The sequence below is a fragment of the Roseococcus sp. SYP-B2431 genome, assembly GCF_004336745.1.
Classification (GTDB): domain Bacteria; phylum Pseudomonadota; class Alphaproteobacteria; order Acetobacterales; family Acetobacteraceae; genus Roseococcus.
On record NZ_SJXD01000025.1, the window covers coordinates 330818 to 442872 of the forward strand.

The following is a 112055-nucleotide window of genomic DNA, read 5'->3' on the forward strand; positions in this document are numbered from 1 at the left end:
TTCGATGTCTATGACCGCGAGGGCCAGCCCTGCCGGCTCTGCGCCGGGCCGAAGGGCTGCCCCGGGATCCTGCGGCTTGTGCAGTCCGGCCGATCCACCTTCTACTGCCCGCGAACGCAGCGGTGACGACCCTCGGAGAACGACATGCCCTATGAGATGATCCTGACCGAGACGCAGGGCCGCGCCGCCATCGTCCGGTTGAACCGCCCGCAGGCGCTGAACGCCCTCTGTGACGAGCTGATGGCCGAGCTGGCGGAGGCGGTGGCCGGCTTCGACGCGGACCCGGCCGTCGCCGCCATCATCGTCACGGGCAGCGAGAAGGCCTTCGCCGCCGGCGCCGACATCAAGCAGATGCAGGCCCGCACCTATCCGGCCGTCTATGTCGAGGACTTCATCACGAAGTGGGAGGCGGTGACGCATGTGAGGAAGCCGGTCATCGCGGCGGTCGCGGGCTTCGCGCTGGGCGGCGGCTGCGAGCTGGCCATGATGTGCGACATGATCATCGCGGCCGAGAACGCGAAGTTCGGCCAGCCGGAGATCAACCTCGGCGTCATCCCGGGCGCCGGCGGCACGCAGCGGCTGACGCGCGCCATCGGCAAGGCCAAGGCCATGGACCTGATCCTGACCGCCCGCTTCATGGACGCGGCCGAGGCGGAGCGCAGCGGCCTCGTGGCACGGATCGTCCCGCTGGATCAGCTGTTGCCCGAGGCGCTGAAGGTGGCGGAGAAGATCGGCAGCCTCTCGGCCCCCTCGGTCGCCATCGCCAAGGAGGCGGTGAACGTGGCCTTCGAGACCACGCTGGCCGAGGGCGTGCGCTTCGAGCGCAAGATCTTCTACTCGCTCTTCGCCACGGAAGATCAGAAGGAGGGCATGGCCGCCTTCGCGGAAAAGCGGAAACCGAGCTTCAACAACCGATAAGCCGCGGCATGCCTCACATGCCCGATCAACCGTCTTGACGATGATGGGGCCCGCGGCTTAGACCCTTCCCCTCCCTGGCGGGACCGCCCGTCTTCCCTTTCAGAGATCGCATTCAAGACCCCATGGCCAATAACGCGTCGGCGCGTAAGCGCATTCGTCAGACCGAGAAGCGCACCGAGCGGAACCGCATGCGGCGTTCGCGCGTGCGCACCTTCCTCCGCAAGGTCGAGTTGGCCATTGCGGGCGGGGACAAGACCGTGGCCGCGGAGGCCTTCAAGGGCGCGCAGCCGGAGATGCAGCGGGCCGTCACCAAGGGCGTGCTGCATCGCAACACGGTGGCTCGCAAGCTGTCGCGCCTCTCCGCCCGTATCAAGGCCCTGGGCGCGGCCAGCGCCTAAGTAAAACCCTGTCCTGACAAGTCGGTTCGGCTCGGCCGAGAGTATCTCCATGCTCTCGCCGATGTCGTGCGTCCGGTGTCTGCTTGAGCGCGATCGCGGCTTGTTTGTCACACCGTGGTCGGAGTTTTGAGGTTGTTGTGCCGGGCCGCTTTATTTCGGCGTGTTACTCCCGCTAGACTTGCTCAGAGGCCACGCGATACGAGGGCCTCCCGGGTGACAAGTGGCTGATTTCTCTCAAGGAAGTAGATTTGGGGCGCCCCCGCCCTCCCAAGTGACACAACCGATGCGCTTTCGTGACGAAGCGTTGAGAGACTGAGGACAGGGATGGACCAGGATTCCGGCGATACTCCCCCGCCCAATGCCGGAAAGACCGCCGCCTGCTGGGCCCGTGCGCGGGCCCGCCTCCGGCAGGAGGTCGGCGACGTGGAGTACCGCAACTGGCTCCGCCAGATGACCCTGTCCGGGGTCGACGGCGAGACGGTGCTCGTCAGCCTGCCGACCCGTTTCCTCCGTGACTGGGTGCGCGACCATTACGGCGACCGGCTCCGGCTGGCCTGCCAGGTCGAGATGCCGGGCATCCGCCAGGTGGCGCTGCGTGTGCAGACCCCCGGCGCCAGGGCCGCGGTCGAGGAGGAGGTCGAGGAGCCGGCGCAGCTCGCCGAGAACGTCACCACCGCCGCCGCCGTCAGCGCGCCCTCGGCCGTCGCGACGGCCGCGCCCGCGGCCGCGGCCGACGCCCTTCTGCGCAACGACTGGCTCGTGCCGCTCGACCAGCGCTTCACCTTCGACACCTTCGTCGTCGGCAAGCCGAACGAATTCGCGCATGCCTGCGCCCGCCGCGTGGCGGAAGGCGTCGCGCAGTCCGGCTTCAACCCGCTCTTCCTCTATGGCGGTGTGGGGCTGGGCAAGACGCATCTCATGCATTCCATCGCCTGGGCCCTGCGCGAGCAGGCCTCGGGCCTGACGGTCGCCTATATGTCGGCCGAGAAGTTCATGTACCGCTTCATCGCGGCGCTGCGCTCGCACAACACGATGGAGTTCAAGACCCAGCTCCGCTCGGTCCACGTGCTGATGGTGGACGATCTGCAGTTCCTGATCGGCAAGGACAACACGCAGGAGGAGTTCTTCCACACGTTCAACGCGCTGATCGACGCCGGGAAGCAGATCATCATCTCGGCCGACAAGGCGCCGAACGACCTGTCGGGCATCGAGGACCGGCTGCGGACGCGGCTCTCCGGCGGCATCGTCGCCGACCTGCACGCGACCACCTACGAGCTGCGGCTCTCGATCCTGCAGGCGAAGGCGAACCATGCGGGCGTCGAGGTGCCGGCGCGCGTGCAGGAGCTGCTGGCCCGCAAGATCGCGTCGAACGTGCGCGACCTCGAGGGGGCGCTGAACCGCCTGGTCGCGCATGCCAAGCTCTTCGGGCGGCCGATCACCCTGGACACGGTGCCGGAGGTGCTGTCCGACATCCTGCGCGCCCACGACAAGCGCCTCTCGATCGACGACATCCAGCGCAAGGTGGCCGAGCACTACAATATCAGGCTGACGGAAATGGCCTCGGCCCGGCGCTCGCGCGCCGTGGCGCGGCCGCGGCAGGTGGCGATGTACCTGGCCAAGCAGCTCACCTCGCGCTCCCTGCCCGAGATCGGCCGCCGCTTCGGCAACCGCGACCACACGACCGTGCTGCATGCGGTGAACAAGATCACCGAGCTGATGGGCGAGGACCCCTCCTTCGCCGAGGACGTGACCCTGCTGCGGAAAATGCTGGAGACCTAGGGCAGGCCGCTGTCCGCCGGCTGGCGGCAGCTCCCTCCCCAACGGCGCCCAGGGACACAACACGGACTCGCCGGCCCCGGCGAGGGACCGCGAAACCTCCGCCTATGCTTTGCCGGGCGGCGGCCAGGATGCTAGTGGTTTGGCCGAGTTGCGCGGCGAATCGAGGCGGCGCCTTCGGATAGCAAGGGACCGGGAGATGAAGTTCAGCGTCGAGCGCGCCATTCTGCTCAAGGCTCTCGGGCACACGCAATCCGTGGTCGAGCGCCGGAACACCATCCCCATCCTCGCGAACATCCTGCTGGACGCGAAGGACGGCACGCTGCGCATCACCGCCACCGACATGGAGATCGCCATCGTCGAGGAGGTCCCGGGCGTGCAGGTCGCGCGTCCCGGCCGCACCACCGCGCCGTCGAGCACGCTCTACGAGATCGTCCGCAAGCTGCCGGAAGGCGCCATGGTCGAGCTGGATCACAAGGGCGGCGACGCCCCGCTGGCGCTGCGCGCCGGCCGCTTCAGCACCAGCCTGCCCGTGCTGCCTGTCGAGGACTTTCCCTCGATGACCGAGGGCTCGATGCCGCACCAGTTCAAGCTGGAGGCGGCCAAGCTGCGCGGCATGATCTCGCGCACGCGCTTCGCCATCAGCACGGAGGAGACGCGCTACTACCTGAACGGCATCTATCTCCACACGGCCGAGGTGGACGGGCGCAAGGTCCTGCGCGCCGCCGCGACGGACGGGCACCGCCTGGCGCGCGTCGAGGAGGATCTGCCCGAGGGCGCCGGCGGCATGCCGGGCGTCATCGTCCCGCGCAAGACGGTGAACGAGGTGAACAAGCTCGCCGAGGAGACGCGCGACGAGATCGAGTTCCGCCTCTCGGACACGAAGATCAGCTTCCGCATCGGCACGGTGACGCTGACCAGCAAGCTCATCGACGGCACCTTCCCGGACTACGAGCGCGTGATCCCGCGCGGCAACGACAAGGTCCTGAAGGTCGCGAAGAAGGAGTTCGCCGAGGCGGTGGGCCGCGTGGCCGCCATTTCCAGCGAGCGCTCGCGCCCGGTGAAGCTGTCCATCGACCGCAACCACCTGCTGCTGACGGCGTCCAGCCCGGAGCAGGGCCAGGCGCAGGAGGAGCTGGACGAGGGCTCCGTGACCTATGGGTCGTCGCCCATCGAGATCGGCTTCCAGGCGCGGTATCTGAACGACATCACGGACCAGGTCGGCGACGAGCTGGAGTTCAAGTTCTCGGACGGCAGCGCGCCGACGGTGGTGGCGGATTCGAAGGATCCGGGGGCGCTCTACGTCCTCATGCCGATGCGCGTCTGAGGCTATCGGCCCCGGAGATGCAAGAACCTGAGGTTCTTGCCGGGGTGCTCGAGGGGCAGGGCCCCTCGAATTCCGCATGCTGCGCCTGACTCGCCTGCGCCTCACGCGCTACCGTTCCTACCCCGAGGCGGAGTTGCGCTTCACCGCGCCGCTGGTCGTCCTCGCCGGTCCGAACGGCGCCGGCAAGACCAACCTGCTGGAGGCCATCAGCCTGCTCGTCCCCGGCCGCGGCCTGCGGGGCGCGCGCATCTCCGAAGTGGCGACGGGTGGCGCGCCGCCCTGGGCCGTCTCCGGCCGGTTTGACGATGGGCTGGGCGGCTTCGAGGTCGGAACCGGCACGGCGGAGGAGGGCGGGCCCGACCGCCGTGCCTTCCGCCTGGACGGCGAGAAGCTGCGGGCGCAATCCGAGCTGGCGGAGCGCGTGGCCGCCGTCTGGATCACGCCGCAGATGGACCGCCTCTTCCAGGAGAGCGCCGGCGGCCGGCGCCGTTTCCTGGACCGCCTGGCCATGGCGCTGGAGCCGCATCTGGCGCGCGAGGTCTCCGCCTATGAGACGGCCATGGCCGGCCGGAACAGGCTGCTGGCCCAGACCCGCGAGGGGCGGCGCGCGGAGCCGGCCTGGATCGCCGGGCTGGAGGATGCGATGGCACGCCACGGCATCGCCATCGCGGCCTCCCGGCGCGCGCTGGTGGGGCGGCTGAACGCCACGCTGGAGGCCGGCGCGGCCGGCGACTTTCCGCGGGCCGTGCTGGCGCTGCAGGATCCCGCGGCCGAACTCCTGGACACCATGCCCGCCCTGGCCGCCGAGGACGCCCTGCGCGCCGGCTGGGCGGGTTCCCGCGGGCGGGACGCCGCGGCCGGCGCCACGCTGGCCGGCCCGCATCGGGCCGACCTGCTCTTCACGCATGGCGGGAAGGGCATCGCCGCCGGCCTCTGCTCCACCGGCGAGCAGAAGGCGCTGCTGATCTCGACCGTGCTCGCCCATGCCGGTCTGATCGCGGCGGCGAGGGGCTTCGCGCCCCTGCTTCTGCTGGACGAAGTGGCCGCGCATCTGGATGCCGAGCGCCGTTCCGCCCTCTTCGCCGCCCTGGCCGCGCTGCCGGCCCAGAGCTTCCTCACGGGCACCGATCCGGAGGTCTTCTCGCCCCTCGCCGGCAAGGCCGAGCACTGGACGGTCTCGCCGGGTCAAGCCTGCCGAAACCCCCTGCCGTAACGGCAGGAAAAATGCCATATGTGCACGGTCTTTCCTGAGGTTTCCCATTTCCCGATGACCAGCGAATCCCCGACCGGCGGCGACCTCCCGAACCAGGTCTCCGACGCGGACTACACCGGCGCTTCCATCACCGTCCTGCGCGGCCTCGAAGCCGTGCGGAAACGGCCCGGCATGTACATCGGCGACACCGATGACGGCTCGGGCCTGCATCACATGGCCTTCGAGATCATCGACAACTCGGTGGACGAGGCGCAGGCCGGTTATGCCTCACGCGTCGATGTCGTTCTGAACGGCGACGGCAGCGTGAGCGTGACCGACGACGGCCGTGGAATCCCGGTGGACATCCACGCCGAGGAGGGCGTTTCCGCGGCCGAGGTCGTGCTGACGCGGCTGCATGCGGGCGGCAAGTTCAACCAGAATTCCTACAAGGTCTCGGGCGGCCTGCACGGCGTGGGCGCGGCCGTGGTGAACGCGCTCAGCGAGTGGATGGAAGTCCGCATCTGGCGCGGCGGCACGGAGCACTTCATCCGCTTCGAGCATGGCGACACGGTGCAGCCGCTGAAGGTCGTCGGCCAGGCGCCCGCGCATCATCAGGGCACGCAGGTGACGTTCAAGCCCTCCGCGGGCACCTTCACCCAGGTCGAGTACGACTTCGCCATCCTGGAGCGGCGCCTGCGCGAGCTGGCCTTCCTGAATTCCGGGCTTGCCATCACGCTGCGCGACGATCGCCACGTGCCCGCGCAATCGACGGAGTTCAAGTTCGACGGCGGCCTCGTCGCCTTCGTGGAGTGGCTGGACAAGGGCAAGGAGCCCATCTTCAAGCCGCCCATCAGCGTCATCGCCAAGGAAGGCGAGGGCATCCGCGTGGAGCTCGCCATGTGGTGGACCAGCTCGCCGCGCGAGGTGATGCTCTGCTTCACGAACAATATCCCGCAGCGCGACGGCGGCTCGCACCAGGCCGGCTTCCGCCAGGCGCTGACGCGCGTGGTGTCGAAATACGCCGAGGATCTCGCGAAGAAGGAGAAGATCGAGCTCGTCGGCGACGACATGCGCGAAGGGCTCACCTGCGTGCTCTCCGTGAAGGTGCCGGACCCCAAGTTCAGCTCGCAGACCAAGGACAAGCTGGTCTCGTCCGAGGTGCAGCCGGTGGTGCAGATGGCCGTGGCGGACGCGCTGTCGCACTGGTTCGAGACGCATCCGAAGGAGGCGAAGCAGGTCCTCGACCAGGTCGTGCTCAGCGCCGTGGCTCGCAAGGCCGCGCAGCTCGCGCGCGAGAAGGTGGGGCGCAAGAACGCGCTGGAATTCTCCACGCTGCCGGGCAAGCTCGCCGATTGCCAGGAGAAGGATCCCACGAAGAGCGAGCTCTTCATCGTCGAGGGCGATTCGGCCGGCGGCTCCGCGAAGCAGGGGCGCAACCGCGCGAACCAGGCGATCCTGCCGCTCAAGGGCAAGATCCTGAACGTGGAGCGCGCGCGCATCGACAAGATGCTGGCGAGTGCCGAGATCGGCACGCTCATCACCGCGCTCGGCACCGGCATCGGCCCGGGCGAGCCGGCGAAGGGCGGCTTCTCCGCCGACAAGCTGCGCTACCACAAGATCATCATCATGACGGATGCCGACGTCGACGGCTCGCACATCCGTACCCTGCTGCTGACCTTCTTCTACCGGCAGATGGCCGAGCTGATCGAGCGCGGCTACCTCTACATCGCGCAGCCGCCGCTCTACCGCGCCAAGCGCGGCAGCGACGAGCGCTACCTGAAGGACGACCGCGCGCTCGAGGACTACCTGATCGAGAAGGCGACGGCCAATGCGCGCATCACGCTGGCCACCGGCCGCGAGGCGGCGGGCGACGAGCTGATGGAGATCGTGGAATCGCTGCGGCAGACCACCTCGCGCATCCGGCGCCTGGCGGTGAACATCCCGGTCGAGATCGTCGAGCAAGCGGCGATGGCGGGCATCCTCACGCCCGACGCGCAGCGCGCGCTCGAGGCGGCGAACGAATTCGCGTCGCGCCTTGATGCGATGGCCCCGCCGGCCGAGCGCGGCTGGAAGGTCAGCGTGGACGAGAACGGCGTGCACATGCACCGCATGGTGCGCGGCGTGGCCGAGCGCTACACGCTCACCGGGGCTGCCCTGCGCAGCGCGGAGGCCCGCTGGCTCGACGAGCGGCGCGAGTTCCTCCAACGCGATTTCGCCGCCGGCGCGAAGATCGCCTTCGACGCCAGCGAGTCCGAGGTGCGCGGGCCGCTGGCCGCCTTCGACCGCATCCTGGGTCAGGGGCGGCGCGGCCTCACCATCCAGCGCTTCAAGGGGCTGGGCGAGATGAATCCCGACCAGCTCTGGAAGACCACGCTCGATCCCGCAGTCCGCACGCTGCTGCAGGTGCGCGTGGACGATGCGGAGGATGCCGAGGGCGTGTTCTCGACGCTGATGGGCGACGTGGTGGAGCCACGGCGCGAGTTCATCGTCGGCAACGCGCTGAAGGTGGCGAACCTCGACGTGTAGGACTCCGCCGGCGGCCGGCGGGATCTTTCCGCTCGCAAGGGCTCGCTACAAGGCCGCGAGCCCGTTGCCGAGAGCATGATCCATGCTCCCGGCGATTCCACCTGCAGCGATCATGCCCTAATCGAGCTGCGGCAGGCGGTAGCGATCCTGCGGATCGTCCCATCCCTTGAAGTTCGGCGCGCGCTTCTCGGCAAAGGCAGCGCGGCTCTCGATCAGGTCGCTCTTCGCCCCATGCTCGTGCAGCGCGGCGGCGAGCCTCTGCTGCGCCTCGCTCGGCGCCGGCCGCATGCGGCGCATCATGTGCACCGTGTTCACGCGCGCCGCCGGCGGCAAGGTCAGCAGGTGCCGCGCCATGCCCATCGCCTCCTCCATCACCTTCTCCGGCTCCACGACGCGGTTGATGAAGCCGATCTGATGGAAGCGCTCGGCGGTGAAGCGGAAGCCCAGCGCCATCTCCATCGCCAGCGGGAAGGCAAGGTTCGCCATGTGCCCGTGATTGTAGCCGCCGAGCAGCCAGCGCTTGGCCTCCGAGACCTCGAAGATCGCGGTGGTCGCGGCCACGCGCAGGTCCGTGCGCTCCACCATCATGAAGCCGCCGCCCATGGCGAAGCCGTTGACGGCGGCGATGATGGGCTTCTCCAGCGTGCCGGCGTTGAAGGGATCCTCCTGTTCGGCACGGCGCCCGCCGGGATTCTTCTCGGCCAGGGATTCCTTCATGTCCTCGCCGGCGCAGAAGCCGCGCCCGGCGCCGGTCAGGATGGCGACCTCCATCCCGGGGTCATGGCGGAACTCGGTCCAGATCCGCGCGAGCTCCACCCGCATCTCGTGATTGAGCGCATTGAGGCGCTCGGGGCGATTCATCCGAACCACCAGGACCTGGCCGTGGCGCTCCGTTTCGACGACTGGCATGCTTATTCCCCTGATTCAAAGGACGGCGAGGGCTGCGGCAAGATCGCCGGAGCCCAGGGGCGCCCTTCCGCGAGCCTCATGTCTGGCGATAGGCGATGGCGCGCAGGAAGCGTGCGCGACCTGACCGCGCATGGCGCTCGGCGACCTGCCGCGCGGTTTCCGGATCGCCCGACAGGATCGCGTCCATGACGTCGCGATGCTCCGCATTGGATTGCTGCATGTTCGACGACTCGTCGAAGGAACGCCGGCGCAGCAGCAGCAGCTTGCGGGTGTGGGCGAGATAGACCTCCTCGACCGGAGCATTGCCGGCGAAGGTGAACTGTCGCTTGTGGAAGCGCACGTTGAGGTCGAAAAAGGCGTCGTGCCGGCCGTCCTGCGCAGCCGCTTCCATCTCGGTGACGAAGGTCTGCAGCTCCAGGGCCTGCGCCGCCGTGATCGAGGTGGCGAGCCGCCCGGCCGCATAGCCGATGAGCAGCGCGGTCAGGTCGTAGATCGCCAGCGCCTCGTCGATCTCCAGCTCCCGTACGAAGGCCCCCCGGTTCAGGATGACGGTGACGAGGCCCATGCGCTCCAGCGCCCGCGCGGCCTCGCGCACCGGCCCTCGGCTGACGCCGAGGCGACGCGCCAGGGCCAATTCGTTGATGTGCTGGCCAGGGCCCAGTTCGCCGCGCGCGATCAGCGCCTCCAGCTCCGCCTCGACGGAGGTGGCAAGGCTGGCGGCGCCTGAATGAGGCCCAGCTGCCAACAATCGTCGCTGCATTGCATCCGCTCGCTCCCGGGAACACCTCTATATTCGAGAAAACTGCCTCCCGCCACCCTGGGAAGTGTTGGCAATTCCGCGAGAGCCTGCCACTGTCGCGGGAACGGAGGAAACAGATGATGGATGACCCAGGCGCTGGCAGGATCCTTGCGGGATCCGGTCGATGAGCATCCTCGCCTCGATCGAGGATCGCAGCCGCTTCGACATGCCGATTGTCGATGCGCATCATCACCTCTGGGATCTGAGCGCCGGCCGCTATCCGACCAAGCAGGAGAAGTACGACCCGAACTTCTTCCTCGGCGACTACCGCAAGATCTGCAAGGACTACCTCCCGCACGACCTGGCCGAGGACTACCGGGGCTTCGACGTCATCGGCACCGTCCATATCCAGGCGGCCCGCGCGGAATCCGAGCAGGTGCAGGAAACCGAGTGGCTGGAGAAGGTGCATGCGGAGCATGGCCTGCCCAATGCCATCGTGGGCCATGTCATCTTCATCCAGCCCGACTGCGCCGAGGTGCTGGAGGGGCATGCGAGGTTTCCGCTGATGCGCGGCATCCGCTCGCGCCCCAACACCTCGAAGGGGCCAGGCCAGTCCATCGCCGGACAGCCCGGCACGATGCAGGACGACCATTGGCGCCGCAACTTCGCGCTGCTGGAGAAGCACGGCATGTCCTGGGACATGCGGATCCCCTACTGGCACCTGGAGGAGGGCGCCGAGGTGGCGCGCAGCTTCCCCGGCATCCCGATGGTGGTGAACCACACGGGGCTGCCGCTGGACCGCTCCGAGGACGGCCTGAAGATCTGGCGCCGCGGGCTGGAGAAGCTCGCGGACTGTCCGAACACGGTGATCAAGATCTCCGAGCTCGGCCTGCCGCACGGCAAGTGGGACATCCCCAGCAACATCCGCGTGGTGAAGGAGGCCGCGGCCATCTTCGGGCCGGACCGCATCATCTTCGCGAGCAACCTGCCGGTGGCGAGCTTGAGCACGGATTTCGGCGGCATCGTCGAGGTCATGCGGACGGCGCTGGCCGACCGCTCGCGGGAAGAGCTGGAGAAGTTCTTCTTCCGCAACGCCATCCGCTTCTACCGCATCCAGCTCTGAGGATATCCGCATGACCGAAGCCCCCACGCGCAAGGGTCCGCTGGCCCGCTTCAAGGTGATCGACCTCACCCGCGTGCGCTCGGGCCCCACCTGCGTGCGCCAGCTCGCTGACTGGGGCGCGGACGTTATCGCCATCGAGGCGCCCGAGGGGGTGGAGGGCGCCGATGGCGGCTTCGGCGGCGCGCGCCATGGCCCGGACTTCCAGAACCTCCACCGCAACAAGCGCAGCCTGACGCTCGACCTGAAGTCGCCCGAGGGCATCGAGATCCTGAAGAAGCTCGTCGCCGAGGCGGATGTCGTCGTGGAGAACTTCCGCCCCGACGTGAAGAAGCGTCTGGGCATCGACTACGAGGCGCTCTCCGCCATCAATCCGCGGCTGGTCTACGGCTCCATCTCCGGCTTCGGGCAGGACGGGCCCTATGCGAAGCGCCCGGGCTTCGACCAGATCGCCCAGGGCATGGGCGGGCTCATGTCCATCACCGGCCTGCCCGGCCAGGGGCCGGTGCGCGTGGGCATCCCTGTCGCCGACCTGACCGCCGGCATCTTCTGCGCCATGGGCATCCTGATCGCGCTGCTGGAGCGCGAGGAGAGCGGCAAGGGGCAATGGGTGCAGTCCTCGCTGCTGGAGGCGCAGATCGCCATGCTGGACTTCCAGGCCGCGCGCTGGCTGGTCTCGCAGGAGGTGCCGAAGCAGGCCGGCAACGACCACCCGACCGGCATCCCCACCGGCGTCTTCGAGACGAAGGACGGGCTGATGAACCTGGCCGCCACGGGCAAGGCCATCTTCACCCGCTTCTGCCAGACGGCCGGGGCGCAGCACATCCTGGACAATCCGGACTATGCGACGGGCCCGCTGCGCTCCGCCAACCGGGTGAAGCTCAATGCCGAGATCGGGGAGGTGCTGAAGACCAGGACCACCGCCGAGTGGATCAGGCTGCTGAACGAGGCGGGCGTGCCCTCCGGCCCCATCAACGGCATCGACGAGGTCTTTGCCGACGAGCAGGTCCAGCATCTGGGCATCGCCAGGCCGGTGAAGCACCCCAAGGTGGGCGACATCCGCATCGTGGGCCAGGCGGTGCGTCTCTCCCGCACGCCGAGCGAGATCCGCACCGCCGCGCGCGACAAGGGCGAGGACAACGACGCCATCCTCCGGGAACTCGGCTACGACGAGGCGCGAATCGCCTCGCTGCGTGAAAGGCATGTGATCTGATGTCGGTGATCTCTCGCCGCGCGCTGCTGGGCGGGGCCGCGGCCGCCACGACCGCGGGCCCCGCTTTCGCCGCCTGGCCCGAACGCCCGATCCGCCTCGTTGTGCCCTTCGGGGCCGGCGGGCCGCTGGATGCCCTGGCGCGCCTGATGGCGCCGCTGATGTCGGAAGATCTCGGCCAGTCCGCCGTGGTGGACAACCGCACCGGCGCCGGCGGCGTCATCGGCAGCGCCGAGGTGGCGCGTGCCGCGCCCGACGGCCACACGGCGCTGATGTCGGGCGTGAACCTGCCCGTCATCACGCTGGTGCAGCGCGACCCACCCTACCGCATGTCGGATTTCGCGCCGCTCTCGCGGCTCGCGGTGATCCCGCATGTCGTCGTCGTGCCGGCGGCGCTGCCGGTCTCCGACATGGCGGGCTTCGTCGCCTATGCCAAGGCCAATCCGGGGCGGCTGAGCTTCGCCTCCTTCGGCGTCACGACCTCCAACCACTTCGCGGGCGAGTTGCTGAACCTGCAGGCTGGGCTGGATCTCACGCATGTGCCCTATCGCGGCGGCGCGGCGGCGATCGCGGACCTGCTCGCCGGCCGCGTGACCTGCATGTTCAGCACCCTGCCGGACGCCCTGCCTTTCCTGCGCGAGGGCCGGTTGAAGGCGCTCGGCGCGGTCTACGGCGAACGGCTGCGCTGGCTGCCCGACCTGCCGACGCTCGCCGAGCAGGGCATGCCCGGCATCGTCAGCGAATCCGCCTTCGGCCTGCTGGTTCCCGCCGCCACGCCGGCCGCCATCCAGCAGCGCCTGGGCGATTCCGCGCGCCGCACGCTGGCCGACCCGCAGCTGCGCGGCCGGCTGGAGCAGCTCGGGCTGATTCCCGTCGGCAGCACCGGCCCGGAATTCGCGGCGCTGATCGAGCGCGACATTCGGCTCTATGCCGACGTCATCCGCAGGACGGGAATCACCAGCCTGAATTAGGGCGGCTTCAGCCGGCCCAACCGTCATGGGCGATTCCGCCTCACCTGAAGAATGCTGGAGGCGGCGGGACGCCGCCGGGAGGAAGAGAATGAACATCCGTATCCCGCGCCGGCAGGCCCTGCTGGCTGCGGCGGCCCTCGCGACGCCGCGCGCCCTGCACGCCCAGCCGGCCTGGCCCACCGCACGGCCGATCCGCCTGATCGTGCCCTTCGCGGCCGGTGGTCCCATGGACGCGGTCGCGCGGCTGCTCGGGCCGGTGGTGGGCGAGCTGCTGGGCCAGCAGGTCGTGGTGGAGAACCGCACCGGGGGAACGGGGATCGTCGGCCTGACCGAAGTCGCGCGCGCTGCGCCCGACGGCTATACGCTCATGATCACCGGCGCGAGCTGGCCGGTGACCATGCTGCTCAACCGGGATCTGCCCTTCCGCATGGAGGAGTTCGCCCCGCTCTCGCGCCTGACCGTGGCGCCCTTCGTGATGGTCGTGCCGGCCTCGCTGCCGGTGCGGAACCTGGCGGAGTTCATCGCCGAGGCCAAGAAGAAGCCGGGCCAATGGTCTTATGGGACCAGCGGCATCGGCACCACGCTGCACATGGCCATGGAGATGCTGAAGCTGCGCGCGGGCATCGACCTCGTGCATGTGCCCTATCGCGGCGACGCTCCCGCGATCACGGACGTGCTGGCGGAGCGGTTGCAGGCCATGTTCCCGACCCTGTCGATGGCGAGGCCCTATATCCAGGATGGACGGCTGCGCGCCCTCGCCGTCGGCTACACCCAGCGCGTGGCAGGGCTGCCGGAGGTGCCGACCCTCACGGAGCTCGGCTATGGCGAGGTGCCGGCGAGCGCTGATTTCGGCGTGGCCTGCGCGGCCGGAGTCCCGGCGCCTATCCGAGAAAAGGTCAGCGAGGCGTTCCGCGCGGCGGTGCGCCAGCCGGAGGCCGGCCGTCGCCTGCGCGACATGGGCATATTGGTCGTAGGCAGTACGGCCGAGGAGTTCGCGAGGATGCTCGCGGAGGAGAGCGCCCGCTATGCCGAAGTGATCCGCGCCGCCAACATCACCCTGAACTGACCGAGGGAACCCCAGAAATGCCCTATGCCCAGGCCGAAGGCGCCCGCCTCCATTACGAGGAGACGGGCAAGGGCCATCCCATCGTCTTTGTCCATGAATACGGCTCCGACCACCGCGAATGGGAGCAGCAGGTGCGCTTCTTCTCCCGCGAGTACCGCTGCGTCACCTTCGACGCGCGCGGCTACACGCCCTCGGAGGTGCCGAGCGATCCGAAGCTCTACGGCCAGGACCATTCGGTGAACGACATTGCCGCGGTGATGCGCCATCTCGACATCCCGCGAGCGCATGTCGTGGGCCTCTCCATGGGCGCCTTTGCGACGCTCCTCTTCGGCATCCGCTATCCGCGGATGGCGACCGCCCTGGTGGTCGCGGGCGTGGGCACGGGCTCGAACCTCGACGAGCTCGACGCCTGGCGCGCCGCCTCGGCCGAGCGGGCCGAGAAAATCCGCACCGAGGGCTGGCACGAGATGGCGCTGGAATCGGGCCACAGCCCCACGCGCGTCCAGCTCAAGAAGAAGGACCCGCGCGGCTGGAACGACTTCGTCGAGCACCTGCGCGAACATTCGCCCGAGGGCTCGGCCCTGACCCAGCGCTACTACCAGGGCGCGCGCGACCCGGTCTACGCCTGGGAGGCCGAGCTGAGGACGATGACGGTGCCGACGCTGCTCGCCCTCGGCGACGAGGACTGGCCCTGCATCGAGCCCAACTGCTTCCTCAAGCGCACGCTCCCGAATTGCGGCCTCTGGATGCAGCCGCGCACGGGCCACGCCATCAATCTCGAGGAGCCGGCCGCCTTCAACCGCGAGGTCCAGAGCTTCTTCTCCACCGTGGAACGCGGCCGCTGGAGCCTCGACGCATGAGCACGCTGCGCCAGATGATCGAGCAGGGGCCGCCGGTCTTCGCGCCCCTCGTGCTCAATCCGATGATGGCCCGCATGGCCGAGCGTGCCGGCGCGCGCGCGATCTATCTCGGCGGCGGGGCGTCCGGCTACCAGGGCGTCTTCACGGAGGCCAACCTGTCACTGACGGAGATGGCTCATGCCGGCGTCGAGATCGGCGCGGCGTGCCGACTGCCGCTGATCCTGGACGGCGCCTGCGGCTGGGGCGACCCCATGCACCTGCACCGCACCATCGCGCTCTCGGAGGCGGCCGGGTTCCAGGCCATCGAGATCGAGGACCAGATCCTGCCCAAGCGGGCGCACCACCATATCGGCATCGAGCACATCATCCCCGCCGAGGAGATGGCGGCCAAGGTGAAGGAGGCGGTGGCCGTGCGCCGCAGCCGCGACTTCCTCGTCATCGCGCGCACCAATGCCATCCGCATGCACGACCTCGACGACGCGCTGCGGCGGGCGGAGCTCTACGCCGAGGCGGGGGCGGACGTGCTGTTCGTCCTGGCCCGCAAGCCGGAGGAGCTGCGCGCCATCGCCGAGCGCTTCCGCATGCCGCTGATGTTCATGCCGCCGGCGGGCGGCATGGCGGCCTCGGGCCTCGCCATGTCGGACATGGAGGCGCTGGGCATCCGGCTGGTGGTCGATGCCACGACGCCCATGCTCGCGATGCACCGGGCGCTGCGCGATTCCTACGCGGCGATCCTCGCCGGCGAGGCCGACCCGCTGGTCGGCGGCTCCATCCAGGCCGAGGACAAGGCGGTGAAGCAGAGCATCGGCCTCGAGACGCTGCTGGAGGTGGAGCGCCGGACGGTGGAGCGCGGCCACTGACCGCGCTCCATCACGGTCAGGCGATCCGGTAAAGCGCCTTGGCGTTGTCGTGGAACAAGGCGCGGATCTGCTCCGGCGGCAGATGCGCGACGGCGCGCTTGAAGCCGGAATAGATGGTGTCGAAGCTCGCGACCATGCTGTCCACCGGGAAGTTGCTGGCGAAGAGGCAGCGCTCCCAGCCCAGGATGGCAATGGCCTCGCGCGCGATCCGCCCGTTCTCGTCTCCCGGCCAGGCATAGCCGGCCAGGCCGAGGCCGGAGATCTTCAGCCGCACGTCGGGATAGGGCGCCAGCAGCGCCAGCGCCTTCCGCCAGGCCGCGAGCCCCTCCGGCGAGCGATCCGCCGGCAGGCCCGTGTGGTTCAGCACGAAGGCGATGCCCGGGTGGTCGCGCGCGGCCTCGGCCAAGGCCGGCAGGTCCCACCAGGGCACCTGCACCTCGCAGACGAAGCCCTTCCTGCCCAGCTCCGCGAAGCCGCGCCGCCAGGCGGGGTCGTCCATCGAGCCCGGGCGGCCACGTGTCTCGTCGGGCGTGCTCTCGTCCTGCGTCGGCTTGGTGCGGATGCCGCGCAGGAAGTCGAACTCCGCAAGGCGCGCGATGGTCTCCGCCACGTCCTCGCGATGCAGGATGGCCTGGCCGAGCGCCACGGTCGGCAGCCCCTCGCGCGCGCGCAGCACGGCGAGCCAGCGCGCCTCGCCGATCGGGTCGTCTGCCCATCCCGCCTGCACATGCACGGTGGCCACGACATTGTGCGCCGCCGTGTCGCGCCGGTAGTCGGCCGGCAGGTAGTCCTTGCCCAGGAGGGGCGCCGTGCTGCCGTAGCGAAAGGGCGACGCCTTGGTGGACCAGTGGGGATATTGCGGCCCGTTGGCCTTGAGATCCCAGAAATGCTGGTGCGGATCGATGATCGGCAGCTCGCGCAGGAACTGCGGGGTGACGGCCTCGCTCATTCCGTGCGGATCCCGGCGCGCTGGATGAAGCCGCCCCAGAGGGTCGTGTCGGCCTCCATCACCGCGCGATAGGCGGCGCGGCCGCGGGGCTGCACCTCGAAGCCGGCGGTGCGCAGGCGGTTGGCCACGGCCTCGTCGCGCAGCAGAGCGAGCACGTCCCGCTCGATCTTGGCCAGCACCCCTTCCGGCGTCGCGGCCGGCGCGAGCAGGCCGATCCAGGAGATGGCCTCGTAGTCGGGGAAGCCCTGCTCGGCGATGGTCGGCACGTCCGGCAGGTCGCGCCAGCGCGTCTTGCCCGTGACGCCCAGCGCCTTGAGCTGTCCCGCGCGGATTGAGTTCACCGATTGCAGCGGGTTGTTGAAGCTGATGCTCACCTGCCCGCCAAGGATCGCCGCCTGCGAGGGCGCTGCCCCGGCATAGGGCACATGCGTCATCTCCACGCCCGCCATGCTCGCGAAGAGCGCCGGGGCGAGATGGCTGGTATTGCCCACGCCGGCCGAGCTGTAGGTCACCTCGCCGGGGCTCCGCCGCGCGAGCGCCACCAGCTCCTGCATGTTGGACGCCTGCACCGAGGGGTGCGCCAGCACCACCATCGGATAGTCCACCACCTCGGCCACCGGCGCGAGGTCGCGCATCGGGTCGAAGGGCAGCGTCGGCACCAGGAAGGGCGCGGCGATGATGCTCGAGGCCGGAACCAGCAGCGTGTGCCCGTCCGGCGCCGCCTTGGCCACGGCGTCGGCGCCGATATTGCCGCCGGCGCCCGGCCGGTTCTCGATCACGACGGGCTGGCCCCAGCCGGTGTTCAGCCGGTCGGCGAGGATGCGCGCGCAGACGTCGGAAGGGCCGCCGGGGGCGAATGGCACCACGAGCCGGACCGGCCGGGTAGGCCAGGCGGGCTGCGCGGCGGCGGGGGCCGCGGCCAGCAGGGGGGCGGAGGCGAGGAGGCTGCGTCGTGTTGTCATCTCAATCGTTCCTTGCGCCGGAAATGCGGGCGACTTCCGCCCATTTGCGCGCTTCGCTCTCGACGAAGCGGCCGAGCTCCTGCGGCGTCATGGCGGCGGGCTCGACGCCGAGCGCGGCCAGGCGCGCCTTCACCGCCTCGGACCGGCCCGCGGCATTGGCCCGGCGGTTGAGTTCGTTGGCCAGTGCATCGGGCAGGCCGGCGGGTCCGAACATGGCGTACCAGGTGATCGCCTCGTAGCCGGGCAGCGTCTCGGCGAAGGTCGGCACGTCCGGGAGCGCAGGAGAGCGCTGCAGGCTGGTGACCCCGAGCGCCTTCAGCCGGCCAGCCTGGATATGCGGCACCGCGGAGATCATGTTGTTCAGCATGAGCGGCACCTGCCCGCCCACCACGTCGGTCGTGGCCGGGGCTGCGCCGGGATAGGGCACGTGCACGAGGTCGATGCCCGCGCGCGTCTTCAGCAGCTCGGTCGCGAAATGGTTGCCGGTGCCGTTGCCGGGCGAGGCGTAGTTGATGCGCCCAGGCCGCGCCTTGGCGAGCGCGATGAGCTCGGCCAGCGTGGAGACGCCGAGCGAGGGATGCGCCACCAGCACGTAGGGGCCCGTGGCGAGCAGCGCAACGGGCGTGAAGTCCGTCGCGATGTTGTAGGGCAGGTTCGGCATGACGCTCGGAATGATCGCATGCATGGACGCGTTCACGAGCAGCGTGTGGCCATCGGGGGCAGCGCGGGCGACGGCCTGCGAACCCACCGCGCCGCTGGCGCCGACACGGTTGTCGATCACCATCGGATGGCCCCAGCCCTCCGACATCGGCGCGGCGACGAGGCGGCCCACGGCGTCGGTCGGGCCGCCTGCGGGCGAGGGGACGATCATCCGCACGGGCCGGTTCGGGAAGTCCTGGCCCTGGGCGCCGGCCTCGGCAGCGGCGAACAGGCCGCTGGCCCCAGCGGCGATGGCGGCGCGCCTGTCAATATGGTGACGGGTCATCCTTGTGTTCCTCCCGCAGCGCCGCGCCTGCATGGGTCCGGCTGCCGATTTGTCATTATAATGCATCTCCGTTGAGACCCGGATTGTCAACACTCTGCCCGGCCGAGTTCGGCCGGAAGGGCGAGCGTGGATCGACCGGATCCAGGGCTGTTGGAGGGAATGGTCAGCAATCCCGCTGGCCAAAGGGCCGGATTCGCCGGGCCCGAGCGTCGCGCGTACTCCGCCCCGCCGCCGGCTAGGCGTCGACCCCGTACTCGGCCAGCTCGGGCAACATCGCCTCGATCACGAAATCGACGAAGGCATCCGGAAGGTCCAGGTGAAACTCCCGGTCGGAGGAGCTCGTCACCACGGCCTCGAGCCCCTGGGTCCTGGCCCAGGCGGCGAGAGCCTCGAGGTCGGCCTTCGGCGTGTCGCTGAGGAACGCGATCTGCGACCGCCGCTTGTCGGCGTCCCGGTGAGCCGAATCACTGCGGCTCAGCTGCAGGTCGATATTGGCCCCCGGCTGCCTGAGGAAGATGGAACGCTCGGTCCGGCGAAGCTCCAGGAAGCCGAGCTGCGTCTGCATCATTCGCACGACGGTCTCGAAATGGCGCAGATTCACCCGCTGAGCCATGTGGTTGAACTTCATCGCCCCGTGACTCCGTCATTTCTTACGCTGGCGCAGGTGGCAGACCCGCCATCGGCTGTCCAGCCGGCCGGGAGATGCCGGTCTTCGCCGGCGTCCGCTTCATGGGGAACCGCGGCGCAGCCAGAAGGCATGGGCATCCCAGAGGGCAAGCTCGCGCGTGCCGCTCCGCAGCAGCGCGAATCCGTGCCGCCCGGCCATGCCGCGCAAATCGGCCCGATCCTGCCCGATGCCGCGATAGCTGTAGTTGAGGATCACCAGGCTGCCGCCCGGCCCCAGCAGCCGCGCGGCATCCGCGACATGCCGTTCCGCCACTGCGCCGCCGGCCTGGACGAGATAGGGAAAGACATCGACGGCCAGCAACAGGTCGAAGCCGGCCGACGGCAGCTCTTCCAGCCCATGTCCGGATGTCAGCGCGAATTCGACGCCAGGGGTGCCCGCGCAACGCGCGCGCGCGACCTCGATCATTCCAACCGACACGTCGAGGCCGAGGATGCCGCCGGCATGGGGCGCGAGGGCCTGGGCCATGCGGCCGATGCCGCAGCCGAGATCCAGGATGCGCGGCCGGCCCTCCAGCAGCTCCAGGCCGTGCAGCCAGGCGGTGACTTCGGCGCTCGCGGCTTCGAGCAGTGCCGGATCGCCGAGCGAATAGGCCGCGACGCTCGCCTCCGGGCTGATCCGGACGAGGCGGTCGAACATCGCGCGGCTCGCCGCGACGGCGTCGTCCGGAGAACCTCCGGGGCCGTGCCCTGCGCCGCTTCGCACCATGGCTTCGAGGCGCCGCAGGCCGGAACCCTGCCGCCGGGCCAGCGCCAGCAGCGGCGCCAGCCGCTCATCCTCCTCCAGGGCCGCGGTGATCGCCTCCTCCGATAGGCCGGCCAAGGCGAGGCGCATCAGGGCGACAGGCGCCGAGATCGCGCCCGCGGCGAATTCCTCCGCCGCCTGCCGCGCTGCATCCGGCCATTCGGCCCTCACAGGAACGGCCGGCCGCGGGGCCAGGGAGGAAGGCCGAAGGCGACCGCGAGGGAGGCGGCGATATCCGCGAAGCCATCCCGCGTGCCCAGCGGCCCGGCGCGGCCGCCGTGCAGCACCAGCAGCGGAACCTCCTCCCGCGTGTGATCGGTGCCGCGATAGGTCGGGTCGTTGCCATGGTCGGCGGTGATGATGACCAGGTCCTCGGGGCGGCATCGCGGCAGCAGCCCGGCGAGCCAGGCGTCGAATTCCGCCAGCGCCACTGCATAGCCGGCCACGTCCCGGCGATGGCCGTAGAGCGTGTCGAAATCCACCAGGTTGGTGAAGACGAGGCCGGCCTCGTTCCGCCGCCACAGCTCCTCGGTGGCCTGCATGCCCTGGGCGTTGCTGCCGGTCGGATGGGTCTCGGTGATGCCTTGCCCGGCGAAGAGATCGGCGATCTTGCCGACGGCTCTCACCGCGATGCCGGCCTCGCTGATCGCATCCAGGACCGTGCGCGGCGGCCGCATGGAGAAGTCGTGCCGCCGCTCCGTGCGGGTGAAGCTGCCGGGCCTGCCGGTGAAAGGCCGGGCGATGACACGGCCGATGCGCCAGGCGTCCGCATGGCGGCGGGCGGCCGCGCAGACGGCATAAAGCCGCTCGACTCCGATCACCTCCTCATGCGCGGCGATCTGCAGGACGGAATCGGCCGAGGTGTAGAGGATCGGCCGCCCGGTCCGCATATGCTCCTCGCCGAGCCCCTCGATGATGGCCGTGCCGCTGGCGGGATGATTGCCGAGGAAGCGCAGGCCGGTCTCCTCCTCGATCGCCTCCATGAGCCCGGCGGGAAAATGCTCGAACACGGCAAAGGGCTCCTCCAGGACGGCACCGGCGATCTCCCAATGGCCGGTCGTGCTGTCCTTGCCGGGGGAGCGTTCCCGCATGCGTCCATAGCTGGCGAGCGGCGCCGCGCCGCCCTCCTCGCCGCCCTCCTCGCCAAGGATTCGGCCCAGTCCGAGCGAATGAAGCGCGGGCAGTCTAAGCCCGGTTCGCGCGATGATATGGCCGAGCGTGTCCGCGCCTTCATCCCCATAGTCGGCCGCATCCGGCGCCGCGCCGACGCCGAGGCTGTCGAGCACGATTAGGAGGCAGCGTGTCATGGCCGCTGTCCCGTGGGCGGATGCAGGATCCGCCGGAAACTCGGCGCATCCGCCGCGCCCCAGAAGTACTTGTAGGGCTCCTGGCCGCGCAGGAAATCGAGCGTGGCGAATCCCTCGCTCACCGCCTGCTCCAGGGCATGCCCGACCAGCAGCATGCCAGGGCTGAGGCGGTCGAGTGCCGGATCGAAGCCGCTGATATAGAGATAGACGCGGCGCGCCCGCCGCTGGGGCGGGTCCAGCAGGGCATAGAGCACCGCGACGACCTCGCCGTTCAGATGCAGCGCCTGCAGGCGCAGCAGGCCGGCGCGCAGCAGTTCCGGCAACGCCGCCCGGTGCGCCGCCTGGACGGCGGGGCTGTCCAGCACCCCGGGCTCCTGCCGGGTTTCCCAGCGGGCGGCGTGCAGACGCAGCAGCGCGTCGAAGATGGGGCCGATCGTCTCCGCATCCGCCGTCCGCCAATGCGGCTCCCCGGCTTCAGCCGCGCGCTTCCGGACGGTGCGGAGGTCGCGCAGCGTCTTGCGCGAGACCACGCTCACCAGCGCGTCCAGGCTCGAGGGCAGCGGCGTGGCCGGGCAGGGAGTGTCCGGTGCGACGCGCGAGGTCCAGCCGGCCGGCGCCGGCTCCATCAGCGGCGAGCCCGGCCGGAGCTGCGGCCATTCCGCCACATCGAAGCGATCGGCCAGGGCGGCGAGCTGCCGGAAGGCCTCCGCCATGACGTCGGCCTCGTGCCCGGGGCGGATGATCGCATCCAGGTAGTCGGTGGTGCCGATGCCGAGCGGGAAGAGGCGGCGGACGCCGTCTCCCGCCGCATGGACGTAGAGCGGCAGCAGGCCCACCAGCAGGCCCTCCTCCCGCAGCGCCAGGGTCAGCAGCTCGCCCTCGCCGATGTGCCGCCACCAGGGGATCAGCCAGGCCGGCGACTGGAAGGGCGTTGCCTTCGGTGCCTCCTGCCAGAGCGCCTCCCATTCCGGCCGCAGCGCCTCCAGCCCTGCGGTCCGCGACACCAGCGTCATGTCAGGCCGGGACAGCATGCGCGCGCCCCCCGGCCAGCTGCTGGTAGAGGGCGAGGTAGGCCGCCTCGGTGCGGGACGCCGAGAAGCGGCTGCGCGCGGCGGCGCGGCAGTCCTCCGGATCGATCCGATGCACCTTCCGGATCGCCTCCGCCATTTCGCGCGTGTCCTGGACCAGGAAGCCGGTGACGCCATGCTCGACGATCTCCGGCAGGGCGCCGGAGGGGAAAGCGACCACGGGCGTGCCGCAGGCCAGCGCCTCCATGGCGACGAGCGAGCTCGTCTCGGGCGCCAGGCTCGCCGAGATCAGGCAGCGCGCGGCGCTGAGCAGCCGGCGCTTGCGCGCGAGGCCGACGGGGCCGAGGAACCGGTGCGGCCCGGCGGCGAGCAGGGGCGCCACGGCCTCGCGCCAGTACCGCTCATGCGCGGCATAGGGGAAGACCTGCCCGCCCAGCAGCACCGGCACCCCGGCGAGGCTGCCCGCCTCCAGCGCCGCATGCTGGTTCTTCTCGGCGCAGATGCGCCCGAGGCAGAGCGCGAAGCCGCGGCGGGAGACCGGCGTGTGCAATTCCTCGACGGGGACCCCATTGGGAATGGGCGGCAGCAGGGCGGGTGAGGGCGGGCACGTCCGGTATTGGGCCTGCGACACCGGATGCAGCCAGGTGTCCGGCCGCCTCGGCTGGAGGGCGGCGGGCGGGTACCAGCCCGGCGGCAGGTGCAGCGTCACCAGCACCGGCGGCCCAGCGGGCGGCAGGTAATGGTGGAAATCGATGCCGTGCATGTGCACCAGATCCACATCGCGACCGCGGAGCAGCCGGGTGATGGCCGCGCGATAGGCCGCATGCACGGCGGCGCGCTCCGCCGCGGTGATCGCGCCCTGCAGCACCGGCATCGGCACCAGCTCGCCCGCGGCGGTGGAGCCCGCGGCCGCGAGAACGATCGAGCGGCCGCCCGCCGCCGCCAACGCGCGGTCGAGCTGCCACAGCACCTGCTCGGCGCCGCCGACCGCGTCCGGGCCGACCGGGGCGAAGGGATAGGCGACCTGCAGCACCGTGGGGCTCATCGGCCGATCCCCAGCGGCTGCGAGGCCTCCGCCACCCTCTCGCGGAACGCCTCGCCCGTCATGCCCCAGGGGTGGTTCTCGTAATGCAGCCGGCCGGGATGCGGGGGCTGGGCGAAGTCGTAGCGCGGCGCCGGCCGAAGCATTTCGCCATCGATGGGGAATTCGGCGAGCACCCGCTGCTGCGTGACAAAGCAGGCCATCATCCGCCGCTTGCAGACCAGCGCCGCCGGCGGCACGGCCAGGCGGACCGCCCCGTCCTCCCCCGCGGGCAGGAAGCAGCCAGTCCTCATTCCCTGTGGCCCCGCGTGATAGCCGGCCATCTCCAGCAGCACCGGCGTCGGGCCGTCCATCAGGCGCAGCGCCGCATGCACGGCGAAGGCGGTGGCATCGTGATCGGGGTGGCCGCCCTCATAGGCATGGGTGACGATCGCCGCCGGGCGCAGGGCGGTGATCCGCGCCGCCACCTCGCGCGTGAGATCGGCGAGCCACAGCGCCGCCTGCTGGTCCGGGATGCCGCAGTTCAGCGCGCGTTCGGCCGGGATCCCGGCCAGGGCGAGAGCCGCCTCCAGCTCCTCCCGGCGCGCGGCGGCGTAGGAGGCCGTATCGGCGAATCCGTGCATCGCGGCGTCGCCGCCGTCGCGCGGCGCGCCATCGGTCACATGCAGCAGGGTGATGTCGTGGAACCGCGGCAGTTGCGCGCCGATGCCGATCACCTCGTCGTCCGGATGCGCGGCGACGACCAGCACGGCGGGGCCGACCGGGGTCTCCCCGTCGGCGAGCAGCGCGAGCAGCGGGCCCGCCGCCGGCATGCTCAATCGGTGCCCAGGCGAGGCGCGCCGCCGGCGGCCCGCTGGGGCTGGTCCGGGCGGAGCGCCGCCGCCTGCGCCAGCGCGGTCTGCTGCAAGGCGCGGAACGGCACCAGCACCGGCGCCTCGGCGGGCTTCTCGCCCAGCAGGGCGACCGCCTCCCGCCAGCCATGCATGGTGCCGACATCCACATAGGTCTCGCCGGCGCAGACCCCGCGCGCGCGGCCGCCGCGCGCCAGCCAGGCATTGACCAGCGTGCCGACATATTCGTCGCCGCGGCCGGGCTCCTGCCACAGCGCGTGAAGCTGATGCAGGACATGGCCGGGCATGCGGAACGCGCCCCAGACCCAGTGCGACGCCGCGCCGGCCTGCTTGACCTGGATCTCCCGCACCAGGCCCTCGGCATCGGTGACCACGGCGTCGAAGAATTCCGGATGCTCGACGGGGAAGAGCAGGAAGGCGAGCTCGTCCGTCGGCAGCAAGGCCAGGCCGTTGGTGGGGAACCAGATCGTGTCCGGCAATCCGATGACGACCTGCTCGCCCGGTTCGATGCAGGGCAGGGCGCAGAAGATCGCGTCGCAGAGCCCCGCCGGCTCCGCCTGGACCACATAGGTGATGCGGGCCGGTCCGATCCGGGCGCCGTAGTAGTTCACGATGTCGCTCTTGCCGGGCGCGATGACGAAGCAGAGCTTGTCGACCCCAGCCTCGATCATGCGCTCGATCAGATGCTCGCTGACCGCGCGCGGCCGCTCGACGCCGTTCTCCAGCCGGCTGCCGACCGGCAGCAGCTCCTTGGAGAAGGCCAGCGGCTGGATGCGGCTGCCGATCCCGGCCGCCGGAATGATGCCCCACATGGTCAGGCCTCCGTAGGAAGGGGAGCTGCCGCGATCGTCTCGAGCGCCGCCTCCAGCTCCTGGGCGCGGCGGTCGCCGCTGTGTTCGTCCAGCGTGCGCTGGCGGGCACGGGCCGCGATCCGCCGCAGCTCCGCCTCCCCGCAATCGATCGCCGCCATCGCATCGGCGGTATCGCGGGCGATCAGGATCTCCTGGCCGGGCGTGTAGAAGTCCGAGAGGCCGGGCCAGCTGTCGCTCAGTAGGGCCGCGCCGCAGGCCGCCGCCTCGAAGAGGCGGCCGGAGGGGCACCAGCCGGCCTCGGCCATCGCGCGCCGGGTCACGTTCAGCGTGAGGCGCGAGGATGAGAAAAAGGCCGGGTGCAGCTGCGGCGGCATGTGCCGGACGAAGTGGATGTTCTCCGTCCAGGGGAAGTCGGCCGGGTACTGCGCCCCGCCGATCACGAAGCGGTGCTGCGGCCTTTGCCGCGCGGGATCGAGGAACAGCGCCTGCAGGGCCGGCTGGCGGTCCGCGGCATAAGTGCCGAGATAGGAGAGGTCGGCACGATACTCGCTGACGGGCGGCACCGGCCGGTGGGTCTCCGGATCGGCGCTGCCATAGAGCGGCAGGACGCGGCGGGCGCCGAGCTCCGCCCTCAGCCGGTCGAGCGCCGTGCCGCCCGTGAAGCTGAGCACGAGATCGAAGCCGCCGAGCCCCTGCAGAGGGAGGTAGGCCGGCCGCTCGCCCGCGGCCAGCGCTGCCAGCGTCACCGGCGTGTCGAGATCGTAGAAGACCCGCGCGGCCCGGCCGGCGAGCACGATCTCCGAGGCCGCGGGACCGTCCGGGCAATAGGAGGTGACCATGGCCACATCCGCCTCCGCCACCTCGCGCGCCGCGCGCGAGCGGATGCCGTCCCAATCCGGGTAAAGGACCGTGTCCAGCCCCGGCATCTCGCCCAGGTCGCGCGCATCGGCATACCAGGAGACGTCGCGTTCGAAGAAGGTGACGCGATGGCCTCGCCGCGTCAGCGCGCGGATGAGGCTGCGCCAGAGCGTCGCATGGCCATTGCCCCAGGAGGAGGTCACGGTCAGGCCGAAGATGACGAGCTTCATGGGCCGCCTCTGCAGGGCGTCGATGTCCCCGGAGCAACGGCGGCGGAGGTCAGGCCGGGATCGTGGTCGAGGAACATGGCGGGAGGAAACCGTGACGTGCTGTTCCTGAACGCTGGAGGAGCCTGTCGGTTCCTCGCGCATTGCCCGCGCGGCCTCGTGCCGGCGCCTCGCCCTGCTTCCGTCATTGCGGGAGCGGCGCTATCGCGTGGGCAGTTCCTTCAGGGGGCGGCCGGCCTCGCCCTTGCGATGGGCCTGGACCTCGGGCTCGGCCTTCGCCCGGTCGCCGTGGGACGTGATCTGGTCCGGCGTGTTGCCGTTCTCCTCGGTGCGGCGCAGGCCGGCCTTCGTAGCCTCGGTCGGGTCGGGCTTCGGTGCTGTCATGACGAGCTCCTCCAGGTTCCGGCTGTTCAACCCGGCCGCGGCCCGATGGTTCGCACGGCCCTTGGGGATATCGCGATCGGACGACTCATCGCCTGATCCGTGCTGCCCAGCCGCCCCGTCCGGCGTTGCAATGTCCTGCGCGGCGTAAGGTGGACGGTGTCGGAATTCATGGAAGAGTCCGAAGGCGGCCTGGCGGCCGCTCTCGTGGAGCAATCCGCCCAAGGCGGCGGCATCATTTTCCTGGCGCGCAGCGAGACGCGCGCCGCGCGGTTGGCGCGGGCCGCGCAGGCCCTGGCGCCGGGACTCGCCGTCCATCTCCTGCCAGGCTGGGACTGCCTGCCCTATGACACGACCTCGCCGTCGCGCCAGGCCATGGGTCAGCGCATGGCGGCGATGGGCGCCTGCGCGCGCCGGGACGGGTCCCCGGTTCTGCTCGTCGCGGGGGTCAACGCGGCGACGCAGCGCCTCCCGCCCGAATGCGCCCATCGCGAGCTCACGATGCGCTTGGGCGAAGAGATCGATCCCGAGGCGTTGGAGGAGGAGCTCCGGCGCCTCGGCTATGCGCTCGAGGACCGGGTGGACGAGCCGGGCGAGGCCGCGCTACGCGGCTCGGTGCTGGATGCCTATCCGGCCGGCGGCACCGGGCTCCCCTGCCGGATCGAGCACGCGGAAGGGCGGGTCCTGGCGATCCGCCTGTATGATCCCCTCACGCAGCGGAGCACGGAGGAGGTGCAGGCCGTGACGCTCGGCCCCGCTTCGGAGCTCGTGCTGGCGCCGGACGCCGAGGCCGCGCATGAACAGGGGATCGAGCACGCCCTGGCCGCCTTCTACCCCCGGCTCTCGACCGTGTTCGACCTCCTGCCCGAGGCCGCGATCGTCGCCGATGCCGAGGTTCAGGCCCTGGCCGACCAGCGGGCGGAGGAGGTGCGCGATGCCTTCCGGCTGCGCGCGCCCGCCCTGCCGGAGGATCAGCCGGCCTTGCTCCCCTCGGAGCCCGACGCCTTGTACCTGATCGGCAAGGCGTGGCGGGAGGCGCTGGCGAAGCGGCACCTCACGACCGTTCAGCCGTCCCAGGCCGAGGAGCCCGCGGTTCCCCGCTTCCTTTCCCTGCGCGATCCCGAGGAAGCCTTCCTCGACTTCCTCGAGGCCGAACTCTCGGCGGGGCGTTCCGTGGCCCTGTCCGGCAGCGGCCATCGGACGACACTCGCGCTCCAGCGGCTCGTCCGGCGGAGGCTCGAGCTGGAGCCGCTCGCCTTCGAATCCTGGTCGGCGCTGCGCGCCGCACCGCCCGGCTCCTTCGGCGTGCTGGACGGGCTGGTGGGAGCGAGCTTCGCGGCCGGCGGCGCCGCCGTCATCGCGCCCGGCGAGGTGCGCCAGGCGGGCGGCCGGCGCGACGCCGCCCGGCGCCGGGAGCTCCTGGCGCTGGGCGAGGGCACGCTGCAGCCGGGCGACGCCATCATCCACCTCGACCACGGCCTCGGCGCACTGCGCGGGCTGGAGACGGTGGAGGTGGGCGAGGCCCGGATGGATTGCCTCAAGCTGGAATATGCCGGCGGCAAGGCGCAGCTCGTCCCGCTCGACGAGACGGACCGGCTCTGGCGCTACGGCGCCGAGGCGGAGGGCGTGACGCTCGACCGGCTGGGCGGCGATGGCTGGGAGAAGCGCCGGACAGAGGTGGAGGCGCAGATCCGCGAGACCGCTTCGGCCCTGGCCAGGCTCGCGGAAGGGCGGGCGGAGCTCCAGGCGCCGGCGATCCGGCCACGAGGGCGGGCCTATGAGAGCTTCGCGGCCCGCTTCCCGCACAGCCTGACGGAGGATCAGTCCGAGGCCATCGAGGCCGTCCTGTCCGACCTGGCCTCGGGCCGCCCGATGGACCGCCTCGTCTGCGGCGACGTGGGCTTCGGCAAGACGGAGGTGGCGCTGCACGCCGTGGCCGCGGCGGTCTTCGCCGGCTGGCAGGTGGCGGTGCTGGCGCCCACGACGGTGCTCGTCCGGCAGCACCTCAACACCTTCCGGCGGCGCTTCGCGGGCCTGGAGACGAAGGACGGGCCGATCCGCATCGAGCAGCTCTCGCGGCTGTCCTCGGCCGCCGAGGCGAAGGCGGTGAAGGCCGGCCTGGCCGATGGCGGTGTGCGGATCGCCATCGGCACGCAGGCGCTGCTGGGCCGGGCGATCCGCTTCCGGGAGCTCGGCCTCGTCGTCATCGACGAGGAGCAGCGCTTCGGCGCGCGGCAAAAGGCGTCGCTGCGGCAGCTCGCCGCGCGCGGCCATGTTCTCTCGATGACGGCGACGCCCATCCCGCGCACGCTGCAGGCGGCGCTGCTGGGGCTCGAGGATGTCAGCGTGATCGCCACCCCGCCCGGCCGGCGCCAGCCGATCCGCACGGCGCATGTGCCGCTGGACGATGTGCTGCTGCGCCAGGCGCTGGAGCGGGAGAAGCGGCGCGGCGGGCAGAGCTTCGTGGTCTGCTCCCGCATCGAGGACCTGCCGGCGATGCGCGAGCGTATCCGCGACCTGCTGCCCCGCCTGAAGGTGATCGAGGCGCATGGCGAGCTTCCGCCGGCTGAGGTCGACGACGCGCTGGTGCGCTTCGCGGAAGGGAAGGGCGACGTGCTGCTCTCCACCAATATCGTCGAGACCGGACTGGATGTCCCGCGCGCGAACACGATGCTGGTCTGGCGCGCGGACCGCTTCGGGCTGGGGCAGCTGCACCAGCTGCGCGGGCGGGTGGGGCGCGGCCGGGTGCGCGGCAGCATCTTCCTCCTGACCGACCCCGCCCAGCCGCCCACCCCGCTCACGCTCAAGCGGCTCAAGACGCTGGAGGCTTTCGACCGGGTGGGCGCCGGCTTCGCCATCAGCGCGCGCGACATGGACCTCCGCGGCGCGGGCGACCTGCTGGGCGAGAGTCAGGCCGGACATATGAAGCTGATCGGCCTGGACCTCTACCAGCACCTGCTCGACCGCGCCTTCCGGGCCGCGCGGGGCGAAGCTGTGACGGAGGACTGGACGCCGTCCCTGGCCATCGAGGTCTCCGCTGGCATCCCGGAGGAGGTCGTGGAGGGGGACGGGCTGCGCATCGAGCTGCATGCGCGGCTGGCGGGCATGATCCGCCGCGGCGACCTGCCGGCGCTGGAGGATTTCGAGGAGGAGATGCGGGACCGCTTCGGCCCGCCCGCCGGGCCCCTGGGCAACCTGCTGACCCTGGCGCGCCTGCGGATGGAGTGCCGCCGGCTCGGCATCGTCCGGATGGATGTCGGGCCCGCCGCCGCAGCGGCGACGTTCAGGTCGGATCCGCCGACTGTGTCCCCGCCGCTGGAGCTGCGTGGCGGTCGCGTCGTTCTCCCCCGGCCGAGCGGAAGCGAGGCCGACAGGATCGCGGCCGCGGTCGAGCTCCTGCAGGGCCTCGCCGGGTCGCCGCGAAAGCTCCGCAGGCGCGCGTCCCTTCCGTCCTAGCGAAGGTCAGGGGCGGCCGGCTCCCGGGCCGGCTCGCCTCGACGACCAGACTCTCCGCGGGAGATCAGCGCCAGTTCCGGATGATCGTGTCCACGGTGGCCGTCTCCACCTGCTCGCGGTAGCGGCAGGCATAGACCTTGAGGGAGGCGTCATGCGTCTCGTCAGAAGAGCTGCACAAGGCGTCGGTCGCGATCACCACCCTGTAGCCGCGATCCACGGCCCCGAGGACGGTGCTCAACACACAGACATCGGTCTCGCCGCCGGAGACGACGAGCGTGTCGACGGCCTGGTGCCTCAGCCGCTCGTGCAGGTCGGTCTCGTGCCAGGCCGAGTAGCCGCGCTTGTCCAAGACGGTGGCGGGGGGAACGAAGGCCGCGAGCTCGGGGACGAGTTCGACCATTTCCGCGCCGAGCGCCTCGATCGTCATGGAAGACCAGCGCCGGTAGTACCGCTTCCAGGTTCCTTGCCCCTCGTCGGGATGCCGGGCCGGCACGAAGCGGGTGAAGATCGTGCGCCCAGGTTGATGCGCCACGAGCGACCGGGCGCGCGGCAGGACGCGCTCCATCCAGGGTGTCTTCCAGTCCGTTTCCTCGGCGAAGAGCCGCTGCATGTCGACGCAGAGATGCCGGCAGGAGGCGCCGAGTTCCCCATGGAGCAACGCCTCGTCCGAGGAGGCCACGTGCTACTCCCTGCCGGAGCCCGGCTCGGCCATCTTACGATGCTGCTCCGCCAGCACGGCCGAGGGCGTGATGGAGGCCAGCGCCGTCTGGAGCTTGTTCTTCCAGCCGCTGACGATATCGCCGTCGCCGCGCAGCATGGCCTGGAAACCGGTCTCGGCGACGTCCGTCGGACTGTCCTTCTCCGCCTGGCCCACCTTGGTGTCGATCAGGCCGGCGCGCTGGAAGAATTCCGTCTCGGTCGGACCCGGCATAAGGCAGGTCACGGTGACGCCGGTCTCGTTCAGCTCGTTGCGCAGCGCGAAGGAGAAGCTGTCGATGAAGGCCTTGCTGCCGTTGTAGACGGCCTGGAAGGTGCCCGGCATGTAGCCGGCGATGGAGCCCGTGATGAGGATGCGACCGCTTCGCGCCATCACCATGTCGCGCCCCACCTTCTGGATCAGGTAGAGCGTTCCGGTGATGTTGGTGTCCACCACCTTCCGCACATCGGTGAAGTCCTGGTCGAGGAAGCCGTGGCCCAGGCCGCGCCCCGCATTGGCGAGCAGCGCGCCGACCGGACGTCCCGCGATGGCGGCGTAGAGCTTGTCCACGCCTTCCAGAGTCGAGAGGTCGGCCTCCACGGCGGTCACCTGCGCGCCGAAGCTGCCGAAGCGCTCGGCGGCTTCGTGGATCATCGGCTCGTCCGCCGCGACCACGAGGTCGTAGCCGTATTTCGCGCAGCAGATCGCCAGCTCGTGGCCGATGCCGCTGGAGGCGCCGGTGACGACGGCCAGTTCGCGCGTGTCGCTCATGTCGTGCACTCCTGAAGGCTCAAGGCTTGAGAACGACCTTCACGCAGCCGTCCTTCTTGTCGCGGAAGGTCTTGTAGAGTTCCGGCCCTTCCTCGAGCGACGCGCGGTGGGTGATGACGAAGGAGGGGTCTATCTCGCCCTTCTCGATGCGCTCCAGCAGCATGGGCAGGTAGCGCTGCACCGGCGTCTGGGCCATGCGGAAGGTGAGGCCCCGATTGATCGCGGAGCCCATCGGGATCTTGTCGAGGAAGCCGCCATAGACGCCGATCAGCGAGACCGTGCCGAAGTTGCGGCAGCAATGGATGGCCTGGCGGAGGACATGCGGCCGGTCGGTGCCCATGAAGGTCGCGACCTTCACGCGGTCCCACATGGCATCCATGCCGGAGCGCGTGGCCGGCTCGGTGCCGACCGCGTCGATGCAGGCATCGGCGCCGCGGCCCTTCGTCATCTCCTGGATCTTCTCGTAGATGTCCTCGTCCAGAAAATCGAGCGTCTCGGCGCCGGCCGCGCGCGCCATGGCCAGCCTCTCCGGCACGGTGTCGATCGCGATGACGCGGCCGGCGCCCAGCAGGAAGGCGCTGCGGATCGCCATCTGGCCCACCGGCCCGCAGCCCCAGATGGCGATCGTGTCGCCGGGCTGGATGTTGCAGAACTCGGCGCCCATGTAGCCGGTCGGGAAGATGTCGGAGAGGAAGAGAACCTGTTCGTCGGTCAGGTGGCTGGGCACCTTGATCGGCCCGACATCGGCATAGGGCACGCGGAGGTATTCCGCCTGGCCGCCGGGAAAGCCGCCCAGCAGATGCGTGTAGCCGAACAGGCCGGCCGGCGAGTGGCCCCAGAGCTTCGCCGCCGTCTCGGCATTGGGGTTGGAGCGCTCGCAGCCCGAGAAGAAGCCGCGCTTGCAGAAGAAGCACTCCCCGCAGGAGATGGTGAAGGGCACGACCACGCGGTCGCCGACCTTCAGCGCCTTGTTCTCGGAACCCACCTCCACGACCTCGCCCATGGTCTCGTGGCCCATGATGTCGCCGCTCTTCATGCCCGGCATGACGCCGTCGAAGATGTGCAGGTCCGAGCCGCAGATGGCGCAGGCCGTCACCTTGATGATGGCGTCGCGCGGATGCTCGATCTTCGGATCGGGGACGGTGTCGCAGCGGATGTCGCTCTTGCCGTGCCAGGTGAGTGCTTTCATGCGCGTCCCTTGTGATGGTCGAGGGGCGGCCGATGGTCGCCTCCGTCGCGGATCAGCGGTCACGCCGCTCGCTCACGGGCGGCAGACATAGAACATGAACGGCAGGCGCCGGTTTCGATGATTTGGCCATCTTCCTATTTGATAAATGTTATAAGAAGAACGACTGTAATTGTGCCCAGTATCAGAATACCGGGGCCGGTTCTTGTCGCCCGAAACTCTGTCCCGTCGCGCGTGTTGGTGCGGAACCGGTGATCGCCCGCGCGACGGCATCGGCGACCCCCGATGAAGGACACGAGAGATGGGCCTCTTCTCCAATCCGATCCGGACCCTGGACGACCTCTTCGTCCATACCCTCCAGGACATCTATTACGTGGAAAACCAGATCGTGAAGAACCTGCCGACGATGATCGGCAAGGCCTCCGACCCGGCGCTGCGCGAGGCGCTGCGTGCGCATCTGCTGGAGACCGAGGGCCATGTCGCCCGCGTCGAGCAGGTCTTCGGGATGCACGGCCAGCCGGTGAAGGGCAAGGACTGCCCGGCCATCGACGGCATCCTCACCGAGGCCGAGGACATCATGGGCGATTGCGACGACGCCGAGGTCTGCGACGCCGCGATGCTCGCCGCGGCGCAGGCGGTGGAGCATTACGAGATCACCCGCTACGGCACGCTCGTCGCCTATGCGAAGCAGCTTGGACGCGCCGATTGCGCCGGGGTGCTGGCGCAGAATCTCGAGGAAGAGAAGGCCGCGGATGCGAAGCTGACCAGCATCGCCGAGAGCCGGGTCAATCGCATGGCCGCCTGATCACCGGGCGGCAGCGGCATGCCCGCCGCTGCCGCTCAGGCCATGAGCCAGATGTTCTCGCGGGGCAGCACCATGGCGCAGCGCAGGCCGTCGGGATCGAAGGCGATCTGCGTTTCCGCCTTGAGCTCATAGGCCATGGTGTCCTGCAGGACCTCCAGGCCGAAGCCGCGCTTTGGTGGAGGGGTCTTGATCCGCATCCCCGATTCCTTCCAGGTGATGTCGAGCGCGTCGGCCTCGCCCGTCACCTTCCAGTCGATGGCGAGATGGGCGTCGGGCCGGGAGAGGGCGCCGAACTTCACGGCGTTGGTCGCCAGCTCATGGACGGCCAGGCCCACGAGCTCCGCCGCCCGCGGCCTGATCCGGACGGCCGGCCCCCTGATGCGAAGCCGGTTCCCCTCTCGCGCCGCATGCGCGAGAAGCTCGTCGGCGATGAGTTCGGCCAGGTCGAGCCCCGATGTCGCATCCCGCATGAGCGCCGACTGGATCCGCGCCACGGCATCCAGCCGCCCCTCCAGGTGCATGCTGTAGCTCTTCAGCGTCCGGCTCGTGCGTGCCGTGCGGCGGGCGATGGAGCGGATCACGCTCAGCGTGTTGCGCATCCGATGCCTCAGCTCCAGCAGGGGGGACTCCCGCCCCGCCTCGGCCTGCAGGTTTTCCACTTCGACGGAGCTGCCCAGCCATTCGAAAATCCGGCCATCGGCGTCGCGCATGGGTGTCGCATGGGTCTGGAAGCGGCGGTAGCACATGGCCTCGGCGTCGAAGAGCCGATGGCTGGAATACAGGCCTCCCTGCGGTTCCGCGCGCCGCCATTCCTCGACCTGGCCCGCGCGATCGTCGGGATGCAGGGCGGCGAGCCAGCCGTCCCCTCGGCTCTCCTGCGGCGAGAGGCCCGTGTAGTCGCTCCATTGCGGGCTGGTCCAGATCCATGCGCCCGCGGCATCGGCGCGCCAGACGAGCTGGGGGATTCCCTCTACGGGCAGGCTCGGCTCAGGCATTGGCATCGAGGTGCCGGCCCTCTCGTTCGGCGTGAAGATAGACGGGGTCGAACATGGCCGCCTCCCGCAGGGCCGCGAGATCGGGAATCCTCAGGGAGCGGCCGCGCAGCACGATGAGGCCCGCGCTGCGAAGCTCCTGCAGGACGCGGTTCACGTGCACGGCGGAGAGGCCCATGATCTCCGCGATGTCGGCCTGCGTGAGCGGCATCTCGCAGCTGTCGCCTTCCACCAGGTCCACCAGCCGCAGCCGCCAGTGAATCTCGCAGAAGAGATGCGCCATCCGTTCGGAGGCGCCCCGCTGGCCGAGATTCACCACCCATTCGCGCTGAATGCTTTCCTGCACCTCGGACTGCCAGGCCATCGCCTGGGCGATGCGGGGATAGGCGGCCAGCAGCTCCTCGACCGCGCCGGGGCTCAGCTGGCCAAGCGTCACGGCCGACAGGCTGCCGATGGAGTGACTGAGCCGGCTCATGACCGAGACGCGGCCGAGGCAGAGATCGCCGGGCAGGCAGAGCGCGGTGATCTGCCGCCGGCCGTTCGAAAGGTCCCTGTAGTGGCAGGCCCAGCCCTGGAGCACGACGTAGCTTCGGTCCGGCGGCATCCCCTGGGACAGCAGTTCCTCGTGCGGGCCGCGCACCGATCTCCGCTCCGATACCAGGCGCTGGAGCTCCATCTCCTCCGCTTCGGAGAAGCGGACGAAGTTCTGCAGCTTGCGGATCAAGGGATTGCTGAACATGTCGCGTGCCAAAAAATGCTCACAAGCGGGAATGCAGGCTAACTCATGTTATTCGAGTTCGACAGCGCCGATCCTAGGCTGGGTCCATGATCGCGGACGCTCAGCATCGTCAACGCCCCCGGCACCTCGATGGCTGCCGGATCCTGGTGGTGGAGGACGATTTTTTCCTCGCCGATGACCTGACCTCCGCGCTCGAGGGCCTGGGCGCTGAGGTCATCGGCCCGGCCGCCACGTTCCAGGAGGGCCTGCTGATGCTGGTCGCCGGCGGCCGCATCGATGTCGCCCTGCTGGACATCAACCTGCGCGGCGAGATGGTCTACCCCCTCGCGGACATCCTCCTGGATCGAGGCACCGAGATCGTCCTGGCCACCGGCTACGACGGCTCCATGCTGCCGGAGCGCTTCTCGCGCGTCGTCCGTGTGGAGAAGCCCTTCGATGCGGCCGGCCTGGCGCGGGAGCTGCCGGCGCTCATGCGCCGGCAGCCCTGCGGCTGATTCCAGCGGGCCGCGCCGGTATCAGTGTCCGCGGCCGTTCAGCAGCCGCCGGGCGGCCTCTCCCAGCAGCCCCTGCCCGATGGGCTTCGCGAGATGGGGAGCCGCGGCGAAGCGCGTGTCGATCACCGCCGCGTCGTAGCCGGTGGTGAAAAGGAAGGGGATGCCCGCGGCCTGCAGGGCCGCCGCCACCGGGTAGACCGTTTCCTCTCCGAGGTTCACGTCCAGCAAGGCGAGGTCGGGCGGCTCCGCCTCCAGCGCCGCCAAGGCGCTGCTGAGGCGCGAGGTGGGGCCGAGCACCTGCCCCCCCAGCTGCTCCACCATCCTGCAGAGGTCGTCGGCGATCAGGTACTGGTCCTCGACGACCAGCACCTTGCGGCCGGCGAGGGGCGTCGCGTCTTCCGTGTCCCAGCTCATCTGTCAGGTTCTCCAGCCATGCTGCGCTCCTGGGCTGCGTCCTCGAGAATAACGCGGGGACCGATCGGCAGTTCCACGGTGGATCGCACGCCGTCCTGCCGGAACTCGAAGGACGTCGCGGCATCCAGGTCATAGGGCAGCCCGCGCTCGATGAGGCGGCGGCCGAAGCCGCTGCGCGCCGGCGGCCGGGTGGGCATGGCCACCCCCTGCTCGAGCCACTCGAGCGCCAGCCGCGGGCCTTGCTGCGTATTGGTGATCCACCACCGGACGGAGAGGCGGCCCCCATTGGGCGAGAGCGCGCCGTACTTGACCGCATTCGTCGTCAGCTCGTGCAGGGCCAGGGCGAAGACCTCGGCGGCCTTCTCCTTCAGGACGATCCCGGGGCCCTCGACCTCCACCGGCTTCGCCCCGTCCTGGCTGGCCGCGAGCTCGTCCCGGACGAGCTCCTCCAGGCGCACGCCCTCCACACCGCGGTTGGCCAGAACTCCCTGGGTCCGCGAGAGGGCGTCGATGCGGCCGCCGAGCTGCCGGCGCAGGTCGTCGAGGTTCTCGGCCCCGTCCAGCGACCGGCGCGTGATGGAGCGCACGACCGTCAGGATGTTCTTCACGCGATGCTGCAGCTCCGCCATCAGCAGGTATTGCTGCCCCTGCGCGCGGCGCCGGTCGTCCACATCCTGGAAGACGCCCAGCAGATGGTCGCCGCTCCTGGCGCCGCTGAACCGGACCCAGAGCTCCTTCCCGTTCACGGTCAGGCGCGCTTCCGTGTCCAGCGGCTCGTCCCGTTCCGTCGCACCGTCGAAGGCGCGGGCCAGGGCGTCCCGGTCCTCCGGATGGACGAAGCCGAGCATGGCGCCGAGCGTCCGCGGCGGCGGGAAGCCGAAGATCTGCTCGAACCCTTCGGAATGGGTGAAGCCGCGGGTCGGCACGTCGAGATGCCAGGTCACGATTCGCGCGGCCGAGGTCGCGAGCCGGGCGCGCTCCTCCGAGGCCCGCAGGGCCTCCTGCGCGCGCGTCGTGCTGGTGATATCGAGGAAGGTCAGTACGGCGCCGGCGATGAAGTTGTCCACGCTGCGATAGGGCAGCACGCGCACGAGATAGCGATTGCGGCCTTCCAAGCCGATCTCGCGCTCCACCGTCGTCAGCGTGCGCAGCACGCGGCGCAGGTCGTCGGCCATCTCCGGATAAGGCACGCGCGAGGCGATATGGGTGATCGGCCGGCCCAGATCGTTGTCGATGAGGTGGAAGAGCTCCGACATGCTGGGGGTGAAGCTCTTCACCTGCAAGTTGTTGTCGAGGAAGAGGGTGGCGATCTGGGTGGATTCCAGCAGGTTCTTGAGGTCGCTGTTCGCGCGCGACAATTCGCCGACGCGAAGGGCCAGCTCGCCGTTCACGGTCTGCAGCTCCTCGTTCACGGATTGGAGCTCCTCCTTGGAGGTCTCCAGCTCCTCGTTCGCGGATTGCATCTCCTCGTTGATGGACTGGTATTCCTCGTTGGAGGATTTCAGCTCCTCGTTCGTGCTTTCCAGCTCCTCGATGGTCGCCTGCAGCCGGTCCTTGGTGACCCGCAGCTCGCCCTCGAGCCGCGCCACGTGCTCGTCCCTGAGGATGGCGGGGTCGCGCGCGGCCTCGTCCGGGTCGCCGCTCGCCTCCGGGCCGTAGTCGTGGAAAACCACCACGAAGTTCATCGCCTCTTGGGGCGTTTCCGCCAGGGGCTCCACGGTCAACCCGACGCGCCGGGCCTCGTCTTCCCCTCCCATGCGCAGCGACACGACGCGCGCGGGCCTGCGGTCGGTGGCGACGCGCAGGAGGGTCGCGCGCAGGTCGAGCCGCAGGTCCCGGTGGACGAGGTTCAGCAGGTTGAGATTGGCGACGCCGCTGCTGGGGTCCAGGAACGGCCCGGTGCGGCCGGAGAAGTTCAGCACCTGGTAGTCGGAATCGACGACGATATAGGCGGGCGCGTAGCGCTCCACCAGCCGCTCCGCCCGCTTGCCGAGCGTGCCGTTCGGGAAGGCCCGCACCGGCGCCAGCGCCTCGCCCATGCGCCGGGGTTCGGCGCGGGCGGAAAGTGGGAATTCAGGAAGGACGCGGTTGGCCGTATGCAGCCGGCGGAAGATCCGATGCTTCCGGTCCAGCGGCTGGAACAGGTTGGCGTGCCGGGTGACATTCTCGGCAGGCCCGAGGAAAAGGTAGCCGCCCGGCCGCAGCGAGAAATGGAACAGCGGGATCACCCGGTCCTGGATATCGCTGTTGAGGTAGATCAGCAGGTTGCGGCAGGAGACCAGGTCGATGCGGGAGAAGGGGGCATCCTTGATGACGTTGTGCGAGGAGAAGATGCACATCTCCCGCAGATCCTTGTGGATGGCGTAGGTGCCGCCCTCCTTGACGAACCAGCGCGCGAGGCGCTCGGGCGAGATGTCCTTCTCGATGGTTTGGGGGTAGCGGCCGGTGCGCGCCACGGCGAGCGCCCGCGCATCGATGTCGGTCGCGAAGATCTGGACATGCGGCGGCGTGTCGAGCCGCATCATCGCCTCGCGCAGCAGCATGGCGAGGGAATAGGCCTCCTCGCCGGTGGCGCAGCCCAGGACCCAGACACGGAGCGTGTCGACCATCGTCCTGCCGGCGACCAGGTCCGGGATCACCTCGCGTTCGAGGATTCCGTATTCGGCGGGGTCGCGGAAGAATTGCGTGACGCCGATCAGCAGGTCTTGGAACAGATCCTGCGCCTCCTCCTGGTCGTTACGCAGCCGTGCGACATAGGCATCCAGGTCGTCGATGCGCAGCACGTGCATGCGCCGCTGGATCCGCCGGAGAAAGGTGTTGGACTTGTAGCCGTGGAAATCGTGCCCCGTCCGGTTCCGCAGGATGGTGGAGATGGCGGGCAGGCGGCTCTCGCCGTCCTCGATGACGCGGCTCGTCTCCCGTGCCAGGTCGAGATCGCTGAGATGGCTGATGTGTGCCGCGAGGTGGCGGGGAATGTCGGCCAGCTCCGCGTGCAGGTCGGCCATGCCGGCGGGTCCGGCCGGCTCGCCCGTCTCGATATGCTCCTGGCCGGGTTCAATCTCCGCCACGACGAAGCCGCCGCAGGCCTTCATGCGCGCCACCCCGATGCTGCCCGCCTCGGGAGAGGCCCGCAGGATGATGGCGACCGCGCCCTGGCGCTGCTGCTCGGCCAGCGAGATCAGGAAGGTGTCCACCGTCCCGCGGGAGCCCGGCTTCTCCGGCGCATCGGCCAGCCGCAGGCCTCCGTCCTCCCCGAAGGTGACCGTCGCGCCGATCGGGGCCAGGTAGATCCGGTCGGCCTCCAGCCTCTGGCAGTCCTCCGCCATCAGCGCCTCCGGTCCCGGGCCTTCGTTCAGGCTCTGGAGAAGCGCCCCGATATCCATGGCCTCCCGGGATTCGGAGACGATGACGAAGGCTGCGCCGGTGTCCCGCGGCATGATGGCGAAGAGCGAGGCCAGCGACTGGAAGGTCGCGGCGAAGGCGCCCAGACCGACCACGGCGACGGGTCTTACCTCCAGGCGGCGGGCTTCCTCATCGTCCAGTAGCACTCCTTGGCGAGCCGCCGATTATAGGCCCTTCCCCTGTGGTCGCCTAAACTTCCGCGTCGCCGGCCTGCCGCGCCGCTTGCAGGTCCAGGGTCGCCGCGCGCCGCAAGGTCGCGGCATAGCCGGCATATTCGACGGCGCGCGCCTCGTAGAGCTCGGCCACCGCCGGCCTTCCGCTTTCGCGAGCGTCGCGACTCATGCGGGAGACCAGCTCGACCCGCTCCTCCATCAGGCGCATGGCGATGCGGATGGCGTCGCCTACCCCGGCTTCGGCCGAGGCGATCATCGCCTCGGCCGTGAAAGCATGGCCGATCTGGCAGCGGAAGCGCAGCGGCTTGCCGTCCTTCATCTCCGACAGCACGCCCTGGCAGTGGGGACAGGACAGCGGCACCGGCTCGCCCAGGGTGCGGAGCTGCTCGGAGCCGGCCCGCTGTCCGGTGGCGATCGACACCTCCAGCTGGAGGTCCAGCGGAGCGGCAATGGCGGGGCCCGCCTCCTCGCGCACCACCTGCCGCAGCAGGCCGGCGAGTTGATCGGCCGGGCCGACATGGTCCACCTCGACGGTTTGCAGCGCCGCCAGCGGCATGTCGCGCGCCTGGGCGTCGAAGGGATCCTGGACGATGGCCGTCCCGCCCATGGCCTTGATGGCGTGCAGGCCGGAGGCGCCGTCGTTCAGCAGCCCGCTCAGGACGAGGCCGACCACGCGCGGACCGAAGCTGAGCGCGGCGGAACGGAAGAGCGCGTCGACGGCCGGGCGGGCCATGTTCTCCCGCGGGCCCGTGCCCAGCAGGATGGTGCCGCCGTCGACAAGCAGGTGGCGATTTGGAGCAGCGACATAGACATGGCCCTGCTCGACGGGCTGGCCGTCCATCGCCTGCCCGACCGGAAGCGCGCTGTGGCCGGCCAGCGCCTCCGCCAGATATCCCGAGCTGCTTTCGGCCATATGCGTGGCGATGAGGACCGCCGCCGGGAAATCGGCGGGAATATCCGAGAGAACGCGCTTCAGCGCCGCGCTGCTGCCCAGCGAGCCGCCGATGGTCACAATATCCTTCATCGCCATGCTCTGTCCGCCATCGGCCGGTTACGGGGAGCCAACGGGCCGCCGCGGGCAGAGTTGCCGTCCGCTCCATATTGGGCGGCGGCGGTCACCGCCTTTGCCGGCGGAACACGCTTGCCGTGAGGTCACGCGGCATAGCGTCGCGTCATGCTGGCGCAGAAGGCGGCGAACTCCTCGATCACCAGGGGCGCGCTCGTGTGGTGCGGAGCGCGCCCGCGATGCTCCGGCGTGAAGCAGAAGGTCACGGTCACCTCGAACTCCTCCAGCGCGGCCATCTGGCGATCGAACCAGGCGAGGGCGCCGGGCCGGTAGCTGTCGGCCCAGGAGATTCCGGTGCGCAGCCGCCGGACGCCGAGCCGCCTCAGCCAGGCGACCGCCTCGTCCAGCCGATGGTCCTCGAAATGGAACCACTGGCAGATGCCCAGCCCCTCGCCATGGGCGCCGAAGGCCTCGACGGCCGGCTTCGGCGAGCCGTCCTGCCGCAGCAGCCCCATGTGGAAGTGGCGGTAGTAGGAGGAGCCCTCCGCCTCGCGGTGGCGGGTCGTCGCCTCCCATTCGCGCGGCAGGTCGTAGAGGCTGTACCAATGGACGCGCGGTGAGCGGTCCTTCAGGAGGCCCGCCGTCCGGCCCACCGCCCAGGCCTGCACCTCTTCCGAGCCGAAGGAGGAGGCGCCGACCTCCGACACCCAGACCGGCAGCTCCGTGGCCGCCTCGATCTCCGCGATCTTCGCCGGCCACTCGTCGATCTGCCAGAGGTTCCAGTCCAGCGGGAAGCCGTGGACGGCGACGGCGTCCATCTGCCCCAGCACGCCGCGCTGCTCCATCTTGCGCAGGAAGAGCGGGTCGATCGGCGACATGCCGCCCAGCACCCGCGTGACCTGCGAGCTCTCCGCCCGGATGGCCTCGCCGGCGAGCCTCGCGGTCTCGGCGAAGAGAACCCAGTCGGGGTCGACCTCGGGATCCCAGTGCGACTTGTTGTTCGGCTCGTTCCACACCATCGCCGAATGCATCATGGGCGCGCGCTCCCGGCCGGATAGACGGCGCCGGCGCCCTCCGCCGGCGTGGCGCGGCGGCAGAGATAGACCTCGGAATGCGGATTCTCCAGGATCCCGAATCCCGTGTTGCGGAGCATGGCCTCGACGCAGGCGCGGTTCGGAATCCACCAGTTGGTGTTGTCGCCGGCATAGCGGTGCTCGACGAATTGCAGCCGCGGCGCGCCGGGCAGGTCGAAGGGCTCCGTCGCCTCGAACGGATAATCCCCGGCCATGGGCGCGATCTCCCGCGAGCCCCGTTGCATGGACTGGAACAGCATCAGCCTGTCCGCGACATGCTCGTGGATGAGGTCCAGCGCCAGCAGCGGATGCCGCAGGTGGTAGAGCACGCCCATGAAGATCACGAGGTCGAAGCGTTCGCCGAGCTGCGCCACGTCATAGACGGTCATGTTGCGGAACTCGATCTCCTGGCCGAGCGTCCGCGCGGCGAAGCGGGCCTGGGCCAGGTAGTCCTCGTCATGGTCGATGCCCAGCACGCGCGCCGCGCCGCGCCGCTTCACCTCCAGCGAGTAGAAGCCGCCGTTGCAGCCGATGTCGAGCACGCTCCAGCCGCTCATGTCCTGCGGCAGCACGTGATGGAAGTGGTCCCAGAACTGGCCCGGATGATTGCCGAGCGGATGGTCGGGCGCCGTCGGCACGCCCTTCAGGTCGATGTTGTGGAACCACGGGCCGAGGGCCTCGGCGCGGCTGCGGATCAACTCCTTGGGAGTCATGCGGGCTCCACCTCCTTCGTCGGCACCGGGGCCGTGATGTGCGACACGTCGTTCAGGCCGATGAGCCGGCCGCCGCCCGGCCAGAGGCACAGGGTCGTGACGGAGGCGGGGCTGATCTCCAACCGGTCGTAGGACTGCAGCGGCAGGCCGAGGACATGCAGCACCGCCGTCCGCACGATCTCGGCATGGGTCACCACCGCGGCCTCGCCCTGCGGATGCAGCGCGACCAGTTCGTCGAGCAGGGCGACGACCCGGGCGCGGACGCGCGCCATCGTCTCGCCGCCGGGGGCGCCGGCGTGGCCGCGATCGAGGTTCCAGGTGCGCCAGAGCGGGTCGCGCTCGAGATCCCCGAAGCGGCGGCCCGTCCAATCGCCGAAATCCACCTCGTCCGCCGCGGGATCGACGATCGCCGCCAGCCCGCAGGCCGCCTCCAGGCCGGCCGCCGTCTCCCGGCACCGCTGGACGGGACTTGTGCGCAGCGCGTCCAGCGACCCCAGGGCGAAGCGGCGGGCGAGGCGCGCGGCCTGCCGCTCGCCCTCGGCGGCGAGGCCGACGCCCGCCATCCGCCCGCACAGCATCTCCGCAGGATGGCCATGCACCGCATGGCGAAGCAGATGCAGCGTCAGCGCCATCGCCTCAGTCCAGCCCCTGGACGAAGCGCAAGGTCCGCTCCCGCGCCTCGCCGTCGGTGAACTGCTGCGGCGGCGACTTCATGAAGTAGCTCGACGGGCCCGTAAGCGCGCCGCCGATGCCGCGGTCCAGCGCCAGCTTCGCGCAGCGCACCGCGTCGATGACGATGCCGGCGGAGTTCGGCGAGTCCCAGACCTCCAGCTTCAGCTCCAGGTTCAGCGGCATGCCGCCGAAGCCCGTCCCCTCGATGCGGATCTGCGCCCATTTGCGGTCGGTCAGCCAGGGCACGAAGTCGCTCGGGCCCACATGTACGTCGCCCGCCGGCAAGGGCACGTCGAACTGGCTGGTCACCGACTGGGTCTTGGAGATCTTCTTCGATTCCAGCCGCTCGCGCTCCAGCATGTTCCGGAAGTCGGCATTGCCGCCGAAATTGAGCTGGTAGGTGCGGTCGATCCGCACGCCGCGCTCGCGGAAGAGGTTGGCCAGCACGCGGTGGACGATGGTGGCGCCCACCTGGCTCTTGATGTCATCGCCGATGATGGGCAGGCCGCGGGCGGCGAAGCGCTGCTGCCAGGCCGCGTTGGAGGCCAGGAAGACGGGGATGCAGTTCACGAAGGCGCAGCCCGCCTCCAGCGCCTGCTCGCAATACCATTCCGAGGCGCGCTGCGAGCCGACGGGCAGGTAGGAAACCAGCACATCCGTGCGGCTGCGCCGCAGCTCCTCGGCGACGTCCACGACCGGGGCGTCCGATTCCTCCACATCCTGCCGGAGGTAGGTTCCGAGCCCGTCCAGCGTCGGCCCCCGCTTCACCTCGACCCCGAAGGGGCCGAGCGGCGCGAAGACGTGCGTGTTGTTGGGCGGCGCGGCGAGGGCCTCGGAAAGATCGCGGCCGACCTTGGCGGCGGTGACGTCGAAGGCGGAGGCGATCTCGATGTCGCGCACATGATAGCCGCCCAGATCGGCGTGCATCAGCCCCGGCGGGGGCTCGTTGGAATGCGCGTCGCGGTAGAAGCTCAGCCCCTGCACGAAGGAGGAAGCGCAATTCCCGGCCCCGATGAGGCCGACGCGAAGCGATGCTGAGTCCGACACGACCCCTCCATTCAGGCTGGCAAGAAGATGCGGCCGGACCTCCCGGCCCGGATGCAATCTGCCCAACGACGGCGAACCTTCTAAGTTGATCCTCTAAACCAATTTCCTTCACACAGAGGGAGTCGTCGCCTAACAAATGTAAGGGATTGTCGGAGATTAACCTTTATTTGATTTATGTGTCACAGAACAACTCAAAGGCGAGGTGACACTAACATTTGTAATACTTCGAATTGTATTGATTTAACCGCAACCTTCCCGGCATGCCGACGTTGGCCATCTGCTTCTTCTACTTACCTCGCGCCTTCGGCGCTCGAGAAAGGCCCCGGCATGAGCGAGACCATCCTGATCACCGGCGGCGCGGGCTTCATCGGGAGCCATGTCTCGCGTCTCCTCCTGCAGCGCGGCCACCGGGTCAGGGTTCTCGACAGTCTCATCGATCAGGTCCATGGCGGGCGCGGCCCGGCCCTGCTCGATCAGGAGGTCGAGTTCCTGCGCGGCGACGTGCGGGACGAGGCGTCGCTCCTGCCGGCTTTGAAGGGCGTCGACAGCGTCATCCACCTCGCCGCGGAGGTCGGGGTCGGACAGAGCATGTATGCCATCGACCGCTACGTTTCGGCCAATGACCTCGGCACCGCGTCCCTCTTCCAGCAGCTCATCCACCGGCCGGTGCGGCGCGTCGTCGTCGCCTCCTCGATGAGCATCTACGGCGAGGGCCTGTATCGCGACGCCGACGGAGCGCTGCACGAGGACGTGCTGCGTCCGCCGCGCCGCGACGGGGATGCCGGCTGGGATCCGATGGATCCGCGGGGCCGCCCGCTGCTCCCGGTGCCGACGCCCGAGACGAAGCGGCCGAACCTCGCCTCCGTCTATGCCATCACGAAGTACACGCAGGAGCGGCTGACGCTCACCCTGGCGCCGGCCTATGGCATGGAAGGCGTGGCGCTGCGGCTGTGGAACGCCTACGGCCCGGGCCAGGCGCTCTCCAACCCCTATACCGGCGTGCTCGCGATCTTCGCCTCGCGATTGCACAACCGGCAACGGCCCATGGTCTTCGAGGACGGTCAGCAGCGCCGCGACTTCGTGCATGTGGGGGACGTGGCGCGGGCCTTCCTCCTCGCGCTGGAGCACCCGCGCGCCGCGGGCCAGGTCTACAACGTCGCCAGCGGCGAGGATCGCAGCGTCGAGGAGGTGGCGCTGTCCCTGGCCCGTGCGATGGGTCACCCCGAGCTAAGTCCCGAGATCACCGGCAAGGCGCGCAGCGGCGATATCCGCCACAACATCGCGGACATCTCGCGCATCCGGGACGAGCTGGGCTTCTCCGTCGATCGCGACTTCGAGGAGGACCTCGCCGAACTCGCGGAATGGGTGGCCCGGCAGCAGGCCGAGGATCGCGTGGCGCAGGCGCGCCAGGAGCTCGAGGCCCGGGGGCTCGTGGCATGAACGCCTCGCCGCCCATCCGGGCCCGCAAGCCGCTCCTCGTCACCGGCGGCGCCGGCTTCATCGGCTCCAATCTCGCGGACCGGCTGGCGCAGGAAGGCCACGACGTCCTGGTCCTCGACGCGCTCGCCAGGCCTGGCGTCGAGGCCAACCTCGAATGGCTGCGGCGCCGGCATCCGGCGCGCCTCTCCACCATGATCGCCGATATCCGGGACCCGGATGCGGTGGCCGAGGCGGTGCGCGATGCCGGCGCGGTCTTCCACCTGGCGGGCCAGGTGGCGGTGACGACGAGCATGGTCGAGCCGCAGGAGGATTTCGACACGAACCTGCGCGGCACCTTCGGGCTGCTCGACGCCCTGCGCCGGCGCGGCGGAGGGGTGCCGATGGTATTCGCCAGCACCAACAAGGTCTATGGCGACCTCGCGGATGTCGCGCTGGAAAGCGTGGACGGGCGCTACGTGCCGGTCGACCCGGCCCTGCGGGAGAAGGGCATCGGCGAGACGCGCCCGCTCGACTTCCACACCCCCTACGGCTGCTCGAAGGGCGCCGCGGACCAGTATGTGCTCGACTTCGACCGGAGCTTCGGCGTGCCGGCCGTGGTGCTGCGCATGAGCTGCATCTATGGCCAGCGGCAGATGGGCACCGAGGACCAGGGCTGGGTGGCCCATTTCCTCATCCGCGCGCTGCGGGGCGAGCCCATCAGCATCTTCGGCGACGGCTGCCAGGTCCGCGACGTGCTCCACGTGCAGAACGCCGTGGAGGCGTATGTGCATGCCTGGCAGCGCATCGGCGCCGCCCGCGGCCGCGCCTACAATCTCGGCGGCGGGCCGGGCAATGCGGTGAGCCTGCGGCAGGTGATCGCCGCGATCGAGGATCTGCTCGGCCGCAGCATCGAGACGCACTACGCGGATTGGCGCGCCGGCGACCAGCGCTACTACGTCTCGGACGCCAGTGCTGCGCGCCATGCGCTCGGCCTGCACGAGGCCATGCCCTGGCGCATCGGCCTCGCCTCCCTCGCGAGCTGGCTGGAGCGGGAGCACGGCCTGCGCACGGGCGCCAAGGCGGAGGCGGTGCCGTGAAGGTCGCGCTCGTCAACCCGCCCTGGAGCTTCGAGAACAGCATCTACTTCGGCTCCCGAGAGCCGCATCTGCCGCTGGAGCTCGGCTACGCCAAGGCGCTGCTCGATGCCGCCGGACACGAGACGCTGATGCTGGACGGGCATCTCTGCGACACGCCGATGGAGGCGCTGGTCGAGCAGGTCGCCCGCTTCGCGCCCGACATGACGGTGGTGACGACGGCGCCGACCTATCTCTTCTGGCGCTGCGCCCAGCCCGAGCTGCGCATCCCGCGCGCCTTCCTGATGGCGCTGGGCGCGCGGGGCGGGCGCACGGTCGCGGTCGGCCCGCACGGCTCGGCGACACCCCGCACGGCGCTGCGCAAGCTGGGGGCGAATGTCGTCGTCCTCGGCGAATGCGAGGAGATCGTGGCCCGGCTTGCCGCGGTGGAGGAACTGCACCTCGTGCCCTCCATCGCCTGGTGGAACCGGGGAGAGATCGAGGTGAACGGCGGGCCCGCCGCCGCCGCCTTCGCCGATGCGGCGGCGCTGCGCTGGCCCGACGAATGGATCCGCCGCCACGCCCACCATCACCACCGCTTCGACGCGCCGCCGCAAGGCCCGGGCGCGGAGGTCGAAGCCTCGCGCGGCTGTCCCTATACCTGCAGCTTCTGCGCGAAGATCGATTTCCGCGACAAGTATCGCCGCCGTGCGCTCGGGCCGGTGCTGGAGGAGATCGACGGGCTGATCGCCCAGGGCGTGGAATACGTCTACTTCATCGACGAGATCTTCCTGCCGCAGCGCGCGCTGCTCGAGGCGCTGGTCGGCCGCAACGTCATCTTCGGCGTGCAGACGCGCATCGATCTCTGGAAGCCGGAGATGCTGGACCTGCTCGGCGCCGCCGGCTGCGTCTCGATCGAGGCCGGCGTGGAGAGCCTCACCGAGGAGGGCCGCGCCGCGCTGGACAAGAACTGCCGCAGCTCCACCGACGAGCTGGCAGACCGCCTCATCCACGCGCGCCGCTCGGTGCCCTTCGTGCAGGCCAATCTCATCAAGACCGCGGGCGACGATGCCGGCATGATCGCCGACTGGCGCGCGAGGCTGCAGCGCGCCGGGGTCTGGGCCAACGATCCGGTTCCGCTCTACCCCTATCCCAGCTCGCCGGACTATCGCCGGCTCTGGGGCGCGCCGGACGAGCTGGCCTGGGAGCGCGCGCATGCGCATTACCTCTCCCAGTTCGACAGCTTCAGCGACATCCAGGACGGGCGGCCGATCCCCCTGGCCGAGCTGGAGGCCGCATGCCTCCGCCCGTGAGCTCCGTCCTCCTCACCACGGACGCCGTGGGCGGGGTCTGGACCCACGCGCTCGATCTGGCGCGCGGCCTCGTCGCGCGGGAGGTGCAAGTCACGCTCGCGGTAATGGGGCCGCGCCCGAGCGCGGCCCAGGCGGAGGCGGCACGTGCGGCGGGGAGCAGGCTGCTCGTGACCGACCTGCCGCTCGACTGGGCGGGCGCGGACGAGGAGGCCTTGCGCGCCGCCGGCCGCTCGCTCGCCTCGCTCGCCGCGAATTCCGGCGCAGCGCTGGTGCATCTGAACAGCCCGGCCCTGGCCGCCGGCGGCGACTTCGCCATGCCGCTGGTGATCGGCTGCCACTCCTGCGTGGCCACCTGGTGGGACACGATGCGCGGCACGCCCCTGCCGGAGGAGTTCGCCCGCCAGCGCGCGCTCGTCGCGGCCGGCTACGCCGCCGCCGATGCGCTGGTCGCGCCGAGCCGAGCCTTCGCGCGCATGACGGCCGAGCAGTACGACCTTCGCCGCATGCCCCGCGTGGTGCACAACGCGCGCCCGTCCCGGCCCATGGTGCATGGCGCGCGCGACGGGATCCTGGCGGCCGGGCGCCTCTGGGACGAGGCGAAGAACATCGCGCTGCTGGACCGCATCGCGCCGCGGCTGGACGCGCCCATCCTCGTCGCCGGTCCGCTCGCGGCGCCTCACGGCGGCACCGCGCGCTTCCCGAAGCTCTGGCACCTGGGCGCACTGGATTCGGACGCGATGGCGAAATGCCTCGCGGCCCATGCCATCTTCGTCTCGCCGGCGCGCTACGAGCCGTTCGGCCTGGCGGTGCTGGAGGCCGCACAGGCGGGATGCGCGCTCGTTCTTTCCGACATCGCCTCCTTCCGCGAGATCTGGGGCGACGCCGCGATCTACGTCGCGCCCGACGACGAGGAGGGCTTCCTCCAGGCGCTGCGGACCCTCTCCGCCGATCCGGAGCTGCGGGCGCAGCGCGGCGCGGCGGCCCGCAAGCGGGCCGGCCTCTACACCGAGGAGGCCATGGTGGAGGGCATGCTCGGCCTCTACCGGGAGCTCCTGCCGCATCATTCCCCGCTGGAGTCCGCCGCGTGAAGCTCGTCTATTTCACCCATTCCCTGCGCTCCTGCTGGAACCATGGGAATGCGCACTTCCTGCGCGGCGTGCTGCGCGAGTTCGCTCTCCGCGGCGACGAGGTGGTCGCCATGGAGCCCCAGGAGCCCTGGAGCCTGCGGAACCTCCTGCAGGACCACGGTCCGGCCGGCGTCGCGGCGTTTCACGATGCGTATCCCGAGCTGGTCTCGCGCGCCTACGCCGACCAGGCCGCCTGCGAGGAGGCCGTCGCCGACGCCGATCTCGTCGTCGTCCATGAATGGAACGAGCCGGCCCTGGTCGCCTTCCTCGGACGGCTGCGCCGGCAGGGCGGCCGCTTCACGCTGCTCTTCCACGACACGCACCACCGCGCCGTCAGCGATCCCGAGGCCATCCGCGCCTTCGACCTCGACGGCTACGACGGTGTGCTGGCTTTCGGCGAGGCGCTGTCGGAGGTCTATCGCCGCTGGGGCTGGGGCGGCCGCGTCTGGACCTGGCACGAGGCGGCCGATATCCGGCACTTCCATCCCCCCGTGCAGGAAGGCCCCCGGAGCGGCCTCGTCTGGATCGGCAACTGGGGCGACGGGGAGCGCAGCGAGGAGATCGAAGCGCTGCTGCTGCGGCCGGCGCGCGATGCCGGGCTCGCGCTCGATCTCCACGGCGTCCGCTATCCGGACGAGGCACGGGCGAAGCTCGACGAGTACGGCGCGCATTTTCGCGGCTGGCTGCCCAATGCCGCCGCGCCCGGCGTCTTCGCGCGGCATCTGGCCACGGTCCATGTGCCGCGGCGCTTCTACGTGACGATGCTGCCCGGCATTCCCACGATCCGCGTCTTCGAGGCGCTGGCCTGCGGCATCCCGCTGGTCTCCGCGCCCTGGCAGGACAGCGAGAACCTCTTTCGGCACGGCGAGGATTTTCTCACGGCGCGGAATGGTTCGGAGATGACGGGCCAGCTGCGCGCATTGCGGCATGATCCGGAGCTGCGCAATGCCGTCGCGGCCCATGGCCTCGCCACGATCCGCGCGCGCCACGGCTGCGCCCACCGCATGCGCGAGCTGCTCGCCATCCTGGCCGAGTTGCGCCCGCAGCGATTGATGGAGAACGCCGCATGAGGATCGCCTTCTACGGCTCGAGCCTGCTGTCCTCCTACTGGAACGGAGCCGCGACCTATTACCGCGGCATGTTGCGCGCCCTCGCGGCGCACGGCCACGACATCACCTTCTACGAACCGGATGTCTACGACCGGCAGAAGCATCGCGACATCGAGCCGCCGGAATGGGCCCGCGTCGTCGTCTACGACGCCAACGATACGGCGCTTCGCGACGTCATCGCACGCGCCGCGGAGGCCGATGTCGTGGTGAAGACGAGCGGCGTCGGCATCTTTGACGACGAGCTCATCACCGGTGTCATGCGCGCCGCCCGGCCCGGGGCCATCCGGATCTACTGGGACGTGGATGCGCCCGCCACCCTGGCGGAAATCGCAGGACTGCCGGACCATCCGCTGCGCCGCACGCTCCCGGAGCTCGACTATGTCCTGACCTATGGCGGTGGGCCGCCAGTGGTCGCGGCCTTCACGGGCCTGGGCGCGCCGCGCTGCGTGCCGATCTACAATGCGCTCGATCCGGACATCCATCACCCGGTTCCCGCCGAACGCCGCTTCGCGACGGATCTCGCCCTTCTCGCCAACCGCCTGCCGGACAGGGAGAAGCGCATCGAGGACTTCTTCCTGGACGCCGCCTGGCGGCTGCCCGGCCGGCCCTTCCTGCTCGGCGGCAACGGCTGGGGCGACAAGCACCTGCCGCCCAACGTGCAGTACATCGGCCATGTCTACACACGCGACCACAATGCCTTGAACTGCTCGGCGCAGGCCGTGCTGAACGTCTCGCGCGACAGCATGGCGGCCAATGGCTGGTCGCCGGCCACGCGCGTCTTCGAGGCCTGCGGAGCGGGAGCCTGCCTCATCACCGATGCATGGACCGGCCTCGAGATGTTCCTCGAGGAGGGCGCGGAGGTGCTCGTCGCTCGCGACGGGAAGGACGTGGCGGACCTCCTCGCGGCGCTGACGCCGATGCGTGCCCGCGCGATCGGCGAGGCAGGCCGCCGGCGCATCCTCGCCGGGCATACCTATGCGATGCGCGGCGCCGAGGTGGACGCGCTGCTGCGCCGCCATGCGGCACTGGCCACCGCTGGCCGCGCCGCATGAGGGAGGTTCTCGACATCACCGTCCTCGGCCTCAGCCTCTCCTCCTCCTGGGGCAATGGCCATGCGACGACCTACCGGGCGCTGCTGCGCGCGGCGGCCGCGCTCGGGCACCGCGTCACCTTCCTGGAGCGGGACGTGCCCTGGTACGCGGCGCAGCGGGACCTGCCGGCGCCGGAGTTCTGCCGGCTGGAATTTTACCACGACCTGCCAGGGCTGCGCCGCTGGTCTCGGACCATCGCCGAGGCCGACGCCGTCATCGTCGGCTCCTATGTGCCCGAGGGCGTGGCGGTCGGCCGCCTCGTGCAGGGGACGGCGAACGGCGTCACCGCCTTCTACGACATCGACACGCCCGTCACCCTCGCGAAGCTGGCGCAGGGCGAGCACGACTACCTCTCGCCCGAGCTCATCCCCGGCTACGATCTCTACCTCTCCTTCACGGGAGGGCCGACGCTCGATCTGCTGATGCAGCAGTACGGGTCACCGGCGGCGCGCGCCCTCTACTGTTCGGTGGATGCGGAGGCCTATCGCCCGCGCGACATCGATCGGCGCTGGGATCTCAGCTATCTCGGCACCTACAGCCCGGATCGCCAGCCCATGCTGGAGCGTCTCCTGCTGGAGCCCGCCCGCCGGGCGCCGCATCTGCGCTTCGTCGTGGCGGGGCCGCAATACCCCTCGGACATCGCCTGGCCAGCCAATGTCGAGCGCCTGGAGCACGTGCCGCCGTCGGACCACCCTGCCTTCTATAGCGCCAGCCGCTACACGCTGAACGTGACGCGCGCCGACATGGTGAAGGCCGGCTTCAGCCCAAGTGTCCGGCTTTTCGAAGCGGCGGCCTGCGGCACGCCCGTGATCTCGGATAGCTGGCGCGGCATCGAGACGGTGCTGCGGCCCGGCGAGATCGTCCTGGCCCAGGATACGGAAACGGTGCTCGCCACCCTCTGCGATCCTTCGGCCGGCCGCCGCGATCGGATGGGCCGCGCCGCGCGCTCACGAATCCTCTCGGAGCACACGGCCGGCCACCGGGCGGCGCAGCTGGTCGAGTATCTGCAGGACGCACGTCTTCGAAGCACGCCCACGGCCTCCTTTCGCGCACCGGAACTCCAGAGGGAACTTCCATGAAGAATGGTCATACGAGGCGGGCCGTGGTCGCGGGCGGGGCGGGCTTCCTGGGATCGCATCTGTGCGAGGCGCTGCTCGCGGATGGCGTGCAGGTCTGGTGCGTGGACAACCTGCAGACCGGCCAGCGCCGGACGGTTCGCCGCATGGAGCAGAATCCCGACTTCACCTTCGTGGAGGCCGACGTGATCGAGACCGGCTTCCTCGCGAGGTTGCCCCGCCGGATCGACATGGTGTTCAACCTCGCCTGCGCCGCCTCGCCCGTGCAGTACCAGGCCGACCCGGAGCACACGCTGCTCACCAGCGTCGTCGGCACGCGCAACCTGCTCCGCCTGGCCGAGCAGCGCGGCGCGCGCTTCCTCCTCACCTCCACGAGCGAGGTCTACGGCGACCCCGAGGTGCATCCGCAGACGGAGAGCTATCGCGGCAACGTCAGCTGCACCGGGCCACGCGCCTGCTACGACGAAGGCAAGCGCGCGGCGGAATCGCTCGCGCTCGACTTTCACCGTGCCGATCGCGCCGAAGTCAGGATTGCTCGCATCTTCAACACCTATGGTCCGCGCATGCGCGCCGATGACGGGCGTGTCGTGTCGAACCTCATCACCCAAGCGCTCGATGGCAGCGACATCACCGTCTATGGCGATGGCAGCCAGACCCGCTCCTTCTGCTACGTCGACGACATGATCGACGGGCTCGTGCGGCTCATGCGCTACGAAGGGGCGCAGCCGGGCCCCATCAACATCGGCAATCCCGTCGAGATGACCGTGACGGAGCTGGTGGAGCAGGTGCTGGCATTGACGGGGTCTCGCTCGCCGGTCGTGCACCTGGCTCTCCCTGAGGATGATCCGCGGCGCCGGCGGCCGGATATCGGCCGGGCGAGGGAGCTTCTCGGCTGGGCGCCAAGGACGACGCTGGCGGAAGGGTTGCGGGCGACGGTGCAATGGTTCACCGAGCTGCAGGCGGAGCCCGAGCCGCGCGCCGCGGGCAAGGGGACGGATCATCTGGTCGTCTGAAACGCCGTGCGGTATCCCGCCGCTTTGCTGGGAGATTCCGCTTGGCCGAGATCGTTTCCACCGAGATCGTCTACAGCCGCTGGGCGAGGATGATCCTCGCCACCATCCGCCTGCCCGACGGGCAGTCGACGAAGCGCGACATCGAGGATCACGGCGAGGCGGCCATGGTGCTGCCCTATGACCCCCTGCGCCGGCTGGCGTTGGTGATCCGCCAGTTCCGCACGCCGCCCCGCTACGTCGGTGCCGACGGCATGATCCTCGAAGCCGCGGCCGGACGTTTGGAGGGCGAGGAGGCCGAGGCCTGCGCGCGACGCGAAGCCATGGAGGAGGTTGGCGTCAGGCTGGCGCAGCTGCAGCCGGTCGCGCGGGTCTGGAGCATGCCCGCCCTTTCCACGGAGCGCGTCTCGCTCTTCCTCGCCCCCTATGCGGAGGCGGATCGCGTCGCGCCCGGCGGCGGTCTCTCGGAGGAGCACGAGGAGATCACCGTGCTGGAGATGCCGCTCGCTGAGCTGGCTCAGCTGGCGGATGCGGGCGAGCTGACCGACCTCAAGCTTCTGTTGCTGGTCCAGACGCTGCGCCTTCGCCGGCCCGACTGCTTCGCTTAGATTCGGGGAGGCGCACCACCACGACGGCGGGGCGGCGTTATGGTTTTGCATGGTCGTCTCTGGCCCCGGCCGCGATCGGTCCTGCGGAATTCCAGATGGAGCGCCCTTGCGCAGCATCCCCTGAATGAAAGCCGCCCGATGACGCTGCCGCCCCTTTTGTATCGCCACGATCTCGAACAGGTTTCGGACGACGAGCCGCAGGTCGTCGACGACCTCAACGGCGCGTTCGACCGTATCCTCGAAACGACGCATGGGGATTACGGCCACGCCGTCCGCGCGGTGCATGCCAAGGCGCATGGCATCATGGCGGGTACCTTTTCGATCGATGCGGGCCTTCCGCCGGAACTGGCGCAGGGCCTGTTCGCGTCACCCGGCGAGCATCCCGCCTGGCTGCGCATCTCCACCAATCCCGGCGACATCCTGGACGATGCCATCGCGCTGCCGCGCGGCCTCGCCCTGAAGGTGGGCGGCGTGTCTGGCGAACGCCTCCCCGGCGCCGAAGGCACGACCCAGGATTTCGTGATGATCAACAGCCCCGCCTTCATCATGTCCACCGCCAAGACCTTCGCCGGGAATCTCAAGCTGCTCGCCAGGACGACCGACAAGGCGGAAGGTGCGAAGATCGCGCTGTCGAAGGTCCTGCAGATCGTCAATGGCGCGCTGGGGAAGGTGGGCCTCGAAAGCTCGAAGCTGGCCAGCTTGGGCGGCGCTCCGCAGGCGAACCCGCTCGGCGAGACCTACTTCAGCGCGGTCCCCTTTCGATACGGAGACTACGTCGCCAAGTTCCGCCTGCGTCCGGTCTCGCCGGGACTCACCGATCTGACCGGCCGGGACATCGACACCAAGGGCCGCCCCAACGCAATCCGCGAGACGATTCGGCAGGAGATGGCGCGGATCGAGGGCGAGTGGGCCTTCGAGGTCCAGCTGGCGTGGGATGAGGAGAAGCAGCCGGTGGAGGATGCGAGCACCCTCTGGGACGAGGCGGAGGCGCCCTTCGCCCGGGTCGCCGCCTTGCGCGTCTCCGCCCAGGATTCCTGGGATCCCAACCTCGTCGAGAAGGTGAACGAGACCATGCGCTTCTCGCCCTGGACCGGCCTTGCCGCCCATCGTCCTCTCGGCAACGTGAACCGGGCGCGGCAGGCGACCTACCGGCACGCCGCGGACTTCCGGCAGGCAGCCAACCGCTGCCCGATTCACGAGCCTTGAGGCGGGGCGGCTGGGTCCGCGAAGGCCCTTGCCCAGAGGGCGAATAAACTGCTGTCAGATACTCAAGGTCGTTGTGGGTCCAGTCGCGCGCGAACCCGTCTCAGCCTGTTTACGCCTGTTCTGATCCTGTTTTCCGAGGAAAGCAGGCGGAAGCAGGTCAATTTGTGCGTCCGCTCAGGCCGAAGTGTGCTTCGACAGGGGTCTGTCGGCGGCGCGCTGACCGGAATGGGCGCGGACGTCATCACCGCCGATGATCCATCGAGCCCGAGGAGGCTTTGCCGGACGCCGAGCGAGCGCGTGCCAATGAAGAGGGAAGCCGATTACAAATCAATCCGCCGAAAAGGTGTCGATCCACGGACATCGCACGGGTTCGCTGTCAGATATCATTGGCTAGCGTTCGGGTCTGGCATTAAATTGGGAGCAGCATGCCTCTCTACGCTCATTCCATATCCGGCTTCGATGCGGAGTTTTGGGAGTGTTTGCCCGACCACTTGGCAAGGGTGGCGCGCCGTTCCCACTGCTTTGCCTCAGTCTTCGGTTGGGGAGAGGCCGGTCGAGCCGCGGCGCTTCTGCACGACATCGGAAAGGTCTCCGATCTTTATCAAGCCTATCTATTCAAACCGCGAGATCTGGCCGGAAATGCCAAGGGCCCCGACCATTCGACAGCCGGAGCGCGTGCCGCCGTCGAGGTCTATCGTGGGCCGCTAGGCCGGATGCTCGCCTTCCTGATCGCAGGCCACCATGCGGGACTCGCCGACGGCCGCAAACTCGATGATCGCCTGGCGGAGAGCTATCGCATCGAGCCGTTTGCCGGCTGGCAGACGCAGACCGGCGAGCTCCCGGCCAGCCTAGTGCCGAACCGTCGACCACAGACCAGCCGCCATCCCGGATTCGGCCAGGCCTTCCTCACGCGCATGCTCTTCTCCTGTCTGGTGGATGCTGACTTTCTCGAAACCGAACGCTTCTACGCCGAGGCGGCACGGGAGCCCGTCGAGCGGGACGGCTTCACGCCGCTGACCGAACTGCGCGAGCGGCTGCGCCGCCACATGGCCGGCCTGCGCAGCGAAGGCACCGATGCGGTGCAGACACTCCGGGCGGAGGTCCTGCGGCATGCCATCGGAAAGGCCGCCGCAGCGCCCGGCCTCTTCACCCTGACCGTGCCCACCGGCGGCGGCAAGACGCTCGCATCGCTCTCCTTCGCGCTGGAGCACGCGCTGACCCACGGCATGCGGCGGGTGATCTACGTCATCCCCTTCACATCGATCATCGAGCAGACGGCCGATATCTTCCGAAGGGCGCTCGGCACGCGCGACGACGTGCTGGAGCATCATGCAAGCTTCGACTGGGAAACGGCGCGGCAGCTCGCGGAGGACGACGAAGGGCGCGACGGGCTCGCGAAGCTGCGCCGGGCCTCGGAGAATTGGGCGGCGCCGGTCGTCGTCACCACGGCGGTGCAGTTCTTCGAGAGCCTCTTCGCCAACCGGACCTCGCGCTGCCGCAAGCTGCACAACATCGCCGGTTCGGTGATCGTGCTCGACGAGGCGCAGACCCTGCCGCTGCACCTGCTGCGCCCCTGCATGGCCGCGCTGGAGGAGCTCGCGCATAACTACGGGGCCAGCGTGGTGCTGTGCACGGCGACGCAGCCGGCGCTGCGCGCGAAGGATGGTTTCGGGGGCGGCTTCGACATCGATGAGGACCGGGAGCTCGCGCCGGATCCGAAGGCGCTCTTCGCGGCGCTGAAGCGCGTCGAGGTGGAGAGGCGGCCCGGGCCGGTGACGGACGGGGAGATCGTCGCGCGCTTCGCGGAGCAGCCGCAGATGCTCTGCGTGGTGAATAGCCGCGCCCATGCGCGCGGGCTGTTCGAGGCGATCCGCCACCTGCCGGGCGCCACCCATCTCAGCACGCTCATGTGCCCGAAGCACCGGCGCCGGGTGCTGGAGGAGGTGCGCGCGCGGCTGAGAGCGGGCGAGCCGGTGCGGCTGGTCAGCACGTCACTCATCGAGGCGGGGGTGGATATCGACCTGCCCGAGGTCTGGCGCGCGGCGGCGGGCCTGGATTCCATCATCCAGGCGGCCGGGCGCTGCAACCGGCACGGCAAGCTGGCGATGGGGCGGGTGGTGGTCTTCGAGCCGGCGGAGGCCAAGCCGCCTCACGCGCGGGAGCAGTTCTGGCAGGCGGCACGGCCGGTGCTGGACCGGTCCGAGGATCCGCTGACGCTGGAGGCGATCCATGCCTATTTCAGCACGCTCTATTGGCAGAAGGGAACGCAGGCGCTCGATTTCGCGACAGTAGACGAACAGGCGGGCGGGATCCTGCGCGCCATCCACGAAAGGGCGGCGGATTTCGACTTCCCCTTCCGCAGCATCGCCGAGGCGTTTCGCCTCATCGAGGACGCGATGGCCTCGGTGATCGTTCCCTTTGACGAGGAAGCCGAGGCGCTGCTGCGCGAGATCGCCGCGATGGAGCGGCCGCTCGCGTCTCAGATGCGGCGGCTGCAGCAGTACGTGGTTTCGATTCCGCGGTCGGCGCGGGGGGAGTGGCTTCGGTTGGGAGCGTTGAAGAGCGTGCATCCGGCGCTGGGAGAAGAGTTGCTGGCTTTCGGGGACCGAGCCCAATACGACAAGGAGACAGGACTACGCCTCGAACAGATCCTGTTCCGCGATGCTGAGAGCAATATCTTCCCGTGAAAGCTATTGATCGAGTAAATAAGTTTCGATTTCGTATTGCATTACTTGGAATGTTACTGCCAGATATTATTCTGGTTGACCGGGATTTTCTTTGAAGGAGAATTGCTGCAAGGAATCGGGGAGTGCGCTTTGTCGTTCGGGATGAGGCTACATGTCTGGGGCGACCGCGCCTGCTTCACCCGGCCGGAAATGAAGGTCGAGCGCGTCTCCTATGACGTCATGACCCCTTCTGCCGCGCGCGGCATCCTCGAGGCCATCCACTGGAAGCCGGCGATCACCTGGGTCGTCGATCGCATCCACGTTCTCCGGCCCATCCGCTTCCAGTCCTTCCGCCGCAACGAGGTCAGCGCCAAGGCCAGCGCCGCCCTGGCCAGCCGCGCCATGGGTGCCGGCTCCACCCAGGGGCTGGGCCTCGTGGTCGAGGATATCAGGCAGCAGCGCGCGGCGACGCTGCTGGTGGACGTGGCCTATGTGATCGAGGCGCATTTCGTGATGTCGGCGCGTGCCGGCGCGGAGGACACGCCGGCCAAGCACCTTTCCATGTTCAACCGGCGCGCCGCCGCCGGGCAGTGCTTCCACCGCCCCTGCCTGGGCACGCGGGAATTCGCGGCGGATTTCGCGCTCGTCGAGCCGGACGCGCCGCTGCCGGAAAGCAAATGGCCCGCGGACGAGCCGGAGCGCGATCTCGGCTGGATGCTGCACGACATCGATTTCGCGCGCGGTGGCGCGTCGCGCTTCTTCCGGGCGCGATTGCTGGAGGGCGTGCTGGACGTGAAGGCCTGCCTCGCGGAGGGCGTGGCCTCGTGAGCATCCTCCAGGCGCTGGACGGCTATTACGGACGCATGGCGGCACGGGGCGAGGCGGAGGCGCCGGGCTATTCGCGATCCAAGATAAGCTTCGCCATCGTACTTTCGGCGGCGGGTGAGCCGGTCGATAAGATTGATCTCCGCCGGCAAGAGGGAAAGAGGTTCGTCCCTCGCCTTGAGGGCGTTCCCGCCGAGGTCATCAGGAAGTCAAACATCCTGCCGAATTTCCTTTGGGATAAGACGGCTTACTCGCTCGGTCGGACCTTGGGCGAAGGTCGGCGTACCTTGGAAGAGCATGCAGCTTTCAAGGCCATGCATCAGAAGCTGTTGGCCGAAACCAATGACGTGGGTTTGCTTGCGTTGCGCCGCTTTCTTGAAAGCTGGTCACCCGAGCGCTTCAATGCCGATCCTTTCGTGGCGGATATGCTGGATACAAACATCGTCTTCAGCCTCAAAGGCGAGAAAGCATTCATCCACGAGCGCCCCGCGGCGTTGCATCTTGTCGCAAGTGCGGCGGGCAGCGGAGCGGCGGCTGCTTTCTGTTTGGTGACCGGCCAGGAAGCGGCAATTCAACGCCTTCACCCGATCATCAAGGGCGTGGAGGGGGCGCAAACTGCGGGCGCTTCGCTGGTGTCCTTCAACCTCGATTCCTTTGAATCCTACGGCAAGAAGCAAGGCGACAACGCACCAACCTCCGAGGTCGCCGCCTTCCGCTACGGCGCGGCGCTGAACCGCATGCTGGACCGTGGCAGCGGCAATCGCGTGCCCCGCCCCATCGGCGACACCACCGTCGTCTTCTGGGCGGATGCCAGCGACGAGGTCGTGGCCAAGGCGACCGAGGATTGGTTCAACGACTTCTTTAACACCTCGGCCTCGGATGGCGCGACGGAGAATCTCCAGCGCGACGAGCAGCAGGCCGCCCGCATTCGCGACGCCCTCCGCCATGTCGCCGAGGGCCGGCCGGTGCGGGAGGTCAGCCCGCAGCTCGCCGAGGGCGTGCGCTTCCATGTACTGGGCCTTGCGCCCAATGCCGCACGCCTTTCCGTGCGCTTCTGGATGGCGGACCGCTTCGAGGTCTTCGCGAAGCGCCTGGCCGAGCATTACGACGACCTGGCGATCGAGCCGCCGCCCTGGCGCCTGCTGCCGCCGGCCGTCCAGCGCCTGCTGGTGAAGACCACGGCCGCGCTGGAGAAGTTCGAGAACATCCCGCCGCAGCTCGCCGGCGAGGTCACGCGCGCCGTCCTGACCGGCGGGAACTATCCGCGCCCGCTGCTGGCCGCGGCCCTGATGCGCATCCGCGCCGGGGATGACCCCAGCACCGGCTGGCACGCTGCCGCCATCCGCGCCGTTCTCGCGCGCGACGCCCGAAAATCTGGAAGGGAGACCCCGCCTGTGAGCCTCAACCGGGAGGAGCCGAACTCCGCCTATCAGCTCGGCCGCATGTTCACGATGGCCGAGATCGCCCAGCGCATGGCGCTCGGCAAGGTCAACGCCACCATCCGCGACCGCTATTTCGGCGCCGCCTCGGCCACGCCCGCCAGCGTCTTCCCGCTGCTGCTGCGTGGCATGCAGAACCACCTCTCGAAGCTGCGCAAGGACGGCAAGGGCATCTTCATCGAACGCGAGATGGACCAGATCGCCGAGCACCTGCCGCCGCAACTGCCGCGCTCGCTCCGGCTGGAGGAGCAGGGCCGCTTCGTCATCGGCTACTACCACCAGCGCCGGGCCAGGGTGGGCGGCAAGGCCGTGGACGATATCGCCGACGAACAGTCGCCCGAGGGGAATGACGACCATGAGTGAATCCGCCGCGCTGACGCGCCGCCACGAATTCGTGCTCTATTTCGATGTGACGAACGGCAATCCGAATGGCGATCCCGATGCCGGCAACCTGCCGCGCCTCGACCCCGAGACCAATCGCGGTCTCGTCTCGGACGTCGCGATCAAGCGCAAAATCCGCAACTACGTGGCCCTCGCGAAGGGGAACGTGCCCGGCCACGAGATCTACATGCGCGACGGCGCCACGCTCAACGTCGAGCACGGTCGGTCTTGGTCGGCGGTGATGCCCGACGCCAGCCCCAATGATAAGCGCAAAGACGGGCGCGCGAAGGACGATGAAAAGGCGCGCGAAATCACAAAGTGGATGTGCGCCAATTTCTGGGACATCCGCGCCTTCGGCGCCGTGATGACCACGGGCGTGAATGCCGGCCAGGTGCGCGGCCCCGTGCAGATCACCTTCGCCAGTTCCGTCGAGCCCGTACTGCCGCTGGAAATTTCCATCACGCGCATGGCCGCGACGACGGAGAAGGACGCCGAGGAAAAGGGCGGCCGCACGATGGGCCGCAAGCACATCATCCCCTACGGCCTCTATCGCGCGCACGGTTTCGTCAATGCCCCACTTGCCTCAGACAAGTCGAAGGGCACGGGTTTCGCGGAGGCCGACCTGGACCTGCTCTTCGAGGCGCTGGACAACATGTTCGAGCATGACCGCTCGGCCGCGCGCGGCGAGATGGCGACGCGCAAGCTCGTCGTGTTCCGTCATGCCACAGCGCTCGGCAATGCCCACGCGCACAAGCTGTTCGAGCGGGTGAAGACCTGGCGCGTGTACCAGGGCAGCCAGAACGCGATCAGCGATGAGGCGACCGGCAACTGGCCGGCCGCGCGCAGCTTTGCCGACTACGCCATCACCATCGATCGCGACGGACTTCCCGCCGGGGTCGAGGTGATCGAGCGGTAGCATGCGATGGCCGCAGCGCCGCCCGATCCGGAGGCCGAGGACGCGCTGATTCCGCTCTCGGCGCTGCAGCACCACCTCTTCTGCCCGCGGCAATGCGCGCTGATCCATGTGGAGCAGCTCTGGGCCGAGGATGCCGCCACCGCTGAGGGGCGCCTGCTGCACGAGAAGGTGGATGCCGGGCGGCCGGAGAGCCGGCCGGGGCTGCGGGTGGCGCGCGGCCTGGCGCTGCGGTCGATAGCGCTCGGCGTCTCGGGCAAGGCGGATGCGGTGGAATTCCGGGGGGGGCCGCCGCAGCCCTTCCCGGTCGAATACAAGCGCGGCAAGCCCAAGCCGCACCGAGCCGACGAGGTACAGCTCTGCGCGCAGGCGATCTGCCTGGAGGAGATGTTCGGCCAGCCCGTACCGGAGGGGGCGCTGTTCTACGGCGTCACGCGGCGGCGCATGGCCGTTGCCTTCGATGCGGAGTTGCGAGCGCTCACGGCCCGCGTCGCCGACGAGGCGCGCCAGAACATCCTGACGGGGCGGACGCCGCTGCCCGTGCCCATGGCCGCCTGCCGGCGCTGTTCGATGCTTGATCTCTGCCAGCCGGAGCGCCTGGCCGCGCCGCCCTCCGTCGCGCGATGGCTGGCACGCCAACTGGGCGAGTGAGGGGAAGACGATGCGGCGGATGCGGAACACGGTCTACGTCACCAGCGAGGACGCCTGGCTCCGCAAGGAAGGCGCCAACCTCGTGGTCGAGGTGGAGGGCGTCGAGCGCGGCCGGGCGCCTTTGCACATGCTCGATGGTGTCGTCAGCTTCGCGAGACCCGGAGGTTCGCCGGCGCTCATGGCGGCCTGCGCCGAAGCCGGCGTCGCCATCTCCTACCTGGAGCCGAACGGGCGCTTCCTGGCGCGTGTGGAAGGGCCGCGCAGCGGCAACGTGCTCCTGCGGCGGGCGCAGTATCGCTGGGCCGACGATGCCGGGCGGCAGGTGCCGATCGTGCGCGGCATCGTGGCGGCCAAGGCGGCGAACCAGCGCACGGTGCTGCTGCGCGCCCTGCGCGATCATGGCGACGCGATGGTGCCCGAGGCGCGGCTCGCCGTCTCGGCGGCAGAGGCTCGGCTTGGCCACATTGCACGCCGCACCTTGGCCATGGACACCGTCGAGACGCTGCGCGGGCTCGAAGGTGAGGCGGCCGCCACCTATTTCGCCGTTTTCGATCACTTGATCCGCATCGGCGATGGCGCTTTTCGCTTCACCGGCCGCTCGCGTCGGCCGCCGCTCGATCGCGTGAATGCGCTGCTCTCCTTCCTCTATGCGATGCTGGGGCATGACTGCCGCTCGGCACTGGAGGCGCATGGGCTGGATCCGCAGGTCGGCTTCCTGCATGCCGACCGCCCGGGCCGAGCCGGCCTGGCGCTGGATCTGATGGAAGAGCTGCGCCCTGTTCTGGCAGATCGGCTGGCCCTCAGCCTCATCAATCGCGGGCAGGTGCGGCCGGACGACTTCATCATGGAGGAGGCCGGCGGCGTGAGGCTGACGGATGCCGCGCGCAAAACCATCCTGGTTGCCTGGCAGGAGCGCAAGCGGCAGGAGCTGCGCCATCCCTTCCTCGGGGAGACGGCGCCGCTTGGTCTCATCGCACATGTCCAGGCGCAGCTTCTGTCGCGACATCTACGCGGCGAGCTGGACGGCTATCCCGGGTTTATCTGGAAGTGAGGTCGAGCTCGTGCTGATGCTGGTTGCTTACGACGTGAGCACGGAGACGGCGGCCGGGCGTCGCCGGCTGCGGCGCGTCGCCCGGGCCTGTCTGGATTTTGGCCAAAGGGTGCAAAATTCCGTGTTCGAATGCGAGGTGGAACCGGCACAGTGGACCGCGCTCCGTGCCCGGCTGATCGACGAGATCGATGCTGTGACCGATAGCCTGCGCTTCTATCGGTTGGGTGCGGAGGGGCGTCGCCGGGTGGAGCATGTCGGCGCCAAACCGACGCTCGATCTTGAAGGGCCGCTGCTGTTTTGATGAGCTCGCATGCGCGAACCCTAAGCGCTCATGATCTTGACGGTGGGTTCGCGCCGGTCTGCGTGCCGCAACAATCCGCCAGTTTCGCATTTGGGTTTGGAGATGCCCGCCGGATGTCCACGCAGACAACGGGTTGTTCGCGGATACCAGCGCGATTGCACTTCAGTCACCGCAGCCTAGCATGGTGGCGGTCGCTCCCTCACGGGGGCGTGGATCGAAACCACACCATGCTCCAGCGCCGCGGAGTGATCCCGGGTCGCTCCCTCACGGGGGCGTGGATCGAAACTTCGGCTTAGGCTCCGGAGGAGTATTGTCGGGCGGGTCGCTCCCTCACGGGGGCGTGGATCGAAACTCGTGATGTCCGAGCCCTGGTACCGCGAGCACATGCGTCGCTCCCTCACGGGGGCGTGGATCGAAACATCAACAACCTGGTTGGCTACCACATCCACCAGGACGTCGCTCCCTCACGGGGGCGTGGATCGAAACGCGGCATCAGCAAGCGCCTCGCGGCGGTTCCAGGTCGCTCCCTCACGGGGGCGTGGATCGAAACTTATGCACTACCCGGCTATTGATTTGCGAAACCGTCGCTCCCTCACGGGGGCGTGGATCGAAACTGTCACGTAGTAAAGCTCGGCTATACCGTCAATGGTCGCTCCCTCACGGGGGCGTGGATCGAAACGTGCAGCAGAAGACCGAGACCGAGCAGGTGCTGCGTCGCTCCCTCACGGGGGCGTGGATCGAAACTTCGCATGGAGCAGAAACATGAGGCTGTCACAGGTCGCTCCCTCACGGGGGCGTGGATCGAAACTGGCGTCGTCATGGTATCCCGCCCTCCGCGTGGGTCGCTCCCTCACGGGGGCGTGGATCGAAACACCGATGAACCCCGAACCCCGTTCACCCCGAACGTCGCTCCCTCACGGGGGCGTGGATCGAAACTCGATCACGGCCATAATAGGCGGCAAATCTAAAACGTCGCTCCCTCACGGGGGCGTGGATCGAAACTATTGGCAGCCGTCCACCACCCTGCGCGGCCAGGGTCGCTCCCTCACGGGGGCGTGGATCGAAACACCGTCTTACCCATCCTCCCGCCCTCCGCGCCCGCGTCGCTCCCTCACGGGGGCGTGGATCGAAACGAGGCCGAGCGCGCGCCGCGGGCGACTGGCATCTGTCGCTCCCTCACGGGGGCGTGGATCGAAACACGCCAGCGACGCCGGCCTCTTCCGCCTTGTCGTCGCTCCCTCACGGGGGCGTGGATCGAAACAGCTGGCCCTCGGCCTCCGCCTCCGGCTTCACCGGTCGCTCCCTCACGGGGGCGTGGATCGAAACACCGAGTCCTTGAGGTCTTTCTGCACCTCGCGCGTCGCTCCCTCACGGGGGCGTGGATCGAAACCGGAGGAGGAGCCCCCCGAGCCGGCCGCGGAAGCGGTCGCTCCCTCACGGGGGCGTGGATCGAAACTGCAGCCAGGAGCCCAAGGCGCCGTATCTCACCGGTCGCTCCCTCACGGGGGCGTGGATCGAAACCATGAAACCGAGTGGCGGAAGCTGCCGGACTTTGGTCGCTCCCTCACGGGGGCGTGGATCGAAACGCGAGCCAGACGGCAGCCATCGCCTTGCCGACGGGTCGCTCCCTCACGGGGGCGTGGATCGAAACCGGCGGATGGCGCCTCCTCCGAAGCTGACGGTCAGGTCGCTCCCTCACGGGGGCGTGGATCGAAACGCAGATGATCATGATGTCACGGCAAGCGCGGGGCGTCGCTCCCTCACGGGGGCGTGGATCGAAACCCGGACCTGATCGTCCTGGACGGCGAGCCGGATCGTCGCTCCCTCACGGGGGCGTGGATCGAAACTGGAGTGTTCGCCATTTGAATCCGGAGCCACTTGTCGCTCCCTCACGGGGGCGTGGATCGAAACATGCAGCACGACCGGGACGGCATAGACGGTCGCCGTCGCTCCCTCACGGGGGCGTGGATCGAAACCGGAAACCGCGCTTGCCCCCGCCCAGATCTGCGACGTCGCTCCCTCACGGGGGCGTGGATCGAAACGCCTCTTCGAGGGGGGTGCCGGTCATGCCGCCGCCCGTCGCTCCCTCACGGGGGCGTGGATCGAAACGGGTCGTCGATCATCAGCTCGGTCATGCCCCAAATCGTCGCTCCCTCACGGGGGCGTGGATCGAAACGGGCACAAGGGCCTCCTGCTATGAAGCCGGCGGGAGTCGCTCCCTCACGGGGGCGTGGATCGAAACTGCGACGATTGCAGCGCAGAGGGCCCGGTCTCCAGGTCGCTCCCTCACGGGGGCGTGGATCGAAACAGCGCCATCGTGCAGACGGCAGCCGGGCCCGCAAGTCGCTCCCTCACGGGGGCGTGGATCGAAACCAGGATCTCTACTCGGCGAAAATCCTCGCCTGGCGTCGCTCCCTCACGGGGGCGTGGATCGAAACCGCATGGTGCGCCTGGTGCGCGGCGTGCCGCGCGGTCGCTCCCTCACGGGGGCGTGGATCGAAACCAGGCGGGCGGCGCAGACCGCGCCGTAGCTGGATGTCGCTCCCTCACGGGGGCGTGGATCGAAACCACGACCACCGCGACCGGGCCTGGGGAGCGGCAGGTCGCTCCCTCACGGGGGCGTGGATCGAAACGCCCTTGCGCGGACGCCCGCCTTTTCCGCCGTTGGTCGCTCCCTCACGGGGGCGTGGATCGAAACTGCGTCTCCCAGCCGGCCATCAAGCGCCTGGCCTGTCGCTCCCTCACGGGGGCGTGGATCGAAACGCAGCCGCATTCGCTGCATGTTCTGCAGATTGCCGGTCGCTCCCTCACGGGGGCGTGGATCGAAACGACGTAATGCGCGCGGAGGGGCAGCGCGCCACCGGTCGCTCCCTCACGGGGGCGTGGATCGAAACCGGGAACATAAATAGGCGAGCCAAGCGGCTGCGCGTCGCTCCCTCACGGGGGCGTGGATCGAAACGTCAATTCGGCCGATGCCAAGAGTAATGATGCCCGGTCGCTCCCTCACGGGGGCGTGGATCGAAACTTGGCGTCTCGGTCGACGGCGTGATCGGCGAGAAGTCGCTCCCTCACGGGGGCGTGGATCGAAACACTAGGCGCACGCCCAGCGCCCGGCTGAGCGTGGTCGCTCCCTCACGGGGGCGTGGATCGAAACGTCACCCGCAGCTGCCACTCGACGTAGTTGTGCAGTCGCTCCCTCACGGGGGCGTGGATCGAAACCACAGCAGCGTGATGGATGCGACGAGGCAGGCGGTCGCTCCCTCACGGGATCGAGGGCAAGGTCGCCGCGCAGAAGTCGCTCCCTCACGGGGGCGTGGATCGAAACATCGAGAACGTCCGCGAGATCCGCGGATGGGGCGTCGCTCCCTCACGGGGGCGTGGATCGAAACGTCCTCGAGCTCCGCAACATGCCCTATGCGCAGCGTCGCTCCCTCACGGGGGCGTGGATCGAAACGCGCGCGGGCGGAGCACCTCGCGGATGATCCTGGTCGCTCCCTCACGGGGGCGTGGATCGAAACCACCTGCTGAACGAGCCGGCCCGCCAGCTGCGCGTCGCTCCCTCACGGGGGCGTGGATCGAAACGGCGCGCTGACGAGCCTCGCCTACAACATCGGGACGTCGCTCCCTCACGGGGGCGTGGATCGAAACCTCGACGATGCGCTCTTCGCCCGCCCGGCGCTGCGTCGCTCCCTCACGGGGGCGTGGATCGAAACGAGGGCAATCACGAGCTCGATGACGCGGGCGGCCCGTCGCTCCCTCACGGGGGCGTGGATCGAAACACCTGGCGGCCGCAGCGCTGGTTCGAGGTGGATCGTCGCTCCCTCACGGGGGCGTGGATCGAAACACCAGATCATCGAGGTTCCGCTGAACCTGCTTGAGTCGCTCCCTCACGGGGGCGTGGATCGAAACAGGCCATACTCCAGGGCCGCCACCGTCGCGCGCGAGTCGCTCCCTCACGGGGGCGTGGATCGAAACGTCAGCCAGGTGGTGATGGACTTGACGACGCGGCGTCGCTCCCTCACGGGGGCGTGGATCGAAACTCGCAGAACACGAGGTCCACGGTCCGCCGGCCCGGGTCGCTCCCTCACGGGGGCGTGGATCGAAACAAGGCTGCGGCGGCGCCCCCAGCGCGCGCAGCACGTCGCTCCCTCACGGGGGCGTGGATCGAAACCTGGGTCGTGAGATTGACGCCGCCCGAAACAGACAGTCGCTCCCTCACGGGGGCGTGGATCGAAACGCCGGATCGGCGGGCGCCGCGTCGCCATCCCCGTGTCGCTCCCTCACGGGGGCGTGGATCCAAACTTCTCCGAGGCCCAGCTGGAGCAGCTGCGCGCTGGTCGCTCCCTCACGGGGGCGTGGATCGAAACCATGAATCCGGGCGACGGGCTCACGCCGGCCCGCGTCGCTCCCTCACGGGGGCGTGGATCGAAACCAGGATCTCTGGACGCGCATGCGCCCCCAGGTGGGTCGCTCCCTCACGGGGGCGTGGATCGAAACGAGCAGTAGGAGGCAGCGCGTGCAGACCCTCGGCAGTCGCTCCCTCACGGGGGCGTGGATCGAAACCCTGGCCGCCCGCCGAACAACCCGGACGGGACGCCGTCGCTCCCTCACGGGGGCGTGGATCGAAACTGCCGGATGGAGGCAGCGGTGTGCCGCGCGCCGTGTCGCTCCCTCACGGGGGCGTGGATCGAAACGTGGAAATCGCCGCCTGGAGCCGGCTCCGCGGCAGTCGCTCCCTCACGGGGGCGTGGATCGAAACTTCCAGGCCGGGGCGGTCATGGCTTCGATCTTCCGTCGCTCCCTCACGGGGGCGTGGATCGAAACGCAGACCTGCACGCGCGTATCGATGGGCCTTCTTCGTCGCTCCCTCACGGGGGCGTGGATCGAAACGCGGCGCCCGGAGGCTGGCGCCAATGTCGCGCTGGCCGTCGCTCCCTCGCGGGGGCGTGGATCGAAACCAGAAATTTAGACAACCCAGACCCTCCCATTATGTCGCTCCCTCGCGGGGGCGTGGATCGAAACTGCGCCTTCAGCAGGCGAGAGAGCGCGGCGTGGAGGTCGCTCCCTCGCGGGGGCGTGGATCGAAACTTGGGAAGGCCCGAGGGGTCTCCCAACATCACCGTCGCTCCCTCGCGGGGGCGTGGATCGAAACGCGAACTCCTTCCGAGGCATGAAGTCGGACACGAAGTCGCTCCCTCGCGGGGGCGTGGATCGAAACATGCGCTGCGTGGCCGGCCAGTGGTTCGACCGCAGTCGCTCCCTCGCGGGGGCGTGGATCGAAACCCGCCGCTGAAAAACAGCCGGTCCACCTCATCCTGTCGCTCCCTCGCGGGGGCGTGGATCGAAACCCTCGGTGACGCCGCGATTATCCGGGCCACCGACGTCGCTCCCTCGCGGGGGCGTGGATCGAAACAACGGCCGGGCCGGCGTCACCTTCGATGGGGTGGTCGCTCCCTCGCGGGGGCGTGGATCGAAACAGGAAGGGCGACGGCGGGTTCTGCGCGGGCTCACGTCGCTCCCTCGCGGGGGCGTGGATCGAAACTTGTCCATCTGCGATGCCGTGAGCCCAAGGCCATGTCGCTCCCTCGCGGGGGCGTGGATCGAAACACAGCCGAGTACATCGCGGCGCGGAATGCCGAGGGTCGCTCCCTCGCGGGGGCGTGGATCGAAACTCGGCCGCGATCAGGGGGGCGAGAACCGCCTGGGTCGCTCCCTCGCGGGGGCGTGGATCGAAACTCGGCCGCGATCAGGGGGTCGAGAACCGCCTGGGTCGCTCCCTCGCGGGGGCGTGGATCGAAACTCGTTGGTGATGAACCCCACGTCCTCGACCGGGGGTCGCTCCCTCGCGGGGGCGTGGATCGAAACTCGATCGGGACGGCCATCATCCTGGACAACTGGGTCGCTCCCTCGCGGGGGCGTGGATCGAAACGCGGCGCTGTAGCGATCGCCGCCGAGGCCCCGAGTCGCTCCCTCGCGGGGGCGTGGATCGAAACTCTACCCCGAGGCGATCACCGACGAGCGGGACATGTCGCTCCCTCGCGGGGGCGTGGATCGAAACCTCCAGCCTGGCGCGGCCGGCCCATTCGAGCCCCTGTCGCTCCCTCGCGGGGGCGTGGATCGAAACCTGCGAGAGGCGATGCTTGCCGAGCTCATCGGCAGTCGCTCCCTCGCGGGGGCGTGGATCGAAACCGTTCCATCTCCTCGGCCTTCACGGCGGCGTGGGGTCGCTCCCTCGCGGGGGCGTGGATCGAAACGGAATACTCACTCTGACGTAGCTGGTGACGCGCTGTCGCTCCCTCGCGGGGGCGTGGATCGAAACCACTTCACCTCGCCCACGGCCTTGTGCCGGCGCGGTCGCTCCCTCGCGGGGGCGTGGATCGAAACATGTCCGCGGTCGGGCGGATGGAGCGCCGCGCGATGTCGCTCCCTCGCGGGGGCGTGGATCGAAACTGGGGGTAGGCCGTGAACTTCCGGCTCGAAACTGTCGAATCTAAGACGGCAGCTCTCCGTGACTTGATCCAAGTCAGCAGCGCTGTAGGCCTATTAAATGGGGTGTTTTTTGCTTCTCGATGAGCTTGAGAAGCAGGATGGAGTGCTGAGCGCCACGGCAGTCGTCAGATATCTGTCGGCCATCCGCGCAATAATTGATGCTCTTCCAAAGCACATCTTTATGATGATCGCCGTGACGCCCGATGCCTTGCGACGGTATTCGACGGCGTCGCCGGCATTTAGAAGCCGGTTGGAAAATAGGATCGAGCTTCATCCGCTCACTGAACTGGACGAGGCTATTGGCCTAGCGAAATTCTATCTGGACGAGGCGCGTCGAAACGCATCCAGCGTATCGGGCGTGGCCGGCAACCGAGACCTCGTAACAGACAAAGAAATCTCGGAGATTTTCAACGCGGCCCTAGAGAGGGCGAGACGCAGCGGCGACGAGGGCCTCCGGCACCGGCAGTTCCTCCATTTGCTTCACACGAAAGCTGAAGAGCGAATCCAGGCCCTCAGCTAGAGCCTTCTTCGTTCGCAAGGGCTCGGTACGAGGGCTCCAGCCATTTGTTTTCCGAGCATCTTTACCCGATCAGACGATTCCGTCTGATCGGGCGATGCTCGCGTCACGCGGATCCTGACGGGGTGCCGCAATAGAGCAGTGGTCTCCCGGTACAGGATCTGAAGAAGCATACCGCGGAAGCGTCCCTCAGATGGCAAGCCCGGATAACTCGTGTCCGAAAGCTGCCATTCCGAGTTCGGCCAGCGGCAGCAGGTCGTCCGAGAGCACATTTCTCCTCCGGGCTATTTCGGCCCGGAGAATGATCAGATGGGACGTTCAGAATTTGACCCGGCAAATCGCGAGAGCGAGCCTGGAATGCCCGGCGTATCGTCGGTGCAAAACGAGCACTCAAGCCGCAGCAGGTGTGGGCCATTCGCTTTTGGCTCGATCGAGAATGTCGACTTCGGGATCGTGCGCTGTTCGACTTCGCGGTGGACAGCAAGCTGAGAGGATGCGACGTGGTGAAGGTCCGCATTGGTGACCTCGTTAGCGGCGGCCGGATCCGCACGCGGGCAACTGTGGTCCAATAGAAGACCGGCCGCCCCGTTCAATTCGAGATCCTCGAACCGGCTCGGACGACCCTCCTTGCCTGGCTGGAACGTCGGGGCGGCACGCTGGACGACTATGCGTTCCCCAGCCGCATCAACCACGCGGCGCACATGAGCACCCGGCAGTATGCCCGGCTGGTGGATGAGTGGGTCACTGGAATTGGCCTGCACCGCGAGGACTATGGAACGCATTCGCTGCGGCGAACCAAGGCGTCCATTATCTACAAGGCGACCGGCAACTTGCGTGCTGTCCAGATCCTGCTTTGTCACAGCAAGATCGAGAGCACGGTCCGATACCTTGGAGTGGATATTGAGGACGCCCTTCATCTCACGGAGTGCACAGAGCTCTGAGCGGCGGGCTGGCTGCCGACCCTTAGGATTTATGTAGTTTCGGGGCCAGCTTCAGCTGCGACGGTGCGCCCATTTCGGTCATCCCGGAAAATAAGCCGGCGCGCCGTAATCAACCAGTGGAAGCCGTCAAACCACCATCGACGACGAGTTCCGTTGCGGTCACGTATTTTGCCTCGTCAGAAGCAAGGAACAGCGCGGCATGGGCCACGTCCCATCCCTCGCCCATCTGGCCGATGGGAACGGCGGCGTTGCGCTTCGCCACGAACCCCTCCAGGTCGCCGCTCGCAAATTGCTCGGCGAGCTTGGCCACCAGCGGCGTGTACATGAGACCTGGCAGCACGCAGTTCATGCGGATGCCGCGTGGAGCATAGGTAATGGCGGTGGTCTTGCTGAAATGGATCAGCCCCGCCTTGGCCGCCGAATAGGCCGCCTGGGGCTTGCCCGTGTAGCGAATGCCCGCCGTGGAAGCGATGCTGACCACGACTCCTTTTCCCTGCTTCTGCATGATCGGCAGCACCGCGTGGCAGCAGAGGAATGCGCTTTTGAGGTTGACGGCGAGCTGGGCGTCCCACAGCGCCTCGTCCATCTCACCGGGGATGGCGGGTTCGGACTTGCCGACATTGTTCACCAGCACGTCGATGCGGCCGAAGCGTGCCATGCAGGCCTCGACCAGCCGCGCCACCTCGGCGGAATCCGTGACGTCGCCCGTCGCGATCTCGCAGGTGCCGCCCTCGTCTTGGATGATCGCCTGCGTCTCGCGCGCCGCCGCCTCGTTGATGTCCACGCCGAAGATGCGCGCCCCTTGGCGCGCAAAGAGCACCGCGATCGACTTGCCATTGCCCCAGCCGGGGCCGACCGAGCCGCAGCCGGTCAGGAAGACCACCTTGTCCGTCAGCTTGAACATGCGCTCACTCGATCCCGATGTTCGCGGCGCGGATGACGGGGCCCCAGAGCGCCGCCTCCTCCGCGATGAAGCGCGTCGCGCGTTCGGGCGTGGAATCCGTCACGGGCACAAAGGCGATCGCCTCCAGCGCGCGAGCAATCTCGGGCGTGGACATCGCAGCGCGAGCGGCAGCGGCCAGGCGCTCCAGCCGGTCCGGCGGCGTGCCGGGCGGGGCGGCCAGGTAGTTGGCGATGCGGGTCACGACGTCGAGGCCGCTCTCGCGCGCGGTCGGCACATCGGGCACCACCGCTGCGCGCTGCTCGCCGAGGACGGAGATGATCCGCAGCCTTCCCTCGCGGTGCTGCGGCAGCAGCGTCGTGAAGGCGTCCACGGCGAAGGCGATCGTGCCGGAGAGAAGATCCTGGGTCAACGGCCCCGAGCCTCGGTAGGGCACGTGCACCACATCAAGGTCGCCTACCCGCATCCGCAGCAACTCCGTCGAGAGGTGCGGGGCGCCGCCGATGCCCGAGCTGCCATAGCTGATCCGGCCCGGCTGAGCGCGGATCAGCGCAATCAACTCGGCCAAGCTGTTCACGCCAAGCCGTGGGTGGACCGCCAGGGCAAGCGGCGTGATGCCGAGGATGGCGATGTGTGAAAACCCCGTCACGGGATCGAAGGGCGGCACGCGACGTGTGAGTGGGCCGGTGATCCCGGCCGTCGGGCTTTGAAAGATCAACGTGTACCCGTCCGGTCGGGCGCGATGCACCTCGGCCGAGCCGATGAGACCGCCCGCCCCGCCGCGATTGTCGACAACAACGGCTTGGCCGAGGGCCTGCCCGAAGGGCTCGGCAAACATGCGCCCAAAAATGTCCGTGTTTCCACCTGGCGGGAAAGCCACCACCATGCGGATGCTGGAATTGGGGAAAGGCGCTTGCGCATAGGCGGGGGCGGCTAGCAGTCCAAGGCCGGCAGCAGTGCGCAGGATCTGGCGCTTTTTCATGGCTTTTTCCTCTTCACCCTCTCACTGGGGCAAAGATAGCCAACGTCGCGCGGCCGGGGCTGTCAATGTGACGGTGCGGCGGCCCAGTGGATTGCCTTCAGGTTCTATGCATGCCACAGCGCGCAGCTATTGGGAGAAGAATCGTCGCACGCTCAACGTGATCGCGCGCAAGAGCGGGTTCGTCACCGGTGCGGCCGCCATGACCGGCTACCACTCCGTCGAGCCGCATGCCGGCATCGCCGCGACATCGACTTCGGCACAGGGGCTTTTTGACACGGTCACAGGCTGGATCGTCGCCAACGGCTACTAACCGCGAAGTTGGCTCGATTCCAGATCCGGAAGGTCGCTGAGATTGGCGAACGCTCGGGGACCGAGCGAGCGCGGCGCGGATAAGCGCCTGCTTTGGAGCGGTTCTATCCTGAAAGCTGCCGGTCCGCTGTCGGCCAGCCGCAGCAGGTTGTCCGAGAGCGCATTTCTCATCCGGGCTATCTCGGCCCGGAGGATAATCAGATGGGACATTCGAAATTTGACCCGGCAAGTCGCGAGCGGCGAGCCTGGAACGCTGGGCGGATCGTCGGTGCAAAACGAGCACTCAAGCCGCAGCAGGTGTGGGCCATTCGCTTTTGGCTCAATCGAGAACGTCGACTTCGGGATCGTGCGCTGTTCGACTTCGCCATCGACAGCAAGCTGCATGGCTGTGACGTGGTGAAGGTGCGTGTCGGTAATCTCGTCAGCGGCGGTCACGTCCGATCACGAGCGACAGTCGTGCAGCAGAAGACTGGACGTCCTGTTCAGTTTGAGCTGCTCGAGCCGGCTCGGACGACCATCCTGGCGTGGTTGGAGCAGCGTGGCGGCGCGCTCGATGACTACGCCTTCCCCAGCCGGATTGACCATTCGGCTCACTTGAGCACCAGGCAATACGCTCGGCTGGTGGATGAGTGGGTCGCTGGGATTGGGCTTCGCCCGGAGGGTTACTGTACGCACTCCCTGCGACGCACGAAGGCCTCGATCATCTACAAAGCGACGGGCAACCTGCGTGCGGTTCAGATCCTACTGGGCCACATCAAAATCGAAAGCACGGTCCGTTACCTGGGTGTCGACATCGAGGACGCCCTTCATCTCGCGGAGAGCACCGAGGTGTAACGGCAACGCCGGCTTCCTTCCGCGATCTTGGAAGCCGGTTCATGAGCCAACGCTGCAAGCAACCGTCCTTACATATTCGACAGGGCAATTTACGGTGGGTCGTGATCCGTAATCTTCTCAGTCGACGAAACCTTGGCTCACTTCTACTGCCCAAGGCCGCCGAGGAGCATCGTCCGGGTAGATAAGTAGAGAAATCGCCATGTCGTGATATTCGGAGAAAAGGACCGATTCAAAGACCGGTTCCTGCACCGACCAGATCCCCTCGTGCAGCATTTTCCCTGTTGCGGCTTCGGCTGACGTATCCTGCAAAGCGGCGAGTGAGGCATCGGGGAGAGGCGTCGTTTCCTGCTTCGCGCGGAAATACACACCCGACTTTAACAGCGGTTCACTCGAGCGCGACCAGTCGATAAAGCCATAGCGGCTGATCACGATCATCGCGCGCTTCGACGTCGTGTCGAGCCACTTGAGGATGGCCGCCGTGAGCGACACCGCATAGTGGTCCTTCACCCTCTCGAAATCCGCCACGCTGGGCCGGCGTAGCCCGTCCGTCTGCTGTCGGAAGTCGTCCAGCGGCATGAGGAGGAAGGATGCGAACTCGTTAGCTTCGGCTTCCATGCGCCCGTAAGCCGAGTCCCATGTCCAGAGATCGCGTCTCGCGCAATAGATCGGATCGCCGCTGAGCTGGCGGTGGAGGAGGTAATGCCCCAGCTCGTGTGCGAGCGTGAAGTTGATGCGGCCGGGCGAGGAGATCGCCGAATTGTAGAAGATGCCCCATTCGCCCGAGCCTCCTGGCTTCGGCATCAAGGCGCCTTCAAAATTCTTGCTGAGGGGCCGGCCATCAACCGCGGTAATCGCCGCGCCAGGATAGACATTCGCGGTGAAATCCCGAGCAATCTCAGATACCTTCACCGGGAAACGTGCCAATCCATGAATATCGTTGGCAATCTTGATGATCTGTGAGAGGCGGACGGCCCAGCCCTTGGCAGTTGTCGGCAGCCTTATTTCTTTTTGCCCCATGCGTCGATCATATCCTGGATGCGCTTTTTGTCATCATCATCGAGGCGATTGAACTTTCTGAAGAACGCCTCTTTGACGTGGCTGTCATCCATGTCGGCCTTCTCGTCGAGCAGATAACCCGTCGTAACCTGCAGAACTTCCGCTATTTTGGTAAGCTTTTCAGCGGACGGCTTTCTCTCGTCGCGGTTCTCGAGCTCCCACAGGTAGCTCTTGCTGGAACCGGATAACCGGGCGAGGTCATCGAGCGAATAACCCAGTTTCTTTCGATGCTCGCGAAGCTTGTCTTTCAGGCTGGACGCCATTTTCCCCTGGAATCAATGCGTTATGCTCGTTCGACAATATCGAATGAAATCGGCCTTGACAAGCGATATCGCGTTCATGTTCGATATACCGAACGAATTTATGCGTCATATGGAGGCAGCATGAGCAAGCGGGAATTGGGAATCGACGAAAAGCCGAAGGGCATCCAGGCCATCCGCGCGCTGCCGGACAAGGCGCTGGGCGCGCTGTGGGATTCTATCATCATCGAGAAGAGCCTGAAGGATCAGCTCCTCTCCCAGGCGGTCCTGAACTTCACGCTCCGGAGCAAGGTGCCGCGGACGGTCGTCCCGCTGCATGGCGTGATCATGCTCACCGGCGTGCCCGGCACCGGCAAGACGTCCCTGGCCCGCGGGCTCGCCCACCGCGTCGCGACCGCCTTTCCGGGCGGGCGGTTCCGGCTCCTCGAAGTCGAGCCGCATTCGCTCGCCAGCGCCGCCCACGGCAAGACGCAGCGCGCGGTCACGGACCTCTTCGCCTCGGCAATCGCCGAGGCTGCGCTCGCCGATCCCGTGATCGTCCTGCTCGATGAAGTGGAGACGCTGGCGGCAGATCGGGCGAAGCTCAGCATGGACGCGAACCCCGTCGATGTGCACCGCGCCACCGACGCCGTGCTCGTGCAGCTCGATGCCCTGGCCGAGGCGCACCAGAACCTGCTCTTCGTCGCCACCAGCAACTTCCCGCAGGCGGTCGACAGCGCGTTCCTGTCGCGCTGCGATCTCATCCTGGAGGTCCCGCTCCCGGGGCGGGAAGCCTGCGCCGACATCCTGAAGGATTGCCTCACCGGGTTGGGTCGCGCCTATCCCGCCATCGGCAAGCTGGCGCTCGCCCCCGAGCTCGCGGCCGTGGCGGAGGCCTGCGTCGGCCTCGACGGCCGCGCGATCCGCAAGATGGTCGCCAACGCGCTGGCCGCGAATCCCGACATCGCGATGAACCCGGAGCGCGTGACGATGGACAACATCCTCGCCGCCGCGCGGGCCGCGCGCGCGGCTCGGGTCAAGGGGGCCGGCGCATGACCACCGTCGCCAGCCGCTCCTTCCGCAGCACGCCCTCCCGCGACGCCTTGGCGACCTGGTCCGCCATCGTCGACCTCCTGACGCGCGGCAACGCGGGCACCGCCCGCACGGAGCTGCTGGCGGTCGCGGGCATCGCCTCCAGCATCATCGCGGATCAGGCTCCGCGCGACGCCGCCATCATCGTGACCTGCGACGGCCCTCGCACCCGCATCTACTGCCTCTATGACGACGACGCGCTCGATGGCGCTGATGCGAAGGAGGACCGGCTGGGGTTCGATCCGCTCGCGGGCAGCTGGGCGGTGTCCTTGCCCTGCCTAGCGGACGACCTGTCCTGGGTGCAGGCGGCGCTCACGAAGCACAGCACCCGCATCACGGCGCGCGACGCCTCCGCTGCCACCGCGGAGGCCACGTCCAGCGCTGCAAAGGCTCAGGCCCTCATCCTAGATCCCAAGGGGTTCCTCGAATCATGACGCTAGTCGCCGTCAATCTCTTCACCCATTCCGTCACCTACCTCGCGGACAACATCCTCAAGAGCTTCAAGGACATCATCCGGCTCAGCGGCCTCGACCCGAGCAAGCTGGTCAATGACTGGGAAGTCTACATGCGCGCGCTCAAGGTCTGGCTGGAAACGCAGGATCTCGAGCGCGCGGTGCTGGAAGTGTATGACCCGCGCAACAACACGCTGATCGTCCGCTGGGATATCGACGTCATCTACAGCTGGACGGGTGACGGCAGCTTCTGGACCGACACCGAACAGCTCAAATACGCCATCCGGAAGGCCGGCGTCGCGCCCGGTCACGCGAGCTATGACATCCTCCTCAAGACGAAGCCCGGCCGGCCCGATGTGCCCGGCTGGGGAGCTGGCAGCTATCGCCCGACCGACGGATTTGTGCGGCACAGCCTCGGTTCGACCATCGATCACTATGGCCTGGGCGGCCACGCCGCGTACTGGAGGAAGAGCTGATGCTGACCATCGACGAAGCCTTCCGGAAGTTCAAAAGCCGCATCGAGCTCAACGACAGGGAGCAGAGCAACGCCTCCGCGCGGCAGAACGAGGTGCGCGAATATCTCGACACGAAGTTCAAGATCGAGACCAGCTTCCTGACCGGCTCCTACCGGCGGCACACCAAGACGAAGCCGCTCAAGGACATCGATATCTTTTTCGTGCTGAAGGACTCCGAGCGCGCCTATCGCGACAAGGCGCCTTCGGTCGTGATCGATGATTTCTACAACGCGCTGGTCGAGAAGTATGGCGCCAAGGCCGTGCGCAAGCAGAGCCGCTCGGTCAACGTGGATTTCGGCATCGTGGTCGATGCCGACGACAACACCGACTACCGGGTGTTGAGCATCGACGCCGTGCCAGCCTTCGCCGCGGGCGACGATTACGAAATTCCCGACACCGACACGGGCAAGTGGATCAAGACCAATCCGAAGATCCACGCTGACAAGGCCACCGCGGCGCATCAGGCCTATTCCAATGAGTGGAAGGGCCTCGTGCGCATGGTGAAGTACTGGAACAACAATACGCGGCACGGCGCGGACAAGCCGGTCAAGCCGTCCTTCCTCATCGAGGTGATGGCGCTGGAGTGCCTCTACGGCGGCTGGCAGGGCCGCTTCGACTACGAGATCCAGGCCCTTTTCGCGACGCTCGCCGACCGCATCTTCGACACCTGGCTCGATCCGGCAGGTCTGGGTCCGCCCATCAGCAACGGCATGGACAACGCCCGCAAGCAGCGCGCACGCGATCTTCTGACGGCAGCGAGCCGCGAGGCCTCGGAGGCGATCCATCTTGCCCGGCAGGGACGCAAGGGCGACGCGCTGCGCGCATGGCGCGCGTTATTCGGCCCGAAATTTCCTGGTCCCTGGACCTGAGGTGTCACATGTCGTCATGGTCGTTATCGCAGCTTCTGGCTTCCCTGCATCAGGACATCGAGACCAAGCTCGAGATCGTCCGGAAGTCCATTCACCATCCGGGATCGAAGGGCGACGCGAGCGAGGACGTCTGGATCGAGATGCTCAACGAGTATCTCCCCAAGCGCTATCAGACGGCCAAGGCATTCGTCGTGGACACGCGCGGCAACTTCAGCCACCAGATCGACGTCGTCGTATTTGACCGCCAGTATTCGTCCTTCATCTTCAAATTTCAGGGTCAGACAGTCATTCCAGCCGAGAGCGTCTACGCCGTCTTCGAGGCCAAGCAGACCCTGAATGCGGATCTGGTGGCCTATGCGCAGGAGAAAGTGGAAAGCGTCCGGCGCTTGCATCGCACCAGCATACCCATTCCGCACGCGGGCGGCGTGTACCCGCCCAAGCCGCCGATCCATATCCTCGGCGGCATGCTGACCTTCGGCAGCGACTGGACGCCGGCGCTCGGGCCGGCCCTTGGCCGCGCCCTTCGCGATGGCACAGAAGACCGTCAGCTCGATATCGGCTGCGTCGCATCTCACGGCCACTTCTTCCGGGAGGCGAGTTCAAGCTCCTACCACTACGGTATCGAGACCAAGCCCGCGACTGCCTTTCTGTTCAAGATGATCTCACGACTTCAGTTTAGCGGTACCGTCCCGATGATCGACGTCGACGCATATGCCGAGTGGTTAGTTGAAAGGGCGTAGACCACACTCTCTGCGAATCGGCAGATTTTTAGTTGATATTGCTGAAAACTGACGTTCCGCTTTCGGCCAACCGCCGCCATAGATCAGGCTCCTTCGCCTCCTTCGCGCGGCAGCATGGATATTCCGCTCGACTTCTCCCCGGCAGGAAGCATTTGTGCTGACGCGCCGCGGGCAAGAGGACCTGCGAGAGCAAACCCGGCAAGTCCCGGGCTTCGGGTGGTGGGAGCGCCGCATAGGGCGATGCTCCACACAAGGAACTATCCCGATGCCCACCACCAAGACCCTCACCGTCGCCCAGCTTCTGATTCTCACCACCGCCGCGCAGCGACCCGACCACATGGTCCTCCCCCTGCCGCCGACGATCCGCGCTCGCGGTGGCGCCCAGCGCAACCTGCTGGGCGCCTTGCTCAAGATGGAGCTCGCCACGGAGACGCCAGTCGATGACGCGAGCACCGCCTGGCGAACCGACGAGGCTGGCCAGCACCAGGGCCTCCGTCTCACCGTGGCCGGCCTCGCCGCTGCGGGCGCCTCCGCCGATGCGCCGGCCGATGCGACGGATCCCGGCGTCGACACCAGCAAGAGGGAGGTCGCGGCTTCGACAGGAGACGACGCTGCCGTGGTCCAAGAGCTCGCCCCTGAGCAGGGCACGCAGAACGCTCTGCCCCGCCAGCCGACCGGCAAGCTGGGGGAGGTGTTGCAGGCCATCTCAGCAGAGGCCGGTGCGACGCTTGTTGAGATCACTGCGCGGCTGGCTGCCACACACCACCCGCGCCGCTGTCACCGGCCTGCGCAAGCGAGGCTTCGACGTGACCCTCGTCCATCAGAGCGGCCGCAAGGCCTACTGCCTGACGGTGGCTGGCTGAGGAGCGGAAATGCCCCGACCGCGCAGGTCAGGCTCCGGCCTGCCCGTTGGTGAATCGCCTGCCGCCGCCCGGCGACAGGAGTGGGAGCGCCTACATGGCATGCGGGCACCCGCCGCGCTGAGTCCGGACTTCCTGCAGCGGGACATCGCCTATCGCTTGCAGGCAGACCAGCACGGCGCGCTCAGCGCCGATGCTCGCCGGCGGCTGGTCGCCCTAGCCAATGGAGGTCCAGCCAGGGCACGAGAGCCGCTGATCTCGACGCTGCGGATCAAGCCCGGTTCAACCCTCCTGCGGGAGTGGCACGGCAGGACCTACACCGTGCTGGCTCTGGAAGAGGGCTTCGAGATGGCCGGACAGCGCTTTGCCTCCCTCTCGGAGATCGCGCGCCACATCACCGGCGCCCACTGGTCTGGTCCGAGGTTCTTCGGCCTCCGGCGGGGAGGTGGAACGACGGGTTCTGCTCCTGCTCGTCAGCAGATCGAGGGGACAAGGGATGCGTAGCCGCCGGGGCTCGGCTCAGCCTGTAGCCAGGACTGGCCTGCGCTGCGCCATCTACACTCGAAAATCCTCCGAGGAGGGGCTGGAGCAAGAGTTTAACTCCCTCGACGCCCAGAGGGAGACCTGCGAGGCCTACATTCGCAGCCAGCGGCACGAAGGATGGACTGCGCTTCCCAACCGCTACGACGACGGCGGCCTCTCCGGGGCAACATGAACCGCCTGGCGTTGCAGCGCCTCCTCGCCGATGTCGCCTCGGGCCGGGTCGATCTTGTCGTCGTCTATAAGGTCGACCGCCTGACCCGTTCGCTCTCCGACTTCGCCAAGATCGTGGATGTGCTGGATGGCCATGGCGCGTCGTTCGTGTCGGTCACCCAGCAGTTCAACACGACCACCAGCATGGGCCGGCTGACGCTGAACATGCTGTTGTCCTTTGCCCAATTCGAGCGGGAGGTCACCGGCGAGCGCATTCGCGACAAGATCGCCGCCTCCAAGCGCAAGGGGATGTGGATGGGTGGATCGGTCCCCCTAGGCTACGAGGTCAAGGACCGCAAGCTGGTGGTCCACCCGGCCGAGGCGGAGCGCGTGCGGTGATCTATCGAGCGTATCTCGACCTCGGCTCGGTCCGACTGCTGCTGCAGCAACTCGCCGAGACGGGCATCGTGGGCAAGGGCGGCCGTCCGCTCGCCCGTGGCGCCCTGTCCACCTGCTGCAGAAGCGGGTCTACCGAGGCGAGGTGGCCCACCGGGGGGAATGTCTATCCCGGGGAGCACGAGGCGATCGTCGATGCGGAACTGTGGGAGGCGGTGCAGCGGGGTTGGCTGAGAGCCGGGCTGATCGCCGTCTGGGCGCCAATGCCAGCCACCCGAGCCTGCTGGCAGGAATGCTCACCGACCCCTCTGGGGAGCCGATGGTACCGACGCATGCGAACAAGGCGGCGCGTCGGTATCGCTACTATGTCTCGAGCGGGCTTATTACCGGCACGCGGGACGAGCATGCCGACGCGTTGCGGATCCCGGCCGCGGCGCTGGAGCGGGTGGTGGTCGGGCGGATCACTCGCCTTCTGTCCGATGGGCCGGAGCTGCTGCGCGCGCTGCGATCCGCTGGGGCGCCACCCACGGAGGCGGTGCAGGAGCTGACAATACTCGAAGCCGCGCAGAAGTTGGCGCGCCGCTGGCACCAGCAGGGTCATGCTGCGCAGCGAGCGATCCTGCTCGAGCTCCAGGCCAAGATGTCTGTGCAGCGGCAGGAGATCACGATCGATCTCGCGTCGCAGGGATTGCTCGCACTCCTATCGAGCAGCAGCCAGCGCGCTACCAACGACAGCGGCAGTGCCCGCGGCTATGGGAACGACGGGCATCTCTCGTGCATCACCATCACCGAGCCGGTGGCCCTGCGTCGCGCCGGTCGAGAGATGGCGCTACTCGTGGGTTCGACCGTCGCCGCGGATCGGTCGGACCCGTCGCTGGTACGACTGGTTGCGAAGGCCTGGGCGCTGCGCGAGGCGCTCGTATCGAGCATCGCGCCGAGCCTGACGGCCGTCGCCGCGGAGCAGGGCATCTCGCAATCCTATGCGACGCGGCTGGTTCGTTTTTCCTGGCGGGCGCCAGATATCCTCCAGGCCATCCTCGGGGGTTGCCAGCCAGCGAACCTGACGGCATCGCGGCTCATGCGGGACACCCGCATTCCCACCGACTGGCAGGAACAGCGCCGGGCGCTCGGGTTCGTCTGAGCGGGGACGCGGCCGGCTGCAGCAGCCTGCGCAGCCGCTCGCCCGCGTTCGATCCCTCCAAAGCACCTCGAACGAACGAGGCCCTGCGCAGAGCGCGGCCGGCCACACACCACGGTCCGGACCGAGCATCTGACCCCATCCGTACATGCCGAAACGGCCAGGAGATACAGAAACGGCATTCGGCCCGCTGAACCGGCCGATCCAGCGTCTCTCAGGTACGAGTGGTCCGAGGCCCTCGCGTGTGTGGCCCGAAAGGCGGGGCTTTCGCGGGCGAGGGGCCGAGAACCGGAAAAACGTCTGCGTCAGGCTGACTGCATGGTTGGGGTGCTAGGATTCGAACCTAGGAATGACGGTACCAAAAACCGTTGCCTTACCACTTGGCTACACCCCAGCGGTGACCGGATGTAGCGAGGCCGCCCCACCGCCGTAAAGCCCCCCGCCCGCCGTCCACCAGGCCACGGGCAGGGATCGTGCCGCGGCCTCGGCTTCCCCGGGCGTGGCGAAGAGGCCGAAGCAGGTCGCGCCCGAGCCGCTCATGCGCGCCAGAAGGCAGCGCGGCTGGGCCCGCAGGGCGGCCAGCACCTCGGCGATGGCCGGACAGAGGGAAAGGGCCGGCGCCTCCAGGTCGTTGGCGAGGCGGCCGAGATCCGCCGCCATCGCTGCCGCGTCCGGCCAGGAGGCCGGCAGCGCCGCCGGCGGCGAGAAGTCGCCCTGGCGCGCCCGGAACACCGCCGGCGTCGCCAGCGGCAGGCGCGGGTTCACCAGCAGCAGCCCGCATCTGGGCAGTTGCGGCGCGGGCCGGATCAGCTCGCCGACCCCTTGCATGACGGCGGGCCGCGAGGCCACGCAGACGGGAATATCCGCGCCCAGCGGCGCCGCGAGCGCCGCCAGCGCCGCCTCGTCGCGCCCGCTGCGCCAGAGCCGGTTCAGCAGCCGCAGCGCCGCCGCGGCATCGGCCGAGCCGCCGCCGATGCCCGAGGCCACCGGCAGGCGCTTCGTCAGCCGCAGCGCCGCGCCCTTGGCCGTCCCTTCAGGCGCCAGCGCCCTGGCCGCGCGCAGCACGAGGTTGTCGGGCTCCGCCGCGAGCGTCGCGCCGAAGGGGCCGTCCAGCGTCAGCGTCAGCGCTTCCGCCGGCTCCGCGGCAAGGGTGTCCGCCGCCGGCCCGAAGACCGCCAGGCTGTCCAGGAGGTGATATCCGTCCGCCCGCCGCCCCGTGACGTGCAGGTACAGGTTCACCTTCGCGGGCGCGTGCTCCAGCATCACGGGGCCCTCAGCGGCTGACGGGGATCGGCAGGCCGCCGCGCAGCTTGGCCTCGATCCGGCTCGCCTCGGCCGCGTCGGGATCCATGGTCAGCGCCCGCCGCCACTGGAAGCGCGCCTCGCTCTGACGGCCGGCGGCCCAGTACACGTCGCCGAGGTGGTCGTTCACGGTGGAATTGCGCGGCTCCAGCTCCACGGCCCGCTCGAGCTGCCGCACCGCGCCGGGCAGGTCGCCCATCCTGAACAGGACCCAGCCGAGGCTGTCGGCGATATTGCCGTCCTGCGGACGCTGCGCCGCCGCGCCCTCCAGCATGATTCGGGCGCGCTCCAGGTTCACGCCCTGGTCGGCCCAGGTATAGGCCAGGTAGTTGAGGACATAGGGCTGGTCGGGCGAGAGCTGCAGCGCGCGGAGGAAATCGGCCTCGGCGCCCGGCCAATTGCCCGAGCGCTCGCGCGCGATGCCACGTGCGTAGAAGAGCGGCCAGTCGTAGTCCCGTACCTGCTCGAGCCGGCCGATGGCCGCGTCATAGGCCGCCGCCGCCTCGGCGAAGCGCGAGCGCCGGCGCATGATGTCACCGAGCCGGATGAGCGGCTGCGGGAGGCTCGGCACCGCGGCGGCGGCCTGGTTGAGGAGTGTCTCGGCCTCGGGGAGGCGATCCAGCCGGTCGAGCAGGGCGGCGCGGCGGAGCTGCGCGGGGCCGAAGAGCGGGTCGTCCGGACGGATCTGGCCCAGCGTGCTCACCGCGGCCTCGAGCTGCTCGCCCTCCGTCAGGGTGTCGGCGAGAAGCAGCAGCGCCGGGCCGAAGCTCGGCCGCAGACGCAGCGCGAGACGCGCCAGCAGTCCGGCCATCTCCTCCAGCCCCTGGCCGCGCAGCGCGCTGCCGAGCGCCACATAGGCCTCGGCGATGCCGTCGGCGGGGCCGGTGATGCTCTTCTGCGTGAGGACCGAGCTCCGTGCCGGCTCCAGGACCGCCAGCGCCAACTCGTCATGCGTCTCGGCGAGCTGGTCCAGCAGGCGCGGGGCATCGGTGTTCCGGCCGGCGCGCTTCAGGATGCCCGCGGCCAGCAGGGAGAGCCGCAAAGTCGGCTCGGGCTGGCCGGCGAGGGCGAGGCGGACGTAGCGCTCCGCGTCGCGCGGGCGATTCGCGACATCGGCGATCAGCGCCGCATGCAACGCGTTCAGCGCGCGGAAACGCCCCTGCTCGGCCAGCGGCCGGAGCAGGGCGATGGCCTGGTCCGTCTGGCCCTTTCCGGCAAGGCTCCAGGCGATCAGCACCGGCTGCAGCGCCTGCATCGGCCCCTGCCGGCCAAGCGCCCGGGCGCGGCTTTCGGCCCGGTCCCAGCGCTGGCCCGCGATATCGGCGCCGAAGAGCACGAGTTGGGCAGAGGGGTTGTCCGGCAGCCGGCGGGCCAGGCGCAGCGCGTCCGGCCTTCCATCCATCACCGCGGCGGCGAAGGCCCGCTGGACCAGCTCCAGCTGATTCGGCTCGGCACGGAGGGCGGACAGCAGGTTGTCGGCCGCGACGCGGGTGTCCTGCTCGTCCGCGGCGAAGCGGCCGACCAGGAAGCTCCCGAAGACCGTGCCCGCGGCATCGGCTCCGGAGGGCGCGGCGCGCCCGCTGCCCTCCGTCGCGCCAAGGCCTCCCGCCGCACAGGCGGCGAGCAGGCTCGCAGCGAGCAGAGCAAGTCGGGGGGGAATTCGGCTCCGGGCCATGATCCTGAATGTAGCAGCAAAGCTGCGCTGCACCATGGGTCGTGACCTGTTCTCCACACCAGTCGCCACATTGTGACATTTGCGCACTGGAAGGATGGCTTGCCCATCGCCGCGGCGCCGCCGATCCTGAGGGCAAGGCGCGGGGAGGCGCCGTCCCGATGATCCATCGCCGCTCGATCCTTGCCGCCGGCGCCGCATGGCCGCTCGCGGCGCAAGCCCAGCCGGTCTGGCAGCCCAGCCGGCCGCTGCGCATGATCGTCCCCTTCGTCGCCGGCGGCAGCACCGATGTCGCGGCGCGCCTGGTCTCGGACGCGATGGGCGAGAGGCTGGGCCAGCCGGTGGTGGTCGAGAACCGCGGCGGCTCGGGCGGCAATATCGGCGGCGAGATGGTGGCGCGCGCCCCGGCCGACGGGCACACGCTGCTGATGGGGGTGACGGGGCTGCTCACCACCAACCCGCATATCTACCGGACCATGAGCTTCTCGCCCTCGCGCGACCTGGCCCCCGTGGGCATGTGCTACACGAGCGACCTCGTCATCGTCGTGCCGCTCTCGCTGCCGGCCCGGGACCTCGCGGAGTTCATCGCGCTCGCCAAGGGACGGCCGGGCGAGCTCTCCTTCGGCTCCTCGGGCCATGGCGCCTCGACGCACACGGCGGCCGAGCTGTTCCGCATCGCCGCCGGCATCGACCTCCAGCACGTGCCCTATCGCGGCTCGGGCGGGGCGATGAACGATCTCGTCGCCGGCAATATACAGATGATCATGATTCAGATCGCGGGCGCCGTCGGCGCCGTGCAGAACCGCCGGCTGCGCGCGCTGGCCGTCACCGGGCCGCGGCGCCACGCGCTGATGCCCGACGTGCCCACGCTGGCGGAACTCGGCCTGCCGCAGGCCACGGCCACGTCCTGGGGCGCGGTGATGACGACGGGCGGCACGCCCGCGCCTGCCATCGCGCGGCTGAACGAGGTGCTGCGGGAATCCCTCGCCATGCCCTCCGTCGTGCGGCGGATGGTCGCGGCCGGCGTGGATCCACAGGCCGGCACGCCGGAGGAGCTCGCTTCCTTCCTCGTCACCGAGACGGAGAAGTGGGGCCGCGTGGTGCGCGAGGCGCGCATCACCGTGGAATAGCGTCCAGGCCGGCTTCGGGCGACCTTGCCAAACCCGCCCATCGCGAAGAGGGTCCGCCGCATGGGCCGCGACATTCCGCATGGGGGCAATCTGACCGAGGCGCGCCTGCGCTTCCCCGAGGCGCGCGGACCCTGGCTCGACCTCTCCACGGGCATCAGCCCCTTTCCCTATCCGCTTCCGGACTTTCCGGCCGAGGCCTTCACGCGCCTGCCGGAACCCGCGGATCTGCTGCGGCTGCAGGCGCTGGCGGCGCGGCGCTACGGCGCGCGCGATCCGGCGCTGGTGGTGGCGGCGCCCGGCACGCAGATCCTGCTGCCGCTCATCGCGAAGCTGCTGCCGCCGGGCCGGGCGCGCGTGCTCGGTCCGACCTATGCGGAGCACGCGCGCGCGGCCGCGCTGGCGGGGCATGCGGTCGTGGAGGACGGGCCGTCCGACCTGCTGACCGTGGTGAATCCGAACAACCCGGACGGCCGTTTCCGGACGCGGCGCGAGCTGCTGGAGGCCCGCCCGCCGCAAGGCCTGCTCGTGGTGGACGAGGCTTTCATGGAGGCCGCGCCGCGGGACGAAAGCCTTGCCGGCAAGGTGGAGGAGGGCGTGATCGTGCTGCGCTCCTTCGGCAAGTTCCACGGGCTCGCGGGGCTGCGACTGGGCTTCGCCATCGCCCCGGCGCCCCTTGCGGAGAAGCTGCGGGATGCGCTCGGCCCCTGGGCGGTCTCCGGACCCGCCCTGTTGGTCGGACTGGTCGCCCTGGCGGACGAGGCCTGGGCCGCCGCGTCGCGCAGGCGCCTCGCCGGGGCCGCCGCGGCGCTGGACGCGGTGCTGGCGGTGGGCGGCTGCCGCGTGCTGGGCGGCACCTCGCTCTTCCGCCTCGCCGAGGTGCCGCCCGGCACCTATGAGCGCCTGGGCCGCGCGGGCATCCTGGTGCGGCGTTTCGACCATTGGCCCGACCGCATCCGCTTCGGCCTTCCGGACGCGGCCGCGCTCCGGCGCCTCGCCGAAGCCCTTGCATGACGGTTCTGCTGATCGCGCTGCTGGTGGAGGCGGCTTTCGGCTATCCCGACCGGATCCTGCGCATCATCGGCCATCCCGTGATCTGGATGGGCCGCCTGATTTCCGCGCTCGACGGCCGGCTGAACCGTCCGGCGCTGGAGTTCTCCCAGCGCCGGACCCTCGGGATCCTCGCGCTGGCGATCCTGTTCGTCGCGGCGGGGCTGGGTGGCGATGTGACGCAGACCGTCCTCGGCGTCGTGCTGACGGGGGTGGTGGCCAGTTCGCTTCTCGCGCAGCGCAGCCTGCACGCGCATGTCGAGCGCGTGGCGGCGGCGCTCGAGACCGGCGGGATCGAGGCCGGGCGCGAGGCGGTGTCGCATATCGTCGGGCGCGATCCGCAGAGCCTCGACGAGGCCGGCGTGGCGCGCGCCGCCATCGAGAGCCTCGCCGAGAACTTTTCGGACGGGGTGGTGGCGCCCGCCTTCTGGATCGGCATGGGCGGCCTGCCCGGCGGCGCGATCTACAAGGCGGTGAACACGGCCGACAGCATGATCGGCCATCGCTCGGAGAAGTACCTGGCTTATGGCTGGGCCTCGGCGCGGCTGGACGACCTGCTGAACCTGCCGGCCTCGCGGCTGTCGGCGGTGCTGATCACCGCCGCTGCATGCGTGCTCGGCCTGGATTGGCGGGGCGCCTGGCGAGCGGTGCGCCGCGACGCGCGGCATCACCGCTCGCCCAATGCCGGTTGGCCCGAGGCGGCCATGGCCGGCGCGCTGGGCCTGGCGCTGGCCGGGCCGCGCGCCTATGGCGGCGTGGTCGTGGAGGACGGCTTCATGGGCGACGGCCGGCGCGAGGCGGGCGCCGCCGATATCCGCGCGGCGCTGCGGCTGTTCCGCACGGCCGACACGCTGGGCGTCACGCTGGTGGCGCTGCTCTGGCTCATCGGGCGAGGCTGAGCAGCCGGTCGAGGTCGAGATGCGCGGCGACATGCGCGGCCAGCGCATCCAGCGCCGCCTCGATGCGCGTCTCGTAGCCGATCGCCGGGGCGCCGGCGGCGAAGCGCGCGAGCCAGGCGGCGCGCTGGGAATCCGCGTCGAAGAGGCCGTGCACATAGGTGCCGAGGACGCGCCCGTCGGCGGAGACGGCGCCCTCCGCGCCACCATTCGCGAGATGCGCGAAGGGGCGCGCGCGGTCCGGCCCCTCGGTGCGGCCGATATGCATCTCGTAGCCGGCGAAGCCCGCGCCGTCCGCGGTGGCGCCGCTCGCCGGCTCCAGCCGCTTGTCGCCGCTCAGCACGGTGGCGACATCGAGCAGCCCGAGGCCCGGCACGGAGCCGGGCGGGCCTTCCATGCCCTCCGGATCGGCGATCTCCCGCCCCAGCATCTGGTAGCCGCCGCAGAGCCCCAGCACCGCGCCGCCGCGGCGCAGATGGGCGGCGATGTCCACGTCGAAGCCGGCCGCGCGAAGGGCCCCGAGGTCGGCGATGGTGGCCTTGGAGCCGGGCAGGATCACGAGATCCGCGTCGCCGGGCAGGGCCGAGCCGGGCCGCACGCGGACCACCTCCACCGCGGGCTCGGCGATGAGCGGGTCGAGATCGTCGAAATTGGCGATGCGCGGCAGCACCGGCACGGCGATGCGCAGCTTCGCGCCGGGATTGCGCGGCAGCACGTGGTCCAGCGCCAGCGCGTCCTCGGCGGGAAGCTGCGCGGCCTCGGGCAGAAAAGGCAGCAGGCCGAGCGACACCCAGCCGGTGCGCTCCGCGATCAGCGCCATGCCGTCCGCGAAGAGCGCGGGATCGCCGCGGAACTTGTTCACCACGAAGCCGCGGATCATCGCGGCATCGGCCGGATCGAGCACGGAATGGGTGCCGACGAGGCTCGCGATCACGCCGCCGCGATCGATGTCGCCGATCAGGACCACCGGCACATCGGCCGCGCGGGCAAAGCCCATATTGGCGATGTCGTTGGCGCGCAGATTCACCTCCGACGCGCTGCCCGCCCCCTCGACCAGCACGAGGTCGGCCTCGCCGCGCATCCGCGCAAAGCTGTCGAGCACGGCGGGCATCAGCCCGGCCTTCAAACGCTGGTATTCCGCGGCTTTGGCGCTGCCCTGCATGCGCCCCTGCACGACGATCTGCGCGCCGATCAGGCTCTGCGGCTTCAGCAGCACCGGGTTCATGTGCACGCTGAGCGGCACGCGCGCCGCCCGCGCCTGCAGGGCCTGCGCACGGCCGATCTCGCCGCCATCCGCCGTGACCGCCGCGTTGTTCGACATGTTCTGCGGCTTGAACGGCCGCACGCGCAGGCCGCGCCGGGCGAAGGCCCGCGCCAGCCCCGCGACGACGAGCGACTTTCCCACGTCGGAGCCCGTGCCCTGGAACATCAGGCTTTTTGAAAGTATCCCGCGAGGGGCAGCCATCAGAACTCCACGCCCTTCTGCGCGCGCACGCCGGCGGAGAAATGGTGCTTGGTCGCGCCCATCTCGGTCACGCAATCCGCGGCCTCGATCAGCTCCGGCTTCGCGTTGCGGCCGGTGACGACGACATGAAGCCCCTCGCGCCGCGCGCGCAGCGTGGCGACCACCTCCGCGAGGTCCAGCATCTCGTAGCGCAGGGCGATGCTGAGCTCGTCCAGCACAACGAGGTCCAGCGACGGATCGGCCAGCATGCGCCGCGCCTGCTCCCAGGCGCGCGCGGCGGCGGCGAGGTCGCGCGCGCGGTCCTGCGTCTCCCAGGTGAAGCCCTCGCCCATGCTGTGCCACTGCACGCGGTCGCCGAAGGCGGAGAAGCCGTCCTGCTCGCCGGAATGCCAGGCGCCCTTGACGAACTGCACCACGCCCACGCGCCCGCCCGTGCCGAGCATGCGCAGCGCCAGGCCGAAGGCGGCCGTGGATTTGCCCTTGCCCGGCCCGGTGTTTACGATCAGCAGGCCCTTCGCGACGATGGGCTTCGACGCGACCTCCGCATCCTGCACGGCCTTGCGCCTACGCATCTTCTCGCGATGCCGTGCGGCCTCTTCCTCGATGGTGCTCATTTCAACCTCAGAGGAATGCCGGCCACGACCAGCTCCACCCGCCCCGCCACGGCGGCGACCTGCTGGTTCAGCCGGCCCTGCGCGTCCCGGAAGCGGCGGCCCAGCGGCGTCGCCGGGACGATGCCCGAGCCGACCTCGTTGGACACCAGCACGGTCGGCGCCGCGCGCGCCAGCAGGGCCGCCAGCAGCGATCCGGTGGCGGCGTCCAGCTCCGCTTCGGCCAGCATCAGGTTGCTCAGCCACAGCGTCAGGCAATCCACCAGCAGCGGCGCGACACCCGCCGCCGCGATCGCCTCCGGAAGCTCGCGCGGCGCATCCACGGTCACCCATCCGGCGGGCCGCCGTGCCCGGTGCTGGGCGATGCGTGCCGTCATCTCCGGATCGTAGGATTCGGCCGTGGCGATATAGGTCCAGGGCGGCGATTCGGCCTGGACCAGCGCCTCCGCGTGCCGGCTCTTGCCGGAGCGCGCGCCGCCGAGGACGAGGGTGATCGGGTTGGCCATGGGGCGCGGACCATGGCCGCAGCCGCGCGGAACGGCAATGGCGTTGACAGTCCAGGCCCGCCCGTGTCTCTCATGCCCTCGCTTGATGGTCCCCGCCGGGAGGCGGGGTGAAAAGGGAACATGGAACGGGCGCCGCAGGGTTCCCGAAGCCGTGGCTGCCCCCGCAACTGTGAGCGGAGAGCCCGTGCCACACAGCCACTGGAACGGCCCGAAAGGGCGCTCCGGGAAGGCGGCACCGGGCGTCGATCCGCGAGCCAGGAGACCTGCCATCCTGCGACAGACCACCGTGCCGGGCGGGGTGCCTCGGCGCGGCCGCCATCCCGGCGACGGCGCGCCCGCGTGCCGCGACTGCATCCCATTCCCGCGCCCTCGGCGCGGGCGGAGCGTGCGCTTGTCCCTCTCCCCACCGGTGACGGTCTTCGTCTGCACGACCTGTCGCCATCCCGACGACGCGACGGACGCCCAGCCGCGCGCCGGCGCCCGCCTCGCGGCCATGCTCGCCCAGCCGCGGGAGGGAGTGGAGGTCCGCGAGGTGGAGTGCCTGGCCAATTGCAAGCGGGGCCCTTCCGTCGCCATGGCGCGGCCGGGGGGCTGGAGCTACGTCTTCGGCGGCCTGTCTCCCGCCGATGCCGCGGCCGTGCTGGAAGGGGCGCAGCTCCTCTCCGGCTCCGCCGACGGGCTGATGCCCTGGCGCGGCCGCCCCGAGCCCTTGAAGCGCGGCCTCGTCGCCCGCATCCCACCCCTTCCCGGAGCCCCGGCATGAGCCTCGCCCGCATTCCCTGCACCATCGTCACGGGCTTCCTCGGCGCTGGTAAGACGACCCTGATCCGCCACATGCTGCAGAACCCGGGAGGGAGGCGGCTCGCGGTGATCGTGAACGAGTTCGGCGATGTCGGCATGGACGCGGAAATCCTGCGCGGCTGCGGCGCCGAGGCCTGCCACGAGGCCGGCATCATCGAGCTCGCCAATGGCTGCATCTGCTGCACCGTCGCCGACGATTTCGTGCCCGCGCTGGATGCGCTGCTCGCGCTGGACCCGAAGCCCGACCATATCCTGATCGAGACCTCGGGCCTGGCCCTGCCCAAGCCGCTGGTCCAGGCCTTCCACTGGCCGGCGATCAAGGGCCGCGTGACGGTGGATGGCGTGGTGGCCGTGGTGGACGGCGCGGCCCTGTCCGAGGGGCGCGTGGCGGCCGATCCGGCGGCGCTGGCGGCGCAGCGCGCGGCCGATCCCTCGCTGGATCACGAGGATCCGGTGGAAGAGGTCTTCGAGGACCAGATCGCCTGCGCTGATCTCGTGGTGATGACCAAGGCGGACCTGCTGGATGCGAAGGCGCTCGCCCGCGCCCATGCCGCGATCGCCGAGGCGATGCCGCGGGCGGTGAACGTGGTCAACAGCGCGCAGGGGCAGCTCGATCCGGGCGTGATGCTGGGCCTGCAAGTGGCGGCGGAGGCCGACATCGAGAACCGCCGCACGCATCACGACGGCGAGCTGGACCACGACCACGACGATTTCTACACGGTGGTGATGGAGCTCCCCGAGGCCGCCGATCCGGCCGCGCTCGCCGCACGAGTCGCGTCCGCCTGCCGCGTCACGGGCGTGCTGCGCGCCAAGGGCTTCTGCCGCGTCGCGGGCAAGTCGATGCGGCTGCTGGTCCAGGCGGTCGGCCAGCGGGTGTCGCACCACTACGACCGCGCCTGGGAGCCGGCGGAGGCGCGGCGCGGGCGGCTGGTGGTGATCGGGCTCAAAGGCTTCGACCAGGCCGCCGTCGCGAAGGCCCTGGCGGGGTAGCGTGCATATCCTGGCCACCACCGCCGCCTCGATCGACGGGCTGGCCGAGCCGGTCGACCTGCGCCAGGCGCCGGCCCCGATGGTGGTGCTCTCCTTCACTGACAGCGACCTCGCCGGGCTCGCGGCGGCCCATGCGGCGGAGCGGGATGCCGTGCCAGAGCTGCGGCTCGTGCATCTGCGCGACCTGCGGCATCCCATGTCGGTGGACCTCTGGCTGGAGCGGACCGGCGTCCATGCCCGGCTGATCGTCCTGCGGCTGCTCGGCGGGCCGGACTGGTGGCGCTATGGCGTCGAGCGGCTGGCCGAGGCGGCGCGCGCGCAGGGCATCGCGCTCGCGGTGCTGCCCGGCGAGGATGGCGACGATCCGCGGCTGGCGGAACTCGGCACGCTGCCCGCGGGGGAGCATGCGGCGCTGCTCGCCTATTTCCGCGAGGGCGGGATCGCTAATCTGCGCGCGCTGCTGCGGCGGATGGCCGGGCATGCCGGCGTCGCGCTGGAGGCCGCGCCGCCGCATCGCCTGCCGCGCGCGGGCGCCTGGAAGCCGGGCGTCGGCGAGGCGCCCGTCGCGCGCGACGGCGACCGGCCCGTCGTGCCCATCCTCTTCTACCGCTCCATGCTGCTGGCCGAGGATGCGGCGCCCGTGGCCGCTCTGGCCGAGGCGCTGGAAGGGCAGGGGATCGCCGCCGTCCCGCTCTTCGTCGCGAGCCTCAAGGAGGCGGAAAGCCTGGCTTTCGTGCGCGAGGCGATGGCCGCCCTGCGACCTTCCGTCATCGTCGCCACCACGGGCTTTGCCTCAGGCGATGCCGCGGCGCTCGGCGCGGCGGGCGTGCCGGTCCTCCAGGCGGTGATGGCGACGACCTCGCGCGCGGCCTGGGAGGGCAGCCCACGCGGGCTGGGCGGCGCGGACCTGGCCATGCATGTCGTGCTGCCGGAGCTCGATGGGCGCGTGCTGGCCGGCGCGCTGAGCTTCAAGGAGGGCGGGCCCGGCCCGGTGAACCGCGTGGAGCCCGACCGCGTCGCGCAGGTCGCGGCGCGCGTGGCGGCGCTGATCCGGCTGCAGCGGACGGCCCGGGCGGAACGGCGCGTCGCGGTGCTCATCCCGGATTATCCGGGCGCGGGTGGGCGCGCGGGCTATGCCGTCGGCCTGGATGTGCCGGAGAGCGTGCGGACGCTGCTGCTCGACCTCGCGGCGGCCGGCTACACGGTCGGACCGGTTCCGGAGACATCGCGTGAGCTGATGGAAGCGCTGGAAAGGTCGCTGGAGGCGGCGCCGATCCCCGCCTTGCCGTCCACGGTGACGGCCGCCTGGGCGGAAACGGACGCCGCCCGCTTCCGGGCGCTGCGCTTCGGCAACGTCACCGTCGCCATCGCGCCCGACCGGGGCCGGGCCGAATCCCGCCGTGCGGACTGGCATGATCCCGCGCTGCCGCCGCACCCCGCGCTGCTCGGCTTCGGCGCCTGGCTGCGGGCGAATGTCGACGCCGTGGTCCATATGGGCGCGCATGGGGCGATTGAATGGCTGCCGGGCAAGGCGGTCGCGCTCACCGCCGACTGCTTTCCCGAGCGCGTGCTCGGCGCGCTGCCCGTGGTCTACCCCTTCCTCGTCTCCAATCCGGGCGAGGCGGCGCAGGCCAAGCGGCGCATCGCGGCGGTGACGCTGGGCCATCTCCCGCCGCGCCTCGCCGGCACCGGGCTGCACGGCGCCACGCGCGACCTGGAGCGGCTGCTGGACGAATACGCCGTCGCCGACGGGCTCGACCCGCGCCGCCGCGAGCGGCTGGCGAAGCTCATCCTGGAGCAGGCCGGCACGGTGCCGGGCCTGGCGCCCGGCGCGGCGCCCCAGGAGGTGCTGAAGCAGCTCGATTCCTGGCTCTGCGACCTGAAGGAGTTGGCGATCAAGGACGGGCTGCATGTCTTAGGCCGCGCGGAGGACGAGCAGCGCCGGCCCAGCGCCGAGGCTGAGCGCAGGGCGCTGCTCGAGGCGCTCGACGGACGGGCGGTGGCGGCCGGCCCTGGCGGCGCGCCCGCGCGTGGGCGCCGCGACGTGCTGCCCACCGGCCGGAACCTCTACGCCGCCGATCCGCGCGGGCTGCCGACCGAGACGGCCATGGATCTCGGCCGCCTCGCCGCCGAGGAGGTGGTCCGCCTGCACCTTCAGGAGCAGGGCGAGATGCCGCGCGCGGTCGTGACCGATCTCTGGGCCAGCGCGACGCTCCGCAGCGGCGGCGAGGAGATCGCGCAGGGCCTCGCCCTCATGGGCTGCCGCCCCGTCTGGGACGCGGCGACGGGCCGCGTCACCGGCATCGAGGTGCTGCCGCCCGCCGTCATGGGGCGCCCGCGCGTGGACGTGACCTTCCGGCTCTCCGGCCTGTTCCGCGACCTCTTCCCGGCGCAGATCGCGCTGCTCGACGCGGCGACGCGCGCGGTGGCGGCGCGCGAGGAGGAGGCCGGCGAGAATCCGCTCGCCGCCGCGCCCGGCCCGCGCATCTTCGGCGCCGCGCCCGGGGCCTATGGCGCGGGGATTGAGGACGCGCTCGCCTCCGGCGGATGGACCACGCGCGACGCGCTGGGCCGCGCCTATCTCGACGCGGCCTCACACGCCTATGGCGGCGTGGGGGGGGACGGCCTGGCCGCACCCGGCGCCTTCGAGAAGCGCGTGGCGGCGGCCGACGCGCTGCTGCACGGCAGCGACGACCCCGCCCGCGACCTGCTGGAGGGCAGCGCCGATTCCGCGCATCTCGGCGGTTTCGCCAGCGCGGCGCGGCTGCTCGGCACGGCGCCGCTGCTGATCTCGCTCGACACCACCGATCCGTCGCGGCCGCGGGCGCGCCCCCTCGCGGCCCAGCTCGCGCGGCTGGTCCATGGCCGCATCGCGCCGCGCTTCGTCGAAGGCCAGATGCGCCACGGCCCCCGCGGCGCCTCGGAGCTGGCCGAGACTGTCGACCGCCTCGTCGCCTTCGCCGAGACCACCGATTCCGTGCCGGATTCCGCTCTCGATGCGGTGCACGACGCCTATCTCGGCGACGATGCCGTGCGCGATTTCCTTGCGCGCGAGAATCCGGCGGCCCTTCGCGCCATCGCGCGGCGCTTCGCCGATGCGCGCCGCCGTGGCCTCTGGCATCCGCGCGCCAACGACGTGGATGCAGGCCTCGCCGCGCTGCTGGCGGAGGCCGCATGACCCCGCGCGGCGCCTGCCCGAGCCTTGCCGTGCCCATGCAGACGGGCGACGGGCTGCTGCTGCGCGCCCCGGCCTGCGACTGGACGCCGGCGATGGCGCTGGCCATCGCGCGGTCGGCCGCGGCCTTCGGCAACGGCGTCGTGGAGATCACCGCGCGCGGCAACCTGCAGCTTCGCGGCTTGCGCCCGGAGACCGCCGGGCCGTGCGGCGAGTCGCTGGTCGCGCTCGGCATCGCCGATGCGCCGGCCGTGATGGCTGGGCCGCTCGCGGGCCGCGATCCGCTGGAGCTGGCTGATCCCCGCGGAATCGCGGCAGCGGTCGCGGCCAGCTGGCCCGAGGGGCTGGCCCCCAAGACCTCGGTCGTCGTCGACGGGGGCGGCGCGCTGCACCTGGACGCGGTCGCTGCCGACCTGCGGCTCGTTGCGATGGAGGAGGGCGGCTGGTTGCTCGGCCTCGACGGCGTGACCACCCGTTGGCTGGCCCGCGTCGATTCCACAGGGGCGGCCGAGGCCGTGCTTCGCCAGCTTCGCCGTCTGGGCACCCGGCGGGCACGGGATATGCCGGTCGAATCGGGCACCACGCCACCCCCCGCCCGCGCGCCGGCGGAGCCGATCGGCCGGCATGCGGCGGGCGCGATTGGTGTGGCGGGCGCCTTCGGCACGCTCGACGCGCCGGTCCTGGCCGCCTTCGCCGAAGCCCTGCCGCCGCAGGCGCTGCTTCGCCCGGCGCCCGGCCGCGCCCTGCTCGTGCTCGGCATCGGCGTGGAGGAGGGCGGCACGCTCCTGGCCACCGCCGGCCGCCTCGGCCTCGTGACCGATCCGTCCGATCCCCGTCGCCGGATCGCGGCCTGCCCGGGCGCGCCGGCCTGCGCGAGCGCGGAGGCGGCGACACGGCCGCTGGCCGCCGCCCTGGCGGCGCTGCCTGACCTGCCGGGCATGCTCCATGTCTCCGGCTGCGCCAAGGGCTGCGCCCATCCGGGCCCGGCGGCGATCACCCTGGTGGGGCGCGACGGCGGCTTCGGCCTGGTCCGGGCTGGCGGGCCGCGCGATCTTCCGGCATGCCATCTGGCGCCCGGCGAGGTGGCCGCGGCGCTCAGGGACTGGCGATGACCGACTATATCCGCGACGGCGCGGCGATCTACGAAAGATCCTTCGCGATCATCCGCGCCGAGGCCGACCTCTCGCGCTTCGCGCTGGAGGAGGAGGACGTCGCCGTCCGCATGATCCACGCCTGCGGCATGGTCGAGGCGGCGGCGCATTTCGCCTTCGCGCCCGGCTTCGTCGCGGCGGCCCGCGCCGCGCTGGCCTCAGGCGCGCCGATCCTCTGCGACGCCGAGATGGTGGCGCGCGGCGTCACGCAGGCGCGGCTGCCGGCGCGGAACGAGGTGCTCTGCGCCCTGCGTGAGCCCGGCGTGCCCGCGCTGGCCGAACGCCTCGGCACCACACGCTCGGCCGCTGCCTTCGAACTGCTGCGCGACCGCATGGCGGGCGCGCTGATCGCCATCGGCAATGCGCCGACCGCGCTGTTCCATCTGCTGGAGATGCTGGCCGCCGGCGCGCCGCGGCCGGCCGCGATCATCGGCATGCCGGTGGGCTTCGTGGGCGCGGCGGAATCCAAGGAGGCGCTGAGCGGCAGCGGACTCGGCATCCCCTGGGCCGTGGTCCGCGGGCGGCTCGGCGGCAGCGCCATGACGGCGGCGGCGGTGAACGCGCTCGCCAGGGCCGGACTGTGAGCACCGGGCGGCTCTACGGCGTCGGCACCGGCCCCGGCGATCCCGAGCTGCTCACGCTCAAGGCGGCGCGCGTGCTGCGCTCCGTCCAGGTCGTCGCGCATTTCGCCAAGCGCGGGAATGCCAGCAACGCGCGCGCCGCGCTGGGCGCGACGCCGCTGCGGGCGGATGCGATCGAGCTGCCGCTGCTCTACCCCGTGACGACCGAGATCGACCGCCACGACCCCTGCTACAAGGACAGGATCGCCGCCTTCTACGAGGCAGCCGCGGCCGCCGTCGCCGCGCATCTCGATGCGGGCCGCGACGTGGCCGTGCTCAGCGAGGGCGACCCGCTCTTCTATGGCTCCTATATGCATCTGCATCTGCGCCTCGCGCCGCGCTACGCGGCCGAGGTGATCCCGGGCATCACCAGCATGTCGGGCGCCTGGTCCATGGCGGGCGCGCCGATCGCGCAGGGCGACGACGTGCTCGCGGTCCTGCCCGGCACCTTGCCGGAGCAGGAGCTGGCGCGCCGCCTCGCCGGCGTGGAGGCGGCGGTGATCCTGAAGGTCGGCCGGCACCTCCCGCGCATTCGCCGCGCGATCGAGGCGGCCGGCCGTCTGGACGGCGCCATCTATGTCGAGCGCGCGACCTGCGCCAATGGCGGCGCGGAACCCCTCGCCACGCGCGACGACCGGCCGGCCCCCTATTTCTCGCTCGTTCTCGTGCCGGGCTGGCGGTGAGCGGACGGCTGGACATCGTGGGGCTCGGACCCGGCCGCGAGGGGCTGGTGACGCCCGAGGCGAGCGCCGCGCTGGAAGCGGCCGGCGCGGTCTACGGCTATGGCCCCTACCTGGACCGCGTGCCGTTGCGGAGCGGGCAGGCACGCCACGCCTCCGACAACCGCGTCGAGCTGGACCGCGCGCGCGCGGCGCTGGAGGCGGCGGAGACGGGGCGCGTGGCCATGGTGTCCGGCGGCGATCCCGGCGTCTTCGCCATGGCGGCGGCGGTCTGCGAGGCGGTGGAGCAGGGGCCGGCCGCCTGGCGCGGCATCGAGATCGTGGTCCATCCCGGCATCACCGCGATGCTGGCCCTGGCCGCGCGCGTCGGCGCGCCGCTGGGCCATGACTTCTGTGCCATCTCGCTCTCGGACAATCTCAAGCCCTGGCCGCTGGTCGAGCGGCGCCTCGCCGCCGCCGCGCAGGCCGGCTTCGCCATGGCGCTGTACAATCCGATCAGCCGCGCGCGGCCCTGGCAGCTCGGCGCCGGCCTCGACATCCTGCGCGCGCATCTGCCGGGGGAGACGCCCGTCGTCTTCGGCCGCGCGGTGATGCGCGAGGAGGAAGAGATCCGGATCACGACCCTCGCCGCGGCCGATCCGGCCAGCGCCGACATGTCGACCTGCATCCTCGTGGGTACGGCCGAGACGCGCGTGATCGCGCGGCCCGCCTTGCCGCCGCTGGTCTATACGCCCCGGAGGGCGCCGGCGTGATCCAGCCAGGCCAGCGCACCCTCCGCCGTCGCGACGTGGGGCGCCTCGGGCAGCTCCGGACGGCGCAGCATCACCACGCGAAGGCCGAGCGCGCGGGCGGCCGCGATCTTGCCGTAGGTCGCGCCGCCGCCGCTGTTCTTGCAGACGATCGCCTCGATGCGATGCTCCTCCAGCATGGCCCGCTCCGCCGTCTCGCCGAAGGGGCCGCGCGCGAGGATGTAGCGCGCGCGCGGCACCGCGAGCGGCGGCTCGACGGGATCGACGCTGCGGATCAGGTAATCGTGCTGCGGCGCTGCGACGAAGGGCGCGAGCTCCTGCCGGCCCAGCGCCAGGAAGACCCGTCGCGGCGAGGGGCCGAGCGCCGTGACGGCCCTTCGTGCATCCGTCACCTCCGTCCAGTCGTCGCCCGGCAAGCGGATCCAGGCCCCGCGCCGCAGCGCGAGGAAGGGCAGGCCCAGCATCGCGGCCGCCTCGGCCGCGTGGCGCGACATGGTGGCGGCATAAGGATGCGTGGCGTCGACGAGCGCGCGGATTCCGGCCTCGCGCAGATGGGCGACGAGCCCTTCGGCGCCGCCGAAGCCGCCGAGCCGCACCGGCACGGGCATGGCCACGGGATTCGCCGTCCGTCCGGCCAGCGAGAGCACGGCCTCGATGCCACGCGCGGCGAGCAGCGCGGCGAGCTCCCGCGCTTCCGTCGTGCCGCCGAGAATCAGGATGGGTGAGGACATGCCCGCCGAAACTGCGGCCGGGACGCGCTGGCTGTCCATCCTCGGCCTCGGCGAGGAGGGGGTGGTGGGCCTGCCGCCGCTCTCGCGCGGGCTGGTCGCAGGCGCGGAGATCGTCTTCGGCGGCCGGCGCCACCTGGAGCTGGCCGCTCCGCTGATCCGCGGCGAGGCGCGGCCCTGGCCCTCGCCCTTCGATGTCTCGGGCGTGCTGGCGGAGCGCGGGCGACGCGTCGTCGTGCTCGCCTCGGGCGACCCGATGTGGCACGGCGTCGGCGCCACGCTGCTGCGCCGCATGCCGCCGGCGGAAGCGTTGGTCGTGCCCGCGCCTTCCGCCTTCAGCCTCGCGGCGGCCCGGCTGGGCTGGCCGATGGAGGGCGTGGTGACGCTCTCGCTGCATGGGCGGCCGATCGAGCTGCTGCGCCCGCATCTGCACCCCGGCGCGCGCATCCTCGCGCTCACCAGCGATGCGCTGGGCCCCGCCGCCATCGCCGAGCTGCTGCGCGATGGGTTCGCCGACACACGCCTTACCGTGCTGGAGGCGCTGGGCGGCAAGCACGAGCGTATCCGCGAAGGGATCGGACCCAACATCGCGCCGCTGAACCTCGTGGCGCTGGAGGTCGTGGCTTCGCCGGGCGCGCGCATCCTCCCGCGCGCGCCGGGACTGCCCGACCATTTCTTCGAGCATGACGGCCAGCTCACCAAGCGCGAGATCCGGGCCGTCACGCTTTCGGCGCTGGCACCGAGGCGCGGCGCGCTGCTCTGGGACATCGGCGCCGGCGCGGGCTCGATCGGCATCGAGTGGATGCTGGCCGACCCGTCGCTGCGCGCCATCGCCATCGAGGCGCGCGCGGATCGCGCCGCGCGCCTCCGTCGCAACGCGCTGGCGCTCGGCGTGCCGGGGCTGTCGGTCGTGGAGGACGAGGCGCCGGCGGCGCTGGCGGGCCTGGAGCCACCGGACGCGGTCTTCCTCGGCGGCGGCGCGGGCGATGCGCTCGATGCCGCGCTGGCGGCCCTGAAGCCCGGCGGGCGCTGCGTCGCGAATGCCGTGACGCTGGAGACGGAGGCGCTGCTGCTCGCGCGCCGCGCGACGCTGGGCGGCGAGATGCTCCGCCTGGCCGTCTCGCGCGCTGAGCCGGTCGGCGGCCTCACGGGATGGCGCGCGGCGATGCCGGTGACGCAATGGATATGGGACAAGCCGGCATGAGCCTCGTCGCGGGAATCGGCTGCCGTCGGGGCGCCACGGCGGAGGACGTGCTGGCGGCGATCGACGCCGCGATGGCGGCGACCGGCCGCGCGCGCCAGGCGCTCGCCTGTCTCGCCACCATTCCGCAGAAGGCGGAGGAAGCGGGCATCGCGGCGGCGGCGCGCCAGCTCGGGATCGGGCTGACGATCGTGGACAACGCCGCCGATTTTGCAGGACCCACCGAAAGCCGCTGCTCGCGCGCCACCACGGGCCTCGGCTCCGTCGCGGAATCCGCCGCGCTGGCGGCCGCCGGCTCCGGCGCGCATCTGCTGGCGCCGCGCAGCAGCACCAGCCGCGCCACCTGCGCGCTGGCGGAGATTGCGGCATGACCGTGCATTTCATCGGCGCCGGCCCTGGCGCGGCGGATCTCATCACGCTGCGCGGCCGCGACCTCATCGCGCGCTGTCCGGTCTGCCTGTACGCCGGCTCGCTGGTTCCGAAGGCGCTGCTGGAGCATTGCCCGCCCGGCGCGCGCATCCTGGACACCGCGCCGCTCGACCTCGACGCCATCGAGGCCGAGTTCGTCGCGGCGCATGCGGCGGGGCAGGAGGTCGCGCGGCTGCATTCCGGCGATCTCTCCGTCTGGTCCGCCCTGGCCGAGCAGGTCCGCCGGCTGAAGGCGCGCGCCATCCCCTATACGCTCACGCCGGGCGTGCCCTCCTTCGCCGCGGCCGCCGCGGCGCTCGGGCAGGAGCTGACCATCCCGGAGGTCGCACAGTCCCTGGTGCTGACGCGCATGGGCGGCCGCGCCTCGTCGATGCCCGAGGGCGAGACGCTGAAGACCTTCGCGGCCAGCGGCACGACGCTTGCCATCCATCTCGCCATTCACGCCATCGCGCGCGTGGTCGAGGAGCTCACGCCCTTCTACGGCGCCGACTGCCCCGCCGCGGTCGTGGCGCGGGCGAGCTGGCCCGAGGAGCGCATCCTGCGCGGCACGCTGGCCGATATCGCGCAGCAGGCCGAGGGCATCGAGCGCACCGCGATCATCCTGGTCGGCCCCGCGCTGGCCGCGAGCGATTTCCGCGAGAGCGCGCTCTACTCCGCCGACTACCGGCGTAGGTTCCGCGGCGCATGACCGACCAGTCGCCCCGCGCGGTCGAAGATCGCGATGTCCAGCGCGATCTCCGCGCCGCGCAGGACATCCGCCGCCGTGGCGAGGGCAAGCTCGGCGATCCGGTCGCCGAGCCCGTCGCCGGCGCGCGAAAAAGCTTCGGCGACGGTGTTGCAGGAAGCGAGCTCCGGCATCCCCGCAAGCTCCGCCAGGGCCGCCATGTCGGCGGCGCCGCGCTTCGAATGCAGGTCGAGCATCCCTTGCGCCAGCTTGGTCATCTTCGCGACGCCGCCGGCGATGGTGACGCGCGGGACGGGATGGGCGCGCAGGTATTTCAGCATGCCGCCCACGAAGTCGCCCATCTCGATGAGGGCGACCTCCTCCAGCCCGTGCAGGCGCTGCACCGCGGCCTCGCTGGTGGAGCCCGTGCTGCCGGCGACATGCGGGACCCCCATGGCGCGGGCCACGTCGATGCCGCGATGGATGCTGTCGATCCAGGCCGCGCAGGAATAGGGCACGACGATGCCCGTGGTGCCCAGCACCGACAGCCCGCCGAGGATGCCGAGCCTTCCGTTCAGCGTGCGCTCGGCCAGCTTCTCGCCGTCCGGGATGGAGACCGTCACCTCGATGTCGGGCGAGGGCTCCACCTCGGCCAGCGCGGCCGCGATCATCCGGCGCGGCACGGGGTTGATGGCGGGCTCGCCCGGCGGGATGGGCAGGCCGGGGCGGGTCACGGTGCCCACACCCTCGCCGGCCCGGAAGATCACGCCGCTGCCCGGCGCGAGGCGCCGCAGCGTGACGCGGACCAGGGCGCCATGCGTCACGTCGGGATCGTCGCCGGCATCCTTCACGATCGCGGCCATGGCGCCGTCGCCGAGCGCCTGCTGGGCGAGCGCGAAGGCCGGGCTTTCGCCGCCGGGAAGCGTGATGGTCACCGGATCGGGGAAGCGGCCGGTCGCGAGCGCCGTCATCGCCGCCTTCGCGGCCGCCGTGGCGCAGGCGCCCGTGGTCCAGCCACGGCGCAGGTGTCGTCCCGGGCGATCCTCGGTCTCCATCCGGCATGGCCTATCGCGGATGCGCCGCCGCGTCACGCGAGCCGATCGTGACGCGCGGGCTGATCATCTCCGCGCCCCGCTCGGGCTCGGGCAAGACGACGGTGACGCTGGGGCTGCTGGCGGCGCTGCGCGGGCGTGGCGTGGCGGTGACGGCGGCCAAGGCCGGGCCGGACTATATCGACACGGCCTTCCATGCGGCGGCCTCCGGCAAGCCGGGACTGAACCTCGATTCCTGGGCCATGCCGCCCGCGCTGATCGACGCGCTCATCGCCGACGCCACGCGCGATGCGGAGCTGCTGTTGGTCGAGGGCGCCATGGGCCTCTTCGACGGCATCGACGCCCCGCCCGGGCGCAGCGGCGCGGCGGCCGACCTCGCGGCGCGGCTCGGCCTGCCGGTGCTGCTGGTGATCGACGTCTCGGGCGCGAGCCAGAGCCATGCGGCGCTGCTGCGCGGCTTCTCCACCCATGATCCGGCCGTGCGGATCGCGGGCGTGGTGCTGAATCGTGTCGGCAGCGAGCGGCATCTGCGCATGGTGCGCGATGCCACCGCGGCGCTGGGTCTTCCCATCCTAGGCGCCATCCCGCGCGACGCGCCGCCGGCCCTGCCGGAGCGCCATCTCGGTCTCGTGCAGGCGGAGGAGCATCCGGCGCTGGAGGCGGCGCTGTCCGCGCTGGGCGCGCATATCGCCGATCACCTCGACCTGGACGCCGTGCGCGCGCTGGCCGCGCCGATGGGCGCCGCCGCCGGCGGGCTGGACGGGCTGGCCCTGCCGCCGCCCGGGCAGCGCATCGCGCTGGCGCGCGATGCGGCTTTCAGCTTCGTCTATCCGCATGTGATGGCGGCCTGGCGCCGCGCCGGCGCCGAGCTGCTGCCCTTCTCCCCCCTGGCCGACGAGGCTCCGCCCGGGGCCGCCGATTCCTGCTGGCTCCCCGGCGGCTATCCCGAGCTGCATGCCGGCCGCCTCGCGGCCTCGGCGACGTTCCTGGACGGACTCCGCCGTTTCGCGGCGACCCGGCCCGTGCATGGCGAGTGCGGCGGCCACATGGTGCTGGGCGAGGTCCTGGAGGATGCCGGAGGCGAGCGCCACGCCATGGCCGGGCTGCTCGGCCATTCGACCAGCTTCGCGCGCCGCAGGATGAACCTCGGCTACCGCCAGGCACGGCTGCTGTCCGACGGCGTGCTTGGATCCGCGGGCACGATGCTGCGCGGCCACGAGTTCCACTACGCCACCGTCACGCAGCCGGGCGGCAACGATCCGCTGGCGATGCTGAGCGACGGCGAGGGGCGCCGGATCGGCCCGGCCGGCGGCCGGCGCGGACGGGTCAGCGGCAGCTTCTTCCACGCCATCGCGCTGGCGGAAACCACGGCATGAGCATCGCCGAAAACGCCCGCGCCCGGCTGGATTCGTTGGCCAAGCCGCCCGGCAGCCTCGGCCGGCTGGAGCGCCTGGCGATCCGCCTCGCCGAGACCCAGGGCCGCGTCGCCCCATCCGCCGCGCCGCGCCGGCTGGTGGTCTTCGCCGGCGACCACGGCGTCGTGGCCGAGGGTGTCGGGCTTTGGCCGGACGCGGTCACCACGGCGATGATGCGGCTGATGCTGGAGGGCCGTGCGGGCTCGGCGGCGCTGGCGCGCGGTGCCGGGGCGGAGATGGTCCTGGTCGATGCCGGCTCGAAATCGGCGGGCCTGTCCGGCGCGGCCTATCGCGACTGGCGCGTGCTGCGCGGCACGGCCAACCTCGCGCATGGGCCGGCGATGACCTTGCCGGAGTTCGACGCGGCGCTGGCCGTCGGCGCCCGCGCCGCCGCCGAGGCCGCCGACGCCGGTGTCCGCGTGCTGGCGCTGGGCGAGATGGGCATCGGCAATACGACTTCGGCCGCCTGCCTGGCCGCGCTGCTCGCGCAGGCGCCGCCGGAGCGCGTCGTGGGCATGGGGGCCGGCGCCACCTCGGAGACGCTGGCCCGCAAGCATGCGGTCGTGGCCGAGGCTGTCGCGCGGGCGCGCGCCATTGCCGATCCGCGCGCCGCCATCGCGGAGGTCGCGGGCTTCGAGATCTCTGCCATCGCCGGCTGCATCGCGGAGGCCGCGCGGCACGGGATCACGACCGTGCTGGACGGCTTCATCACCGGCGCCGGCGCACTGATCGCCCAGGCGCTCGATCCCGGCGCGCTGCGCTCCTGCATCGCCGCGCATCGCAGCGCCGAGCCGGGGCATGCGCTGGTGCTGGAGCGCCTGGGCCTGGAGCCCTTCCTGGAATGGGAGCTGCGGCTGGGCGAGGGCACGGGCGCCCTACTGCTGCTGCCCATGCTCGACGCCGCCGCGGCGCTGCTGCGGGACGTCGCGACGCTGGCCGAGGTCACAGGCGGATGATGCGGGCCGCCGCCACGGCGATCCGGTTCCTCACGCGGCTGCCGGTGCCGGGCGGAGCCGAGACCTCCGAGACTTTCGCGCAGGAGATCCGCCGCGCGCTGTGGCTTTTTCCGCTGGTCGGCGCGGGCATCGGCGCGGCGACGGCGCTGGCGCTCTGGCTGGCCGATCTGGCGCTGCCCTTCGCCCTCGCCGTGCTGGTCGCACTCGCGATCGAGGCGCGGCTGACCGGCGCGCTGCATGAGGACGCCCTGGCCGATCTCTGCGACGGGCTCGGCGGCGGCCGCACGCCCGAGGATGTGCTGCGCATCCTGAAGGACAGCCGCATCGGCGCCTTCGGCGCGCTGGGCCTCGGCTCCGGCGTGGCGCTGCGGGCGGGCGGACTGATGGCGATGCCCGATCCCGCGCAGGCCATGATCGTCCTCGTGGTCTCCGGCGCGCTCGGGCGGCTGCTGATGCTGGCCGTGATGGCCGCGGTGCCGCCCGTCCCGGGGCGGGAGGGCCTGGGCGCGAGCGTCGCGTCCTCGGCGGACTGGAAGGGCCTCGGCATCGCCGCGCTGCTGGCGGCGCCCGTCCTGCTGCTGGGGGCCTTCGCGGATGCGCGCGCGATGGTCGTCGCTTGCATCCTCGGCGTCGTCTTCCTGTTCTGGTACCGCGGCCTGCTGCGCCGGCGGATCGGCGGCAGCACGGGCGATGCCATCGGCGCGGCGGCCTATGTCGGCATCGTGCTCGCGACCCTGGCCTTCGCGATGGAGCGATGAGGCGCGCGCTGCTGCTGCGGCATCCGCAGGTCGCGCCGCATTGGGCCGGCCGCTGCTACGGGCGCAGCGATGTGGGGCTCAGCACGGCCGGGCGGGCGCAGGCCCGGCGATGGGCCGCGCGGATCCGCGCGCAGGATTTCGACCGGGTCATCGCATCGCCGGCGCGGCGCTCCCGCTGGCCGGCCGGCCTGCTGTCGCGCGACGTGGAGATCGACCCGCGCCTGGCCGAGCGCGACTTCTCCGCATGGGAAGGCCTGAGCTGGGATGCCATCTGGCGCGCCGAGGGCGATGCCATGGACGGCATGATCGACGCGCCCGAGCGTTTCCGGCCGGGCGGCGGGGAGACGACCAGCGAGCTCGCGGCCCGGGCGCTGAGCTGGTGGCAGGGGCTTGCGGGCGACGCGACCGTTCTGGCCGTCACCCATGGCGGCCCGATCGGCGTGCTGGCCGGCTCGCTGCTGGGCCTCGCGCCGCGCGGCTGGCTCGCCCATGTGCCAAAGCCCGGCGAGGGGCTCTGGATCGCGGGCGACGCGATCAGCCCGTGGACGGCTCCCTGAATTCCGCCAGCTCCGGCGGCGGCACGCGGCCCAGGAGCAGCGGGCGGATCGGCTTCGGCCGGTCGTCCTTGCCGACGAAGCCGTCCGGTGCCTCCAGCCAGCGCCGCGCGAAATCCAGCAGGCCGTCCGTCGGCGCACCCGGGTCCAGCCCGCCGATCAGCCAGCTCCAGCGCCCCGGCCCCGCGAAGGACACCCGGCAGCGCGCCGCGCAATTGCCGATGCAGGGCGCCGCCACCACGCGCAGGGCCGCGAGCTCGGGCCTGGCCGCGACCTCGGTTGCGAGGCGGCTCGCGAAGAGCTCGCCCGCTCGCACCGGGCCGCGCTTCTCGCGGTCGGGATGGGTGCAGGGGGCGCAGACCTGCAGCTGACCGATCGGGGGCTTAGGCAAGCGTCGTCTCCAGGGGTTCCAACAGATAAGTTATAGTATAACATAGCTACATGATCGATGCGAAATTCGCCGATGCGACCGCTTGCCGGCCGCGGCAGCCCTTGCCTAGCATGGGAACCGCAATGGTCCCGCGCGAGCGGGTGAAAAGGGAATGCCGTGAGTCCGCCGGGGGAATCCTCCTCCGCCCCGGGCAAGTCGGCAGCTGCCCCCGCAACTGTCAGCGGCGAGACGCTGGCCCCTCCGCCGGAAGGCGGGCCACTGCGGCGCGAGCCGCGGGAAGGCAGGGCCGGATTCCATGACCCGCGAGCCAGGAGACCTGCCCTTGCCGACGGGCCCGGAGGCCCGTCGCAACCCACGAGGATCCGGGCGGGGTGCACCGGGGACAGGTGACGCAATGAGTCTTTCCCCGGCGCCGCAGGCCGCCTCTCCACAACCCATCTGGGGTGACCCCGCGGCGCGCTTCTACGCGCGCGGCATGGACCGCTCGGATTACGGCACGCAGGCTTCGGCCGCGCTGCTCGCCGCGCTGGGCCGGCCCGCGAGCCTGCTCGACCTCGGCGCCGGCGCCGGGCATCCCGTGCTCGGCTGGGTCGCGCCCGCGGCGCCCTGGCTTGCCGTCGAGCCCAGCCGCTACCTGCGCGCGCGGCTCGGCCGCCTGTCGCGCACGAGCCATCCGGGCCTGCGCCCGATCGACGCGCCATGGCAGGAACTGCCGCCGATCCCGCCCGTGGATGTGGCGCTGGCCGCCAATACCTCCGGTCCGCTGGAGGCTGCGGAACAGCTGCTCGGCCTGATGCGCTTCTACGCCACCCGGGCGGTCGCCTGGATCGTGCCGGCGCAGCGCGGCCCGAAGCGCTGGTGCCTCTCCGGCGCGCTGCCCGCGCATCTGCACCGCGAGGAGGAGAGGCCGGCGGTGACGGCGGTGCTTGCCGCCCTCGGCCCGCGGCACCAGCCCAGCCGCAGCGCGCTCTTCCCCTGGAGCTTTTCCGCCCGCTTCGGCACGCGCGGGGAGGCCTTCGCGCATTGCGCCATGCAGCTTCGGCTCGCGGCCGATGACGAGCGCCGCGCCGCCCTGGAGGAGCATCTGCGGATCGCCCTGAAACCCCTGCCCGATGGAGGCCTCGAACTCTCGGCCCCCAAGCTCTCCGCCCTGCTGATCTGGGATCTCGCCTGATGCGCCGCGTTCTTCTCGCCACCGCGGCGATCCTTCCCACCGCGGCCCAGGCGCAGGAGGTCCGCATCCCCGTCACGCTCGACGAGATGGTCGTCACGGCCACGGGCAGGCCGGAGCCGCGCTCCAGCCTGGCCGGCACCGTCCAGGTCATCGACCAGGAGACCATCCGCCGCAGCACCGCCCAGAACATGACGGACCTGCTGGCCGAGAACGCCGTCGGCTTCTTCTCCGAATGGACGCCGGGCCAGACCAGCATCAACATCCGCGGCGGCGCGACGGACGGGCAGGGGCGCGACTTCCGCAGCCAGGTGCTGGTCCTGGTGAACGGCCGCCGCGCCGGCACCGCCAACCTCTCCAAGCTCAGCCCCGCCGAGGTGGAGCGCATCGAGATCATCCGCGGCCCGGCCAGCGTGGTCTATGGCAGCCAGGCGATCGGCGGCGTGATCAACCTCATCATGCGCGACGGCCGCACCTCGCCCGGCGGCTTCGCCGAGGTGGCCGGGGGCTCCTGGGGCCTCGCCGAGGGGCGCCTGCGCTACGGCATGAATGTCCGGGACGTGAACGTCGCGCCGCAGGGGTCGGGCGCCTACGACATCCGCGCCGGCGACATCTATGTCGGCCTCTCGGGCGGGCGGCGCGACAGCTACGGCGCCGGCAATGGCGGGCCTATCCTGAAGGGCACGCAGTGGAACCGGGCGGGCGGCGCCGCGGCGCTCGGCGTGGAGACGAATATCGGACGCATCGGCCTCAGCGCGCGCACGGACGGCACCTACAACACCGGCTTCCTCGGCTCGGCCTGGAACACCTCCAACCACGAGGACCGGACCAACCACTCGGCGGACCTCACCCTCGAAGGCGCCACGGCGGATGCGCGCTTCCGCTGGAACCTGCAGGCCTATGCGGTGCGCGACATCGACAACCTGCGCTGGCGCGCGCCCATCCAGCGCAGCGCCGCCGGCCTGCCCATGCCGGGCACGGATCACGACGACAACCGCCGCGTGCTGGACATCTTCGGCACGCGCCTGCAGCCCTCGATGCGGCTCTGGCAGGGGGCGGAGATCCTGGTGGGGCTGGACCTCGAGCGCTCCGTGCTGCGCTCCACCCGGAGCCGCATCCCCATGCCGGGCGGCCCGGCGGGCCAGGTCTCGCCGCTCGACAACAACCAGACGGACATGAATGCCGGCCTCTACACGGAACTCTCGCAGCAGCTCTTCGACGACCGCGTGACGCTGCGCGCCGGTGTCCGCCAGACCTGGGGCAACACGGCCTTCGATCCCACGCCGAACCTGCCCCTCCAGCGCGCGGGCAGCCAGGACTACGACGCGACCACCTGGTCGGCCGGCGCCTCCTGGCGGCCGGTGCCTTCCGTCGCGCTGCGCGCCAATGCCTCCACGGGCTTCCGCGCGCCGACCGCGACGGAGCTGGCCGCCGATTTCACCGCGCTCGGCGGCGGGCGCACCTTTGGCAATGCGAATCTGAAGCCGGAGACGAACCTGCAATACGAGGTCGGCGCTGCCTGGTTCCGTTCTGGCTTCCGCGCCGATCTCGCGCTGTTCCAGAACACCATCTCGGACCGCATCATCACCCGCGTCCGCCCGCGCGACAGCACCACCAGCGACTATGCCAACAACCCCGGCGACGTGGTGGTGCGCGGGCTGGAGGTGCAGCTGGAGGCCGATCTCGCGCGGCATCTGGGCATCGAGACATTCCGCTGGCGGGCCAATGTGAACGCCTCGTGGAACTTCGACATGCGCGACGACGGCGCCTCGCGCGCCGCCAATACGCGCAATGTCGAGCGCATGTACCGCTACCAGGCGGGGATCAGCACGACGGTGAGCCAGCCGCGCTGGGATGTGACGCTGCAAGGCATCCTGCGCGGCCCGGTCCATTACAACACGGAGGAGAACCTGCTGATCCCGCAGGCCGAGCCCTTCCGCGACTACGTGCACCGCAAGGACGCCTTCTGGGTGTTCAACTTGCGCGCGAGCGTGCAGCCCTTCGAGGACCGCCCGAACCTCCGCGTCTTCGGTGCGATCAACAACATCCTGGACGAGAACTACCACGCGCTCTTCATCGCGACGGCCTCGAACCCCTTCCTGGGGGATGCGCGCCTGGCGAATGGCGGGCGCGGCAATTCGGCGCCGGGCCGTGAGTTCATCGGCGGCCTGCGGTTCACCTTCTGAAGATGCGCCGCCGGTCCCTCCTCGCCACGCCTTTGCTGCTCCATGCAGGAGAGGCGCGCGCGGAGGGCTGGCCGCGCGCGATGGAGGACGGGCTGGGACGGCGCGTGGAGATCCCGGCGTCGCCTCAGCGGATCATCGGCATCTTCGCCTCCAATGTGGAGATGCTGGCTTCTCTCGGCCTCGTGCCGCGCCTGGTGGGGATCGAGGCCTTCACGCGCTTCCCGCCCGAGGTCGTGAACCTGCCCAAGGTGGGCGGGCGGCTGGGCTTCTCGGCCGAGGCCATCGCGCGGCTGGCGCCGGACCTCGTGGTGATGACGCCGGCCCGGCAGGCCGCGCATCTGCTGATCGCGCCGCTGTCGCGGCTGGGAATCCCGTGCCTCGTCGTGATCCATGGGAACCTGCCGCGCATCTTCTCCAATATCGAGCTGCTGGCGCGCGCGACCGGCTCCGAGGAGCGCGCGGCGGAACTGCTGCGCGGCCTGCCGGTCCGGCTCGAGGCGGTCGCCGCCAGGATCGCGGGCCGGCCGCCGGTGCGGGTCTTCCTGGAAGTGTCCTCCACCGGCCGCGGCGCCTACGGCACCCCCCGGCCGGACACCTACACCATGGACATCCTGATCCGCGCCGGCGGCGTCCCCGCCTTGCCGCCGCTGCCCGCCGCCGGCCCGCCGCAGGTCTCGGGCGAGGCCATCCTCCGTGCCGATCCGGAGATCTATCTCGTCGCCGGGCGGCCGGACCAGGCCGCCGAGGTGGCGCTGCGCCCGGGCTTCGCCGGGATCGCGGCGGTGCGCCAGGGCCGGGTGCATGTGGTATCGCGCTCGGAGCTGCTGATCCCGGGACCGCGCGCCGTGAACGGCGTGGAGAGCGTCGCGCGGATCCTGCATCCGGAGGCCTTTGCCGCGTGATCTTCCTATTGCCGGTCATCGGGCTCGCGGCGGGTCTGCTGCTGGGCGCGGAGACGCTGAGCCCGGCCGAGATGCTGGCGCTGATCACCGATCCGGCGACGCCCATGTCGCATCTCATCCTGCAATGGCGCGTGCCGCGCGTGCTGGCGGCGGGCTGCGTGGGCGCGCTGCTGGCGCTGGGCGGCGCCATTTTCCAGGGCGTGTTCCGCAATCCCCTGGCCGAGCCCT

105 protein-coding genes, 1 tRNA gene, 1 pseudogene, 1 CRISPR repeat array and 2 riboswitches (2 of these 110 running past the window's edge) are annotated in these 112055 nt (G+C 70.0%); of the genes and pseudogenes, 68 read left to right on the top strand and 39 right to left on the bottom strand.

Annotated features, from left to right (window positions below):
* From mutM to gyrB, 7 genes are all read left to right on the top strand, one after another.
* On the top strand, positions 1-126 hold the 3' end of the coding sequence (mutM, locus tag EJV46_RS12915; RefSeq protein ID WP_131549360.1) for a bifunctional DNA-formamidopyrimidine glycosylase/DNA-(apurinic or apyrimidinic site) lyase. It extends 771 nt beyond the left edge of the window; the window shows 126 of its 897 coding nt (coding positions 772-897); its start codon lies beyond the left edge, outside the window; the stop codon is at positions 124-126.
* Between the two features lie 18 nt (positions 127-144).
* Positions 145-918 (top strand): enoyl-CoA hydratase, encoded by a 774-nt coding sequence (locus tag EJV46_RS12920; protein ID WP_131549054.1) that lies wholly within the window; start codon positions 145-147, stop codon positions 916-918.
* A gap of 122 nt (positions 919-1040) precedes the next feature.
* Positions 1041-1316 carry a 30S ribosomal protein S20 gene (gene rpsT, locus EJV46_RS12925; RefSeq protein ID WP_131549055.1) on the top strand — a complete coding sequence of 92 codons (276 nt, stop codon included), beginning with the start codon at positions 1041-1043 and terminating at the stop codon, positions 1314-1316.
* Between the two features lie 324 nt (positions 1317-1640).
* On the top strand, positions 1641-3095 hold the full coding sequence (gene dnaA, locus EJV46_RS12930) for a chromosomal replication initiator protein DnaA (RefSeq protein WP_131549056.1): 1455 nt from the start codon (positions 1641-1643) through the stop codon (positions 3093-3095).
* Between the two features lie 196 nt (positions 3096-3291).
* Positions 3292-4419, top strand: a complete 1128-nt coding sequence (gene dnaN / locus EJV46_RS12935; protein WP_131549057.1) for a DNA polymerase III subunit beta — start codon at positions 3292-3294, stop codon at positions 4417-4419.
* Between the two features lie 76 nt (positions 4420-4495).
* Complete coding sequence (gene recF, locus EJV46_RS12940) at positions 4496-5632, top strand: DNA replication/repair protein RecF (RefSeq protein WP_131549058.1); 1137 nt, start codon at positions 4496-4498, stop codon at positions 5630-5632.
* A 54-nt stretch (positions 5633-5686) separates the two neighbouring features.
* Positions 5687-8137 carry a DNA topoisomerase (ATP-hydrolyzing) subunit B gene (gene gyrB, locus EJV46_RS12945; RefSeq protein WP_131549059.1) on the top strand — a complete coding sequence of 817 codons (2451 nt, stop codon included), beginning with the start codon at positions 5687-5689 and terminating at the stop codon, positions 8135-8137.
* A 117-nt stretch (positions 8138-8254) separates the two neighbouring features.
* Here the strand turns inward: gyrB and EJV46_RS12950 are convergent, their stop codons facing one another.
* Together EJV46_RS12950 and EJV46_RS12955 are read right to left on the bottom strand one after the other, a co-directional pair.
* The gene (locus tag EJV46_RS12950) at positions 8255-9046 is read right to left on the bottom strand and encodes an enoyl-CoA hydratase/isomerase family protein (RefSeq protein WP_131549060.1); all 792 of its coding nucleotides are present in this window, start codon (positions 9044-9046) and stop codon (positions 8255-8257) included.
* Between the two features lie 76 nt (positions 9047-9122).
* Positions 9123-9791 (bottom strand): FCD domain-containing protein, encoded by a 669-nt coding sequence (locus EJV46_RS12955; protein WP_165585509.1) that lies wholly within the window; start codon positions 9789-9791, stop codon positions 9123-9125.
* A gap of 178 nt (positions 9792-9969) precedes the next feature.
* Between EJV46_RS12955 and EJV46_RS12960 the strand changes: the two genes are divergently transcribed.
* The 6 genes from EJV46_RS12960 (at position 9970) to EJV46_RS12985 (ending at position 15872) form a co-directional block, all read left to right on the top strand.
* Positions 9970-10908 carry an amidohydrolase gene (locus EJV46_RS12960; protein ID WP_131549062.1) on the top strand — a complete coding sequence of 313 codons (939 nt, stop codon included), beginning with the start codon at positions 9970-9972 and terminating at the stop codon, positions 10906-10908.
* 10 nt (positions 10909-10918) lie between these two features.
* On the top strand, positions 10919-12118 hold the full coding sequence (locus tag EJV46_RS12965; protein ID WP_131549063.1) for a CaiB/BaiF CoA-transferase family protein: 1200 nt from the start codon (positions 10919-10921) through the stop codon (positions 12116-12118).
* Entirely contained in the window at positions 12118-13086 is a 969-nt protein-coding gene (locus EJV46_RS12970; protein WP_131549064.1) for a tripartite tricarboxylate transporter substrate binding protein, read from the top strand. Before EJV46_RS12965 ends, EJV46_RS12970 begins: the two co-directional genes overlap by 1 nt.
* Before the next feature lie 88 nt (positions 13087-13174).
* Positions 13175-14152 (top strand): tripartite tricarboxylate transporter substrate binding protein, encoded by a 978-nt coding sequence (locus tag EJV46_RS12975; protein WP_165585510.1) that lies wholly within the window; start codon positions 13175-13177, stop codon positions 14150-14152.
* Positions 14153-14169: 17 nt separating this feature from the next.
* Positions 14170-15012, top strand: coding sequence for an alpha/beta fold hydrolase (locus EJV46_RS12980; protein ID WP_131549066.1), 843 nt, complete (start codon positions 14170-14172; stop codon positions 15010-15012).
* A complete protein-coding gene (locus EJV46_RS12985) occupies positions 15009-15872 on the top strand; it encodes an oxaloacetate decarboxylase (protein ID WP_131549067.1) in 864 nt (287 codons plus the stop codon). The genes EJV46_RS12980 and EJV46_RS12985 overlap by 4 nt, the downstream gene beginning before the upstream one ends.
* A gap of 16 nt (positions 15873-15888) precedes the next feature.
* Here EJV46_RS12985 and EJV46_RS12990 read toward each other — a convergent pair whose 3' ends face one another.
* The 12 genes from EJV46_RS12990 to EJV46_RS13045 all read right to left on the bottom strand — a co-directional run bounded on the left by EJV46_RS12990 (position 15889) and on the right by EJV46_RS13045 (position 26706).
* Positions 15889-16821, bottom strand: a complete 933-nt coding sequence (locus EJV46_RS12990; RefSeq protein ID WP_131549068.1) for an amidohydrolase — start codon at positions 16819-16821, stop codon at positions 15889-15891.
* Positions 16818-17783: a tripartite tricarboxylate transporter substrate binding protein gene (locus tag EJV46_RS12995; RefSeq protein WP_131549069.1), complete on the bottom strand. Its 966-nt coding sequence runs from the start codon at positions 17781-17783 to the stop codon at positions 16818-16820. Before EJV46_RS12995 ends, EJV46_RS12990 begins: the two co-directional genes overlap by 4 nt.
* Before the next feature lies 1 nt (position 17784).
* Positions 17785-18768 (bottom strand): tripartite tricarboxylate transporter substrate binding protein, encoded by a 984-nt coding sequence (locus EJV46_RS13000; RefSeq protein ID WP_165585511.1) that lies wholly within the window; start codon positions 18766-18768, stop codon positions 17785-17787.
* 235 nt (positions 18769-19003) lie between these two features.
* Positions 19004-19396: a hypothetical protein gene (locus EJV46_RS13005; protein ID WP_131549071.1), complete on the bottom strand. Its 393-nt coding sequence runs from the start codon at positions 19394-19396 to the stop codon at positions 19004-19006.
* A 99-nt stretch (positions 19397-19495) separates the two neighbouring features.
* Positions 19496-20368, bottom strand: coding sequence for a class I SAM-dependent methyltransferase (locus EJV46_RS13010; protein WP_206020795.1), 873 nt, complete (start codon positions 20366-20368; stop codon positions 19496-19498).
* Positions 20365-21504 (bottom strand): phosphopentomutase, encoded by a 1140-nt coding sequence (locus EJV46_RS13015; protein ID WP_131549072.1) that lies wholly within the window; start codon positions 21502-21504, stop codon positions 20365-20367. The genes EJV46_RS13010 and EJV46_RS13015 overlap by 4 nt, the downstream gene beginning before the upstream one ends.
* Positions 21501-22535 carry a GNAT family N-acetyltransferase gene (locus tag EJV46_RS13020; protein ID WP_131549073.1) on the bottom strand — a complete coding sequence of 345 codons (1035 nt, stop codon included), beginning with the start codon at positions 22533-22535 and terminating at the stop codon, positions 21501-21503. Before EJV46_RS13020 ends, EJV46_RS13015 begins: the two co-directional genes overlap by 4 nt.
* Entirely contained in the window at positions 22519-23577 is a 1059-nt protein-coding gene (locus EJV46_RS13025; RefSeq protein WP_131549074.1) for a glycosyltransferase, read from the bottom strand. The genes EJV46_RS13020 and EJV46_RS13025 overlap by 17 nt, the downstream gene beginning before the upstream one ends.
* Positions 23574-24386, bottom strand: coding sequence for a PIG-L deacetylase family protein (locus EJV46_RS13030; protein ID WP_131549075.1), 813 nt, complete (start codon positions 24384-24386; stop codon positions 23574-23576). The genes EJV46_RS13025 and EJV46_RS13030 overlap by 4 nt, the downstream gene beginning before the upstream one ends.
* A gap of 2 nt (positions 24387-24388) precedes the next feature.
* A complete protein-coding gene (locus tag EJV46_RS13035) occupies positions 24389-25237 on the bottom strand; it encodes a sugar phosphate nucleotidyltransferase (RefSeq protein WP_131549076.1) in 849 nt (282 codons plus the stop codon).
* Positions 25238-25239: 2 nt separating this feature from the next.
* Positions 25240-26325: a glycosyltransferase gene (locus EJV46_RS13040; RefSeq protein WP_131549077.1), complete on the bottom strand. Its 1086-nt coding sequence runs from the start codon at positions 26323-26325 to the stop codon at positions 25240-25242.
* Positions 26326-26523: 198 nt separating this feature from the next.
* Positions 26524-26706: a hypothetical protein gene (locus EJV46_RS13045; protein ID WP_131549078.1), complete on the bottom strand. Its 183-nt coding sequence runs from the start codon at positions 26704-26706 to the stop codon at positions 26524-26526.
* A gap of 168 nt (positions 26707-26874) precedes the next feature.
* On the opposite strand from EJV46_RS13045, the gene EJV46_RS13050 reads away from it, so the two are divergent.
* Positions 26875-30159: a DEAD/DEAH box helicase gene (locus tag EJV46_RS13050; protein WP_131549079.1), complete on the top strand. Its 3285-nt coding sequence runs from the start codon at positions 26875-26877 to the stop codon at positions 30157-30159.
* Between the two features lie 64 nt (positions 30160-30223).
* Here EJV46_RS13050 and EJV46_RS13055 read toward each other — a convergent pair whose 3' ends face one another.
* The 3 genes from EJV46_RS13055 to EJV46_RS13065 are packed head-to-tail and all read right to left on the bottom strand — an operon-like array spanning position 30224 to position 32816.
* Positions 30224-30838 carry a cysteine hydrolase family protein gene (locus EJV46_RS13055; protein ID WP_240782540.1) on the bottom strand — a complete coding sequence of 205 codons (615 nt, stop codon included), beginning with the start codon at positions 30836-30838 and terminating at the stop codon, positions 30224-30226.
* Between the two features lie 3 nt (positions 30839-30841).
* Complete coding sequence (locus EJV46_RS13060) at positions 30842-31627, bottom strand: SDR family oxidoreductase (RefSeq protein ID WP_131549080.1); 786 nt, start codon at positions 31625-31627, stop codon at positions 30842-30844.
* A 19-nt stretch (positions 31628-31646) separates the two neighbouring features.
* A complete protein-coding gene (locus EJV46_RS13065) occupies positions 31647-32816 on the bottom strand; it encodes a zinc-dependent alcohol dehydrogenase (protein ID WP_131549081.1) in 1170 nt (389 codons plus the stop codon).
* Positions 32817-33114: 298 nt separating this feature from the next.
* On the opposite strand from EJV46_RS13065, the gene EJV46_RS13070 reads away from it, so the two are divergent.
* Positions 33115-33618, top strand: coding sequence for a ferritin-like domain-containing protein (locus tag EJV46_RS13070; protein WP_131549082.1), 504 nt, complete (start codon positions 33115-33117; stop codon positions 33616-33618).
* 35 nt (positions 33619-33653) lie between these two features.
* Here the strand turns inward: EJV46_RS13070 and EJV46_RS13075 are convergent, their stop codons facing one another.
* Both EJV46_RS13075 and EJV46_RS13080 read right to left on the bottom strand, forming a co-directional pair.
* Positions 33654-34613: an HWE histidine kinase domain-containing protein gene (locus EJV46_RS13075; RefSeq protein ID WP_165585512.1), complete on the bottom strand. Its 960-nt coding sequence runs from the start codon at positions 34611-34613 to the stop codon at positions 33654-33656.
* Positions 34606-35349, bottom strand: a complete 744-nt coding sequence (locus tag EJV46_RS13080) for a Crp/Fnr family transcriptional regulator (protein WP_131549084.1) — start codon at positions 35347-35349, stop codon at positions 34606-34608. The genes EJV46_RS13075 and EJV46_RS13080 overlap by 8 nt, the downstream gene beginning before the upstream one ends.
* An 86-nt stretch (positions 35350-35435) precedes the next feature.
* Between EJV46_RS13080 and EJV46_RS13085 the strand changes: the two genes are divergently transcribed.
* Positions 35436-35843, top strand: a complete 408-nt coding sequence (locus tag EJV46_RS13085; protein WP_131549085.1) for a response regulator — start codon at positions 35436-35438, stop codon at positions 35841-35843.
* 21 nt (positions 35844-35864) lie between these two features.
* On the opposite strand, the gene EJV46_RS13090 is transcribed toward EJV46_RS13085, so the two are convergent.
* From EJV46_RS13090 to EJV46_RS13120, 7 genes are all read right to left on the bottom strand, one after another.
* Entirely contained in the window at positions 35865-36257 is a 393-nt protein-coding gene (locus EJV46_RS13090) for a response regulator (RefSeq protein WP_131549086.1), read from the bottom strand.
* Positions 36254-39805 (bottom strand): CheR family methyltransferase, encoded by a 3552-nt coding sequence (locus tag EJV46_RS13095; RefSeq protein ID WP_131549087.1) that lies wholly within the window; start codon positions 39803-39805, stop codon positions 36254-36256. Before EJV46_RS13095 ends, EJV46_RS13090 begins: the two co-directional genes overlap by 4 nt.
* Before the next feature lie 43 nt (positions 39806-39848).
* Positions 39849-40856, bottom strand: coding sequence for a chemotaxis protein CheB (locus EJV46_RS13100; RefSeq protein ID WP_206020796.1), 1008 nt, complete (start codon positions 40854-40856; stop codon positions 39849-39851).
* A 128-nt stretch (positions 40857-40984) separates the two neighbouring features.
* Positions 40985-41872 (bottom strand): beta-xylosidase, encoded by an 888-nt coding sequence (locus tag EJV46_RS13105; RefSeq protein WP_131549089.1) that lies wholly within the window; start codon positions 41870-41872, stop codon positions 40985-40987.
* The gene (locus EJV46_RS13110) at positions 41869-42624 is read right to left on the bottom strand and encodes a TIGR04290 family methyltransferase (protein ID WP_131549090.1); all 756 of its coding nucleotides are present in this window, start codon (positions 42622-42624) and stop codon (positions 41869-41871) included. The genes EJV46_RS13105 and EJV46_RS13110 overlap by 4 nt, the downstream gene beginning before the upstream one ends.
* A complete protein-coding gene (locus EJV46_RS13115) occupies positions 42621-43256 on the bottom strand; it encodes a histidine phosphatase family protein (RefSeq protein WP_131549091.1) in 636 nt (211 codons plus the stop codon). The genes EJV46_RS13110 and EJV46_RS13115 overlap by 4 nt, the downstream gene beginning before the upstream one ends.
* 4 nt (positions 43257-43260) lie before the next feature.
* Positions 43261-44343, bottom strand: a complete 1083-nt coding sequence (locus EJV46_RS13120; protein WP_131549092.1) for an inositol-3-phosphate synthase — start codon at positions 44341-44343, stop codon at positions 43261-43263.
* A 327-nt stretch (positions 44344-44670) separates the two neighbouring features.
* On the opposite strand from EJV46_RS13120, the gene EJV46_RS13125 reads away from it, so the two are divergent.
* From EJV46_RS13125 to EJV46_RS23255, 19 genes are all read left to right on the top strand, one after another.
* Positions 44671-45783 (top strand): NAD-dependent epimerase/dehydratase family protein, encoded by a 1113-nt coding sequence (locus EJV46_RS13125; RefSeq protein ID WP_131549093.1) that lies wholly within the window; start codon positions 44671-44673, stop codon positions 45781-45783.
* A complete protein-coding gene (locus tag EJV46_RS13130; RefSeq protein ID WP_206020797.1) occupies positions 45780-46859 on the top strand; it encodes an SDR family NAD(P)-dependent oxidoreductase in 1080 nt (359 codons plus the stop codon). The genes EJV46_RS13125 and EJV46_RS13130 overlap by 4 nt, the downstream gene beginning before the upstream one ends.
* Positions 46856-48148 (top strand): TIGR04295 family B12-binding domain-containing radical SAM protein, encoded by a 1293-nt coding sequence (locus EJV46_RS13135; protein WP_131549095.1) that lies wholly within the window; start codon positions 46856-46858, stop codon positions 48146-48148. Before EJV46_RS13130 ends, EJV46_RS13135 begins: the two co-directional genes overlap by 4 nt.
* Positions 48133-49236, top strand: a complete 1104-nt coding sequence (locus EJV46_RS13140; RefSeq protein ID WP_131549096.1) for a glycosyltransferase family 4 protein — start codon at positions 48133-48135, stop codon at positions 49234-49236. Before EJV46_RS13135 ends, EJV46_RS13140 begins: the two co-directional genes overlap by 16 nt.
* Entirely contained in the window at positions 49233-50345 is a 1113-nt protein-coding gene (locus tag EJV46_RS13145; RefSeq protein WP_131549097.1) for a glycosyltransferase, read from the top strand. Before EJV46_RS13140 ends, EJV46_RS13145 begins: the two co-directional genes overlap by 4 nt.
* Entirely contained in the window at positions 50342-51436 is a 1095-nt protein-coding gene (locus tag EJV46_RS13150; protein WP_131549098.1) for a glycosyltransferase, read from the top strand. Before EJV46_RS13145 ends, EJV46_RS13150 begins: the two co-directional genes overlap by 4 nt.
* Entirely contained in the window at positions 51433-52554 is a 1122-nt protein-coding gene (locus EJV46_RS13155) for a glycosyltransferase (RefSeq protein ID WP_131549099.1), read from the top strand. Before EJV46_RS13150 ends, EJV46_RS13155 begins: the two co-directional genes overlap by 4 nt.
* Positions 52551-53564, top strand: a complete 1014-nt coding sequence (locus EJV46_RS13160) for a UDP-glucuronic acid decarboxylase family protein (RefSeq protein ID WP_131549100.1) — start codon at positions 52551-52553, stop codon at positions 53562-53564. Before EJV46_RS13155 ends, EJV46_RS13160 begins: the two co-directional genes overlap by 4 nt.
* A gap of 41 nt (positions 53565-53605) precedes the next feature.
* Positions 53606-54169, top strand: coding sequence for an NUDIX hydrolase (locus tag EJV46_RS13165; protein WP_206020798.1), 564 nt, complete (start codon positions 53606-53608; stop codon positions 54167-54169).
* A 138-nt stretch (positions 54170-54307) separates the two neighbouring features.
* Entirely contained in the window at positions 54308-55375 is a 1068-nt protein-coding gene (locus EJV46_RS13170) for a catalase family protein (protein ID WP_131549102.1), read from the top strand.
* A gap of 425 nt (positions 55376-55800) precedes the next feature.
* Positions 55801-58062, top strand: coding sequence for a CRISPR-associated helicase Cas3' (gene cas3, locus EJV46_RS13175; RefSeq protein WP_131549103.1), 2262 nt, complete (start codon positions 55801-55803; stop codon positions 58060-58062).
* 141 nt (positions 58063-58203) lie between these two features.
* On the top strand, positions 58204-58869 hold the full coding sequence (cas5c, locus tag EJV46_RS13180) for a type I-C CRISPR-associated protein Cas5c (protein ID WP_131549104.1): 666 nt from the start codon (positions 58204-58206) through the stop codon (positions 58867-58869).
* Positions 58866-60668, top strand: coding sequence for a type I-C CRISPR-associated protein Cas8c/Csd1 (cas8c, locus tag EJV46_RS13185; RefSeq protein ID WP_131549105.1), 1803 nt, complete (start codon positions 58866-58868; stop codon positions 60666-60668). The genes cas5c and cas8c overlap by 4 nt, the downstream gene beginning before the upstream one ends.
* Positions 60661-61602 carry a type I-C CRISPR-associated protein Cas7/Csd2 gene (gene cas7c / locus EJV46_RS13190; protein WP_131549106.1) on the top strand — a complete coding sequence of 314 codons (942 nt, stop codon included), beginning with the start codon at positions 60661-60663 and terminating at the stop codon, positions 61600-61602. The genes cas8c and cas7c overlap by 8 nt, the downstream gene beginning before the upstream one ends.
* Positions 61603-61608: 6 nt before the next feature.
* Positions 61609-62250: a CRISPR-associated protein Cas4 gene (gene cas4 / locus EJV46_RS13195; protein ID WP_131549107.1), complete on the top strand. Its 642-nt coding sequence runs from the start codon at positions 61609-61611 to the stop codon at positions 62248-62250.
* Between the two features lie 10 nt (positions 62251-62260).
* On the top strand, positions 62261-63301 hold the full coding sequence (gene cas1c, locus EJV46_RS13200; RefSeq protein WP_131549108.1) for a type I-C CRISPR-associated endonuclease Cas1c: 1041 nt from the start codon (positions 62261-62263) through the stop codon (positions 63299-63301).
* A 10-nt stretch (positions 63302-63311) separates the two neighbouring features.
* Positions 63312-63602: a CRISPR-associated endonuclease Cas2 gene (gene cas2, locus EJV46_RS13205; protein ID WP_131549109.1), complete on the top strand. Its 291-nt coding sequence runs from the start codon at positions 63312-63314 to the stop codon at positions 63600-63602.
* A 190-nt stretch (positions 63603-63792) separates the two neighbouring features.
* A CRISPR array of direct repeats spans positions 63793-70052; the repeat unit is 31 nt; unit sequence GTCGCTCCCTCACGGGGGCGTGGATCGAAAC.
* 109 nt (positions 70053-70161) lie between these two features.
* The gene (locus EJV46_RS13210; protein ID WP_131549110.1) at positions 70162-70611 is read left to right on the top strand and encodes a hypothetical protein; all 450 of its coding nucleotides are present in this window, start codon (positions 70162-70164) and stop codon (positions 70609-70611) included.
* Between the two features lie 632 nt (positions 70612-71243).
* Positions 71244-71549 carry a tyrosine-type recombinase/integrase gene (locus EJV46_RS23255; protein ID WP_305000527.1) on the top strand — a complete coding sequence of 102 codons (306 nt, stop codon included), beginning with the start codon at positions 71244-71246 and terminating at the stop codon, positions 71547-71549.
* A gap of 109 nt (positions 71550-71658) precedes the next feature.
* Here EJV46_RS23255 and EJV46_RS13220 read toward each other — a convergent pair whose 3' ends face one another.
* Positions 71659-72432, bottom strand: coding sequence for an SDR family NAD(P)-dependent oxidoreductase (locus EJV46_RS13220; RefSeq protein WP_240782541.1), 774 nt, complete (start codon positions 72430-72432; stop codon positions 71659-71661).
* Between the two features lie 25 nt (positions 72433-72457).
* Entirely contained in the window at positions 72458-73432 is a 975-nt protein-coding gene (locus EJV46_RS13225) for a tripartite tricarboxylate transporter substrate binding protein (protein ID WP_131549112.1), read from the bottom strand.
* On the opposite strand from EJV46_RS13225, the gene EJV46_RS13230 reads away from it, so the two are divergent.
* Positions 73431-73742 carry a hypothetical protein gene (locus EJV46_RS13230; protein ID WP_165585513.1) on the top strand — a complete coding sequence of 104 codons (312 nt, stop codon included), beginning with the start codon at positions 73431-73433 and terminating at the stop codon, positions 73740-73742. The two genes, EJV46_RS13225 and EJV46_RS13230, sit on opposite strands and share 2 nt — an antisense overlap.
* Positions 73743-73834: 92 nt before the next feature.
* A complete protein-coding gene (locus EJV46_RS13235; RefSeq protein WP_240782542.1) occupies positions 73835-74575 on the top strand; it encodes a tyrosine-type recombinase/integrase in 741 nt (246 codons plus the stop codon).
* A gap of 117 nt (positions 74576-74692) precedes the next feature.
* Here the strand turns inward: EJV46_RS13235 and EJV46_RS13240 are convergent, their stop codons facing one another.
* Together EJV46_RS13240 and EJV46_RS13245 are read right to left on the bottom strand one after the other, a co-directional pair.
* Positions 74693-75592: an ImmA/IrrE family metallo-endopeptidase gene (locus EJV46_RS13240; RefSeq protein ID WP_131549114.1), complete on the bottom strand. Its 900-nt coding sequence runs from the start codon at positions 75590-75592 to the stop codon at positions 74693-74695.
* A complete protein-coding gene (locus EJV46_RS13245; RefSeq protein ID WP_131549115.1) occupies positions 75574-75894 on the bottom strand; it encodes a helix-turn-helix domain-containing protein in 321 nt (106 codons plus the stop codon). The genes EJV46_RS13240 and EJV46_RS13245 overlap by 19 nt, the downstream gene beginning before the upstream one ends.
* A 15-nt stretch (positions 75895-75909) precedes the next feature.
* Here EJV46_RS13245 and EJV46_RS13250 point away from each other — a divergent pair, with 15 nt between their 5' ends.
* The 10 genes and pseudogenes from EJV46_RS13250 to EJV46_RS23055 all read left to right on the top strand — a co-directional run bounded on the left by EJV46_RS13250 (position 75910) and on the right by EJV46_RS23055 (position 82628).
* Positions 75910-76926 carry an AAA family ATPase gene (locus EJV46_RS13250; RefSeq protein WP_240782543.1) on the top strand — a complete coding sequence of 339 codons (1017 nt, stop codon included), beginning with the start codon at positions 75910-75912 and terminating at the stop codon, positions 76924-76926.
* Positions 76923-77396 (top strand): hypothetical protein, encoded by a 474-nt coding sequence (locus tag EJV46_RS13255; RefSeq protein ID WP_131549116.1) that lies wholly within the window; start codon positions 76923-76925, stop codon positions 77394-77396. The genes EJV46_RS13250 and EJV46_RS13255 overlap by 4 nt, the downstream gene beginning before the upstream one ends.
* Positions 77393-77890 carry an HORMA domain containing protein gene (locus EJV46_RS13260; RefSeq protein WP_131549117.1) on the top strand — a complete coding sequence of 166 codons (498 nt, stop codon included), beginning with the start codon at positions 77393-77395 and terminating at the stop codon, positions 77888-77890. Before EJV46_RS13255 ends, EJV46_RS13260 begins: the two co-directional genes overlap by 4 nt.
* Positions 77890-78798, top strand: a complete 909-nt coding sequence (locus EJV46_RS13265) for a CBASS oligonucleotide cyclase (protein ID WP_131549118.1) — start codon at positions 77890-77892, stop codon at positions 78796-78798. The genes EJV46_RS13260 and EJV46_RS13265 overlap by 1 nt, the downstream gene beginning before the upstream one ends.
* 8 nt (positions 78799-78806) lie before the next feature.
* Entirely contained in the window at positions 78807-79538 is a 732-nt protein-coding gene (locus tag EJV46_RS13270) for a DUF6602 domain-containing protein (protein WP_131549119.1), read from the top strand.
* A 265-nt stretch (positions 79539-79803) separates the two neighbouring features.
* Complete coding sequence (locus tag EJV46_RS13275; protein ID WP_131549120.1) at positions 79804-80454, top strand: hypothetical protein; 651 nt, start codon at positions 79804-79806, stop codon at positions 80452-80454.
* A complete protein-coding gene (locus tag EJV46_RS13280; protein WP_131549121.1) occupies positions 80411-80902 on the top strand; it encodes a DUF2924 domain-containing protein in 492 nt (163 codons plus the stop codon). Before EJV46_RS13275 ends, EJV46_RS13280 begins: the two co-directional genes overlap by 44 nt.
* 207 nt (positions 80903-81109) lie before the next feature.
* Entirely contained in the window at positions 81110-81490 is a 381-nt protein-coding gene (locus EJV46_RS23050) for a recombinase family protein (protein WP_206020800.1), read from the top strand.
* Positions 81487-81651 (top strand): annotated as a pseudogene (locus EJV46_RS23560) (hypothetical protein); the annotation flags it as partial. The gene EJV46_RS23050 and the pseudogene EJV46_RS23560, both read left to right, overlap by 4 nt.
* Positions 81652-81779: 128 nt before the next feature.
* The gene (locus EJV46_RS23055) at positions 81780-82628 is read left to right on the top strand and encodes a hypothetical protein (RefSeq protein WP_206020801.1); all 849 of its coding nucleotides are present in this window, start codon (positions 81780-81782) and stop codon (positions 82626-82628) included.
* Positions 82629-82944: 316 nt separating this feature from the next.
* Here EJV46_RS23055 and EJV46_RS13295 read toward each other — a convergent pair.
* From EJV46_RS13295 to EJV46_RS13305, 3 genes are all read right to left on the bottom strand, one after another.
* Positions 82945-83019, bottom strand: a tRNA-Gln gene (locus EJV46_RS13295).
* Positions 83010-83888 carry a 4-(cytidine 5'-diphospho)-2-C-methyl-D-erythritol kinase gene (locus EJV46_RS13300; RefSeq protein WP_131549365.1) on the bottom strand — a complete coding sequence of 293 codons (879 nt, stop codon included), beginning with the start codon at positions 83886-83888 and terminating at the stop codon, positions 83010-83012. Before EJV46_RS13300 ends, EJV46_RS13295 begins: the two co-directional genes overlap by 10 nt.
* 10 nt (positions 83889-83898) lie before the next feature.
* On the bottom strand, positions 83899-85602 hold the full coding sequence (locus EJV46_RS13305) for a tetratricopeptide repeat protein (RefSeq protein WP_131549123.1): 1704 nt from the start codon (positions 85600-85602) through the stop codon (positions 83899-83901).
* 158 nt (positions 85603-85760) lie between these two features.
* Here EJV46_RS13305 and EJV46_RS13310 point away from each other — a divergent pair, with 158 nt between their 5' ends.
* Genes EJV46_RS13310 through cbiB form a run of 3 tightly spaced genes read left to right on the top strand, consistent with a single transcriptional unit; the run spans position 85761 to position 88675 of the window.
* On the top strand, positions 85761-86729 hold the full coding sequence (locus EJV46_RS13310) for a tripartite tricarboxylate transporter substrate binding protein (protein WP_131549124.1): 969 nt from the start codon (positions 85761-85763) through the stop codon (positions 86727-86729).
* 60 nt (positions 86730-86789) lie between these two features.
* A complete protein-coding gene (cobD, locus tag EJV46_RS13315; protein WP_206020802.1) occupies positions 86790-87740 on the top strand; it encodes a threonine-phosphate decarboxylase CobD in 951 nt (316 codons plus the stop codon).
* On the top strand, positions 87737-88675 hold the full coding sequence (cbiB, locus tag EJV46_RS13320) for an adenosylcobinamide-phosphate synthase CbiB (protein WP_131549125.1): 939 nt from the start codon (positions 87737-87739) through the stop codon (positions 88673-88675). Before cobD ends, cbiB begins: the two co-directional genes overlap by 4 nt.
* Here the strand turns inward: cbiB and EJV46_RS13325 are convergent.
* The 3 genes from EJV46_RS13325 to cobU are packed head-to-tail and all read right to left on the bottom strand — an operon-like array spanning position 88659 to position 91254.
* Positions 88659-90101 carry a cobyric acid synthase gene (locus tag EJV46_RS13325; RefSeq protein WP_165585514.1) on the bottom strand — a complete coding sequence of 481 codons (1443 nt, stop codon included), beginning with the start codon at positions 90099-90101 and terminating at the stop codon, positions 88659-88661. The two genes, cbiB and EJV46_RS13325, sit on opposite strands and share 17 nt — an antisense overlap.
* Before the next feature lie 35 nt (positions 90102-90136).
* On the bottom strand, positions 90137-90751 hold the full coding sequence (gene cobO / locus EJV46_RS13330) for a cob(I)yrinic acid a,c-diamide adenosyltransferase (protein ID WP_131549127.1): 615 nt from the start codon (positions 90749-90751) through the stop codon (positions 90137-90139).
* Positions 90748-91254: a bifunctional adenosylcobinamide kinase/adenosylcobinamide-phosphate guanylyltransferase gene (cobU, locus tag EJV46_RS13335; RefSeq protein ID WP_131549128.1), complete on the bottom strand. Its 507-nt coding sequence runs from the start codon at positions 91252-91254 to the stop codon at positions 90748-90750. The genes cobO and cobU overlap by 4 nt, the downstream gene beginning before the upstream one ends.
* Positions 91255-91323: 69 nt before the next feature.
* Positions 91324-91540: riboswitch (cobalamin riboswitch) on the top strand.
* Between the two features lie 105 nt (positions 91541-91645).
* Between cobU and EJV46_RS13340 the strand changes: the two genes are divergently transcribed.
* From EJV46_RS13340 to EJV46_RS13370, 7 genes are read left to right on the top strand one after another with little or no spacing between them, the layout of a single operon-like run.
* Positions 91646-92017 carry a DUF1636 family protein gene (locus tag EJV46_RS13340; RefSeq protein WP_206020803.1) on the top strand — a complete coding sequence of 124 codons (372 nt, stop codon included), beginning with the start codon at positions 91646-91648 and terminating at the stop codon, positions 92015-92017.
* Positions 92014-93045, top strand: a complete 1032-nt coding sequence (gene cobW, locus EJV46_RS13345) for a cobalamin biosynthesis protein CobW (protein WP_131549129.1) — start codon at positions 92014-92016, stop codon at positions 93043-93045. The genes EJV46_RS13340 and cobW overlap by 4 nt, the downstream gene beginning before the upstream one ends.
* 1 nt (position 93046) lies before the next feature.
* Positions 93047-96223 carry a cobaltochelatase subunit CobN gene (gene cobN / locus EJV46_RS13350; protein ID WP_131549130.1) on the top strand — a complete coding sequence of 1059 codons (3177 nt, stop codon included), beginning with the start codon at positions 93047-93049 and terminating at the stop codon, positions 96221-96223.
* Positions 96220-97332 (top strand): precorrin-3B synthase, encoded by a 1113-nt coding sequence (locus EJV46_RS13355; RefSeq protein ID WP_131549131.1) that lies wholly within the window; start codon positions 96220-96222, stop codon positions 97330-97332. The genes cobN and EJV46_RS13355 overlap by 4 nt, the downstream gene beginning before the upstream one ends.
* Entirely contained in the window at positions 97329-97955 is a 627-nt protein-coding gene (locus EJV46_RS13360) for a precorrin-8X methylmutase (RefSeq protein WP_131549132.1), read from the top strand. The genes EJV46_RS13355 and EJV46_RS13360 overlap by 4 nt, the downstream gene beginning before the upstream one ends.
* Entirely contained in the window at positions 97952-98674 is a 723-nt protein-coding gene (locus EJV46_RS13365) for a precorrin-2 C(20)-methyltransferase (protein ID WP_131549133.1), read from the top strand. The genes EJV46_RS13360 and EJV46_RS13365 overlap by 4 nt, the downstream gene beginning before the upstream one ends.
* Positions 98671-99423, top strand: a complete 753-nt coding sequence (locus EJV46_RS13370) for a precorrin-3B C(17)-methyltransferase (protein WP_131549134.1) — start codon at positions 98671-98673, stop codon at positions 99421-99423. Before EJV46_RS13365 ends, EJV46_RS13370 begins: the two co-directional genes overlap by 4 nt.
* On the opposite strand, the gene EJV46_RS13375 is transcribed toward EJV46_RS13370, so the two are convergent.
* Complete coding sequence (locus tag EJV46_RS13375; protein WP_131549135.1) at positions 99396-100151, bottom strand: cobalt-precorrin-6A reductase; 756 nt, start codon at positions 100149-100151, stop codon at positions 99396-99398. The genes EJV46_RS13370 and EJV46_RS13375 overlap by 28 nt on opposite strands.
* Here EJV46_RS13375 and cbiE point away from each other — a divergent pair.
* The 3 genes from cbiE to cobM are packed head-to-tail and all read left to right on the top strand — an operon-like array spanning position 100150 to position 102466.
* Entirely contained in the window at positions 100150-101352 is a 1203-nt protein-coding gene (gene cbiE / locus EJV46_RS13380; protein WP_206020804.1) for a precorrin-6y C5,15-methyltransferase (decarboxylating) subunit CbiE, read from the top strand. The two genes, EJV46_RS13375 and cbiE, sit on opposite strands and share 2 nt — an antisense overlap.
* Complete coding sequence (locus tag EJV46_RS13385; RefSeq protein WP_240782544.1) at positions 101349-101720, top strand: cobalamin biosynthesis protein; 372 nt, start codon at positions 101349-101351, stop codon at positions 101718-101720. The genes cbiE and EJV46_RS13385 overlap by 4 nt, the downstream gene beginning before the upstream one ends.
* On the top strand, positions 101717-102466 hold the full coding sequence (gene cobM / locus EJV46_RS13390) for a precorrin-4 C(11)-methyltransferase (protein ID WP_131549138.1): 750 nt from the start codon (positions 101717-101719) through the stop codon (positions 102464-102466). The genes EJV46_RS13385 and cobM overlap by 4 nt, the downstream gene beginning before the upstream one ends.
* Here the strand turns inward: cobM and EJV46_RS13395 are convergent.
* Entirely contained in the window at positions 102439-103497 is a 1059-nt protein-coding gene (locus tag EJV46_RS13395) for a cobalt-precorrin-5B (C(1))-methyltransferase (protein ID WP_131549139.1), read from the bottom strand. The two genes, cobM and EJV46_RS13395, sit on opposite strands and share 28 nt — an antisense overlap.
* 5 nt (positions 103498-103502) lie before the next feature.
* Between EJV46_RS13395 and EJV46_RS13400 the strand changes: the two genes are divergently transcribed.
* From EJV46_RS13400 to EJV46_RS13415, 4 genes are read left to right on the top strand one after another with little or no spacing between them, the layout of a single operon-like run.
* Entirely contained in the window at positions 103503-104870 is a 1368-nt protein-coding gene (locus tag EJV46_RS13400) for a cobyrinate a,c-diamide synthase (RefSeq protein WP_165585516.1), read from the top strand.
* Positions 104867-105865 (top strand): nicotinate-nucleotide--dimethylbenzimidazole phosphoribosyltransferase, encoded by a 999-nt coding sequence (gene cobT / locus EJV46_RS13405; protein WP_131549140.1) that lies wholly within the window; start codon positions 104867-104869, stop codon positions 105863-105865. The genes EJV46_RS13400 and cobT overlap by 4 nt, the downstream gene beginning before the upstream one ends.
* Positions 105865-106623, top strand: coding sequence for an adenosylcobinamide-GDP ribazoletransferase (gene cobS, locus EJV46_RS13410; protein WP_165585517.1), 759 nt, complete (start codon positions 105865-105867; stop codon positions 106621-106623). Before cobT ends, cobS begins: the two co-directional genes overlap by 1 nt.
* Entirely contained in the window at positions 106620-107180 is a 561-nt protein-coding gene (locus EJV46_RS13415) for a histidine phosphatase family protein (RefSeq protein WP_131549142.1), read from the top strand. The genes cobS and EJV46_RS13415 overlap by 4 nt, the downstream gene beginning before the upstream one ends.
* Here the strand turns inward: EJV46_RS13415 and EJV46_RS13420 are convergent.
* On the bottom strand, positions 107158-107568 hold the full coding sequence (locus EJV46_RS13420) for a DUF1636 domain-containing protein (RefSeq protein WP_165585518.1): 411 nt from the start codon (positions 107566-107568) through the stop codon (positions 107158-107160). The two genes, EJV46_RS13415 and EJV46_RS13420, sit on opposite strands and share 23 nt — an antisense overlap.
* A 106-nt stretch (positions 107569-107674) precedes the next feature.
* Positions 107675-107907, top strand: a riboswitch (cobalamin riboswitch).
* Positions 107908-107962: 55 nt separating this feature from the next.
* Between EJV46_RS13420 and EJV46_RS13425 the strand changes: the two genes are divergently transcribed.
* The 4 genes in view from EJV46_RS13425 to EJV46_RS23065 are tightly spaced (at most 2 nt apart) and all read left to right on the top strand, a layout consistent with a single transcriptional unit that may run on beyond the window.
* The gene (locus EJV46_RS13425; RefSeq protein WP_131549144.1) at positions 107963-108742 is read left to right on the top strand and encodes a hypothetical protein; all 780 of its coding nucleotides are present in this window, start codon (positions 107963-107965) and stop codon (positions 108740-108742) included.
* A complete protein-coding gene (locus EJV46_RS13430; protein WP_131549145.1) occupies positions 108742-110925 on the top strand; it encodes a TonB-dependent receptor in 2184 nt (727 codons plus the stop codon). The genes EJV46_RS13425 and EJV46_RS13430 overlap by 1 nt, the downstream gene beginning before the upstream one ends.
* Positions 110926-110927: 2 nt before the next feature.
* Positions 110928-111827 carry an ABC transporter substrate-binding protein gene (locus tag EJV46_RS23060; RefSeq protein ID WP_206020806.1) on the top strand — a complete coding sequence of 300 codons (900 nt, stop codon included), beginning with the start codon at positions 110928-110930 and terminating at the stop codon, positions 111825-111827.
* On the top strand, positions 111824-112055 hold the start of the coding sequence (locus EJV46_RS23065) for an iron ABC transporter permease (protein ID WP_206020807.1). 737 nt of this gene lie beyond the right edge of the window; the window shows 232 of its 969 coding nt (coding positions 1-232); its start codon is at positions 111824-111826; its stop codon lies off the right edge, out of view. The genes EJV46_RS23060 and EJV46_RS23065 overlap by 4 nt, the downstream gene beginning before the upstream one ends.

Excerpts from the sequence above, each read along its gene's own strand:
- EJV46_RS12920 (WP_131549054.1), top strand. The coding sequence starts at position 145 with ATGCCCTATGAGATGATCCTGACCGAGACGCAGGGCCGCGCCGCCATC.
- rpsT (WP_131549055.1), top strand. The coding sequence starts at position 1,041 with ATGGCCAATAACGCGTCGGCGCGTAAGCGCATTCGTCAGACCGAGAAG.
- dnaA (WP_131549056.1), top strand. The coding sequence starts at position 1,641 with ATGGACCAGGATTCCGGCGATACTCCCCCGCCCAATGCCGGAAAGACC.
- dnaN (WP_131549057.1), top strand. The coding sequence starts at position 3,292 with ATGAAGTTCAGCGTCGAGCGCGCCATTCTGCTCAAGGCTCTCGGGCAC.
- recF (WP_131549058.1), top strand. The coding sequence starts at position 4,496 with ATGCTGCGCCTGACTCGCCTGCGCCTCACGCGCTACCGTTCCTACCCC.
- gyrB (WP_131549059.1), top strand. The coding sequence starts at position 5,687 with ATGACCAGCGAATCCCCGACCGGCGGCGACCTCCCGAACCAGGTCTCC.
- EJV46_RS12950 (WP_131549060.1), bottom strand. The coding sequence starts at position 9,046 with ATGCCAGTCGTCGAAACGGAGCGCCACGGCCAGGTCCTGGTGGTTCGG.
- EJV46_RS12960 (WP_131549062.1), top strand. The coding sequence starts at position 9,970 with ATGAGCATCCTCGCCTCGATCGAGGATCGCAGCCGCTTCGACATGCCG.
- EJV46_RS12965 (WP_131549063.1), top strand. The coding sequence starts at position 10,919 with ATGACCGAAGCCCCCACGCGCAAGGGTCCGCTGGCCCGCTTCAAGGTG.
- EJV46_RS12970 (WP_131549064.1), top strand. The coding sequence starts at position 12,118 with ATGTCGGTGATCTCTCGCCGCGCGCTGCTGGGCGGGGCCGCGGCCGCC.
- EJV46_RS12975 (WP_165585510.1), top strand. The coding sequence starts at position 13,175 with ATGAACATCCGTATCCCGCGCCGGCAGGCCCTGCTGGCTGCGGCGGCC.
- EJV46_RS12980 (WP_131549066.1), top strand. The coding sequence starts at position 14,170 with ATGCCCTATGCCCAGGCCGAAGGCGCCCGCCTCCATTACGAGGAGACG.
- EJV46_RS12985 (WP_131549067.1), top strand. The coding sequence starts at position 15,009 with ATGAGCACGCTGCGCCAGATGATCGAGCAGGGGCCGCCGGTCTTCGCG.
- EJV46_RS12990 (WP_131549068.1), bottom strand. The coding sequence starts at position 16,821 with ATGAGCGAGGCCGTCACCCCGCAGTTCCTGCGCGAGCTGCCGATCATC.
- EJV46_RS12995 (WP_131549069.1), bottom strand. The coding sequence starts at position 17,783 with ATGACAACACGACGCAGCCTCCTCGCCTCCGCCCCCCTGCTGGCCGCG.
- EJV46_RS13000 (WP_165585511.1), bottom strand. The coding sequence starts at position 18,768 with ATGACCCGTCACCATATTGACAGGCGCGCCGCCATCGCCGCTGGGGCC.
- EJV46_RS13005 (WP_131549071.1), bottom strand. The coding sequence starts at position 19,396 with ATGAAGTTCAACCACATGGCTCAGCGGGTGAATCTGCGCCATTTCGAG.
- EJV46_RS13015 (WP_131549072.1), bottom strand. The coding sequence starts at position 21,504 with ATGACACGCTGCCTCCTAATCGTGCTCGACAGCCTCGGCGTCGGCGCG.
- EJV46_RS13020 (WP_131549073.1), bottom strand. The coding sequence starts at position 22,535 with ATGCTGTCCCGGCCTGACATGACGCTGGTGTCGCGGACCGCAGGGCTG.
- EJV46_RS13025 (WP_131549074.1), bottom strand. The coding sequence starts at position 23,577 with ATGAGCCCCACGGTGCTGCAGGTCGCCTATCCCTTCGCCCCGGTCGGC.
- EJV46_RS13030 (WP_131549075.1), bottom strand. The coding sequence starts at position 24,386 with ATGCCGGCGGCGGGCCCGCTGCTCGCGCTGCTCGCCGACGGGGAGACC.
- EJV46_RS13035 (WP_131549076.1), bottom strand. The coding sequence starts at position 25,237 with ATGTGGGGCATCATTCCGGCGGCCGGGATCGGCAGCCGCATCCAGCCG.
- EJV46_RS13040 (WP_131549077.1), bottom strand. The coding sequence starts at position 26,325 with ATGAAGCTCGTCATCTTCGGCCTGACCGTGACCTCCTCCTGGGGCAAT.
- EJV46_RS13045 (WP_131549078.1), bottom strand. The coding sequence starts at position 26,706 with ATGACAGCACCGAAGCCCGACCCGACCGAGGCTACGAAGGCCGGCCTG.
- EJV46_RS13050 (WP_131549079.1), top strand. The coding sequence starts at position 26,875 with ATGGAAGAGTCCGAAGGCGGCCTGGCGGCCGCTCTCGTGGAGCAATCC.
- EJV46_RS13060 (WP_131549080.1), bottom strand. The coding sequence starts at position 31,627 with ATGAGCGACACGCGCGAACTGGCCGTCGTCACCGGCGCCTCCAGCGGC.
- EJV46_RS13065 (WP_131549081.1), bottom strand. The coding sequence starts at position 32,816 with ATGAAAGCACTCACCTGGCACGGCAAGAGCGACATCCGCTGCGACACC.
- EJV46_RS13070 (WP_131549082.1), top strand. The coding sequence starts at position 33,115 with ATGGGCCTCTTCTCCAATCCGATCCGGACCCTGGACGACCTCTTCGTC.
- EJV46_RS13075 (WP_165585512.1), bottom strand. The coding sequence starts at position 34,613 with ATGCCTGAGCCGAGCCTGCCCGTAGAGGGAATCCCCCAGCTCGTCTGG.
- EJV46_RS13080 (WP_131549084.1), bottom strand. The coding sequence starts at position 35,349 with ATGTTCAGCAATCCCTTGATCCGCAAGCTGCAGAACTTCGTCCGCTTC.
- EJV46_RS13085 (WP_131549085.1), top strand. The coding sequence starts at position 35,436 with ATGATCGCGGACGCTCAGCATCGTCAACGCCCCCGGCACCTCGATGGC.
- EJV46_RS13090 (WP_131549086.1), bottom strand. The coding sequence starts at position 36,257 with ATGAGCTGGGACACGGAAGACGCGACGCCCCTCGCCGGCCGCAAGGTG.
- EJV46_RS13100 (WP_206020796.1), bottom strand. The coding sequence starts at position 40,856 with ATGAAGGATATTGTGACCATCGGCGGCTCGCTGGGCAGCAGCGCGGCG.
- EJV46_RS13105 (WP_131549089.1), bottom strand. The coding sequence starts at position 41,872 with ATGATGCATTCGGCGATGGTGTGGAACGAGCCGAACAACAAGTCGCAC.
- EJV46_RS13110 (WP_131549090.1), bottom strand. The coding sequence starts at position 42,624 with ATGACTCCCAAGGAGTTGATCCGCAGCCGCGCCGAGGCCCTCGGCCCG.
- EJV46_RS13115 (WP_131549091.1), bottom strand. The coding sequence starts at position 43,256 with ATGGCGCTGACGCTGCATCTGCTTCGCCATGCGGTGCATGGCCATCCT.
- EJV46_RS13125 (WP_131549093.1), top strand. The coding sequence starts at position 44,671 with ATGAGCGAGACCATCCTGATCACCGGCGGCGCGGGCTTCATCGGGAGC.
- EJV46_RS13130 (WP_206020797.1), top strand. The coding sequence starts at position 45,780 with ATGAACGCCTCGCCGCCCATCCGGGCCCGCAAGCCGCTCCTCGTCACC.
- EJV46_RS13140 (WP_131549096.1), top strand. The coding sequence starts at position 48,133 with ATGCCTCCGCCCGTGAGCTCCGTCCTCCTCACCACGGACGCCGTGGGC.
- EJV46_RS13150 (WP_131549098.1), top strand. The coding sequence starts at position 50,342 with ATGAGGATCGCCTTCTACGGCTCGAGCCTGCTGTCCTCCTACTGGAAC.
- EJV46_RS13155 (WP_131549099.1), top strand. The coding sequence starts at position 51,433 with ATGAGGGAGGTTCTCGACATCACCGTCCTCGGCCTCAGCCTCTCCTCC.
- EJV46_RS13160 (WP_131549100.1), top strand. The coding sequence starts at position 52,551 with ATGAAGAATGGTCATACGAGGCGGGCCGTGGTCGCGGGCGGGGCGGGC.
- EJV46_RS13170 (WP_131549102.1), top strand. The coding sequence starts at position 54,308 with ATGACGCTGCCGCCCCTTTTGTATCGCCACGATCTCGAACAGGTTTCG.
- cas3 (WP_131549103.1), top strand. The coding sequence starts at position 55,801 with ATGCCTCTCTACGCTCATTCCATATCCGGCTTCGATGCGGAGTTTTGG.
- cas5c (WP_131549104.1), top strand. The coding sequence starts at position 58,204 with ATGAGGCTACATGTCTGGGGCGACCGCGCCTGCTTCACCCGGCCGGAA.
- cas7c (WP_131549106.1), top strand. The coding sequence starts at position 60,661 with ATGAGTGAATCCGCCGCGCTGACGCGCCGCCACGAATTCGTGCTCTAT.
- cas4 (WP_131549107.1), top strand. The coding sequence starts at position 61,609 with ATGGCCGCAGCGCCGCCCGATCCGGAGGCCGAGGACGCGCTGATTCCG.
- cas1c (WP_131549108.1), top strand. The coding sequence starts at position 62,261 with ATGCGGCGGATGCGGAACACGGTCTACGTCACCAGCGAGGACGCCTGG.
- EJV46_RS13230 (WP_165585513.1), top strand. The coding sequence starts at position 73,431 with ATGGCTTTTTCCTCTTCACCCTCTCACTGGGGCAAAGATAGCCAACGT.
- EJV46_RS13225 (WP_131549112.1), bottom strand. The coding sequence starts at position 73,432 with ATGAAAAAGCGCCAGATCCTGCGCACTGCTGCCGGCCTTGGACTGCTA.
- EJV46_RS13240 (WP_131549114.1), bottom strand. The coding sequence starts at position 75,592 with ATGGGGCAAAAAGAAATAAGGCTGCCGACAACTGCCAAGGGCTGGGCC.
- EJV46_RS13245 (WP_131549115.1), bottom strand. The coding sequence starts at position 75,894 with ATGGCGTCCAGCCTGAAAGACAAGCTTCGCGAGCATCGAAAGAAACTG.
- EJV46_RS13250 (WP_240782543.1), top strand. The coding sequence starts at position 75,910 with ATGCGTTATGCTCGTTCGACAATATCGAATGAAATCGGCCTTGACAAG.
- EJV46_RS13255 (WP_131549116.1), top strand. The coding sequence starts at position 76,923 with ATGACCACCGTCGCCAGCCGCTCCTTCCGCAGCACGCCCTCCCGCGAC.
- EJV46_RS13260 (WP_131549117.1), top strand. The coding sequence starts at position 77,393 with ATGACGCTAGTCGCCGTCAATCTCTTCACCCATTCCGTCACCTACCTC.
- EJV46_RS13265 (WP_131549118.1), top strand. The coding sequence starts at position 77,890 with ATGCTGACCATCGACGAAGCCTTCCGGAAGTTCAAAAGCCGCATCGAG.
- EJV46_RS13270 (WP_131549119.1), top strand. The coding sequence starts at position 78,807 with ATGTCGTCATGGTCGTTATCGCAGCTTCTGGCTTCCCTGCATCAGGAC.
- EJV46_RS13275 (WP_131549120.1), top strand. The coding sequence starts at position 79,804 with ATGCCCACCACCAAGACCCTCACCGTCGCCCAGCTTCTGATTCTCACC.
- EJV46_RS13280 (WP_131549121.1), top strand. The coding sequence starts at position 80,411 with ATGCCCCGACCGCGCAGGTCAGGCTCCGGCCTGCCCGTTGGTGAATCG.
- EJV46_RS23050 (WP_206020800.1), top strand. The coding sequence starts at position 81,110 with ATGAACCGCCTGGCGTTGCAGCGCCTCCTCGCCGATGTCGCCTCGGGC.
- EJV46_RS23055 (WP_206020801.1), top strand. The coding sequence starts at position 81,780 with ATGCTCACCGACCCCTCTGGGGAGCCGATGGTACCGACGCATGCGAAC.
- EJV46_RS13300 (WP_131549365.1), bottom strand. The coding sequence starts at position 83,888 with ATGCTGGAGCACGCGCCCGCGAAGGTGAACCTGTACCTGCACGTCACG.
- EJV46_RS13305 (WP_131549123.1), bottom strand. The coding sequence starts at position 85,602 with ATGGCCCGGAGCCGAATTCCCCCCCGACTTGCTCTGCTCGCTGCGAGC.
- EJV46_RS13310 (WP_131549124.1), top strand. The coding sequence starts at position 85,761 with ATGATCCATCGCCGCTCGATCCTTGCCGCCGGCGCCGCATGGCCGCTC.
- cobD (WP_206020802.1), top strand. The coding sequence starts at position 86,790 with ATGGGCCGCGACATTCCGCATGGGGGCAATCTGACCGAGGCGCGCCTG.
- cbiB (WP_131549125.1), top strand. The coding sequence starts at position 87,737 with ATGACGGTTCTGCTGATCGCGCTGCTGGTGGAGGCGGCTTTCGGCTAT.
- EJV46_RS13325 (WP_165585514.1), bottom strand. The coding sequence starts at position 90,101 with ATGTTCCAGGGCACGGGCTCCGACGTGGGAAAGTCGCTCGTCGTCGCG.
- cobO (WP_131549127.1), bottom strand. The coding sequence starts at position 90,751 with ATGAGCACCATCGAGGAAGAGGCCGCACGGCATCGCGAGAAGATGCGT.
- cobU (WP_131549128.1), bottom strand. The coding sequence starts at position 91,254 with ATGGCCAACCCGATCACCCTCGTCCTCGGCGGCGCGCGCTCCGGCAAG.
- cobW (WP_131549129.1), top strand. The coding sequence starts at position 92,014 with ATGAGCCTCGCCCGCATTCCCTGCACCATCGTCACGGGCTTCCTCGGC.
- EJV46_RS13355 (WP_131549131.1), top strand. The coding sequence starts at position 96,220 with ATGACCCCGCGCGGCGCCTGCCCGAGCCTTGCCGTGCCCATGCAGACG.
- EJV46_RS13360 (WP_131549132.1), top strand. The coding sequence starts at position 97,329 with ATGACCGACTATATCCGCGACGGCGCGGCGATCTACGAAAGATCCTTC.
- cbiE (WP_206020804.1), top strand. The coding sequence starts at position 100,150 with ATGCCCGCCGAAACTGCGGCCGGGACGCGCTGGCTGTCCATCCTCGGC.
- EJV46_RS13375 (WP_131549135.1), bottom strand. The coding sequence starts at position 100,151 with ATGTCCTCACCCATCCTGATTCTCGGCGGCACGACGGAAGCGCGGGAG.
- EJV46_RS13385 (WP_240782544.1), top strand. The coding sequence starts at position 101,349 with ATGAGCCTCGTCGCGGGAATCGGCTGCCGTCGGGGCGCCACGGCGGAG.
- cobM (WP_131549138.1), top strand. The coding sequence starts at position 101,717 with ATGACCGTGCATTTCATCGGCGCCGGCCCTGGCGCGGCGGATCTCATC.
- EJV46_RS13395 (WP_131549139.1), bottom strand. The coding sequence starts at position 103,497 with ATGGAGACCGAGGATCGCCCGGGACGACACCTGCGCCGTGGCTGGACC.
- EJV46_RS13400 (WP_165585516.1), top strand. The coding sequence starts at position 103,503 with ATGGCCTATCGCGGATGCGCCGCCGCGTCACGCGAGCCGATCGTGACG.
- cobT (WP_131549140.1), top strand. The coding sequence starts at position 104,867 with ATGAGCATCGCCGAAAACGCCCGCGCCCGGCTGGATTCGTTGGCCAAG.
- cobS (WP_165585517.1), top strand. The coding sequence starts at position 105,865 with ATGCGGGCCGCCGCCACGGCGATCCGGTTCCTCACGCGGCTGCCGGTG.
- EJV46_RS13415 (WP_131549142.1), top strand. The coding sequence starts at position 106,620 with ATGAGGCGCGCGCTGCTGCTGCGGCATCCGCAGGTCGCGCCGCATTGG.
- EJV46_RS13425 (WP_131549144.1), top strand. The coding sequence starts at position 107,963 with ATGAGTCTTTCCCCGGCGCCGCAGGCCGCCTCTCCACAACCCATCTGG.
- EJV46_RS13430 (WP_131549145.1), top strand. The coding sequence starts at position 108,742 with ATGCGCCGCGTTCTTCTCGCCACCGCGGCGATCCTTCCCACCGCGGCC.
- EJV46_RS23060 (WP_206020806.1), top strand. The coding sequence starts at position 110,928 with ATGCGCCGCCGGTCCCTCCTCGCCACGCCTTTGCTGCTCCATGCAGGA.